The 113778-nt window shown below is 69.2% G+C and carries 109 protein-coding genes (2 of these 109 running past the window's edge); 47 read left to right on the forward strand and 62 right to left on the reverse strand.

Annotated features, from left to right (window positions below):
* Positions 1-673 carry the 3' portion of an SDR family NAD(P)-dependent oxidoreductase gene (locus tag ATK30_RS19035; RefSeq protein ID WP_101436736.1) on the forward strand. It extends 65 nt beyond the left edge of the window, so the window shows 673 of its 738 coding nt (coding positions 66-738); its start codon lies beyond the left edge, outside the window; its stop codon occupies positions 671-673.
* On the opposite strand, the gene ATK30_RS19040 is transcribed toward ATK30_RS19035, so the two are convergent.
* Positions 670-1407, reverse strand: coding sequence for a TetR/AcrR family transcriptional regulator (locus ATK30_RS19040; RefSeq protein WP_101436737.1), 738 nt, complete (start codon positions 1405-1407; stop codon positions 670-672). The genes ATK30_RS19035 and ATK30_RS19040 overlap by 4 nt on opposite strands.
* 343 nt (positions 1408-1750) lie before the next feature.
* On the opposite strand from ATK30_RS19040, the gene ATK30_RS19045 reads away from it, so the two are divergent.
* From ATK30_RS19045 to ptsP, 3 genes are read left to right on the forward strand one after another with little or no spacing between them, the layout of a single operon-like run.
* Entirely contained in the window at positions 1751-2623 is an 873-nt protein-coding gene (locus ATK30_RS19045; RefSeq protein WP_101436738.1) for a ribokinase, read from the forward strand.
* Positions 2624-2651: 28 nt separating this feature from the next.
* Positions 2652-3389, forward strand: coding sequence for a hypothetical protein (locus ATK30_RS19050; RefSeq protein ID WP_101436739.1), 738 nt, complete (start codon positions 2652-2654; stop codon positions 3387-3389).
* On the forward strand, positions 3382-5058 hold the full coding sequence (gene ptsP, locus ATK30_RS19055; RefSeq protein WP_101436740.1) for a phosphoenolpyruvate--protein phosphotransferase: 1677 nt from the start codon (positions 3382-3384) through the stop codon (positions 5056-5058). Before ATK30_RS19050 ends, ptsP begins: the two co-directional genes overlap by 8 nt.
* Positions 5059-5116: 58 nt before the next feature.
* On the opposite strand, the gene ATK30_RS19060 is transcribed toward ptsP, so the two are convergent.
* The gene (locus ATK30_RS19060) at positions 5117-5779 is read right to left on the reverse strand and encodes a DUF1707 SHOCT-like domain-containing protein (RefSeq protein ID WP_101436741.1); all 663 of its coding nucleotides are present in this window, start codon (positions 5777-5779) and stop codon (positions 5117-5119) included.
* Positions 5780-5908: 129 nt separating this feature from the next.
* Between ATK30_RS19060 and ATK30_RS19065 the strand changes: the two genes are divergently transcribed.
* Positions 5909-6901, forward strand: coding sequence for a hypothetical protein (locus ATK30_RS19065; RefSeq protein WP_244194655.1), 993 nt, complete (start codon positions 5909-5911; stop codon positions 6899-6901).
* A 2-nt stretch (positions 6902-6903) separates the two neighbouring features.
* Here ATK30_RS19065 and ATK30_RS19070 read toward each other — a convergent pair whose 3' ends face one another.
* Genes ATK30_RS19070 through ATK30_RS19080 form a run of 3 tightly spaced genes read right to left on the reverse strand, consistent with a single transcriptional unit; the run spans position 6904 to position 9907 of the window.
* On the reverse strand, positions 6904-7560 hold the full coding sequence (locus ATK30_RS19070) for a response regulator (protein WP_101436743.1): 657 nt from the start codon (positions 7558-7560) through the stop codon (positions 6904-6906).
* Positions 7557-8690: a MacS family sensor histidine kinase gene (gene macS / locus ATK30_RS19075; RefSeq protein WP_101436744.1), complete on the reverse strand. Its 1134-nt coding sequence runs from the start codon at positions 8688-8690 to the stop codon at positions 7557-7559. The genes ATK30_RS19070 and macS overlap by 4 nt, the downstream gene beginning before the upstream one ends.
* Positions 8687-9907 (reverse strand): AI-2E family transporter, encoded by a 1221-nt coding sequence (locus ATK30_RS19080; RefSeq protein WP_101440931.1) that lies wholly within the window; start codon positions 9905-9907, stop codon positions 8687-8689. Before ATK30_RS19080 ends, macS begins: the two co-directional genes overlap by 4 nt.
* A 297-nt stretch (positions 9908-10204) precedes the next feature.
* Between ATK30_RS19080 and ATK30_RS19085 the strand changes: the two genes are divergently transcribed.
* Together ATK30_RS19085 and ATK30_RS19090 are read left to right on the forward strand one after the other, a co-directional pair.
* On the forward strand, positions 10205-11239 hold the full coding sequence (locus ATK30_RS19085; RefSeq protein WP_101436745.1) for a hypothetical protein: 1035 nt from the start codon (positions 10205-10207) through the stop codon (positions 11237-11239).
* Between the two features lie 178 nt (positions 11240-11417).
* The gene (locus tag ATK30_RS19090; protein ID WP_143271404.1) at positions 11418-14552 is read left to right on the forward strand and encodes a beta strand repeat-containing protein; all 3135 of its coding nucleotides are present in this window, start codon (positions 11418-11420) and stop codon (positions 14550-14552) included.
* 81 nt (positions 14553-14633) lie between these two features.
* On the opposite strand, the gene ATK30_RS19095 is transcribed toward ATK30_RS19090, so the two are convergent.
* A complete protein-coding gene (locus tag ATK30_RS19095; RefSeq protein WP_101436747.1) occupies positions 14634-15413 on the reverse strand; it encodes a dioxygenase family protein in 780 nt (259 codons plus the stop codon).
* A gap of 103 nt (positions 15414-15516) precedes the next feature.
* On the opposite strand from ATK30_RS19095, the gene ATK30_RS19100 reads away from it, so the two are divergent.
* A complete protein-coding gene (locus ATK30_RS19100; protein WP_101440932.1) occupies positions 15517-16056 on the forward strand; it encodes a YciI family protein in 540 nt (179 codons plus the stop codon).
* A gap of 3 nt (positions 16057-16059) precedes the next feature.
* On the opposite strand, the gene ATK30_RS19105 is transcribed toward ATK30_RS19100, so the two are convergent.
* Positions 16060-17238 (reverse strand): MFS transporter, encoded by a 1179-nt coding sequence (locus ATK30_RS19105; protein ID WP_101436748.1) that lies wholly within the window; start codon positions 17236-17238, stop codon positions 16060-16062.
* 95 nt (positions 17239-17333) lie between these two features.
* On the opposite strand from ATK30_RS19105, the gene ATK30_RS19110 reads away from it, so the two are divergent.
* Positions 17334-17705, forward strand: coding sequence for an ArsR/SmtB family transcription factor (locus ATK30_RS19110; protein WP_101436749.1), 372 nt, complete (start codon positions 17334-17336; stop codon positions 17703-17705).
* A gap of 36 nt (positions 17706-17741) precedes the next feature.
* Here the strand turns inward: ATK30_RS19110 and dnaB are convergent, their stop codons facing one another.
* From dnaB to ATK30_RS19170, 12 genes are all read right to left on the reverse strand, one after another.
* Positions 17742-19145: a replicative DNA helicase gene (gene dnaB, locus ATK30_RS19115; RefSeq protein ID WP_037364212.1), complete on the reverse strand. Its 1404-nt coding sequence runs from the start codon at positions 19143-19145 to the stop codon at positions 17742-17744.
* Between the two features lie 721 nt (positions 19146-19866).
* Positions 19867-20664, reverse strand: coding sequence for an ESX secretion-associated protein EspG (locus tag ATK30_RS19120; RefSeq protein WP_101436750.1), 798 nt, complete (start codon positions 20662-20664; stop codon positions 19867-19869).
* A gap of 11 nt (positions 20665-20675) precedes the next feature.
* Entirely contained in the window at positions 20676-22010 is a 1335-nt protein-coding gene (locus ATK30_RS19125) for a hypothetical protein (RefSeq protein ID WP_244194656.1), read from the reverse strand.
* 69 nt (positions 22011-22079) lie between these two features.
* On the reverse strand, positions 22080-22691 hold the full coding sequence (locus ATK30_RS19130) for a DUF3558 domain-containing protein (protein ID WP_101436752.1): 612 nt from the start codon (positions 22689-22691) through the stop codon (positions 22080-22082).
* Positions 22692-22698: 7 nt separating this feature from the next.
* The gene (locus ATK30_RS19135; RefSeq protein WP_244194657.1) at positions 22699-23106 is read right to left on the reverse strand and encodes a hypothetical protein; all 408 of its coding nucleotides are present in this window, start codon (positions 23104-23106) and stop codon (positions 22699-22701) included.
* Between the two features lie 240 nt (positions 23107-23346).
* Positions 23347-23811, reverse strand: coding sequence for a 50S ribosomal protein L9 (gene rplI / locus ATK30_RS19140; RefSeq protein ID WP_101436753.1), 465 nt, complete (start codon positions 23809-23811; stop codon positions 23347-23349).
* A gap of 14 nt (positions 23812-23825) precedes the next feature.
* Positions 23826-24074: a 30S ribosomal protein S18 gene (gene rpsR / locus ATK30_RS19145; protein WP_037364233.1), complete on the reverse strand. Its 249-nt coding sequence runs from the start codon at positions 24072-24074 to the stop codon at positions 23826-23828.
* 34 nt (positions 24075-24108) lie between these two features.
* Complete coding sequence (locus ATK30_RS19150; RefSeq protein ID WP_101436754.1) at positions 24109-24636, reverse strand: single-stranded DNA-binding protein; 528 nt, start codon at positions 24634-24636, stop codon at positions 24109-24111.
* 29 nt (positions 24637-24665) lie between these two features.
* Complete coding sequence (gene rpsF / locus ATK30_RS19155; RefSeq protein ID WP_093572314.1) at positions 24666-24989, reverse strand: 30S ribosomal protein S6; 324 nt, start codon at positions 24987-24989, stop codon at positions 24666-24668.
* A gap of 101 nt (positions 24990-25090) precedes the next feature.
* A complete protein-coding gene (locus ATK30_RS19160) occupies positions 25091-26014 on the reverse strand; it encodes a hypothetical protein (RefSeq protein WP_101436755.1) in 924 nt (307 codons plus the stop codon).
* Between the two features lie 79 nt (positions 26015-26093).
* Positions 26094-27032 carry a hypothetical protein gene (locus ATK30_RS19165; RefSeq protein WP_244194658.1) on the reverse strand — a complete coding sequence of 313 codons (939 nt, stop codon included), beginning with the start codon at positions 27030-27032 and terminating at the stop codon, positions 26094-26096.
* Between the two features lie 144 nt (positions 27033-27176).
* Complete coding sequence (locus ATK30_RS19170) at positions 27177-28004, reverse strand: hypothetical protein (RefSeq protein ID WP_101436757.1); 828 nt, start codon at positions 28002-28004, stop codon at positions 27177-27179.
* A gap of 103 nt (positions 28005-28107) precedes the next feature.
* Here ATK30_RS19170 and ATK30_RS19175 point away from each other — a divergent pair, with 103 nt between their 5' ends.
* Complete coding sequence (locus tag ATK30_RS19175) at positions 28108-28881, forward strand: deoxyribonuclease IV (protein WP_101436758.1); 774 nt, start codon at positions 28108-28110, stop codon at positions 28879-28881.
* Positions 28882-28936: 55 nt separating this feature from the next.
* On the opposite strand, the gene ATK30_RS19180 is transcribed toward ATK30_RS19175, so the two are convergent.
* Positions 28937-30496 (reverse strand): glycosyltransferase family 87 protein, encoded by a 1560-nt coding sequence (locus ATK30_RS19180; protein ID WP_101436759.1) that lies wholly within the window; start codon positions 30494-30496, stop codon positions 28937-28939.
* Positions 30497-30531: 35 nt separating this feature from the next.
* The gene (locus ATK30_RS19185) at positions 30532-31599 is read right to left on the reverse strand and encodes an ROK family transcriptional regulator (RefSeq protein ID WP_101436760.1); all 1068 of its coding nucleotides are present in this window, start codon (positions 31597-31599) and stop codon (positions 30532-30534) included.
* Positions 31600-31656: 57 nt separating this feature from the next.
* On the opposite strand from ATK30_RS19185, the gene ATK30_RS19190 reads away from it, so the two are divergent.
* Positions 31657-32715, forward strand: coding sequence for a Gfo/Idh/MocA family oxidoreductase (locus ATK30_RS19190; RefSeq protein ID WP_101436761.1), 1059 nt, complete (start codon positions 31657-31659; stop codon positions 32713-32715).
* Positions 32716-32781: 66 nt separating this feature from the next.
* On the opposite strand, the gene ATK30_RS19195 is transcribed toward ATK30_RS19190, so the two are convergent.
* From ATK30_RS19195 to ATK30_RS19205, 3 genes are all read right to left on the reverse strand, one after another.
* Positions 32782-35094, reverse strand: a complete 2313-nt coding sequence (locus ATK30_RS19195; protein ID WP_101436762.1) for a transglycosylase domain-containing protein — start codon at positions 35092-35094, stop codon at positions 32782-32784.
* A 439-nt stretch (positions 35095-35533) separates the two neighbouring features.
* Positions 35534-38467, reverse strand: coding sequence for a transglycosylase domain-containing protein (locus ATK30_RS19200; protein WP_208637371.1), 2934 nt, complete (start codon positions 38465-38467; stop codon positions 35534-35536).
* A 91-nt stretch (positions 38468-38558) separates the two neighbouring features.
* On the reverse strand, positions 38559-38960 hold the full coding sequence (locus ATK30_RS19205; protein WP_037809062.1) for a DUF5318 domain-containing protein: 402 nt from the start codon (positions 38958-38960) through the stop codon (positions 38559-38561).
* Positions 38961-39205: 245 nt separating this feature from the next.
* On the opposite strand from ATK30_RS19205, the gene ATK30_RS19210 reads away from it, so the two are divergent.
* Complete coding sequence (locus tag ATK30_RS19210; RefSeq protein ID WP_037716279.1) at positions 39206-39763, forward strand: PadR family transcriptional regulator; 558 nt, start codon at positions 39206-39208, stop codon at positions 39761-39763.
* 65 nt (positions 39764-39828) lie between these two features.
* The gene (locus ATK30_RS19215) at positions 39829-40917 is read left to right on the forward strand and encodes an inositol-3-phosphate synthase (protein ID WP_101436763.1); all 1089 of its coding nucleotides are present in this window, start codon (positions 39829-39831) and stop codon (positions 40915-40917) included.
* A gap of 68 nt (positions 40918-40985) precedes the next feature.
* Here the strand turns inward: ATK30_RS19215 and ATK30_RS19220 are convergent, their stop codons facing one another.
* Both ATK30_RS19220 and ATK30_RS19225 read right to left on the reverse strand, forming a co-directional pair.
* Entirely contained in the window at positions 40986-41843 is an 858-nt protein-coding gene (locus tag ATK30_RS19220; protein ID WP_101436764.1) for an SAM-dependent methyltransferase, read from the reverse strand.
* An 86-nt stretch (positions 41844-41929) separates the two neighbouring features.
* Positions 41930-42586 carry an HAD family hydrolase gene (locus tag ATK30_RS19225; protein WP_101436765.1) on the reverse strand — a complete coding sequence of 219 codons (657 nt, stop codon included), beginning with the start codon at positions 42584-42586 and terminating at the stop codon, positions 41930-41932.
* An 85-nt stretch (positions 42587-42671) separates the two neighbouring features.
* Between ATK30_RS19225 and ATK30_RS19230 the strand changes: the two genes are divergently transcribed.
* From ATK30_RS19230 to ATK30_RS19255, 6 genes are all read left to right on the forward strand, one after another.
* Positions 42672-43157: a MarR family winged helix-turn-helix transcriptional regulator gene (locus ATK30_RS19230; protein ID WP_101436766.1), complete on the forward strand. Its 486-nt coding sequence runs from the start codon at positions 42672-42674 to the stop codon at positions 43155-43157.
* Positions 43154-44374 (forward strand): MFS transporter, encoded by a 1221-nt coding sequence (locus tag ATK30_RS19235; protein WP_101436767.1) that lies wholly within the window; start codon positions 43154-43156, stop codon positions 44372-44374. Before ATK30_RS19230 ends, ATK30_RS19235 begins: the two co-directional genes overlap by 4 nt.
* 159 nt (positions 44375-44533) lie before the next feature.
* Positions 44534-46615 carry a PhoX family protein gene (locus tag ATK30_RS19240; RefSeq protein WP_167441954.1) on the forward strand — a complete coding sequence of 694 codons (2082 nt, stop codon included), beginning with the start codon at positions 44534-44536 and terminating at the stop codon, positions 46613-46615.
* A 54-nt stretch (positions 46616-46669) separates the two neighbouring features.
* Complete coding sequence (locus ATK30_RS19245; protein WP_101436768.1) at positions 46670-48076, forward strand: DUF7850 domain-containing protein; 1407 nt, start codon at positions 46670-46672, stop codon at positions 48074-48076.
* 85 nt (positions 48077-48161) lie between these two features.
* The gene (locus tag ATK30_RS19250) at positions 48162-49844 is read left to right on the forward strand and encodes a hypothetical protein (RefSeq protein ID WP_101436769.1); all 1683 of its coding nucleotides are present in this window, start codon (positions 48162-48164) and stop codon (positions 49842-49844) included.
* Positions 49845-49896: 52 nt separating this feature from the next.
* Positions 49897-50574: an SDR family oxidoreductase gene (locus ATK30_RS19255; protein ID WP_101436770.1), complete on the forward strand. Its 678-nt coding sequence runs from the start codon at positions 49897-49899 to the stop codon at positions 50572-50574.
* 187 nt (positions 50575-50761) lie between these two features.
* Here the strand turns inward: ATK30_RS19255 and ATK30_RS19260 are convergent, their stop codons facing one another.
* Genes ATK30_RS19260 through ATK30_RS19270 form a run of 3 tightly spaced genes read right to left on the reverse strand, consistent with a single transcriptional unit; the run spans position 50762 to position 54549 of the window.
* The gene (locus ATK30_RS19260) at positions 50762-52069 is read right to left on the reverse strand and encodes an amidohydrolase family protein (RefSeq protein ID WP_101436771.1); all 1308 of its coding nucleotides are present in this window, start codon (positions 52067-52069) and stop codon (positions 50762-50764) included.
* Between the two features lie 30 nt (positions 52070-52099).
* Complete coding sequence (locus ATK30_RS19265; protein WP_101436772.1) at positions 52100-52750, reverse strand: response regulator; 651 nt, start codon at positions 52748-52750, stop codon at positions 52100-52102.
* A complete protein-coding gene (locus ATK30_RS19270; protein ID WP_101436773.1) occupies positions 52747-54549 on the reverse strand; it encodes a histidine kinase in 1803 nt (600 codons plus the stop codon). Before ATK30_RS19270 ends, ATK30_RS19265 begins: the two co-directional genes overlap by 4 nt.
* 187 nt (positions 54550-54736) lie before the next feature.
* On the opposite strand from ATK30_RS19270, the gene ATK30_RS19275 reads away from it, so the two are divergent.
* A complete protein-coding gene (locus tag ATK30_RS19275; protein WP_101436774.1) occupies positions 54737-55432 on the forward strand; it encodes an ABC transporter ATP-binding protein in 696 nt (231 codons plus the stop codon).
* A complete protein-coding gene (locus ATK30_RS19280; protein ID WP_101436775.1) occupies positions 55429-57699 on the forward strand; it encodes an FtsX-like permease family protein in 2271 nt (756 codons plus the stop codon). The genes ATK30_RS19275 and ATK30_RS19280 overlap by 4 nt, the downstream gene beginning before the upstream one ends.
* A gap of 209 nt (positions 57700-57908) precedes the next feature.
* On the opposite strand, the gene trmB is transcribed toward ATK30_RS19280, so the two are convergent.
* The 8 genes from trmB to ATK30_RS19320 all read right to left on the reverse strand — a co-directional run bounded on the left by trmB (position 57909) and on the right by ATK30_RS19320 (position 64965).
* Complete coding sequence (trmB, locus tag ATK30_RS19285; RefSeq protein WP_101436776.1) at positions 57909-58616, reverse strand: tRNA (guanosine(46)-N7)-methyltransferase TrmB; 708 nt, start codon at positions 58614-58616, stop codon at positions 57909-57911.
* Between the two features lie 20 nt (positions 58617-58636).
* Positions 58637-59131, reverse strand: a complete 495-nt coding sequence (locus ATK30_RS19290) for a hypothetical protein (RefSeq protein ID WP_244194942.1) — start codon at positions 59129-59131, stop codon at positions 58637-58639.
* 218 nt (positions 59132-59349) lie between these two features.
* Positions 59350-60093, reverse strand: coding sequence for a hypothetical protein (locus ATK30_RS19295; protein ID WP_101436778.1), 744 nt, complete (start codon positions 60091-60093; stop codon positions 59350-59352).
* Positions 60090-60998, reverse strand: a complete 909-nt coding sequence (locus ATK30_RS19300; protein ID WP_101436779.1) for an ABC transporter ATP-binding protein — start codon at positions 60996-60998, stop codon at positions 60090-60092. Before ATK30_RS19300 ends, ATK30_RS19295 begins: the two co-directional genes overlap by 4 nt.
* 156 nt (positions 60999-61154) lie before the next feature.
* The gene (locus ATK30_RS19305) at positions 61155-61895 is read right to left on the reverse strand and encodes an ABC transporter permease (RefSeq protein ID WP_101436780.1); all 741 of its coding nucleotides are present in this window, start codon (positions 61893-61895) and stop codon (positions 61155-61157) included.
* 28 nt (positions 61896-61923) lie between these two features.
* A complete protein-coding gene (locus ATK30_RS19310; RefSeq protein WP_101436781.1) occupies positions 61924-62859 on the reverse strand; it encodes an ABC transporter ATP-binding protein in 936 nt (311 codons plus the stop codon).
* Positions 62860-63094: 235 nt separating this feature from the next.
* Positions 63095-63751: a response regulator gene (locus ATK30_RS19315; RefSeq protein WP_101436782.1), complete on the reverse strand. Its 657-nt coding sequence runs from the start codon at positions 63749-63751 to the stop codon at positions 63095-63097.
* Positions 63748-64965 carry a sensor histidine kinase gene (locus ATK30_RS19320; protein ID WP_463672422.1) on the reverse strand — a complete coding sequence of 406 codons (1218 nt, stop codon included), beginning with the start codon at positions 64963-64965 and terminating at the stop codon, positions 63748-63750. Before ATK30_RS19320 ends, ATK30_RS19315 begins: the two co-directional genes overlap by 4 nt.
* Positions 64966-65116: 151 nt before the next feature.
* Between ATK30_RS19320 and ATK30_RS19325 the strand changes: the two genes are divergently transcribed.
* The 11 genes from ATK30_RS19325 to ATK30_RS19375 all read left to right on the forward strand — a co-directional run bounded on the left by ATK30_RS19325 (position 65117) and on the right by ATK30_RS19375 (position 76805).
* Positions 65117-66661 carry a dynamin family protein gene (locus tag ATK30_RS19325; RefSeq protein WP_101436784.1) on the forward strand — a complete coding sequence of 515 codons (1545 nt, stop codon included), beginning with the start codon at positions 65117-65119 and terminating at the stop codon, positions 66659-66661.
* Between the two features lie 32 nt (positions 66662-66693).
* Entirely contained in the window at positions 66694-67287 is a 594-nt protein-coding gene (locus tag ATK30_RS19330) for a hypothetical protein (RefSeq protein WP_101436785.1), read from the forward strand.
* A 185-nt stretch (positions 67288-67472) separates the two neighbouring features.
* Positions 67473-67745, forward strand: coding sequence for a TetR/AcrR family transcriptional regulator (locus tag ATK30_RS46230; protein ID WP_244194660.1), 273 nt, complete (start codon positions 67473-67475; stop codon positions 67743-67745).
* Between the two features lie 246 nt (positions 67746-67991).
* Positions 67992-68456, forward strand: coding sequence for a nucleotide exchange factor GrpE (gene grpE, locus ATK30_RS19340; protein WP_009085166.1), 465 nt, complete (start codon positions 67992-67994; stop codon positions 68454-68456).
* On the forward strand, positions 68453-70279 hold the full coding sequence (locus tag ATK30_RS19345) for a dynamin family protein (RefSeq protein WP_101436786.1): 1827 nt from the start codon (positions 68453-68455) through the stop codon (positions 70277-70279). Before grpE ends, ATK30_RS19345 begins: the two co-directional genes overlap by 4 nt.
* A 145-nt stretch (positions 70280-70424) precedes the next feature.
* Positions 70425-71135 carry a DUF6802 family protein gene (locus tag ATK30_RS19350; protein ID WP_101436787.1) on the forward strand — a complete coding sequence of 237 codons (711 nt, stop codon included), beginning with the start codon at positions 70425-70427 and terminating at the stop codon, positions 71133-71135.
* 385 nt (positions 71136-71520) lie between these two features.
* Positions 71521-73341, forward strand: a complete 1821-nt coding sequence (locus ATK30_RS19355; protein WP_101436788.1) for a phosphoenolpyruvate carboxykinase (GTP) — start codon at positions 71521-71523, stop codon at positions 73339-73341.
* Between the two features lie 84 nt (positions 73342-73425).
* A complete protein-coding gene (locus ATK30_RS19360) occupies positions 73426-74319 on the forward strand; it encodes an LLM class F420-dependent oxidoreductase (RefSeq protein ID WP_101436789.1) in 894 nt (297 codons plus the stop codon).
* A complete protein-coding gene (locus ATK30_RS19365) occupies positions 74316-74921 on the forward strand; it encodes an ATP-binding cassette domain-containing protein (protein WP_101440936.1) in 606 nt (201 codons plus the stop codon). Before ATK30_RS19360 ends, ATK30_RS19365 begins: the two co-directional genes overlap by 4 nt.
* Positions 74915-76183, forward strand: coding sequence for a DUF6297 family protein (locus ATK30_RS19370; protein WP_101436790.1), 1269 nt, complete (start codon positions 74915-74917; stop codon positions 76181-76183). Before ATK30_RS19365 ends, ATK30_RS19370 begins: the two co-directional genes overlap by 7 nt.
* Positions 76184-76229: 46 nt before the next feature.
* Positions 76230-76805 (forward strand): EndoU domain-containing protein, encoded by a 576-nt coding sequence (locus ATK30_RS19375; RefSeq protein ID WP_101436791.1) that lies wholly within the window; start codon positions 76230-76232, stop codon positions 76803-76805.
* A gap of 4 nt (positions 76806-76809) precedes the next feature.
* Here ATK30_RS19375 and ATK30_RS19380 read toward each other — a convergent pair whose 3' ends face one another.
* Positions 76810-77523: an SDR family oxidoreductase gene (locus ATK30_RS19380; protein ID WP_101436792.1), complete on the reverse strand. Its 714-nt coding sequence runs from the start codon at positions 77521-77523 to the stop codon at positions 76810-76812.
* Positions 77524-77556: 33 nt separating this feature from the next.
* On the opposite strand from ATK30_RS19380, the gene ATK30_RS19385 reads away from it, so the two are divergent.
* The gene (locus ATK30_RS19385; protein ID WP_208637372.1) at positions 77557-78450 is read left to right on the forward strand and encodes a LysR family transcriptional regulator; all 894 of its coding nucleotides are present in this window, start codon (positions 77557-77559) and stop codon (positions 78448-78450) included.
* Between the two features lie 64 nt (positions 78451-78514).
* On the opposite strand, the gene ATK30_RS19390 is transcribed toward ATK30_RS19385, so the two are convergent.
* Positions 78515-78784, reverse strand: a complete 270-nt coding sequence (locus tag ATK30_RS19390; protein ID WP_101436794.1) for a helix-turn-helix domain-containing protein — start codon at positions 78782-78784, stop codon at positions 78515-78517.
* A gap of 304 nt (positions 78785-79088) precedes the next feature.
* Here ATK30_RS19390 and ATK30_RS19395 point away from each other — a divergent pair, with 304 nt between their 5' ends.
* Together ATK30_RS19395 and mctP are read left to right on the forward strand one after the other, a co-directional pair.
* Positions 79089-79367: a DUF3311 domain-containing protein gene (locus tag ATK30_RS19395; protein ID WP_101436795.1), complete on the forward strand. Its 279-nt coding sequence runs from the start codon at positions 79089-79091 to the stop codon at positions 79365-79367.
* Positions 79364-81028, forward strand: a complete 1665-nt coding sequence (gene mctP / locus ATK30_RS19400) for a monocarboxylate uptake permease MctP (protein ID WP_101436796.1) — start codon at positions 79364-79366, stop codon at positions 81026-81028. Before ATK30_RS19395 ends, mctP begins: the two co-directional genes overlap by 4 nt.
* Before the next feature lie 7 nt (positions 81029-81035).
* Here the strand turns inward: mctP and ATK30_RS19405 are convergent, their stop codons facing one another.
* Positions 81036-81686 carry a hypothetical protein gene (locus tag ATK30_RS19405; RefSeq protein WP_101436797.1) on the reverse strand — a complete coding sequence of 217 codons (651 nt, stop codon included), beginning with the start codon at positions 81684-81686 and terminating at the stop codon, positions 81036-81038.
* A gap of 112 nt (positions 81687-81798) precedes the next feature.
* On the opposite strand from ATK30_RS19405, the gene ATK30_RS19410 reads away from it, so the two are divergent.
* On the forward strand, positions 81799-82374 hold the full coding sequence (locus ATK30_RS19410; RefSeq protein WP_101436798.1) for a peroxidase-related enzyme: 576 nt from the start codon (positions 81799-81801) through the stop codon (positions 82372-82374).
* Here ATK30_RS19410 and ATK30_RS19415 read toward each other — a convergent pair.
* The 5 genes from ATK30_RS19415 to ATK30_RS19430 all read right to left on the reverse strand — a co-directional run bounded on the left by ATK30_RS19415 (position 82362) and on the right by ATK30_RS19430 (position 86377).
* A complete protein-coding gene (locus tag ATK30_RS19415) occupies positions 82362-82649 on the reverse strand; it encodes a hypothetical protein (RefSeq protein ID WP_101436799.1) in 288 nt (95 codons plus the stop codon). The genes ATK30_RS19410 and ATK30_RS19415 overlap by 13 nt on opposite strands.
* On the reverse strand, positions 82650-83579 hold the full coding sequence (locus tag ATK30_RS19420) for a bifunctional helix-turn-helix transcriptional regulator/GNAT family N-acetyltransferase (RefSeq protein WP_101436800.1): 930 nt from the start codon (positions 83577-83579) through the stop codon (positions 82650-82652).
* 261 nt (positions 83580-83840) lie between these two features.
* Positions 83841-83990, reverse strand: coding sequence for a hypothetical protein (locus ATK30_RS45375; RefSeq protein WP_162836041.1), 150 nt, complete (start codon positions 83988-83990; stop codon positions 83841-83843).
* A gap of 256 nt (positions 83991-84246) precedes the next feature.
* Positions 84247-85437, reverse strand: a complete 1191-nt coding sequence (locus ATK30_RS19425) for an ATP-binding protein (protein WP_101436801.1) — start codon at positions 85435-85437, stop codon at positions 84247-84249.
* Positions 85438-85618: 181 nt separating this feature from the next.
* Positions 85619-86377, reverse strand: a complete 759-nt coding sequence (locus tag ATK30_RS19430) for a MerR family transcriptional regulator (RefSeq protein ID WP_101436802.1) — start codon at positions 86375-86377, stop codon at positions 85619-85621.
* 184 nt (positions 86378-86561) lie between these two features.
* Here ATK30_RS19430 and ATK30_RS19435 point away from each other — a divergent pair, with 184 nt between their 5' ends.
* Positions 86562-87068, forward strand: coding sequence for a DoxX family protein (locus tag ATK30_RS19435; protein ID WP_101436803.1), 507 nt, complete (start codon positions 86562-86564; stop codon positions 87066-87068).
* Positions 87069-87119: 51 nt separating this feature from the next.
* Here ATK30_RS19435 and ATK30_RS19440 read toward each other — a convergent pair whose 3' ends face one another.
* On the reverse strand, positions 87120-88409 hold the full coding sequence (locus ATK30_RS19440; RefSeq protein WP_101436804.1) for an acetyl-CoA C-acetyltransferase: 1290 nt from the start codon (positions 88407-88409) through the stop codon (positions 87120-87122).
* Positions 88410-88503: 94 nt separating this feature from the next.
* On the opposite strand from ATK30_RS19440, the gene ATK30_RS19445 reads away from it, so the two are divergent.
* Both ATK30_RS19445 and ATK30_RS19450 read left to right on the forward strand, forming a co-directional pair.
* Positions 88504-89838, forward strand: coding sequence for a 3-oxoacyl-ACP reductase (locus ATK30_RS19445; RefSeq protein ID WP_101436805.1), 1335 nt, complete (start codon positions 88504-88506; stop codon positions 89836-89838).
* 3 nt (positions 89839-89841) lie between these two features.
* Entirely contained in the window at positions 89842-90681 is an 840-nt protein-coding gene (locus ATK30_RS19450) for a MaoC/PaaZ C-terminal domain-containing protein (RefSeq protein WP_101436806.1), read from the forward strand.
* On the opposite strand, the gene ATK30_RS19455 is transcribed toward ATK30_RS19450, so the two are convergent.
* Complete coding sequence (locus tag ATK30_RS19455) at positions 90670-91329, reverse strand: TetR/AcrR family transcriptional regulator (protein WP_101436807.1); 660 nt, start codon at positions 91327-91329, stop codon at positions 90670-90672. The two genes, ATK30_RS19450 and ATK30_RS19455, sit on opposite strands and share 12 nt — an antisense overlap.
* Positions 91330-91449: 120 nt before the next feature.
* Here ATK30_RS19455 and ATK30_RS19460 point away from each other — a divergent pair, with 120 nt between their 5' ends.
* Both ATK30_RS19460 and ATK30_RS19465 read left to right on the forward strand, forming a co-directional pair.
* Positions 91450-92094, forward strand: coding sequence for an SCP2 sterol-binding domain-containing protein (locus ATK30_RS19460; protein ID WP_101436808.1), 645 nt, complete (start codon positions 91450-91452; stop codon positions 92092-92094).
* Between the two features lie 30 nt (positions 92095-92124).
* Positions 92125-92703, forward strand: coding sequence for an SCP2 sterol-binding domain-containing protein (locus ATK30_RS19465; protein WP_183125632.1), 579 nt, complete (start codon positions 92125-92127; stop codon positions 92701-92703).
* Here ATK30_RS19465 and ATK30_RS19470 read toward each other — a convergent pair.
* The 11 genes from ATK30_RS19470 to pdhA all read right to left on the reverse strand — a co-directional run bounded on the left by ATK30_RS19470 (position 92700) and on the right by pdhA (position 102704).
* On the reverse strand, positions 92700-93815 hold the full coding sequence (locus tag ATK30_RS19470) for a DNA cytosine methyltransferase (protein ID WP_101436810.1): 1116 nt from the start codon (positions 93813-93815) through the stop codon (positions 92700-92702). The genes ATK30_RS19465 and ATK30_RS19470 overlap by 4 nt on opposite strands.
* Before the next feature lie 10 nt (positions 93816-93825).
* A complete protein-coding gene (locus tag ATK30_RS19475; protein WP_101436811.1) occupies positions 93826-94254 on the reverse strand; it encodes a very short patch repair endonuclease in 429 nt (142 codons plus the stop codon).
* Positions 94255-94266: 12 nt separating this feature from the next.
* Positions 94267-94731: an FxsA family protein gene (locus ATK30_RS19480; RefSeq protein ID WP_101436812.1), complete on the reverse strand. Its 465-nt coding sequence runs from the start codon at positions 94729-94731 to the stop codon at positions 94267-94269.
* A gap of 54 nt (positions 94732-94785) precedes the next feature.
* Positions 94786-95283, reverse strand: coding sequence for a P-loop NTPase family protein (locus ATK30_RS19485; RefSeq protein ID WP_101436813.1), 498 nt, complete (start codon positions 95281-95283; stop codon positions 94786-94788).
* Positions 95284-95293: 10 nt separating this feature from the next.
* Positions 95294-95866: a hypothetical protein gene (locus ATK30_RS19490; protein ID WP_101436814.1), complete on the reverse strand. Its 573-nt coding sequence runs from the start codon at positions 95864-95866 to the stop codon at positions 95294-95296.
* Positions 95863-96468 (reverse strand): ABC transporter ATP-binding protein, encoded by a 606-nt coding sequence (locus ATK30_RS19495; protein WP_101436815.1) that lies wholly within the window; start codon positions 96466-96468, stop codon positions 95863-95865. Before ATK30_RS19495 ends, ATK30_RS19490 begins: the two co-directional genes overlap by 4 nt.
* A gap of 10 nt (positions 96469-96478) precedes the next feature.
* A complete protein-coding gene (locus ATK30_RS19500) occupies positions 96479-98413 on the reverse strand; it encodes an ABC transporter ATP-binding protein (RefSeq protein ID WP_101440937.1) in 1935 nt (644 codons plus the stop codon).
* 20 nt (positions 98414-98433) lie between these two features.
* Positions 98434-99006, reverse strand: coding sequence for a TetR/AcrR family transcriptional regulator (locus ATK30_RS19505; RefSeq protein WP_167442196.1), 573 nt, complete (start codon positions 99004-99006; stop codon positions 98434-98436).
* Between the two features lie 110 nt (positions 99007-99116).
* Positions 99117-100457: a dihydrolipoamide acetyltransferase family protein gene (locus tag ATK30_RS19510; RefSeq protein ID WP_101436817.1), complete on the reverse strand. Its 1341-nt coding sequence runs from the start codon at positions 100455-100457 to the stop codon at positions 99117-99119.
* A 16-nt stretch (positions 100458-100473) separates the two neighbouring features.
* The gene (locus ATK30_RS19515) at positions 100474-101466 is read right to left on the reverse strand and encodes an alpha-ketoacid dehydrogenase subunit beta (RefSeq protein WP_101436818.1); all 993 of its coding nucleotides are present in this window, start codon (positions 101464-101466) and stop codon (positions 100474-100476) included.
* Positions 101466-102704, reverse strand: coding sequence for a pyruvate dehydrogenase (acetyl-transferring) E1 component subunit alpha (gene pdhA / locus ATK30_RS19520; RefSeq protein WP_101436819.1), 1239 nt, complete (start codon positions 102702-102704; stop codon positions 101466-101468). The genes ATK30_RS19515 and pdhA overlap by 1 nt, the downstream gene beginning before the upstream one ends.
* 360 nt (positions 102705-103064) lie before the next feature.
* Between pdhA and ATK30_RS19525 the strand changes: the two genes are divergently transcribed.
* Positions 103065-104486, forward strand: a complete 1422-nt coding sequence (locus tag ATK30_RS19525) for a M20/M25/M40 family metallo-hydrolase (protein WP_101436820.1) — start codon at positions 103065-103067, stop codon at positions 104484-104486.
* Between the two features lie 47 nt (positions 104487-104533).
* Here the strand turns inward: ATK30_RS19525 and ATK30_RS19530 are convergent, their stop codons facing one another.
* Positions 104534-105547, reverse strand: coding sequence for an ABC transporter substrate-binding protein (locus ATK30_RS19530; RefSeq protein ID WP_101436821.1), 1014 nt, complete (start codon positions 105545-105547; stop codon positions 104534-104536).
* A gap of 61 nt (positions 105548-105608) precedes the next feature.
* Between ATK30_RS19530 and ATK30_RS19535 the strand changes: the two genes are divergently transcribed.
* A complete protein-coding gene (locus ATK30_RS19535) occupies positions 105609-106625 on the forward strand; it encodes a FecCD family ABC transporter permease (RefSeq protein ID WP_101436822.1) in 1017 nt (338 codons plus the stop codon).
* The gene (locus tag ATK30_RS19540; protein ID WP_101436823.1) at positions 106622-107602 is read left to right on the forward strand and encodes a FecCD family ABC transporter permease; all 981 of its coding nucleotides are present in this window, start codon (positions 106622-106624) and stop codon (positions 107600-107602) included. Before ATK30_RS19535 ends, ATK30_RS19540 begins: the two co-directional genes overlap by 4 nt.
* On the opposite strand, the gene ATK30_RS19545 is transcribed toward ATK30_RS19540, so the two are convergent.
* From ATK30_RS19545 to ATK30_RS19555, 3 genes are read right to left on the reverse strand one after another with little or no spacing between them, the layout of a single operon-like run.
* Complete coding sequence (locus ATK30_RS19545) at positions 107603-108445, reverse strand: transglutaminase family protein (protein WP_101436824.1); 843 nt, start codon at positions 108443-108445, stop codon at positions 107603-107605.
* Positions 108442-109389: an alpha-E domain-containing protein gene (locus ATK30_RS19550; RefSeq protein ID WP_101440938.1), complete on the reverse strand. Its 948-nt coding sequence runs from the start codon at positions 109387-109389 to the stop codon at positions 108442-108444. Before ATK30_RS19550 ends, ATK30_RS19545 begins: the two co-directional genes overlap by 4 nt.
* 15 nt (positions 109390-109404) lie before the next feature.
* Complete coding sequence (locus ATK30_RS19555) at positions 109405-111066, reverse strand: circularly permuted type 2 ATP-grasp protein (RefSeq protein WP_101436825.1); 1662 nt, start codon at positions 111064-111066, stop codon at positions 109405-109407.
* Between the two features lie 166 nt (positions 111067-111232).
* Between ATK30_RS19555 and ATK30_RS19560 the strand changes: the two genes are divergently transcribed.
* The 3 genes in view from ATK30_RS19560 to ATK30_RS19570 are tightly spaced (at most 23 nt apart) and all read left to right on the forward strand, a layout consistent with a single transcriptional unit that may run on beyond the window.
* A complete protein-coding gene (locus ATK30_RS19560) occupies positions 111233-112147 on the forward strand; it encodes an ABC transporter substrate-binding protein (RefSeq protein WP_101436826.1) in 915 nt (304 codons plus the stop codon).
* 23 nt (positions 112148-112170) lie between these two features.
* Positions 112171-113124 carry an amino acid ABC transporter permease gene (locus ATK30_RS19565; protein WP_101436827.1) on the forward strand — a complete coding sequence of 318 codons (954 nt, stop codon included), beginning with the start codon at positions 112171-112173 and terminating at the stop codon, positions 113122-113124.
* Positions 113121-113778: the 5' portion of an amino acid ABC transporter ATP-binding protein gene (locus ATK30_RS19570; RefSeq protein ID WP_101436828.1), read on the forward strand. Its footprint extends 116 nt past the window's final position; only the first 658 of its 774 coding nucleotides appear in the window; its start codon is at positions 113121-113123; its stop codon lies beyond the right edge, outside the window. The genes ATK30_RS19565 and ATK30_RS19570 overlap by 4 nt, the downstream gene beginning before the upstream one ends.

The raw sequence follows: 113778 nt of genomic DNA on the forward strand, positions 1-113778 counted from the left end.
ACTGCGGCTCGCCGAGGCTGGGGCGGATGTGGTGCTCACCTACGCGGTGAACGCCGAGCAGGCAGCGGAAGTGGTCGACCGGATCAAGGCGCTCGGACGGCGTGCGCTCGCGGTCGGCGCCGACAACGCGGATTCGGCGGCGGTGGAGGCCGCGGTGGAAGCGGCGGTCGCCGAGTTCGGACGGCTGGACGTGCTGGTCAACAACGCGGGCGTCGGTTTCGTCGGGCCGTTGGAGCAGACCGGAATGGACGACGTCGACCGGGTGCTCGCGGTCAACGTGCGCGGTGTGCTGGCCGCGACCAAGGCGGCGGCCAAGCATCTCGGCGAAGGCGGCCGCGTGATCACGATCGGCAGCTGCGTGACCGATCGCGTGCCGGGACCGGGGATGGTGCTGTACGCGGTCAGCAAGTCCGCGATGGTCGGGCTGACCAAGGCGCTGTCCCGTGAACTGGCTCCGAACGGCGTGACGGTGAACCTGGTGCACCCGGGACCCACCGACACCGAAATGAACCCGGCCGACGGCCCCTATGCCGCGGACCAGGCGTCGATGACCGCGGTCGGCCGGTACGGCAAGCCCGCGGAAGTGGCTGACACGGTGGCGTTCCTCGCCTCGCCGGCCAGCGCGTACGTGACCGGCTCGACCATCTCGGTCGACGGCGGCCACGCGGCCTAATCCGAGTAGAGGCCGACGTCTCGCGCGAGGTCGGTGAGCATGGCCTCGAACAGGACGTCCGGTTTCGACACCGGGATCGGGTAGTTGCCGAACACCTCGAGGGTCACGTGGCCGTAGAGCCGCGCCCAGAAGGTGATCATCAGATAGGTGAGCCCGAGGTCCAGCTTCTCCGGCGGGATTTCCCGCCCGGACTCCTTGAGCACCGTCAGCAGGTCCTGCTGGAACGCGGTGAGGTCGTCGCGGAGTTCGGGCGGGACCACGTCGTTCGGCGGCATGACCAGGTCGTGCTGGGCGAGCACGTGGCCGGCCGCGGCGAGGAAGATCCGGCCGAACGGCTCGTCGAGCCTGCGCAGCGCGCTGCCGGTCGCGGTGCCGGTGGACCCGGTGGGCGACGCGAACACCAGCGTGAATTCCTTGGTGTGGGTCAGCGCCCAGCGGCGGAACCCTTTGCAGATCTGAAAGAGCTGCAGCAGGCCCTCGTCCTTCAGCTCCGCGATGTCCTCGGCGATTTCGGCGGCGAGGTCGGTGCAGACGTCGAGACGGAGGTTTTCCAGCAGGTCGTCGCGGGATTCGTAGTAGCGGTAGAGGGCCGGTGCGGTGATCCCCAGCTCCCGGGCGATGGCCCGCAGCGTGACGGCCTCCGGGCCCTGGCCTACCAGCAGGTTTCGCGCGGTCCGGCGGATGTCCGCTTCGGTAGCCGCTCGCGCGCGACCCCTGCGTGTGGGGCTGCTCATCTGGGCAGTCTAGGTGGTCTGGACACCGATTCAGCTGCCTGGCGCGCGAATCGGGGCGCCGCCGACGCCGATCACTCGGGGGGCTACGTGATCGGCGCCGGCGACCCGATGCCCTCTCCGGTGCGCTTCCGGTCGGGGCAACGTCATCGGCTCAAGGCCAGTGACGCTCGAAGAAGAGCGAAGCCCGGCACGGAAGTGACGCCTGGGGGATACGGATCCCCCGATCGAGTGACGGCCGTTCGCTGTTCCGCCTGATTGTCGCACTCCGCGCCGAGAAAGTTACAAACACTTTCACTTTCGGGCACCGAGGGCGGAAAGGACGGGTCATGGCAAAGTGGCGGCCATGAGTCATGCGGTACTGGTGGTCGGGTCCGCGAATGCGGATTTGGTGGTGCCGGTCGACCGTCGACCCGGCGGCGGCGAGACGGTGCTGGGCGGCGACACCGCGTTGTCCCCTGGCGGCAAGGGCGCGAATACCGCGGTCGCGGCGGGAAAACTCGGTGCGGACGTCGCGTTGCTCGGCGCGGTCGGCGACGATCCCTACGGTCGATTGCTGCGGGATTCGCTGGCGAATGCGGGGGTCGACACGCAATTCGTCCGGACCGTCGAGCGGCCTACGGGAATCGCCTACATCACCGTGACTCCGGACGGGGAAAACTCCATCCTCGTCTCCCCTGGGGCGAACTCCGCGCTGGAACCCGAGGACATCACCGACGAGGCGTTGGACGGCGTACGCGTGCTCGTCGCCTCGCTGGAAGTGCCGCTGCCGACGATCGAGCGCGCGGTGGTGCGGGCGCGCGAAAAGGGCGTGCGGGTGCTGCTGAACCTCTCGCCGGCGGCCGAGGTGTCGCCGGAAACGCTGGCCGCGCTGGACGTCCTGCTGGTCAACGAACACGAGGCCGCGTACCTGCTCGGCTCGGAGGACGCTGACCCGCGCAAACTGCTCGACCTCGGCCCGCGCGCGGCCGTCGTCACGCTCGGGGCCAAGGGCGCGGCGGTACTCGAAGGCGATAAGTCGACAACGGTCGAGTCGCCCAAGGTGGAAGCGGTCGACACGACAGGCGCGGGCGACGCGTTCGCCGGTGCGCTGGCGGCGGCCCTCGCGGACGGCGCTGACCTGGTCGAAGCCGCTGAGCGGGCGGTGAAGGTGGCCGCGGTGACCGTGACCCGCCGGGGCGCCCAGCCGTCGTATCCGACGGCCGCCGAGCTGGAATGAGGCACGTCCGGACCGTGTTGCAGGTCACGTGGGCGATTCGTTCGGTTCGGCGTGGTGGCAGGGGTACGCGACCCGGTTGCGGAGGATCGCGGCGGCGCGGCCGCGTGATCCGCTGGCTTTGATGCCGCTCGACGAGACGCTCGCCGCACTGGGCCGAACAGCGGAAACTTACGAAGGGCTGCGCTCGGTCCCGGTTGACGGCGTCGTGGGTTCCCTCGCGCGCGCCGACGATTTCGACCGGCTGTTCCGGCCCCGAAACCGCGCGCTGCGAGCCCGCTGGCGGGCGATCGCCGACGCCGTCGGGGAGCTTCCGCCGGTGCGGCTCGTGCGGTTGGGCGACATGTACTTCGTGGAGGACGGACATCACCGGATCGCGCTGGCCAGGGCGCGCGGCGCGGAGACGGTCCTGGCCGAGGTGCGGTCGGTCTGCACGGTCGCGTGGGCGATGCGCTGCCTGACTCTCGCGGACCTGCCGTCGAAGAGGGCCGAACGGATGTTCCTGGAACGGGTTCCGCTCGCCGACGCCGACCGGACCGACCTGTGGCTGGACGATCCGGCCGACTGGTTCCGGCTCGCGGACTCGGCGGAGGCCTGGGGTTTCCGGCAGACTTTGCGGGGCCGGGTGCTGCGCGACCGCGCCGAACTGGCCCGCGCTTGGTGGCACGAGGAGGTGCGTCCGGTGGTCGAACGGATGCGAAATCGGGAAATGGGTGCGGCGCCGCGGGAGATCGCCGTCTATGTGAGCTATGGTCTAGACCATGTCTGAGAGTGCCGCCGCTCCGGCCGAGTCGCTGTCGCGCCCTTCCTCGCTGACCGGGGTCGCGGTGAGCCCCGGACGCGCGAGCGGACCCGTCGTACGGGTCGCCGAGCCGCTCGGGGAACCCGCCAGCACGCCCGCGCCGGACGATCCGGCGGCGGAGGCGGCCCGGATCGAACCCGCCGCGCGAGCGGTCGCCGCCCGGCTGGAAGCGCTGGCCGAGGCCGCGACCGGCGAGGCCGCGACGATCCTGGTCACGACCGCCGCGATGGCCGCCGACCCGGCGCTCGCCGCTCAGGCTCAACAGCTGGTGACGGCGCGGAACCTACCCGCGGCCCGCGCCGTCTACCAGGCCGCTGAAGGCTTCGCCGACGCGCTGGCGGCCGCAGGCGGGTACATGGCCGAGCGGGTCCGCGACGTCCGGGACGTGCGCGACCGGATCGTCGCCGAACTGCTCGGCGTCGCCCCGCCCGGCGTGCCCGAGCTGGCGTCGCCGAGCGTGCTCGTCGCGCGCGACCTGGCCCCGGCCGACACCGCGGGGCTCGACCCGGCGAAGGTGCTCGCGCTGGTCACCGAGGAGGGCGGCCCGACGAGTCACACCGCGATTCTGGCGCGGGCGCTGGGAATTCCGGCCGTCGTCGCGGTGCGCGGGCTGCTGGCCTCCGACGCCGAGGCGCTGTCGGTCGACGGCGACACCGGCGTGGTCGAGGCGGTCGACCCGTCCGCGCCGATCGTCACTGCCGCGGCTGCTGGTCCGGCCGAGTGGAACGGCGTCGGGGAACTGTCCGACGGGCACCGGGTGAAGGTGTACGGCAACGTCGGCTCCCCGGCCGACGCGCAGGCCGCCGCGGACGCGGGCGCCGAGGGCGTCGGGCTGTTCCGCACCGAGTTCTGCTACCTCGACGCGCCGGCCGAGCCGTCTGTCGAAGAGCAGCGAAAAGCTTATGCCGCAGTGCTTTCGCCGTTCCGCGGCAAGCCGGTCATCGTGCGCACGCTGGACGCCGGCGCGGACAAGCCGCTCGCGTTCCTGTCCCCGGAGGACGAGCCCAACCCGGCGCTCGGCGTCCGCGGCCTGCGGATCGCGTTCGACCGGCCGGAGGTGCTCGACCGGCAGCTGCGAGCCATCGCGGGCGCGGCGGAGGATTCCGGCGCGGAAGTCTCGGTGATGGCCCCGATGGTCGGCACCGTCGAGGAAGCCGCCTGGTTCGCCGAACGCGTGCGCGCCGCCGGGATCGCGCGGGCGGGCGTGATGATCGAGATCCCCGCCGCCGCGGTGCTGGCGCGGGAAATTCTCGGCGTGGTCGATTTCGTCTCCGTCGGCACGAACGACCTGGCCCAGTACACCTTCGCCGCCGACCGCCAGCTCGGCGCGGTGGCGAAGCTGAACGACCCGTGGCAGCCCGGTCTGCTCCGCTTGCTGAAGCTGATCGGCGACGCGGCGGAAGCGACCGGAAAACCGGCGGGCGTGTGCGGCGAGGCCGCGGCCGACCCGCGGCTCGCGCTGGTGCTGGCCGGGCTCGGCCTGACGAGTCTGTCGATGAACGCCCCGGCGATCCGGGCGGTCGGCGCGAGTCTGTCGACGGTGTCGCGGAAGCAGGCCCGCGAGATCGCGGAGGCGGCGCTGGCCACCGTCGATCCGGTCTCGGCGCGCAAGGCGGTCGCGGACGCGCTGTCCTAGCCGGGGGACGCCGGATCCGGGTGAGAGATGGGGTACCGGATCCGGCGCCGGACGCTGGTCAGCCGAAGATGCCCCGCCGAGGGTGGCGGATGACCAGCGAGCCTCCGTGGACGCGGCCGGTCAGCACGTAGCGCGGGGTGCCCGCGCGGCCGTTGCTGCCGGTCTTGTCGTCGAGCGAGCCGAACTTGATCTCGGTGATCGAGTTGTAATCCACCGCCGCGTGCTGCGGGATGATCAGCTCGACCGAACCCCACTTCGAGTCGAGTTCGATCTGCACCACCGGGGTGGCGACGCGGGCCTCGGTGAAGTCGAGTTTGGTGCTGCCGTACTTGTTGCGCACCACCATCGCGGCCGGGACCTGCCACGGGCCGCTGCGCTGCAGTGACGAGTACTTGGCGTTGAGCTCGAGCCGCTGGCCCAGTCCGTAGTTCGGCCCGTAGCCGGGAGGTTCGGTCTGCGGCGCGTACTGCGGAGCCGCGCCGGGGTGCACCAGGCCGGGCAGGTCAGCGAGGACGGTGTTGAGCTCGCCGCGGGTGCGGGCCGCGAGCGCCTGGTCGGTGCGTTCGGTGAACTCGTCGAGGGTGAGCATTCCCTGTCCGATGGCTTTCTGCAGCACGCCGACGACGTGTTCGCGTTCGTCGTCGGACACCCGGATGTCGCGCGCGGTCAACGGCTTGGTCTCGGTCGCGGGCTGCGCGGCGGTCGTCTCTTCCTCGGCCATGGCTTCGATGGTAGAACTCGATTTCCGCTGGCAGATCGGGGAAAAACCCTGAACGGACCCGTACCCCGCGCACTGGTCGCCCTGATCGCGGCCGGCTGCTTGCTGACCTCCTGCACGAGCGGCGCTCCGGTGCCCGCGCCGGCGAGTTCGGCGCGTCCGACCCCGACCACACCCCCGCCGACCGGCCTCGACGGGCGCGTCGCCACTGACGGCATCGGCGTGGAACTGTTGCTGGCCACGTCGCCGCCGACGGTGTTCGACGCCGACTCAGGCGTGCGCGGCACCCTGCCCGGCGTCCCCGGTGGGGAACGAGTGGTGTCGGTGCTGCGCGTCGGCCACACCCCGGTCGTGCTGACCGCGCCGACCTGCCAGCAGTCCGGCTGCGCCCCGGCCGAGGTGTACGTCTACCTGGGGCTTTCGCCCCCGCGGTCGCTCGGCAAAGCGGTGAGCGCGGCCCCGGGAGCGGACGGCACCAGCGTGTGGCTGATCCGCGAGGACGGTCCGGACCTCTGCCGGCTGGAACACGTCGCGCTCACCGGCGTCTCGTTCGGCCACGGCACCGTGGCGTCCTGCCGCACGCTCGTCCGGGTGGAGACGTCGCACGGACTGCTGATCACCGTCGGCGGCGGCACCGCCGAGACCGTCGACGTGCTGATCGACCCGGCCACCGGACGCACCGTGCAGCAGTCGCCGCGCATTCTCGCCGCGGCCGGCGACCGGCTCGTTCTTGGCGGGCTCACCGACCTGACCGTGTTCGACCTGCGCAGCGGAGCGCGAAAACCCGTGGCGCTGCCGGTGCCACAGCCCAACCCGTACGTGCTGCCCAGCCGGGACGGCAGCGTCGCCGCGGTCGATTTCGGCACCCCGTCATTCGCCGGAACCGGCACGCAGACCCGGGACCTGTGGCTGCTGGACCTGCGCGATGGCACCTGGCAGGAGGCTCCGTCGATGCCGTATTCGACGGAGAACCTGAAGCACTCCGGCCTGGAGTGGACCGAAGCGGGTGACTTGATCGTGGACGACGGCGTCGTCGCGGCGTGGCATCCGGGCGAACCGGCTTGGCGGCTGGGGAAGGCGAAACTCGCCGCGGCGCAGCAGGCCGCCGGGGTCGCGACCTCCTGAGGTCAGTCCTCGTCCAACCCGTGCTCGATCGCGTACCGCGCCAGCTCGACCCGGTTGTGCAGCTGGAGCTTCCGCAAGGTCGACTGCACGTGGTTCTCCACGGTCCGGTGCGACAGCACCAGGCGCTCCGCGATCTGCCGCGCGGTCAGCCCTTTCGCGACCAGCCGGAGCACGTCGGTCTCCCGGTCGGTGAGCCGCGGCGGTTCCGGAGCGCCGTCCGGAGCGTCGGCCATCCGCCGGTACTCGCCGAGCACCAAGCCCGCCAGCCCGGCGGTGAACACCGGATCGCCGTCGGCCGTGCGGCGCACCGCGTCCACCAGTTCCGCGGCGGAGGCCGATTTCACCAGGTAACCCGACGCGCCCGCCTTCACCGCTTCCAGCACGTCGCTGTGTTCGCCGCTGGCCGAGAGCACCAGCACGCGCGTGTCGGGGGCCGCCGTGGTGATCTCGCGGGTCGCCTCGACGCCGGACGTGCCGCCGAGGTTCAGGTCCATCAGCACCACGTCCGGCCGCACCGCGCGCGCGATCCGGATCGCCGCCGGAGCGTCCGGTGCGGTCGCAGCCACCTCGAACCCGTTCTCGCTGAGGTCGCGCGCCACGCCGTCGCGCCAGATCGGGTGGTCGTCGACCACCATCACGGAGATCGTCCGTTCCGTCATCGTCCGTCCCTCATCGTGGCTGGCACCCGCACTTCCCACTCCGTGCCCCGGCCCGGAGCGCTGTCCAGCACCGCGGTCCCGCCGAGATCCTCCGCTCGGCCGCGAATCGACTTCACTACTCCGAGACGGCCCTCGGCCGCCGCTCGTTCCAGCCGGCCGGCCTCGATCCCCGGTCCGTCGTCGCGGATGCTCACCACGACCTCGCCGCCGAGGTCTTCGAGCAGCACCCAGGCGTGCGCTTCCGGACCAGCGTGTTTCTCCACGTTAGCCAGTGCTTCGCGGGTGATCGCGACGAGTTCCTCGGTGACGTGCGCGGGCAGGTCAACCGTGCCCGCGGGCGTCGACACCTGCACCGACGTGGTCGCCAGCAGTTGCAACGCCGAACGGAGGTCCACGGTATCGCCGGACCGCGTCGGCTCGCTGCTCACCAACGCGCGCAACGCGATCTCCTGCTCCCCCGCGAGCCGCGCCAACTCCGCTGCTTCGCCGCCTACTTCGAGACCGCGCCGCCGTACGCGCGCGAGGACCTGAAGCACGCTGTCGTGAATCGAGCGTGCGAGCCGTTCACGCTCGGCCGTCGCTGCTTCGGTGCGAAGTGCGCGCGCGAGCGCTTCGGCGGACGTACGCGCGAGCGTTGCCGCCATGCCGACAAGGAGACCACTCGCGCACAGCAGAACCCCGTCACGGACAACGTCGAGGTCGATCTTCTCGCGCGCGAGACCAGTTCCCACTGCGACGACGAGGCCCGCCACGACGCCGCCGCGCGCGCCGAAACGCGTTGCCGCGGCGAGCGGTGCGACTGCCGCCCACACTGTCGTGATCAACGGCGAAGCCGCGTCGTACTGCGCGTCCGACAGGATCCACGGTGACGTGAGCATGAGCGCTGTGGTGAGCAGGACGTCGAGAATCACCAGCCAGCGATGCCGTCCGCTCTCGCGCACGTACGCGAGACTCGACCCGGCAGACCACGCGCCCATCACGCCGACGACGAGCCACGCCAGCCACGGCCGTTGAAAGTCGGTGTGGTGCGCGATCACCACAGCCAACGCGAACAGCCAGGTGACGATGCGCAGCACCACGACACCGCGCCACAGCGGCGTCGCCGGATCTCGGGTGGATCGAACAGTCACTTCTCGTCTTCGCCGGACCCGGCGTCCTTGTCGTCGCCGGAGTCCTCGCCTTCCATGGAGTCGTCGTTGGGATTCGCGGCCTGGCTGTGCAGCGCGTCGACCGTCGCCGGATCGGGATCGTGCTCGTGCAGCAGCGACCGGACCCCGGCGTTGAGCACGGCCAGCAGCGGAACCGCGAGCAGCGCGCCCGCGATGCCCGCGGCGACCAGGCCGACGGCGATCGCCAGCACCACCGCGAGCGGGTGCAGCCGCACCGCGCGGCCGAGCAGCAACGGCTGCAGCACATGGCTTTCCAGCTGCATCACGCCGACCACGATGGCCAGCACGACCACCGCGCCGATGATGCCCTTCGACACGAGCGCGATCAGCACCGCGACGCCGCCGGTGATCAACGCGCCGATGATCGGGATGAACGCGCCGAGGAACACCAGCGTCGCCAGCGGGATGACCAGCGGCACGCCGACGATCCACAGCCCGATGCCGATGCCGACCGCGTCGACCACGGCTACCGCCGCCGTCGCGCGGATGTAGCTCACCAGCGACGCGAACCCGCGCCGTCCCGCCACATCCACCCGGTCGCGTACCCGGTGCGGCACGCCGCGCACGAGGAACGACCAGATGCCGTCGCCGCCGGCGAGGAAGAAGATCGTGACGAACAGCGTCAGCACGAAGCCGGTGAGGATCTCGCCGACGGTGCCCGCGGTGGTCAGCGCGGTGGTGGTGATCGAGGCCTGGTTGTTCTGCAGGAAGCCGATCGCCTGGTTGATGAAGTCCTGGATCTGCTCCTGGCGCAGGTGCAGCGGGCCGTTGATCAGCCAGTCCTTGATCTGGTTGAGGCTGGTGGTCAGCTGCTGCTGCAGTTCCGGGAGGCCGCTGGAGAACTGGGTGATCACGAAGGTCAGCAGTCCGCCGAGCACGGCGAGCCCGGCCACGAGCACGATCGCCGTGGCGAGCCCGCGCGGGAAGCGGACCTGCACGAGCCGCGACACCGCCGGGGCCAGCAGCGCCGAAAGCAGCAGCGCGATCGACACCGGCACCACGACCGAGGCGAGGTAGCCCAGCAGCCACACCACCGCGTACAGCGCGGCGATCACCACGATGAACCGCCACGACAGCGCGGCGGACACGCGCAGGCCGCGCGGGATGAAGCCGGTGACGTCGGCGACTGGTTCGGAAAGGGACGGTTGTTCGCGTTGTCCGCGCCCAGGCTGGCTCACGGGGTCAACCGTATCGGCCCGGGCGGCGAAAACCGGGCGGATCGCCCAGCGGCCGGCGCGAATCACCGCTTCGCCGGGGCCGCGCGTACCGACTCTGGAGTAACCGGCCGTCTTCTCTGCGGATGACCCATCGTGAGATCCGGCCACACTCTGTGTTGTTCACACGATGGTGGCATCAAGTCGTGTCAAGGATGCGCGGCGGGCCGGAAATTTGGTTGTCTCGGTTTTGCACCACCGCGGAACTGTGCTGTTCCCGGCGAAAACCGGAATCAATTTTTACCTGAGGAGAATTCACCTGTGACGAACGACGCTGTGCACGAGAGGCGGGGCGCGACGCGCTTCGGCCGTCTCGCGTCGCGTGCGTTGTTCGTCGTCGGCGGCGCGCTCGCGGCCACCGCGGCCGCGTGGGCCGTCTCCTCCTCCGCCGCTTCGGCGGACACTGTCGACACGAGCGTCACGCCGGTCGCCGACGCGACGGCCGCCGGAATCGGCGACGTCACCGACGGCGTGGCCCGGTTCGCGGGCGACGTGACCGGTGCGGCGCAAGGGCTTTCGTCGTGCGGCCAGGGAGCCACCACGTGGTCTGAACCAGGCACGTCGCGGCCCACCTGCTCGCTCGACCGGCTCGGCGGCCCGCACCGCGACGACCTCGCCAGCGGCCAGGAGGCCGCCGGAAAGGTCAGCGACGCGGTGAGCGACCTCGGCCAGAACGCGGTCGTCAAGCCGGTGCAGCGCACGCTCGGCTCGCTCGAGCACATCGCGCGCAAACCGGCGGACGCCCGCCAGGTGATCGCCGACGCGACCACCCCGCCGCCCGCCGCACAGGACTTCGGCCGGAAACTGTGGGATCTGCTCGACCCGAGCGCTCCCGCCAACCTGGTCGACCTCCCGAAACTGCCCGCCGCCCCGGTTTCCGGTTCCGGCGAGCAGCTTCCCGCGCCGGGCGTTCCCGAGCAGCCCGCTCAGGCGGACCAAAACCTCGGCGCCGCCGCGATGACCACGTCCGACGCACTGCAGTCGGTCTTCCCGTCGGCGGCCGCGCAGTCCGTCGATCCGGTGCAGGGCGCCGAACTGCCGTCGCGGCACCACGGCGACCGCGGTCTGCCCGGCGCGCCGTTCTCCCCGGCGCAGCTTCCCGCCGCGCCGCTTTCCATCCCGAACTCCCCGGCCGGTGGGAGCACCGCGCCCGGAGGACACCTCGACGGCCTGAACTTCGGCGTCCCCTCCTGGGTCACCGCCGCCGTCGACAACGCCGTGGCGGGATCGACCCGCAACGGCCTCGCGCACACTCCGCGCACCCCGGGCGAGCAGCCCGGCGTCACTCCTGACTGATCCACTTCACCCGCGGGGTCTTTGACGCACCCTCGGACGCCTTCGCGCGCCGTAGCCGTCATCGACAGATACCCCGCGGGTTTTTCGCGCGCTGCGCAATTTCCGCGCACGCATTCCCCGGTGCATTCCGCACCGCCGCAAACCCGCAAGGGACCCCGATATGAAGGAGAAAAACCCCATGCAGACCTGGGCAAAGCGCGGACTCCAGACCGCGTTGGTCACGGGTGGGTTGCTGATGCTGGGCACCGGCATCGCCTCGGCCGACGAGAACGTCAACCCGGACACCCCGGCCTCCCCGCTGGATCTCAACGTCACCGTTCCGATCGACGAGGCCAACAACGCGATCGGCACCCCGCTCGGGCAGGTGGACCTCCCGGCGCACCACAACGAGATCAGCACCAAGCCCGTCACCTCCGCCGTCAAGGGAGCGCTCGCCTCGGCGAAGACGCCCGGCGGCTCCGCGGGCAGCCTGACTGACAGCCTCCCCAAGGCGGACGCGCCCCGGCAGCTCACGCCGACCCACGACGCGTTCAAGGGCAACAAGGTCAACGGCGACGTCGTCGTCCCGATCCAGATCGTCGACAACGCCGTGGGCGTCATCGGCGACGCGCACGTGCAGGGTGGCAACCACACCCAGACCTACAGCCACAACCAGGACGTCGCGACTGACGGCAAGTACTCCGGCCTCGCCGGCAACGTCGTGGCGCTCGACTACGCGCTCCCGGTGCAGATCGCGGGCAACGGCGTCGGCCTGGCCGGCGGCAGCGGTGCGGTCAAGGGCGGTTCGGCGCACCAGAGCACCACCGAGACCGGCAACGTCGACACCACGGGTCAGGGCTCCGGCCTGTCCGGCAACGTCGTCGGCGGCCAGTTCGCGACCCCGGTCCAGGTGACCGGCAACGCCGCGTCCTGGATCCTCGGCAACGCCTACAGCGGCGGGTACAACGCGGACACCACCGCCACCTCCGGCGGTTCGATGAAGTCCAACGGCAAGGGTGCCGCGGGCAGCGGCAACGTGGTCGGCGCGCCGATCGCGCTGCCGGTCAAGTTCAACGGCAACGCCGGCGGCGTGTGGGGCTCGGACGCGGACTCCACCTCCAGCTCCTCGGCCGACGCCAAGGCGGGCGACACCCGTCCGGGCAGCCTGAACGGCACCCCGACCTACCTCGAGACGGACGGGGACCACTCGTTCCTGTCCGGCAACGCCGGAGCCGCGCAGGCGAGCCCGGTCGCGAACGTCGCGTCCGTCGCCGGCTCGTGGATCGGCAACGCCACCACCGGCCAGGCGCTCGACCGCCAGGCGTCCTCCTCCACCCACGAGACCACCGCCACCTCCGGCGGCTTCGTGAAGACGAGCGGCAACGACGCCGCCGGCTCGGCCAACGTGGTCGACCCGGCTGTGGCGCTCCCGGTCGAGGCGTGCGGCGTGGGCGGTACCTACATCGGCCGCGCGGTCGCCCAGTGCGACAACACCACCACCGCCACCTCCGGCGACGGCAGCTACACCCGCGGCAACGGCTCGACGCTGACCGGCAACATCGTCAACACCCAGATCGCCGGCGCCCCCGAGGTGCACGGCATCGGCGGCAGCCACATCGGCAACGCCTCGGGCACCTCGACCGAGACCAAGACCGTCACCGCCGGCAACTACGACGGCAGCCAGGGCAACGACTCGTCCGGCTCGGGCAACATCGTGCAGGTCCCGGTGGCCGCGCCGGCCGAGGTGTTCGGCGTGGGCGGCTCGTTCATCGGCCAGGGCGCCGGCAACGGCTCCGAGACCAAGGTCGTGAAGGCAGGCGGCGGCGGGAACACCCAGGACGACAACGGGTTCCTGAGCTCCAACCTCGGCACCGTCCCGGTGTCGACCCCGGTTCAGCTGTTCGGCATCGGCGGCGCGTTCGTCGGCCAGGGCCACGGCAAGGCCAGCAACGACACCACCTCCACCGCGGGCCAGGACGTGCACGCCACCGGCACGAAGGGCGCGGGCGCGGGCAACATCGTCGAGGCTCCGGTCTCGCTGCCGCTGCAGGGCCACGGCGTCGGCGGCGCGGTCGCCGGCATCGGCACCGGCATGGCCGACAACCTGACCGACTCGAAGGCGGGCGGCAACGCCGGCACCGACGGCAAGGACGGCGCGCTCGCCGGCAACATCGTCAAGGCTCCGCTCGCCGGCGCGGGCACGATCTTCGGCGACGGGCTCGCCGGGGGCGCGCTCGGCCACGGCACCGCCACCAACGACATCACCTCGACGGCGGGCGGCGACGCTCTCACCAACGGTGACGGCGGCGCGGTCGCGGGCGACATCGTCGGCGTGGACCCCGCGCCGGTCGCGCAGATCTTCGGCGACGCGGTTTCCGTCGCGGGCGTGTCCTCGGGCGACGGCATCAACAACACCGTCGTCAAGGACGCCGGCAAGGACACCACCTCGGGCGTGGAGGGCTCGCTCTCGGGCGACATCCTCGACTTCCCGGTCCCGGCCGTCGCGCAGATCTTCGGCGACTCGGTCGCCGTGGGCGGCGTGGCGCACGCGGTCGGCGACAACGTGACCAAGGTGACCGACGGCAACGACGCCACCAGCACCGACGGCTCCGGCGAGGCCCTGTCCGGCTTCGACTACTACCACCCCATGGGTGCGCTGGTGCAGATCTTCGGCGTCCCGCTGGAGGTGCTCGGCGTGGCCACCGCCGAGGCCCCCAACTCGACCACGGTCGACCCCGAGCCGGCCATCGACGTGCCGTTCGGCGGCGAGATGGGCGCTGACCAGCTCCCCGCGCTGCCGGCCGTTCCGGGTCTGCCGGGCCGCTCCGCCACGCCGTCGCTGCCGTCGGCTCCGTCCCTGCCGGGCCTGCCCGGCCTGTCGGGTCTGCCCACCGCGACCACGCTGCCCGGCCCGGCGCTGCCGGGTGCCCAGCGTGCCGACGTGCCGCAGGTCAGCGGCCTGTCCGCGCTGGGTCAGCTGAACCAGCTGAAGGGCGCTTCGCTGCTGCCGTCGGTGTCCGGGCTGCAGAACGGCGTCCACCTGCCGTCGGCCCCGGCCGTCCCGTCGCTGCCGGGCGTTCCGGCTCTGCCGGGTGCGGGTGCCGAGCGTGCGGACGTTCCGGCTGTTCCCGCTCAGCTGCCGGTGAAGACCTCGCTGCCGACGCTGAACCAGCTGCCGGCCGTCGCCGCGCTGCCCGCCGTTCCGGGTGCCCCGACGACCCTGCCGACCACGATGCCGACCGCTCCGGCCGTGCCGGCGATCGGTGACGCGACCGGCCCGCTGGGTGCGTTCCAGAAGCTGGCCGCGAAGGTGACCAGCTTCTTCAAGAAGTGAACCGCTTCGCCTGAAGCGTGCCGGGGATAACCCGGACGGGCCCGGAAGCCACGTGCTTCCGGGCCCGTTTTTTGTGGTGCGTCAGGAGAATTCGAGCGACCGCTTCGCCAAGCCGTGCCAGAAACCGTCGATCACCGTGCGGCCCTCGCCTTCGGCCGAGCTGGCGCCGAGCGATACGAACAGCGGCGCGAAGTGCTCGATCCGCGGGTGTGCCATCGCGGCGGCCGGGGCCTTGTGCTGGAAGTCGAGCAACGCGTCGAGGTCGTGGGCACGCAGCGCCTCGTCGCCCCAGTGGTCGAATTCGGCGGACCATCCCGGAGGCGTTCCGTCGGTGCCGTCGACTTCCCGCATCGCGCGGAGGTTGTGGGTGAAGAATCCGCTGCCGATGATCAGCACGCCCTCGTCGCGCAGCGGCGCGAGCTTGCGGCCGAGGTCGTAGAGCGCCCGCGGGTCGAGCGAGGGCATGGAAATCTGCAGCACCGGTACGTCGGCGTCAGGGAACATCTCCACCAGCGGCACGTACGCGCCGTGGTCGAGGCCGCGGTCCGGGGCGTCGTGCACCGGGGTGTCGGTCGAATGCAGCAGCTTGCGGACCTTCGCGGCGAGCTCCGGAGCGCCCGGTGCGGCGTATTTGACCTGGTAATAGCGCTCGGGGAAGCCCCAGAAGTCGTAGACCAGCGGGACCGTCGTGGTCGCCCCGAGCGTCAGCGGAGCCTCCTCCCAGTGCGCCGAAACGACCAGGATCGCGCGAGGTTTCGCCAGGTCAGCGGACCACTGCGCGAGCTGGCGGGTCCACGTCGCGTCGTCGACGAGCGGCGGCGCACCGTGGCTCAGGTACAGAACCGGCGTGCGGGTCGCCATGGCTGCCTCCAAATGTTTGAAAGTTCAACTACTATCGTACGCCTCCTTCGCGGACTTGGCGAATTCGTGCTCGGCTCCCCGGCAGATGCGGCAGACTCGCCCGGTGAAGTTCTTCTGCTACCACCGGGACCGTCCGGGCTCCGCCGCGTTGCGGGCCGAGTTGCTCGAGGCGCATTGGTCCTACATGGACGGTTTCGCCGAGGAACTGATCGCTCGCGGCCCGACCTTGAACGGCGAGCTCCCGACCGGAAGCGTGCACATCGTCGACCTCCCGGACGCCGCCGCGGCGCGGGAATTCGCTTTCGCGGAACCGAATTACCAGGCCGGTGCGTACCGGGACGTCCTGATTCGCCGCTGGGACAACGCTCTTGGCCGCACCATGTGGGAATTCCCGGGCGATCCGGAGGCCGCGAACCTGTATTTGGTGCTGGGCTTGGGTTCCGGTTCCCCCGTCGACCTTGAGCCAGCCGACACGGAGACCTTGATCGCCTATGGTCCGCTGTGGTCCGACGACGGAACCGCCTGGCTCGGCACAGCAGCCTTGGTGCAAGCCGCTGACGCCGATACGGCCCGCGGACTCCTCGCTGCGGAGCACTACGCCGCGATCGAGGTGCACGACTGGGCGCCCGGCGGCCGTTCGTGATCGTCAGCGGGCCGAACGCCAGACGATTCCGGCGGCGGTGAGCGCCGCGAGTGCGAGAACCACGGCGAAAACAGTTGATCCGGTAGCGATTCCGAGGACGTCACTGAGATAGCCGGTGGCGACGGGCAGGAGTGCGGCGGGAAGGTAGCCGCCGAAGTTGAGCAGAGCGTTGGCCTCGGCGCGCCGCCGTTCGGGTACGTGAGTGCTGATCAGCGTGAGCCCGCCGAGGTGACCGAGTCCCTGCGCGGCTCCCGCGAGCACGGCGGTCACGACGATGGCAGCGATCCAGTGCGCGTGGACAGCGACCAGCAACGCGGCCATGCAGGCCACCCCTGCCGCTGCCCCCGCGAGCAGGATCGTGCGAACCTCAAACCGCTTCGCCGCGAACTGAACCGCGGTCGCCGCACCGAACATCACGAACGCCGTGACTCCGGCGAGCAGGCGATTGCTGGTGCCGAGCACGCTGGCCAGCAGTGCCGGTCCGAGGGAAAGCACGAACGACGTCGACGTGATTCCCGGGGCGAAAACCGCGATCCCGAGCGCGACGTACTTGCGCTGCGCCCGCGGTACCGTGGGGATCCGCATCCAACCGCCCGCACCGGCATCGACCGGACGCCGAAGCGGCAGCCGAACAACCACGACGGCCGCGCTGACCAGGAGAACCGCCGAAACCGCGAAGATCGTCACCGTCGGCCCTGGCAGAGTTTCCGACAACGCCCCGGCGAGCAGCGGCCCGAGTCCAGCCCCGAACACCATCGCGGTTGACGCCGCGAGCGTCGCGGTGCGAGCGCGTCCCGGCCCGCCGACGTCAACCACGGCGGCCATTCCCGCCGAGACGGTGATGCCGACCGCGAGTCCCGCCAGCAACCGAGCGATCGCCAACGCGAGCACCGACGTCGCGACGGCGAACAACCCGCAAGCGACCAACGCGAGCAAAACACCAGGCAGCACAACAGGTTTGCGCCCGAGCCGGTCAGACGCGCGACCTGCCACGAGCAGCGCGGCCAGCAACCCGGCGATGTAGGCCGCGAAGATCACCGTGAGCGTGCCAGCGGAGAACCCGAGCCGGTGCTGCCACAGCACGTACAGCGGGGTCGGTGCGTTCGAAAGCACGAACACCGCCGTGACGGGCCACGCGGCGAGCCAGGGACTACCGGTCCGCGGGGGTGCGACGACGGTCATGGATCCTCCAGTACGAGATTATTCGAACTAGTACGAGCGAACTCGAACATAGCAGTAGTTCGACTAATCTCGTACTGGAGTGGTTGAATGAGGTCATGCGCTCGTCCCCGGTGACCGACCCGGATACCCCGCCCGCCGAACTGCCGCCGCCCCTGCCCGAACCGGCGCGAGAAGACCTGCGGCTGGAAGCGGTCCTGGGTGCCCTGAGCGACCCGCTGCGGTTGACGATCGTGCGAAAACTGCTGCTGGAACGCGAGGCCTACGACCATCCGTGCGGCTGGTTCGGCTTCGACCGTCCGAAGTCGTCGCTGACCCACCACTTCAAGGCACTGCGGGAGGCGGGCGTGCTGCGTCAGCGCCAATACGGGCTGGAACGACGCAGCCGGGTGCGCGTGGAGGATCTCAACGCCCGCTTCCCGGGACTGCTGGACCTCGTCGCGGACTGGCAGCCCAGCGCGGGCGCCTAGCGAGCCGTGCGGGGTCGAGCCCGCCGACGGTCGAGGTCAGTCGTGGGCGAGGTCGGCGAACCGGCTGTAGTGCAGCTGGTGCGCGACCACGATCGTGCTCGTCGGACCGGCACGGTGCTTCGCGAGGATCAGGTCGGCCTCGCCGGCGCGCGGGTCGTCGCGTTCCCAGGCGTCTGGGCGGTTGATCAGGATGACGATGTCCGCGTCCTGCTCCAGCGACCCGGATTCACGCAGGTCGGACAGCATCGGCTTCTTGTCGGTGCGCTGTTCCGGACCACGGTTCAGCTGGGAGATCGCGATCACCGGCACCTCGATCTCCTTCGCCAGCAGCTTCAGCTGGCGGGAGAACTCCGAGACCTCCTGCTGTCGCGATTCGACGCGCTTGCCGGACGTCATCAGCTGCAGGTAGTCGACGACCACGAGCCGCAGGTCGTGCCGCTGCTTGAGCCGGCGGGCCTTCGCGCGGATCTCCATCATCGTCATGTTCGGCGAGTCATCGACGAACAGCGGGGCTTCGGACACCTCGCTCATCCGCCGGGCCAGCCGCGTCCAGTCGTCGTCGGACATCTTGCCGCCGCGCATGTCGGCGAGGCGGATTTTCGCCTCGGCCGAGAGCATGCGCATCACGATCTCGGTCCGGCTCATTTCCAGCGAGAAGATGACGCTGGTCAGGCCGTGCTTGATGGAGGCGGACCGGACGAAGTCCAGTCCCAGTGTCGACTTGCCGACACCGGGGCGGGCCGCGACGATGATCATCTGGCCGGGGTGGAGGCCGTTGGTCAACTCGTCGAAGTCGGCGAATCCGGTCGGGATGCCCTGGGACTGGCCGCCGCGCGAGGCGATCGCGTCGATCTCGTCCATGGTCGGCTGGAGCAGGTCCTCCAGCGCGACGTAGTCCTCGCTCGTACGGCGTTCGGTGACGTCGTAGATCGCGGCCTGCGCGCGGTCGACGACCTCGTCGATGTTCGCGCCGTCGGCCGCCGCCGCGCCGTAGCCGTACTGCACGATGCGCGTGCCCGCTTCCACGAGACGGCGCAGCACCGCCTTCTCGGCCACGATCTCGGCGTAGTAGCCCGCGTTCGCCGCGGTGGGCACGGTCGCGATGAGCGTGTGCAGGTACGGCGCGCCGCCGACGCGGCCGAGTTCGCCGCGCCGTTCGAGTTCGGCCGCCACCGTGATCGGGTCGGCCGGTTCGCCGCGGCCGTAGAGGTCGAGGATGCAGTCGTACACGGCCTGGTGCGCGGGCCGGTAGAAATCGCCGGGGCCGAGCGCCTCGATGACGTCCGCGACCGCGTCCTTCGACAGCAGCATGCCGCCGAGCACCGACTGCTCCGCCGCGATGTCCTGCGGTGGCTGGCGGTCGAAGCCGCCGGGGCCGGGGTCGCTCGGACCTGGATCGGACTCCGCGTACGCCGGACCGCGGTCATCGGTCACCGCCACTGCCCGGACACCTCCCTCGCCCAGCCGTCGTTCCGGCCGGACCCGTCGTCTCGCGTGCGCCTGTCCCTGTCCCTGTCTCGAACCGCGTCCGCCGTCCGCCTCGCGAAGAGGTCAGTCCAGGCGAACACCTGTTCGAGTATGCCGGAATCGGCCCGGCTTTCCCACCTCGCCCGTCCGGCCCTCTTCGATGATGGACCGGGCGGTTCCCCGCACCGGTGACCGCCACGCGGAGCCACCGGGAGTAGTGGGCGCGAACGCACGCTAGATCCCCCGGAAGGACGAGCGCAATTCCGGGTGTTGACCGTGCTGTGGACAACCTGTGGATGACTGGGGGCAACGAATCACAGGTCTCCGCGAGCCTGTGGACAAAGTGGGGACAGCGCAGAACGGCCTCACTGAACCCGCAGGTCAAGGCCTGTGTAGAGACTGTGGAGAACTTCGCCAAAACTCGTCCGGCGTGTCGTGTCGAACTGCTTCTTCGGCGTGTCGCACCGGTCGCCGTCCACTGCCCTGTGGATGGTTGCTACGCACGGTAGATCACCGACCCGATGGGCTGAACGAAGGAGAATTCCTCACCTGGCCCACCTGGTGACTGCGGACAGTGAGTAACGAGGCAAAAGCCCAGGTTAACCGGGTGCAAACACGAAACCGGGTGAGGTTCACCGGCCAGACACCTTGCGGTGCCGTGCCGGGACCCCACCCGGAGTAACGCTCGGGTCGCTCAGCCCAAGGCGCTCTGCGCTTGACGCAGCCGTTCGGAGATCGTCTGCCTGGACCAGGGCGTGTACACGAGGATGGATTCACGACCCGGGCGTTCCTCCATGAGCCAACGCCCCTCGTCGATGTCGACGAAGTTGATCGGCTGGGGGATGCGCCTGCGAACGCCCCCCGCACGGCGAACGGCGACGTAGAGCGCGCCGTTGCCGATGCGCGGTGCCTTCATGATCCGCTGGATTTCCTTCAGCGGGGAAGCCTGCTGGCCCCGGCTCGGCTCGCTGACCATGATCGAACCTCGCGGTTCACCCGAGTCGTTCGCCTTCCCGGTCTCGAACTCCTTCCGGTCGACCAGCAGCGGCTGGCCGGGCGGCGTCTTCGCGGCCGGGATGATGTCCAGGAACGTCTCGAGCAGCAGCTCCGGCCGCTGCCGCGTGACCGCGACGGTCGGCTTGTCGCCGACTCGGACGAGCCCGAAGCCCCCGCCGTTGCCGCTGCCGACCAGCGCGGAGAAGTTGGCCGGGCTGCCATCCTCGAACTGCCCGTCGAACCAGCCGTAGTACTCGAGTTGCGGATGCGAGATGGACTCGATCAGTGCGAGGAGGTCGCGGTCCAACCCATGCGGGCCCATGAGCCCGGCCTGCTGGAGACCGCGGTTAACCTGCTCGTCCAGCTTGCGCTGGTCCTCGGGCACATAGAACGCTGCTGTCTCGCCGATGGCCTTGTGCGGTTCCGCGCCGCGGCGTCGGATCAGGTTGCACAAGGTGTAGGCCGTGAATGTGACCGGCCGGTCAAGAGTGATCACAGCGCTGAGCCTCATTCACCGATGACCGGGGGAACGGTCATCTGGTCGGAGCCGAAGATGTCGTTGCCGTCTTCTTCCAGCAGGTACTTGGTCTGGTGCTCGGCGTCGTCCTCGCCCTTGCCGCCCTTGCCGCCGCCGCCCATGCCGCCCATGCCGGACGCGCCGGGCCTGCCCGCCGCACCGGCGCCCGCGCCCGCGCCCGCGCGCAGACCGCCCGCGGCACCGCCGCTGGCTTCGCCCGCCATCGCACCCGAACCGCTGCCGCCGGGGCCGAATCCGCCGACCCCGAAGCCGCCCGCTCCGAAAGCACCGCCTGCACCCGCGCCACCGCCGTTCGGACCGAAGCCGGCACCGCCTCCGCCCGAAGGACCGAAGGTGCTCGGGTCGAACGTCGGAGGGTTGGTGGAGGGCGGAGTCCAGCCGGAAGTCGTCGTGCCGTCGCCGGGGGGATTGAAGCGAGGATCGCCAGTACGGCCCGGTCCGCCGGGCGGCGGATATTTGGGCGGGTCGAACTTGGACGGGTCAGTCTTCGGCGGCGTGTACTTGGGCGGGTCGAACTTGGACGGGTTCGACGTCGGCGGCTTGAAGCCGCCGGGAACACCGCCCGGTCCGCCGGAGAAACCGCCGGTCCCGCCCGGCCCGGTCCCGCCCGGGCCGTTGCCGTACTTGCCCGGGTCGGTGCCGTCCGAAATGTTGTTGCCCTGCCACACGTTGTACTGCGGCATGCCACCGGCGTTCTGCGAACTCGCGTTGTAGTACGCCGTGTACGCCTGGACGTTGGTTTGACTGTCCTGGTTGTACTTGTCGATCTCTTTGTCTTTGTCGCTGAACGGCTGGTGGTCGTACCATTTCATCTGCGGCGGGTCCTTGGGCAGCTCCTGGACCTTGCCGTGCACGTCGTGGAACGCGTCGATCTGATGCGTGATGAACGTCTGGCTGGTACCGAGGTTCTTGGCCGAGTCCTCGTGCCACATTTTGAGCGCGTTCGCCCCGCCCTGGGCAGCACCGGCCGCGTTGCCCTGCCACGCGCTGCTCATCCTGTTGTTCAGCGCGTCAATGGCGTTCGCCCGGTTGGAGTGCAGGCCCTTGAGCGTGTTGGCGTCGCCCTTGCCGGTTTCGAGCGAGCTGGTGCTGCCGTTTTTGAGCGCCTGATAGATCTGATATGCGGTGATCGATCCGCCGCCGACGTTCGCTTGCGCGTTCTCGGCCTGCGGCCCGCCGCTGAAGAGGCTGGTTGCCGCACCGACCAAACCGCCGATCACAGCCCCGGCCGCAGCGCCTTCCGGTCCGAGAACGGAGCCGTAGACAGCCCCGGCCGCGGCACCAGTGGCCGTGTTCTTCAGCATGCTGCCTGAGTTATCCCCATTCCCCATGATGAGAATCTTCCTTCCGGGCCTGCTACAGCCGCGTAGCAATCAAGATGCTGCTTTGAGGTGGTTGATCATCGCGGTGGCGACTTTGCTCGACGGTTCGCAGGGCTTGCCGACATTTTTGCCGTTCACAATTGAACCGACGACGGCGACCGAGAGCTGATCGGTGACACCAACAACCAGGACACAAATACCGTTCTTGCGACCGTCGGACTTGTCTGTGAAGACCGCTGGGTAGCCCGCGACCTGGGTTTCTTCGAAGTATGCTTGGGTCGGCTTCGCCGCGTAGGTGTCGGCGAGTCCGTTCTTGTTCTGGACGATCGGGGAGACAGTGACGCCGTTCCCGGGCGTCTTCTCGGACTTCCAGTCACAGCCGCGCGGCGTTACGTCAGTGATGGTCCCGGGCGTAGCGAGGCCAAGAGTCTTGGCGTCCTCGTCGGCGAGGGCAGAGCACGGATCGGCAACGAGTTTGTCCGTTGGGAGCGGTGCCGGGACTTTGGGTACGCCGGAAACTGCGTTCGACGAGCCGGTTGAACTGCTCGGGCTGCCGGATGCGGCCGATGGCCCGGCAGTGCCTCCGGTTCCGCCGCCGCAAGCGCTCAGCAGGCTGACGATGACGGCAGTGCCGGCGGCGAGGCGAAAGACGCGTTTCGGCATGTGTTGATCAGAAGTCACTTTGTCCCTGCTTCTGCAGCTCTTGGGTGCGGTGCAGTTCGTCGACGCTGATTTTCTGCTTTGCGGCGGTGAGCGCGTCGATGAAGTTCTTCGTGTACTGGACCATCTTGGCGTGCTCGTCCATCAGGCTTTGCCCGGACGGGTTGGCGCCTTGGTTGACGAAGGTGTGGCTGGCCACTTCATCAGCGGGCGGTTGCACCGTTGCGACCGAGTGCGCGAGCCGCTCGTCCTTCATCAGATCGGTGAGCAGGTCTTTCCACTGCCCGATGACTGAGTCGACCTCGTCTTCGGTGAACTTGTAGCCGCCGGCCTTGCCGTAGCTGCCCACCATGATCGGCGGGACCGGGGGCACCTGGACCCCCGGGTTTCCGCCGGACGCGGGTGATCCTTCAGGCATCTCGCTGGCCCCCTTACAACCCATGCCTCGCTCTTCCCCGGCGAGATCAGCGTCTTGGATGTTAACGCACGCGAGTTGGTTCCCGCTTGATGTTGGCAAGTTCGCACGAGGGCTTCTGAGCTGGGCATCTGTGGCGGTTTCCGGTCAAGCGCGCTCGACCCGGCTGGTCGCCGTCGTCGAAACGAAACCGCCCCCAGGAGAATCTCCCGGGGGCGGTTTCGCGGAAAAAAGGCGCGAACGTCAGTTCGCCGCCACGGCCTTGACCTCGAGGCGGAGGTCCACCTTCACGTTCGGGTGCAGGCGGGCGTTGACCGAGTGCTTGCCGACCGTCTTGATGTGGTCGCGCAGGTCCAGGACGCGCTTGTCGAGCAGCGGGCCGCCCTGGGCTTTGATCGCGTCGACGATCTCGCCGGCGGTGATCGAGCCGAAGAGCTTCTTCGAGCCCGCCGCGGCCTTGCCGGTCAGCTGGATCGCGCCGAGGCTCTCGAGGGTCGCCTTGATTTCCTTGGCGTGGTCGAGGTCGCGGATGCGGCGGGATTCCTGTGCGCGCTGGATCGTGCGCACGTTCTTCTCCGCACCCTTGGTGGCCACGATCGCGTAGCCGCGCGGCAGCAGGTAGTTGCGGGCGTAGCCGTCCTTGACCTCGACGATGTCGCCGGGGCCGCCGAGGTTCGCCACGTCGGTGGTGAGAATGATCTTCGCCATGACTAGTGCTCCCCTCAGCGCGCGGTGGACGTGTAGGGCAGCAGAGCCATCTCGCGCGAGTTCTTCACCGCGATGGCGATGTCGCGCTGGTGCTGGCTGCAGTTGCCGGTGACGCGACGGGCACGGATCTTGCCGCGGTCGGAAATGTACTTCCGCAACAGGTTGGTGTCCTTGTAGTCGATCGCTTCCGGGCGGCCCTTCTTCTCGGCCTTGCAGAACACGCAGACCTTCTTCTTGGGCTTGCGAATGGGTGGCTTGGCCACTGTTGTACTCCTGGAATTCTAGAAAGAGATGAGATCAGAACGGGGGTTCGTCGGAGAAGCCTCCGCCGCCACCGCCCGCGGGCGGGGCCGAGCCCCAGGGGTCGTCGGCGGGCGCGCTGTTGCCGCCGCCGCCGCGATTGCCGCCGCCTCCGGTGAAGCCGCCTCCGCCGCCGAAGTCACCACCGCCGCCGCCACCGCGGCTGACCTTGTTGACCTTCGCCGTCGCGTAGCGCAGCGACGGGCCGATCTCGTCGACCTCGAGCTCGACGACGGTGCGCTTCTCGCCTTCCTTGGTCTCGAACGACCGCTGCTTCAGCCGCCCCTGCACCACCACGCGGGCGCCCCGCGTGAGCGACTCGGCGACGTTCTCCGCCGCCTGCCGCCAGATGTTGCAGCGCAGGAACAGCGCCTCGCCGTCCTTCCACTCGCCGGTCTGCCGGTCGAGCGTGCGCGGGGTGGACGCGACGGTGAAGTTCGCGACCGCCGCACCGGACGGGGTGAAGCGCAGCTCCGGGTCGGACGTCAGGTTCCCGACCACGGTGATGACGGTGTCTCCAGCCACGGATGGCGTCCCTTCGGATCGGGCTCGGATCAGGCCTTGGCGGGCGCGGGCTTGGCCGCGGCCTTGACCTCGCGGCGCATGACCTTGGTGCGCAGCACGGTTTCCTGCAGCGACAGCTGGCGGTCCAGTTCCTTGACGGCCTCGGCCGTCGAGTTCAGGTCCAGCAGCGCGTAGATGCCCTCGGCGTTCTTCTTGATCTCGTACGCCAAGCGACGGCGGCCCCACACATCGACCTTCTCGACGCTTCCGCCCGAAGTGCGGATCACGTTGAGGAAGTTGTCCAGCGTGGGCGCGACCGTGCGCTCGTCGAGCGTCGGGTCCAGGATGACCATTACCTCGTAATGGCGTGACATAACCACTCACCTCCTATGGGCTCGCGGTCACGGCGGTTCCGTGACAGGAGGGTTTGTCCAGGTAAGCGTACCCGGCGGGTCCGACAGTCCCGTCCGGCGGGTCAGCTGACGCGGCGCAGCACCCAGGTGCGGACCAGCCCGGCGGTGACGCCGGCCAGCACGATCACCGCGAGCAGCATCGGCAGCTGGACGTCCGAGGCTCCGCCCTGGCTCGCCAGCGCTTCGGCGTTGCCCGCGTTGCGGATGTCCGGGCCCTGCTGGCCCTGCGGGTCCTGTCCGGCGGACGGCTGCTGCGGCAATGCGCCGGAACCGGGCAGCGCGCCGTAGCGCGCGCCGGGTGCGACCGCGGTGCCCAGCGCACCCGGGCTGCCCGGGGTCGCGGTCGGGATGTTGCCGTAGTCGCGCGGCGGGGCGATCCCGGTCGAGCCCGGCTGGTAGTTGCCGAGCGGGTTGCCGCCGCTGTTCTGCCCGGGCGCGCTGCCGTTCGGCTGCTGGGAGCCGCCGTTCGACGGGGAATTCGAGGACGACGGCGCCTGGTAGTTGTTCGCCGTCGTGGTGAGCCCGCACGCGGACGCGACCTCGCTGCGGATCCCGTTCAGCACCTTGGTCTTGGTGTCGGGCAGCAGGCCGATTCCCGGCGCGTCCTTCAGTGCGTCCGAGACGACCTGGCCGATCGCGTCGCCGCTGATCGTGCCGCCCGCGGCGTTCGGGATCGAGCCGACCGGCAGGTTGCCCTTGTCCGCGATCGTGTTCGCCAGCGAATCCGGCCACACGGTGAGCAGGTTCCAGAAGCTCACCTGGTCCTTGGCCGCCTGGCGGACGATCTCCTTGACTGCGGAGCCGGGCACGGCGACCGAATCGCCCATTCCGCCGGTGACCGAGCCCTTGCACTGGTTCGCGAGGGTGGTCGCCGCGGACGCGGTGCCGGCGCCCAGGAACGTGCCGCCGGTGAAAAGGGCGGCGAGAGCGGTGACGGTGAGTGCTCGACGGGTTCGCTTCCAGGTGGGGATTTTCCGCACGAGCACTATCCTCCGGGGTCCGCGGGCGTGGTTCGTCGCATCAGGAACAACGAATGGACTCCGGCAAAGATACTGGTGAGTTGGCCTAAACCGCAGCGGCCATTCGGCGGAGTACCCAGGTCCGGACCAGGCCCGCGCTGACTCCGGAGAGTGCCAAAACTGCCACCAGAACTGGCCAGTCCAACCCGTTCGTGTGGTTGCCGCCAGTACCGGGCAACGCCTCAGCATTACCGGCGTTCTGGATCGTGCGGTCGCCGCCCGCCGATCCGTCCGGGTTGGCAACGCCGTACTGCGGCGCGTAACCCGGGATCTGGCTGCCGTACCGCAGCGACGGCGACGGGCTGAACAGTCCGGCCATCGCCATCGGGATGCCGCTGTAATCGCGCATCGGCGCGTATCCGGTGTTGTAGCCGTACGACAAATCGCTGAAATTCGGCAGGAAGGCCGAGAACGGCGCGGCCCCGCCGCCGCTGTAATCGCCGAGCACCGGACTGGTCGAGCCCGGCATCTGGGACTGCTGGTCCGGCGAGCCGCCGCCCTGCTGCGGGCTGCCGCCATTGCCTCCGGACGGCGGTTGCTGCGGGCTTTGGCCCGGGTTCTGCTGGCTCGGCTGGCTGCCGCTGACGGCCTGGCCCGCCGCGGCGACGCCCTGCTGGAGGCTGTTCGTGCCGCCCGCGACCGCGCCGTTGACCGCGCTCGCGGCGGGCGCGCCGACCACCGGGACCGGCGCGACGACGGTGTTGACCACGTTCACCGTGACCTGGCAGACCGTGCCGAGCACCGCGTTGATGGTGCCGGTGAGCACCCCGGAGGTCTGGCCGACGACACCGAGGTCGATCGGGAGGCCGAGCAGCGGAGTGGTCGCCTGGACGTGGTCGCCCGGGTGAGCGGTGATGGTGGAACCGCAGGGTGTCGTCAGGGTGCTCGCGGACGCGGCGCCGGGGGCGGCGAGCGCGGCCGAGCCCGCCAGGACGAAAGCGGCGGCGCCCACCGCGGTGGCCCTCCGTGCCCGGTGCTGCTGCATGGCCGTCGACCCTTTCGTCGCGTCCGTTATCACTGCCTCGCTGTGGACAACGACGGTAACGAAGACGAGTAACGCCCGCCTCCCCTCCGAGGTCAGGCATTCGGGTGGAAGCGGGCGCTACTCAGCGTCAGATGGGTAAGAGAGTCAGGCGGGCTTGCGGCGCAGCCACGCGCGCACCAGCGCGGCGGCGACCATCGCGAGCGCCAGCACGGCGATCAGCAGCGGCAGCCGTGCGGGCGGGTTGGCCGCGGGCAGTGCCTCGGCGGTGCCGGACTTCTTCGCGTCGACCGTCGGCACCTGGCCCTGCTGGGGCAGTTGGCCGGGCACGACCTGGGTGACGATCGGGGCCTGTACGAAACTCGCCGGGAGCATCGCGGCCCCGGTGAAGATGCCGGACACCGCGTCGAGGCCGGACAGTCCGCCGCCGGAGGTCACCGGGCCGAGCGTGTCGCCGCCGGGGACGGGCTGGCCCGGACCGCCGGGGCCCGGAGCCGGGGACGGCGGGTGGGGCGTCGGGTTCGGCGGCTGGGGAGTCGGCTGCGGGCTCGGAATCGGGGTGCCGGGCAGCCCGCCGACCAGTTCCTGAGTCGCGTTGCCGACGCCGTTCGCCGCGTTCTGCGCCGTTGGGCATAGCGTCTTCGCGGCCAGTTCTCCAGCTGCCGGGGCTTCGCCGACGCCCAGAGTCCGGACGGTGTCGCCGACGGGAAGGGTGAGCAGCGTGTTGTTGCCGTCGGTCTGCTTCGCCTTCGAATCGAGGCCGACGGTGAGCCGGTTCGGCGCGTTGAGCGGAGCGCCCGCGTCGAGGGCGAGGCCGTTGCCGTCCTTGCCGTTCTGCAGGGTGGCTTGGCAGTCGCCGTTCAGCGTCGGGTTCGGGTCCGCGGAGGCGGATGCGGGAAAGGCCAGAACCGCCGACAGCAGTGGCGCCGCGAGCGCGACTCCGAGTGCGACCGTCCGCCCAGCGCGTTTCCGCATGCCTTTCCTCCCCCGACCGGATCACGGAACGCGCTCACGGTACTCCACGAGCGTCACCACCAGGGGCGGAAGGGGGCGACTCGTTCGGGGGTAGCGTCAAGACATGCAGATTGGCGCCCATGTCCGCGACGACGATCCGCTGGCCGCCGTCGCCGAGCGAGAAGCCGACGTCGTCCAGTTCTTCCTCTCCGACCCGCAGGGGTGGAAGGCACCGAAACCGCATCCGCACGGCGAGGAGATCAAGGCCTCCCCGGTCGAGGTGTTCATCCACGCGCCGTACCTGATCAACGTCGCGTCCAAGAACAACAGGATCCGCATCCCGTCCCGCAAGAACGTCACCCAGCACGCCGACGGGGCCGCCGCGATCGGCGCGAAGGGCCTGATCGTGCACGGCGGGCACGTCGGCGCGAGCGACGACATCGAGGAAGGCTTGGTCAACTGGCGCAAGCTTTTCGAGCGCGAAGCGGAAAAGGGCGGCTTCGCGGTGCCGATCCTGATCGAGAACACCGCGGGCGGCGACAACGCGATGACCCGCGAACTCGACGTGATCGCCCGGCTGTGGGACAAGGTCGGCGAGTTCGGCGCGGGCTTCTGCCTCGACACCTGCCACGCCTACGCGGCCGGCTGGGATCTCGAGACCGCGGTGGAGAAGGTCAAGGCCATCACCGGCCGGATCGACCTGGTGCACTGCAACAACTCCCGGGACGAGCACGGTTCCAACCGCGACCGGCACGCGTCGGTGGTCGACGGCGACGGGACGATCGACCCGGAACTGCTCGCCGAGGTCGTGCGGCAGGCGGGAGCGCCGGTGGTCGTCGAGACGCCGGGCGAAGGCCAGGCCGCCGACATCGCGTACCTGCGCAAACAGCTCGCCTGAGGTCCGTGAAGGACTCCTTGGGGGAACCAGATTCCCGGAAGGAGTCCTTCACGGATCACGAGACTGGCTGCTCGGTGCGGGACCGGCGGAAGGACGCGAAGGTGACCTTGTCGCGGGCCCGCTCCAGCACGCCGCCCGCCGGGTCGTCGTCGCCGGAGAGCCGGACCAGATCGGTGCGCGGCCGGTAGATCTCGCGGAGCACCAGCACGCACAGCCCGACCACCGCCAGGTCGCGGATGACCACCCCGCCGAGGAACCAGCCCGCCGGCAGTCCTTTGTGGTCGACGCCGAGGTAATAGAACATCCGGGGCGCCCACACCGCCGCGTCGATGACCATCCAGGCCAGCAGCGGCCGCCAGCGCGGGATCGCGAGCACCGCCAGCGGGACGAGCCACAGCGAGTACTGCGGGCTCCACACCTTGTTGGTCAGCAGGAACGCCGCCACGACAAGGAAAGCCAGCTGCCCGAACCGCGGCCGCCGCGGCGCGGTGAGCGCGACGTACGCGATTCCCGCGAAGCAGGCCAAGAACAGCACCGCCACCACGATGTTGAGCACGGTCGGCGTCTGTCCTTTTTGGAGCACGCCGTCGAAGCCGACCCATCCGGTGGCGTAGGAGACCACGTTGTAGAGCGAATCCGGGTCCATCGGGCGCAGCGTGTTGAGCCGGAAGAACTCCCACCAGCCGCGCGGTGCGGCCACGATGAACGGGACGTTCACCACCAGCCAGGCCAGCACGGTGAACGCCGCGGTCTGGCTCCACGCGCGCAGTTTCCCGGCGCGCAGGCACAGCAGGAACAGCACGCCGAGCAGGAGCAACGGGTACAGCTTGGTCGCGATGCCGAGTCCGAAGAGGACTCCGGCGACCTCCGGGCGTTTTCGCGACCACGCCAGGATCCCGGCGGCGGTGGCCGCGGTGGCGAGAGCGTCGAAGTTCGTAAAAGTGTGGACCAGCACCAGCGGCGAAATGGCGACGAGCACCGCGTCCCACGGCCTGCGTTTCGTCGTCCGTCCGGTGGCCCACACGGTGACCAGCCAGGCGAGCGCGAGCCAGAACGCGGAGATGTTGAAGTAGATCGCCACCGGCAGCGCGCCGGGAAGCCAGCCCGCGTTCGCGACCGACGTCCAGCCCGCGGCGAGTTTCGCGTTGATCCACTGGAACAGGCCGGTGACCACCGGGTACTCCATGTAACGGGTCTGGTTCTCCGCGGTCTGCGAATCCTCCTGCCACGACGTGACATAGGGGAAGGTGCGCGCGTCGTCGAGCTTTTCCGAGCTGTAGAGCGGGACGATGTCGGAGTAGCACATGGCGACGAACGGGCGGCCGGCGCGCCAGTCGAGCTGGTGCACGCCGTTCGAGTCGCTGTACTGCTGAATGCACGACGCCTTGCCGAACCAGCACACCACCAGCGCGAGCACGGCCATCGCGAGCCCGACGCGCTGCGGCGACCAGAACCACTGCCTGCCCACCGCCGCGTGCGCGCCGATCGGACCGCCGATGGGTCTCGTCGCCGCGGCCACCAGCGGGTCGTGCCGGCTGGGGGCGATTCGCTCCGCCGGGGTGAGCGTGCGGGGAGCCGAATCCGGCTCGTCGGCGGGGTCGGAGGCGCGGGACACGTCGGGATGCTATCGGTCCGCGGGTGGGGTGCCGGTCATTTCGGATCCTCGTAAAACCCGGCAAGCACCTCGAAAGCGGCGCCGAGGGCCACGGCCTCCTCGTCGAGGTCGCTCAGTTCGACGTCGATGCGCTGCCAGTACGGCACCGGCAGCAGGTCTCGCAGCTGCTGCGAGACCGTCTCGCGGTAGACCTCGGGCGCGGCGCGGATGGTCCGTCCGAACAGGACGATCCGTTCGAGATCGAGCACCTGCACCAGGTCGGCTAGCCCGATGCCGAGCAGGCGGGCGGCGTCGTGCGGGGTGCCCGCGGCGCGGTGCATGACCTCGACGCAGCCGCGGCGTCCGCACGCGCAGCGCGGTCCGGCGTAGGCGATGGTGGTGTGGCCGAACTCACCCGCGTTGGTGCGCGGGCCTCGATAGACGCGTCCGTCGATCAGCAGGCCGACGCCGATTCCGGTCCCGACGAGCACGACGGCGGTCGCCGCCGCGGTTTCTTCCGGCCAGGCGTGCGCGAAGGCGGCCGAGTTGGTGTTTTTGTCCAGCGTGACCGGCAGACCGGTGCGTTCGGCGAGCAGATCGCGCAGCGGGACGTCGTGCCAGCCGGGCATGTTCGTGGCGTCGCGGACGCGGCCCGCGCGGTGGTCGAGCGGTCCCACCGCGCCGACACCGAGCCCGAGCACCCGTGCCGGATCGACGTCGGCGACCAGTTTGCGCGCCCCGTCGGCGATCGCGGTCACCGCGGTCTCCGGAGCGAAGCCGACCGGCAGCGGGCCTTCCACGATCTCCTCGACCTCGCCGGTCAGGCCGGTGCGCAGCACGAGAAACCCGTCCCGATCGAGTTGCGCGCCGAGTGCGCAGCGGGCTTCCGCGCGCAGCCGCAGCATCGTGCGCGGTTTGCCGACTCCGGCCGCGGCCTGGCGTTCGACGTCCAGCAGTCCTTCCGGCAGCAGGTCGGACACGATTTTCGACACCGCCTGCTGGGTGAGCCCGGACCGCTGCGCCAGCTCGACCCGGCTCAGCCCGCCGGCGCGCAGGATGTGCCCGAGCAGCAGCGCGCGGTTGTGGCGTCGCAGCCCGCGCAGGTTGACGCCGGTCTCCGCCATCGGCCGATCATCGCGGACGGGTGGCCTATTACGCAACAGTGTTGTTTAATAGCGGCCATGGCTGATGACGCGCGGGTCGGCATTCTCGGATACGGGATCGGCGGCCGGATTTTCCACGCGCCGCTGGTCGCGGCGACGCCTGGCCTGGTCCCGGCCGTGCTGGTGACCGCGAATCCGGAACGGGCCGCGCAGGCGCGTGCGGAACATCCGGACGCCGAAGTAGTCCCGGACGCGGATGCGCTTTTCGCCCGTGCGGGTGAGCTCGACCTGGTCGTGGTGACCACGCCGAACCGCACGCACGTGCCGCTCGCCCTCCGCGCGATCGAGGCCGGGATTCCGGTGGTCGTGGACAAGCCGTTCGCGCCGACCTCGGCCGAAGCGCAGCAGGTCGTCGACGCGGCGAAGGCCAAGGGCGTCGGCGTCACGGTGTTCCAGAACCGCCGCTGGGATTCGGATTTCCGCACCGTCGGCAAGGTGCTCGAATCCGGTCGCCTCGGCAACGTCTTCCGCTTCGAATCCCGCTACGACCGCTGGGTGCCGAAGATCAAGGACAACTGGCGCGAGTTCGGCGATCCGGCCGAGGCCGGTGGTCTGCTTTACGACCTCGGCGCGCACATCGTCGACCAGGCGCTGCAGCTTTTCGGTCCGGTCGCCCAGGTTTACGCGGAGGTCGACCGCCGCCGCCCCGGCGCGGCGGTGGACGACGACGTGTTCGTGGCCCTGCACCACGCGAACGGCGTGCGGTCGCACCTGTGGTCGTCCGCGCTCGCCGGCACTCGCAACCCGCGCTTCCGCGTGCTCGGCGACCAGGCGACGTTCACCAAATACGGCCTCGACGTCCAGGAACCGCAGATCAAGGCCGGTCTCCGCCCCGGCGACGACGGCTGGGGCGTGGAGCCGGAAAGCGACGCCGGCTTGCTCGGGGTGAATGACGACACCGAAGCGGTGCCGACCGAAACCGGTTGCTACGAAGCGTTTTACGCCCAGGTCCGGGACGCGCTGCGCGGCGAGGCGGATTTCCCGGTGGACCCGGCGAGCGCGGTCGAAGCGTTGCGCGTGATCGAAGCCGCGCACCGCTCGGGTGCCGAAGGCCGCGTGATCACCCTCGGCGGCTGACACCGCCCCCTGAACGGCCGTGGCCGCGACGGCCTCCCCCCACCGTCGCGGCCACGGCCTTTTTCGTCACTGCGGCGGCGGGGATTCGCCCGTCGACGGACCACCGGTCGGCGGGTTGTGCGACGACGGCTTGCCCGACGGCCAGTGCGGAAGCCCGCTCGGCCAATGCGGCTGGCTGGGTCCGCCGGTGATCGGACCGCCGTGCTCGTTCCCGTTGCCGGGGTCCGGTTCGTTGCCGTTGGTCTGCGTCGGCGGCTGTTGCTCGTCGCCCGCACTCTGGTCCTGCGACGGCGGCGGGGCCTGGACGCCGATCAGCGACACCTGGTCGAACTTCTCGCCCGGCTTGCCCTTCAAGTAGGCGTCGAGGAACTTCTGCCACATCGGGCCCGCGATCGTCGAACCGTAGATCGGCGACGTGCCCGAGCCGTGCAGCGCCTGGTCGCCGTCCGCGCCGACCCACGCGGCGACCGAGACCGACGGCGTGTAGCCGACCATCCAGGTCTGCGCGTTCGCGTTCGCCGCCCACGCCGGCTCGCCCGGCCGCGGCGTGTGCTGCTGGGTACCGGTCTTGCCCGCGCAATCGTGGCCGGACGGGCACTTCAGGTGCGAGAAGTCGATCACCGGGCCCAGCGCCATGGTCACGTTGCCGGCGATCTGCTTGCTCTTGTCCGCGTCGCTGTCGAACGCCGGTTTGCCCGGGCTCGGCTGCGCCTCGTAGGCGACCTCGTTCTGCGAGTTGGTCACCTTCTGCACGAAGTGCCGGTCGCGCTGGACGCCGTTGGCCGCGAACGTCGCGTACGCGCTGGCCATGTCCGCGGGCGTGATCCGGGTGTTCCCGCCGCCGAGCGCGATGTTGGCGTCCGCGGTGGAGATCTCCGACTTGCCGCCGTTGTCCTTGGTCTTGACGCCCGCATCCTGGGCGGCCTGCCCGACCGGACCTGGATGCGTCTGGTTCAGCACCATGTCGTAGAAGACCGTGTTGGCCGACCGTTTCATCGCTTCGGCGACGGTGCACTGCCCGTCGCAGCTGGAGCTCGGGCCCGCGTTGCGCACCTTGCGGCCGTCGAAAACCCGGTTGTTGCTGCCGTCGAAGGTCTCGTTGATCCCCTTGCCCATCTTGAGGAACGCGGTGAGGTCGAACGCCTTCATCGACGAACCGGGGTTCTGCGGCGTGTTCGCCCAGTCGCGAGCGCCCTGCTTCTTCCCGTTCACGTCGATGGTCGCCGGCCCGCCGTAGTACGCGAGCACCCCGCCGGTCTTCGGGTCGACCGCCACCAGCGAATCGAGCAGCCGGTCGTCCGACTGGTCCTTCAGCGCGTCGGTCGCCACCTGGGTCGCGATCTCCTGGGCGTGCTTGTCGATGGTCGTCTGGATCGTGTAGCCGCCGGAGTAGTACTTGTCGTCCCCGATGCCGTGCTGCCCCAGCTCGGCCTTGGCCTGTTCGCTGATGAACTTGTACGGGGCGTTCGCGTCGTCCTTCGACTCCGCCAGCGGGATCACGTCCGGGAACTGTGCCGATTGCCGCTGCTGCGGGGTGATGTACTTGTTCGCGAGCATCCGGTCGAGCGCGGTGGTCCAGCGGCTCTGCGCCACCTTCGGGTTTTCCGAACGGCCCGGCTGCTGGATCAGCCCGGCCAGCAGCGCGGCCTCCGAGTAGTCCAGTTTCGAGACGTCCTTGTGGAAGAAGGCCTGCGACGCCGCGCCGACGCCGTACGCCCCGCGCCCGAAGTAAATGATGTTCAGGTACGCGGTGATGATGTCCTGTTTCTCGTACGTCTGGTTCATCTTGAAGGACTTCGCCAGCTCGGTCCATTTACGGGTGAGCGTGGGGGCGTCGTTGTCGGTGGCCTTCTTGATGTACTGCTGCGAGATCGTGGACCCGCCGCCGGTGCCGCCGGTGAGGTTGTTGAACACCGCGCGCAGCAGGCCGGTGACGTCGAAGCCGGAGTTGGTCTCGAACGTCGAGTCCTCGGTCGCGATCACCGCGTGCTTCACCACGTCCGGGATCTGCTGCGAGGTGAGGATCTGCCGGTTCCCGCCGGGGGGCACGTCCTTGCCCATCGGGCTGCCGTCGGCGTAGAGGTAGGTGACAGCCTGGTTCTGGCCCTGCGCCACGCTCTGCGGCGAGGGCACGTCGACCAGGAAATAGGTGATCACGAAAGCGATCGCCGGGATCACGATGAAGAGGCCGACGAACGCGTACGCGCTGCGCCGGATGATCTTCCAGCGTCTTTTCTTGCGCTGGGCGGGGGTGCGGCCCTTCTTGTCCAGGTCTTCCGGCGGATAGCCGTCGTCCGGAGCGAGCGGTCCCTCGTCGCGGTAACCGGCGTCCCGGTAGCCGGGGTCGCGGTAGTCGTCCTCGGCGATCCGGTGGGTCATCAGCTCCGGCTCGCGCTGCGGCGGCGGAACCGGGCGACGGCCGGGCGGCGGCGGACGGCGGCCCGGCGGCGGAGAACCCGCCGGACCCCCCGGGCGGGCCGGACCGGCTGCGGGCGGCTGCGGGCCGCGGGCCCACGGCGGCGGCCCGGGCTGGGCGGGAGGTGGTTGACGCCGCGGGTCGGGTTCCCGGTCGGGCCAGGAGCGGCTGCGGTCGTCGTTCACTGCGGATCCTCTTCTCGGACACGGGCAGCCTGCGGACGCAGAAGGCCCTCTGGTGACCAGACGCGGCAACCCCGGTCGAGGTTCACTCTCCTGGCCGATCCCCTTCCCGGGGGAGGAGACCGTCGGTGAACCTACCGCACCCCCAGGCGGGTGGTACCGGCGAAAAGAGGCTCCTCTCCGGGGTGGAGAGGAGCCTCTTCGAAGGGTCGGGCGCGGATCAGCCGGTGCGCCTCGGCGGTTCGCCGTTCACCACGGGACCGCCGCCGCTGCCGGGGTTGCCGCCGTCGGTGCCGCCGCCGAAGATGCCGCCCGGACGGGTCGGGCTGGTCGTCGTCGAGGACGGCGGATGCGACGAGGTGGACGGCGGCGGCTCCGAAGACGAGGACGTCGTGGGAGGCGGCGGCGGTTGCTCGCTCGACGTCTGGCGCGGCGGCGGGGCCGTCTTGCTCGACGTCACGACCTCGTCCGCGTCCTTGCCGATCGGATCGACCTTGTCGAACTTCTCGCTCGGCTTGTCCTTCAAGTAGTTCGTGAGGAAGTCCTGCCACGCCGGGCCCGCGATCGTCTTGCCGAAGATCGGGTTCCCGTCCTGGTCGTGCAGCGGCTTGTTGCCGTCGCCGCCGATCCAGACCGCGGCCGACACCGACGGCGTGTACCCGACCATCCAGGTCTGGGCGTTGCGGTCCTTGTACGAACTCGGGTCGCCGTCCTGCGGGTCGTACTGCTGGGTACCGGTCTTGCCCGCGCACTCGTGGCCGCTCGGGCACTTCAGGTGCGATTCGGCGATGACCGGACCGAGCGCGTCGGTGACGTTCCCGGCGATCTGCTTGCTCTTGTCCGCGTTGTCGTCGAACGCGGGTTTCGCCTGCCCGGCCGTGTCGTCGAAGATGACCTCGTCCTGGGAGTTCGTGAGCTTCGCGACGAAATGCTGATCGCGCCGGACACCGCCGGAGGCGAACGACGAGTAGCCGGCGGCCATGTCCTCCGGGGTGACCACGGTGGCGCCACCGCCGAGGGCGATGTTGGCGTCGCTCGTACCGAGCTTGGCCTTGCCCTTCGGCGCGGCCTGCACGCCCGCTTCCTTCGCGGCTTCCGCGACCCGGGCGGGCTTCGTCCAGTTCAGCACCATGTCGTAGAACACGGTGTTCGCCGAAACCTCCATGGCCTTTTTGACCGTGCACTGAGGACCGCAACTGGCGCTTTCGCCCGCGTTGCGGACCACGCGGCCGCCGAGCTCCCGGTTGTTGGTGCCGTCGAAGACTTCGCCGAGGCCCTTGCCCATTTTGAGCCAGGCGGTGAGGTCGTAAGCCTTCATCGACGAACCGGGGTTCTGCGGGGTGTTCGCCCAGTCCGTGGCGAGCACGTCCTTGCCCGCGCTGTTCTTCACCGTGGTCGGCCCGCCGTAATAGGCGAGCACGCCCCCGGTTCTCGGGTCGACGGCGACCAGCGCTCCCCGGAGGTTCTCGTCGGTCTGGCCCTGCATGTTGTCCTGGACGGACTGCACGGCGATCTTCTGCGCGTTCGGGTCGATCGTCGTGTAGATCTTCGCGCCGGTGGAGTACAGCTTGTCCTCGTCGTAGCCCTTGTCCTTGAGCTCGTCGAGAATGCGCTGCTGGATGAAGTAGTCCAGCGTGCCGGCGTCTTCCTTTTTCTGCGCGTCGCGCGGGATCATCGTGGGAAGCTGCGCGGCCTTGCGGTCGGCGGGCGAAAGCCAGTGGTTGGCGACCATCTGGTCCATCACGTAGCTCCACCGCTTCTGCACGTACGCGGTGTCGCGGTCGCGGCTCGGGCCCTGGATCATCCCGGCGAGCAGCGCCGCCTCGGAAGCGTTGAGATCCTTGACGTCCTTGCCGAAGTACGCCTTCGACGCGGCGGCGATGCCGTTCGCGCCGCGGCCGAAGAAGACGATGTTCAGGTAGCCGGTGATGATGTCCGATTTGGACGTCTCGTTGTTCAGCTTGAACGACTTCGCCAGCTCGGTCCATTTCCGCGTCAGCGTCGGGGCGTCGTTCTTGGTCGCCTGCTTGATGTACTGCTGCGAAATGGTCGAACCGCCGCCGGTGCCGCCGGTCGCCTGGTTGAAGACCGACCGCAGGATCGCCATCACGTTGAAGCCGGAGTTGGTCTCGAAGCTCGCGTCCTCGGCCGAGTAGACGGCGTGCTTGACGACCTCGGGGATCTGGTTGGGCTGCAGCAGTTCGCGGTTGCCGCCCTGCGGGACCACTTTGCCCATCACCGATTTGTCGCCGTAGTAGAAGGTGATCGGCTGGCTCTGCTTCGCGAGCACGTCCTGCGGCGACGGCACGTCGACCAGGAAGTAAGTGATCACGAACGCGATCGCGGGCACCACGACGAACAGGCCGAACATCGCGTACAGCACGCGCCGGACGATCTTCCACCGGCGTTTGCGGCGCTGCATCGGCGAGAGCGGCATCTTGTTCTTCTTGCCGTCCTCCTCGCCTTCCGGCTCGTCCTCGAAGTCCGCGTCGTCCGAGTACTGGGCGAGGCGGGTTTCCTCGTCGTACGGGTCGTGGTCGTCGTACCGGTCGTCGTAAGGCGCGTAGCCGTTGTGCGCGGCGTGCGTGATCAGGTCCGGTTCGCGGTCGGTCTCCGGATAGGACGGCGGAGGCGGAGGCGGCGGGACCCGGCGGCCCTGCGGCGGACGTCCGCCCGGCGGCGGCTGCCGGAAACCCTGGGTGCCGTTCCCGGCGGGACCGCCGTTCGGACCGCCATTAGGACCGCCGTTGGGCCCGGGACGTCCGACCGGGGGCTGACGACGCGGCGGGGGCGCGCCCTGTCCGTCGAGGATCTGAGACGCGCGGGTGGCCGAACCGCGATCCTGCGGTGCCGGGCCTTGCGGCGGGCGGCCCTGCGGAGCGCGGTTCAGCGGAGGCCGCTGCGGACGGCGCGGCTCGTCGGCGGCGGGCCACTGCGGAGCGCCTTCGTCGCCGCTCGGCCATTCCGGACCGGCTTCGGCTCGCGGGGCGCGCGGCGGGCGCGGACCGCCCGCGGGAGGACGGCGGGGCGGCGCGGGGCGCCGGGGGGCGTCATCGGCGGGCCAGGCGGGACCGGGGTCCTCCTGCGGGCGCCGGGCACGGCGAGGTGCATCTGGCTCCTGGCTCGGCCAGGAGCGGTTGCGGTCGTCGTTCACGAATGGGCCTCCGAGGGCTGTACTGCCGGCGCCGTCGTCCGGGACGGACAGCGGCGCGCCGCCCTGCGTTCTGCAGCGGTTGTGGTACTCGTCACTGCCCGGCAGTCCTTCGCGGCCGGGTCGGCTGGGGCTCTCCCGTGCCGAGGACATAGGACAGGACCAGATGGTTCCAATGGCACGTCCGGCACACCTCTACGTCATAGACCGTGAACTCCCCGAAAATCCCCGACATCCGGGTCAGTTCGGCGGGGGTGCGTGCCGATCCCGAGACGTGCTTGAGCTCGTCGCCGTACACCCAGGAGACGAGGTGCAGCGGCGCCCGGCGGCACATCGGACAGGCCCGGTCCTCGGGCCTGCCGTGGAATTTCGCCGCGCGGAGCAGGTACGGGCTCGCGTCGCAGACCTCGTGGTCTCCGACGCGTCCGGAGCGGACGCCGGCCAGCAGCGCACGGCGCTGCAAGGCGTAATCCACAACCTGCCGCTGGTTTCGCACGAGGACAGAGTACGGGCTCTTTCTGTGTCCGCGGTGCCCCCTGCTTTCCCGCACCCACGGCGACCGTTCGGACACGCCGAAAGAGCGATAACGCTCTGATCACGGATCGCCGGGCGCGCGCTGGTCGGGGGTTACTTCCGCCACTTCGATGTATCGGCGCGATATAATCGGCGAGTAGGTTGGCTGAGCCGGTCCCGGGTGATCAACGGTGCCGGCCGCGGCGTATTCCCGGAATGGGGTGTGGTGTGCTCGAACTCGCGATCCTCGGATTGCTGCACGAGGCGCCCATGCACGGGTACGTGCTGCGCAAACGTTTGCACGAGACGCTCGGGATGTTCCGGACGTTCTCATACGGCTCGCTGTACCCGACCTTGCGCCGGTTGCTGCGGGCCGGTTACCTCGTCGAGGAGTTCGACGAGGCGGACGACCGGGCGTGGTCCCGGCGCGGCCGCCGCGTCTACAAGCTCACCGCCGAGGGCAAGGAACGCTTCGCCGAACTGCTCGGCGACGCGGGACCGCAGACGTGGGACGACGAGGGATTCGGCGTCCACCTGGCGTTCTTCTCGCGGACACCGGCCGACGTCAGGATGCGAATCCTGGAAGGCCGCCGCCGCCGCGTCGAGGAGCGGCGCGAAGGCTTGCGGGACGCGCTGGCCAGGGCCGAGGAGAAGATCGACCGCTACACCCGCGAGCTGCACCGGCTGGGGCTGGAGTCGAGCGAGCGGGAGGTGCGCTGGCTCAACGAGCTGATCGCGCACGAACAAGCCGAGCAGCGCGGCCCGGAGCAGCCGGGACCGAGTTGAGCGGCGGCCGCAACGGGGCGGCAGACCTGCAGATGCAAGTGGATGAGATTGAAGGAGAAACCGGCATGGGCGAGAACCGCCGCGTTCGGGTGGCCATCGTGGGCGTCGGCAACTGCGCCTCGTCGCTGGTCCAGGGCGTGCAGTACTACCGCGACGCGGATCCCGGTACGCGCGTCCCCGGTTTGATGCACGTCCAGTTCGGCGACTACCACGTGCGCGACGTCGAGTTCGTCGCCGCGTTCGACGTCGACGCGAAGAAGGTCGGCAGGGATCTCTCGGAGGCGATCTCCGCCAGCGAGAACAACACGATCAAGATCGCCGACGTGCCGCCGCTCGGCGTCACCGTCCAGCGCGGGCACACCTACGACGGCCTCGGCCGCTTCTACCGCGAGACCATCGAGGAGTCCGACGAGGCACCCGTCGACGTGGTCGCCGCGCTGCGCGACGCGCAGGTCGACGTGCTCGTCTCCTACCTTCCGGTCGGCTCCGAAGAGGCCGACAAGTTCTACGCGCAGGCCGCGATCGACGCGGGCGTCGCGTTCGTCAACGCGCTGCCGGTGTTCATCGCCTCCGACCCGGAGTGGGCCAAGAAGTTCGAGGACGCGGGCGTCCCGATCGTCGGCGACGACATCAAGTCCCAGGTCGGCGCCACCATCACGCACCGCGTGCTGGCGAAGCTCTTCGAGGACCGCGGCGTGCAGCTCGACCGCACGATGCAGCTCAACGTGGGCGGGAACATGGACTTCCTGAACATGAAGGAGCTGGAGCGGCTCGAGTCGAAGAAGATCTCGAAGACCCAGTCGGTCACCTCGCAGGTGGACCGCGAGCTCGGCAAGGGCAATGTCCACATCGGACCGTCGGACTACGTGCAGTGGCTCGACGACCGCAAGTGGGCCTACGTCCGCCTCGAGGGCCGCGCGTTCGGCGACGTCCCGCTGAACCTGGAGTACAAGCTCGAGGTGTGGGACTCCCCCAACTCGGCGGGCATCATCATCGACGCGGTGCGCGCGGCGAAGATCGCCAAGGACCGCGGCATCGGCGGCCCGATCCTGTCCGCGTCGTCCTACTTCATGAAGTCGCCGCCGGAGCAGTACGACGACTCGACCGCCCGCGACGCGGTCGACGCCTTCATCCGCGGTGAACTGGAGCGCTGACCCGAGCCTGACTGTCCGTGAAGGGCTCCTTGAGGGAATCTGATTCCCTCAAGGAGCCCTTCACGGCGTCAGGGCCGGTCTGCGGTGACCAGTTCGGTTTTGGTCATCGCGTCGCCGAGCGGGTCGGGCAGCTGCTTGCCGTACTGGGCGGCGAGATCGCCCGCGCGGTCGACCGTCGTCCGCCAGCCTTGCCCGGCGAGCCAGTCGATCGGGTTCCGGCGCGGTTCGGTCGAAAGCACGTCGTTCACGTCGAGGCCGAGCCGTGCTCCGGCGGCCGACGACCGGATGGTGTCGAGGATGTCGGTGCTGCCGAGGTCGGGGATGTGTTCGAGGCCGATCCGGCTGCCCGGCGCGCTGCGGGCGTGCACGAGGTCGAACAGCAGTTCCTCCGCGGCCGCGGGCAGATACGGCAGCAGCCCTTCGGCGATCCACACCGACGGACGGGTGCGGTCGAACCCGGCGTTTTCCAGGGCGGCGGGCCAGTCCTCGCGCAGGTCGGCTCCGATCGGATGGCGGCGGCAGCGCGGGGCCGCGCCGAGTCCGTCCAGCACGTCCTGTTTGAACGCGAGCACTCGCGGCTGGTCCACCTCGTAGACGTCGCGGCCGGAGAGGTCCAGCCGGAAGGCGCGGGCGTCGAGCCCGGCGGCGAGGATCACCACCTGCGGCGCGTCCGTGCCGGTGACCACGTCGTCGAAGAACCGGGACCGCACCGCGAGGTACCCGGCCATCGCCATCCAGAGCGGATCGTCGAGCGGTTCGATCGGCATTGGCCGCGGCGGATTCGCGGCGCGGACGAACTCCGCCGCGTACGGGTCTTCGATCAGCGGATCCGGGGACACGGTGACGATCGCCCGGCCGGCCGCGACCCCGAGCGCGGTCAGTCCGACGCTGCTGACGATGTCCCAATCCTGGTCCGGTGCAGCCAATTCCCACCCCTCGAGCCGATCTTGTTGGCAGAGGTTCAGGATGGCACTGCGCGACGGGGCGGATACGGGCAGCGACCGTTTTGCGGTTATTTGCCGCTGTGGGCTGCGTCACTCAGCGAGTGCGGCAGGGCGGCGAGGTTCGGCAGCACCGTGGCCTTTCGCAGCACGGCCGGATCCGGCGGGAAATGCGGGTTCGGCACCGCGAACACCGTCATGTTCGCCGCGAACGCCGCGCGCAGGCCGTTCGTCGAGTCCTCCACCGCGGCGCAGCGGGAAGCTTCGACGCCCAGCAGCGTCGCCGCACGCAGGTAGACGTCCGGTTCGGGCTTGCCCGCGGCCACTTCCTCGCTCGACACCGCGACCGGGACCAGGGACGTCAAGTCGCACGCCGTCAGGAACGAGTGGATCAGCACCGGCGGCGACGAACTGGCGATCGCGACCGGCCAATGCCGGGAGATCTCGCGCACGACCTGGTCGGCGCCGTCGATGACCGGCGGGCGGTCGGCGTAGCGGGCCGCCATCTCGTCGATCACGACGCGCGCGATCTCGTCCGGGGCGAGCTGCGCGCCGAGGGTTTCCACCAGGTAGTTCGCCCATTCCGGCGTGCTCATCCCCTGCTGGGCGCGGGTCGCCTCCGGCCGCCAGGTCCCGCCGTGCTCGGCGACTACGGCTCGGCGCACCTCGTCCCACGTCGTTTCGGAGTCCACCAGTACGCCGTCGAGGTCGAAGATCACCGCATCCACTTGTCCAGCCTAGGGCTACTGGCCTGGACCACCTTGTGAGCCGAATTACTTCGCTACCCTAACTACTTTTTGTTAGCCTAGCTAAGTGACTTCCTCGACGGGTGATCTGGCGCAGCGGCTGCGGCCGGTGGTGTTCCGGCTGTACTACCTGGTGCGCCGCGAATCCGCGCAGCTGCTGACCCTGACCCAGGGGTCGGTGCTGTCGGAGCTGGTCGGCCGCGGGCCGAGCCGGATGAGCCGGCTCTCCCGTCTCGAGCGCGTGCGGATGCCGTCGATGACCGACGTCGTGCGCAGGCTCGAACGGCTCGGCATGGTGACCCGCCGTCCCGACCCGGCGGACGGGCGCGCCGTGCTCGTGGAGGCCACGCCGGAAGGCGAGCGGTTCTACGCCGAGATGATCGCGGGCCGGGAGGCTGAGCTGCGGGCGCGGCTCGACCGTCTCGACCCGGCCGAGCGCGCCGCCATCGACGCCGCGCTTCCCGCACTCACGAAGCTGATCGCCGACTTCCACCGTGACGATCCCGCCGCGGAACTCGCCGTACTGTCTGAAGGAGGAACTGATCCGCGATGAGCGCTGAGCACCACTCGAGCCTGCTGGACGCGGTCAAGGGCCAGCCCAAACAGGTGTGGATCACCGCGTTCGCCGCGGTCATCGCGTTCATGGGCATTGGCCTCGTCGACCCGATCCTGCTGTCCATCGCCAAGGGGCTGAACGCTTCGCCGTCCCAGGTCACGCTGCTGTTCACGTCGTATCTCGGCGTGCAGGTGATCGCGATGCTCTTCACCGGCGCGATGTCCGCCCGGTTCGGGGCCAAGCGGACCGTGCTGGTCGGGCTGACTCTGATCGTCGCCGCGACCGCGCTGTGTGCCGCCGCCGGTTCGATCGAGCAACTTGTCGGCCTGCGTGCGGTGTGGGGACTCGGCAACGCTTTCTTCATCGCCACCGCGCTGTCGGTGATCGTCGGCGCGGCGACCGGTGGCCAATCCGGCGCGATCCTGCTTTACGAAGCAGCGCTGGGGGTCGGGCTCGCGGTCGGTCCGCTGCTCGGCGCGCTGCTGGGCACGATCTCGTGGCGCGGTCCGTTCCTCGGCACCGCGGTGCTGATGATCGCCGCGCTGGTGCTGTGCTCGATCTTCCTGAAGAGCGACTCGCACGAGAAGCGGGAACCGATCAAGCTGCTCGACCCGATCCGCGCGCTGAAGCACCCTGGTCTGCTGCGCACGTCGGTCGCCTCGGCGCTGTACACCGCCGCGTTCTTCGCGGTGCTCGCCTGGTCCCCGTTCGTGCTCGGCTGGAACGCCATCGCCGTCGGCCTGATCTTCTGCGGCTGGGGCCTGTGCGTGGCGATCGCCGGCGTGGTGCTCGCCCCGAAGATGGCCGCCCGCTTCGGCGAACGGCACGCGGCGGCGCTGGCCGTGGTCGGCTACACCGTGCTGATGCTGGTGCTGGCCATCCCGAGCAAGCCGGTGGTGGTCGTCGGGATCATCCTGTCCGGCCTGGTCTCCGGCCTGCTGAACACGCTGTTCACCGGGACCGCGATGTCGATCAGCGACGCGCCGCGGCCGGTCGCGAGCGCGGGGTACAACTTCTGCCGCTGGTTCGGCGGCGCGATCGCGGCCACGCTCGTCGGCCACGTCGCCGAGTGGATGGGCTGGGAGCAGGGTCCGTTCCTGATCGCCGCGGTGCTGTGCCTGATCGCCGCTGTGCTCCTGTCGCAGCGCGAGAAGAAGGCCGACCCGCACACCGTGCCGAAGGAGGCCGCGCTCGTCGGCGACGAGGAGTTCTGAGCCTTATCGCAACGCTCGGCGATCGCCCCCGGACTGTCTGTTCGGGGCGATCGTCGTCTTTGAACGAATACACTCCCTGTTTACCTTTTAGTCCGATTCAGGGGGTTTTCGCCGCATACGGTCGCTGCGTTCCCACCGAGAAGCGACCCTGGAGGCCCCGTGTCCCTGGAGCCCGGACGACTGCTGCCCTTGTTCACCGCGCATTCCGGCGGCCGGTCACCGATCACCTGCGAGTACCGCTGCGGCAACGCGTGTGCGCACGAGGCCCCGAACCCGACCGGCAACGACTACTTCGGCGACATCGCCAAGGGCGTCTCGCGGCGCGGCGTGTTCAAGGCCGGTGCGGTGATGGCCGCGGCGGCGGGCGGGTTCGCGGCCCTGTCCGGCACCGCTGCCGCGGCCGCCCCGGCCCAGGCTCCCGCCCCGCTGGCGAAGGGCCGTGCGGTGCCCGGCACCGATTTCACGCCGGTGCCGCCGAACAAGCTCGACGCGGTCAGCATCCCGGACGGTTACGCCCAGCACGTGGTGATCCGCTGGGGCGACCCGGTGGTCCCCGGCGCGCCGAAGTTCGATTTCCGCAAGCAGACCGCCGCCGCGCAGGCCAAGCAGTTCGGCTACAACAACGACTTCGTCGGCCTGATCCCGCAGGACCTGCTCGGCCTGCGCAATCTGCTGGTGGTCAACCACGAGTACACCACCGAGGTGCACCTGTTCCCGGCCGATCAGTACGACCCGGCCAACCCCACCGAGGAGCAGGTGAAGATCGCCTGGGCGGCACACGGATTGTCGGTGCTGCAGACGCTGCGCGACCCGATCGGCGGCGCGCTGCGCACCGTGCCGAGCCCGCTGAACCGGCGGATCACGCTCGACACGATCTTCGAGGTGCGCGGTCCGGCGGCCGGTTCGAAGTACCTCAAGACGTCGGCCGACCCGACCGGCAAGCGCGTGCGCGGCACGCAGAACAACTGCTCCGGCGGTGTCACGCCGTGGGGCACCGTGCTGTCCGGCGAGGAGAACTTCCACCAGTACTTCGCCCACGCCGACAAGGTCTCCGATCCGACCGAAGCCGCGCGGCTCAAGCGGTACGCGGTCGGCACCGGCGAGAGCACGCGCAAATGGGAGCGCTTCGACAAGCGCTGGGACGTTTCGCGCGAGCCCAACGAGCCCAACCGGTTCGGCTGGGTCGTCGAAATCGACCCGAACGACCCGAATTCCACGCCGGTGAAGCACACCGCGCTCGGCCGGTTCAAGCACGAGGCGGCGAACGTCAAGATCACCGCGGACGGCCGGGTCGCGGTGTACTCCGGCGACGACGAGCGGTTCGAGTACATCTACAAGTTCGTCTCGAAGGGCAAGTACAAGAAGGGGAATTCCGCGCTCGCCCGGCGGCACAACTCGGCGCTGCTGGACGAGGGGACCCTGTACGTCGCCAAGTTCTCCGGCAACAGCCCGGGCGAGATCGACGGTTCCGGCAAGCTGCCCGCCGACGGCGAATTCGACGGCACCGGAGAGTGGATTCCGCTTGCCAGCGGCGATAAGTCCTTTGTGGACGGATTTACCGCCGAGGAGGTCTACGTGTTCACCCGCCAGGCCGCCGACCGCGCCGGGGCGACAAAAATGGACCGTCCGGAGGACATCGAGCCGAACCCGGTCAACGGCCGGATCTACGCCGCGCTCACCAACAACTCCGACCGCGGCGCGGCGGGCAAGGCGGCCCCGGACGAGGCGAACCCGCGCACCCGCAACAAAAACGGGCACATCCTCGAATGGGACGAGGACCGCGGCGACGCCGCCGCGACCCGGTTCTCCTGGCGGCTGCTGCTCGTCTGCGGCGACCCGGCCACGGCCGACACCTACTTCGGCGGCTTCCCGAAGGACCAGGTCAGCCCGATCTCGTGCCCGGACAACGTGGCGTTCGACCCGCACGGCAACCTGTGGATCTCCACCGACGGCAACACCCTCGGCGCGAACGACGGCCTCTTCTCGGTTCCGGTGACCGGTCCCGAGCGCAGGCACGTGAAGCAGTTCCTGTCGGTGCCGGTCGGCGCCGAGACGTGCGGTCCGGTCGTCACCGAAAACCTCGTGCTCGTCGCGGTGCAGCATCCCGGCGAAGACGCGCCGAGTTCGGCGAACCCGACCTCGCACTGGCCGGACAGCGGCACCTCGCAGCCGCGGCCGGCGATCGTGTCGGTGTGGAAGAAGGGTGCCTTCGGAGTGCCTGGCAAGATCGGCCGCCGGTAACACTTTGGGGTGTTTCTCACGGCCGAACGGGCTTCCTGGGTCTAGCTTCACCGCGTGAGGCGGGCAAGGAAAGTCGCGATCGGACGTACGGCGGGCGCGGCGGCGGGCACTGCGATGCTGGTCGGCGCGCTCGCCGTCGTCACTCCCGGATCGGCGCCCGCCGAGGATGCCCCGGATTGCGGCGGCATCGCGGCCAACCCGAGCGTGGAGGACGCCGGTTCGCCCGGCGGACCGCCGAGCGGGTACCTGTTCACCCCCGCCGCGCCGGTTCCGCGCAGCACCCCGCCGGACCGGGTGCCGAAGCTGGTCACCAGTACCGCGTACGCGGTCGACGGGCACGTCAACGCCCAGATCCAGACGCCGGACGGCCGGGTCAGCTCGGCCAGCCAGCAGGTGAGGGCCGTGCCCGGCGGCCAATACGCGTTGTCGGTGTGGACGGGTACGGCCCAATCCAGCCTCGGTTCGCACGCGAGCGCGACCACCGGGCTGCGCTTCGCCGACCGCACCGGCCGCGTGCTAGTGGAGAAACCGGTCGCGGTGACGCACGACATCGCCTCCGACGGCAAGCTCGCGCAGCAGGAGGTGCCGCCGGTCACCGCGCCGGACGACACCGCGGCGGTCTCGTTTTTCGCCAGTACCAACCACAACTGGGTGCTGTGGGACTGCGTGCACGTGGCTCTCGCCGCGTTCGCGGTGAAGATGGAGGTACGGAATCCGGCGGACGGAACGTGGGGCCCGTCGGCTGCCATCCCGGCCGGCGACGCCGCGCATTTCCGCATCTCCATCTCCAACACCGGCTCCGAGCCGCTCACCGGGCTGCTCGTGAAAGACCCGTGGTGCTCCGGGCTTCCCGGCGCGTTCGGCCTCGCGGCCGGCGCGTCGCGGGAGCTCACCTGCGACCACCCGAACCTGACTGAGGACGACAACGGGCACGTCAACACCGCGAAGGTCACTGGCTCCGGTCCGGGCGGGCCGCTCGCCGAGCAGAAGGCGACCGCGACGGTCACCGTCACGCCGCAGCCGGCGGTCGGCAAGATCGGCGACCGGGCGTGGAAAGACCTGAACCGCAACGGCATACAGGACGACGACGAACCCGGCTTCCCGGATCTGCCGGTGACGCTCAAGGACGGCGCGGGCGGCACTCTCGCCACCGCACGCACGAACGCCGACGGCAGTTACCTGTTCGACCAGCGCAAGGACGGCACCTACCAGGTGTGCTTCGACGTGTCGAAGCTGCCGGACGGGTTGACCGTCACCCAGCGCGGTGCGGGTGCGCCCGGCATGGACTCGGCCGTCGACCCGGCGACCGGCTGCACCTCGCTGTTCACCCTCGGCGGCAAGGACCGCGAGCGGATGGACCTGGACATCGGCCTCGCCCCGCCCGTGCCGACCGTCCCGCCCGCACCCCCGACCCCGACCGCGCCACCCGCCCCGACCGCCTCCGCCGCGTCCGCTCGCTGACCTCGGCGGCGACCACTGAGCGTCGCTTCCCGGCGGATGCGAGACTGTGGCTGAACACCACGTCTCGGGGAGGTCTGGACCAATCATGACCGCGGCCGCCGGCGCGCTCGACGACCCGCACCCGTGGTATCGCCGCCCGATGGCCTGGACGTGGGCCGCCACCGCGGCGGTCCTCGTGCTGTACACGGTGCTCGCCTGGCATCGCCGGTGGATGAGCGACGACGGGCTGCTCGTGCTCCGCACCGTCCGGCAGATCCTGGCCGGGAACGGTCCGGTGTTCAACATCGGCGAGCGCGTCGAGGCGAGCACGAGTCCGTTGTGGACCTGGCTTCTCGCCGGCGTCGGCACGATCCCCGGGCCGCCGCTCGAATGGATCGCGGTGATCACCGGCCTGCTGTGCGCGGTCGGCGGCCTTTTCTTCGGCCTCGACGGCTGCCGTCGGCTCTACGCCGGACCAGTGGCCCCCGCCGGTGCGCTGGTCGTGTGCGCACTTCCGCCGTTCCGCGATTTCGCGACCTCCGGGCTGGAAACCGGTTTGGTGTTGCTGTGGCTCGGGCTGAGCTGGTGGCTGCTGGTGCGCGGCAAAGCGCCGGTTGCCACTGCGATCGTGCTCGGATTAGGCCCGCTAGTGCGACCGGATCTGGCGTTGTTCAGCGTGATCGGCTTCGTCGCCCTCGTGCTGCTGCGCCGCCCGCGATGGTTTGCCGCGCTTGGCTGGCTCGGCGCGGGGATCGCGATTCCGTTGGCATACCAGGTGTTTCGGATGGGCTACTACGGTCTGCTCACCCCGAACACCGCGCTCGCCAAGGAAGCGGCGAACGCCGACTGGCCGCGCGGCTTCGAGTACCTGGCTGATCTGCTCGACCCGTACGTGCTGTGGATTCCGTTGCTGTTGCTGGTGATTGCCGCGATCCTGGTTCGCCGGTCGCGGATTCTGCTGCTGGCTTCGCTGGCGGGCGCGGTTTTGCTCGCGCTGTACGTCGTGCGCGTCGGCGGCGATTTCATGCACGGCCGGATGTTGCTGCCCGCGTTGTTCGTGCTGCTGCTTCCGGTCATGGCGATCCCGGTGACCCGGAAGACAATCGCGTTCGTCGCCGGGGTCGCCGTGTGGGCGATAGTCGCGGGCGGCTGGCTGCGTGTGCCGTACGAAGGCACCCATCTCGCGGTGAGCGTCACCGATGAACGCGCGTACTGGTCCTGGGCGACCGGACACGAGCACCCGGTGCTGGCGACGGATTACCTCGGACAGGACGTCATCCGTCGCGCCGTCGAGGCGGTGGAAGCGACGAAGCAGCCTGCGGTGCTCGTCTACAGCTACGGCGACGTGAAGCAGTGGTTCCGCTTCCCGACCGACCGGCCGTACGTGACCATGGCGGCCGACAGCATGGGCGCGATCAGCAACATCGCGCCGCTCGACGTGCGCATCCACGACGGCTACGGCCTGGCAAGCGATCTCGCCTCGCACTCGTCGTCGATCCCCAACGGCCGTCCCGGACACTCGAAGTGGCTGGTCGGGGCCTGGGAGGTCGCCGAAGCCGGACGCGGGGACTACGCCACCGACGGCCAGATCCGGATATTCCAGCCCGCCGAACTCGACGCCGCCCGCCAGGCGCTGCGCTGCCCGGACGTTCAGGACGTGCTCGCCTCGACCCGCGAACCCCTCACCTGGAGTCGGTTTATCGACAATTTCACCGGCGCGGTGCACCGGACGGAAATCCGCTACCCCCGCGATCCGTGGGCCGCGGCGCAGTGCGCCCCGGCGAAGTGACCGACGACTCCCCGGACTGGCGAATCAGCGGCAGACGCCTACCGTGGCCGGTATGACCGACCTCCCGCTCGCCTTGATCACCGGTGCCTCCCGGGGCATCGGCGCCGCTATCGCGCACCAGCTCTCCCCGACGCACCGCCTGCTCCTCGGCGGCCGCGACACCGACGCCCTCGCGAAGGTGGCCGAGGAACTGCCCGGCGCCGAGCCGTGGCCGGTCGACCTCACCGACGCCGCTTCCCTCGAAGCCGCGGCCGGCAAGATCGACCGGCTGGACGTGCTCGTCCACTCCGCGGGCATCGGCAAAATCGGCACGGTCGCGGACTCGCCGTCCTCCGTCTGGCGCACGAACCTCGAGGTGAACGTCATCGCGGTGGCCGAACTGACCCGGCTGCTGCTGCCCGCGCTGCGCGCCGCGAACGGCCACGTCGTGGTGATCAACTCCGGTGCTGGCTACACCGCTCGCCCGGGCTGGGGCCCTTACGCGGCAAGCAAATTCGCCGTCCGCGCCTTCGCCGACTCACTGCGGGCGGAGGAACCGGGTCTGCGTGTGACGTCTGTCTTTCCCGGTCGCACCGACACTGACATGCAACGCGAGGCCCGCGCTCAGGAAGGCGGCGCGTACGAGGCGGACAAGTACTTGCGGCCGGATTCCGTGGCGACGGCGGTGCTTACCGCGGTGACGGCTACTCCGGAGGCGCACTTCACGGAGATTCAGGTTCGGCCGCGCTGATCCGACGGGCTGCGTGGGGGCACCCCGAAGCCCAAGTGTGCTGACGGTTGGCGGGTGCTTGTCAAGGCGGGAAAGATGCCTTGACAAGCACCCGCCAACCGCAGGGAGGCTTCGTATCGGGGTGCAGGGCGGGGGCTGGGTGCCTGGTTGGCGGGTGTGTCTGCTGCGGTTTGGTGGGGTTTTCGGGTCAGGCGCGTAGGCGGGCGGCGGTGTCGGCGACTGTCGCCTGGATTTCGCGGCGGTCGACTCGGGTCGGTTCGGCGTCGGCGACTACCTGTTCGCCTGCCACCCAGACGTCGCGCACTCGGCGAGATCCGGCGGCCCACACGAGGTTCGCCAGTAGCTGCTCGTCGGGCACGTCCAGGCCGGCGGCGAACGCCGGGTCGTCGAGGTCGACGTGCACCAGGTCGGCCCAGCGGCCCGGTTCCAGTACGCCGAGGTCGTCGCGGCCGAGTGCTTCCGCGCCGCCGCGGGTGGCCATCAGGAAGACGTCCTTCGCGGTCACCACGGTGGAGTCATCGTTGGCCAGCCGCGCCAGCATCGCGGTGAGCTGCAGTTCTTCCCACAGGTCGATGTCGTCGTTCGACGCCGGGCCGTCGGTGCCGAGGCCGATCGCGACGCCCGCCGCGCGCAGGTCCTTGATCCGTGCGATCCCTGACGCCAGCTTCGCGTTCGAGCCGGGGCAGTGCGCCATTCCGACGCCTCGCGCGGCGAAGATCGCGATGTCCTCATCGGACAGATGGATCGCGTGCGCGGCAAGCGTGCGGCCGTTGAACATCCCGAGCGAATCCAGCAGCTTCGGCACCGAGCCGTGTTCCTTGCGCTGCTCGACATCCTCCGCGGCGGCCTCGGCGACGTGGATCTGCACGAGCGCACCCCGCGCGGCCGCCGATTCCGCAGTCGCGCGCAGTCCGTCCGGGTTCAGCATGTACGCCGAGTGCGGGCCGTAACCCAGTTCGATCCGTTCTCCCGGACCGAACCGCAGGCCGTCGGCGTCGATCCAGCGGTCGATCGCCGCCAGCGTCGAGCGCCAGTCCATGCCGGGCAGTTCGATCACCGGCGGCGCGACGAGCACGCGGCCGCCGGTGGCGAGCACCGCGTCCACGAGCTGTTCGCCCTCGAAATACATTTCCGCGCTGGTCGTCACGCCGTGCCGGAGCATTTCGACCGATCCGAGCAGCATGCCGGTGCGCACGTCCGCCGGCTTCAGTTTCGCCTCGGTCGGCCAGATGATCTCGCGCAGCCAACGCAGCAGCGGCAGGTCGCCGCCCATCCCGCGCAGGAGCGTCATCGGGCTGTGCGCGTGCGCGTTCACCAAGCCGGGCACCAGGATTCCGGTCAGCCGGGTCTCCTCGCCGGCGAATTCCGGTGCGCTCGAAGCCGGTCCGACGAACGAAATCCGGCCCGCGTCGTCGACATCCACGACGGCGTCACGGAGCAGGGAGCAGGACGGATCGGCGGGCAGAACAACCGGGGCGTGGAAGCGACGCGACATAACGAGATAGTACGGGCGTCCCAGTGGCGGTTAATCCACTACGCCGCTACGCCAGGCCCAAGCTGCGATTTCCACTCGGTTACGCGCGCCGACTTTGCCCTGCACCGAAGCCAAATGCGTCTTGACCGTCGACAGCGACAGGAACAACTCCGCGCCGATCTCGGTGTTGGTGAGTCCACGCGCGGCGGCCTTCACCACGTCCAGCTCGCGCGCGGTCAGCGGCTCGGACGGAGCCGGCGCCTCGCGCTTGGTGCTGGCACCGTCGAAATGCTTCAGCAGCCGCACGGTGATCTGCGGAGACACCAGCGCGTCGCCTCGGTCGGCCGCGCGCACCGCCTCGATCAGCAGAGCGGGGCCGGCGTCCTTGAGCAGGAAGCCGCTCGCGCCGTTGCGCAGCGCGGTGTGCACGTATTCGTCGAGGTCGAAGGTGGTGACCACGACGACCTTCAGCGGGTCGGCGACGTCCGGGCCGGCCAGTTGCCGCGTGACCTCCAGCCCGTCCAGCCCCGGCATGCGGATGTCCAGCAGGCAGACGTCCGGGCGCAGTTCACGCGCCTTGGCGACCGCGGAGACCCCGTCCGGCACGTCCGCGACCACCTCGATGTCGTCCTGGGCGTCCAGGATCATGCGGAAACCCATCCGCACCATTTCCTGGTCGTCCGCGATCAGTACCCGGATCACCCGTCTGTCTCCCCGTTCGCCTCGAGCGGCAGCCACGCCTCGACCCGCCAGCCGCCGTTCGGCTCGCGGCCTGCCGAAAGCCTGCCGTGCAGCAGCGCGACGCGCTCGCGCATGCCGACCAGACCGTATCCGCCCGACCCGCCAGCCGGACGATGAGTCTGCCCGCTGCCGTTGTCGGTCACCCGCAAGTGCAGTTCGCCGTCGACGACCTCGGCCAGCACGAGCGCCTCGGTGGCGTCCGAGGCGTGCTTGCCGACGTTGGTGAGCGACTCCTGGACCAGCCGCAGCGCGGACCGGCCGACCTCGTGCGGCAGGTCCGCCGGAAGGTCGAGCCGCAGCTGCGTCGGGATGCCGTGGTTGCCCGCGTCGACGAGTTTGTGCAGGTCAGCGGCCAGGTCGGTGGTCGCTTGCTCGTTGAACTCGCTGGAACCGGCCGGTGCGTCGCCGCGCATGCTGCGGACCAGGCGGCGCATCGCGGCGAGCGCCTCGACGCCCGCGTTCTCGATCCGGCCCATCGCTTCCAGCGCGAGCTCCGGGTTCTTCTCCCCCATCATCCGCGCGGCCTGCGCCTGCACGACGATCCCCGTCACGTGGTGCGCGACCACGTCGTGCAGTTCCCTGGCCAGCGCCATCCGCTCGGCTGTCTGCGCGTCGGTGACCGCTGATTTCACGACCTGCGCGCGTTCGGAATCGCGCGAGCGCAGGTACAGACCGATCGCGATGGCGATGCCGAGCAGCAGCACCCCGACGGTGGCGAGCGTCCCGAGCGTCGCCGGGTCGGTGAGCAGGCGGCCGGGGCGGTACTGGCTGAAGTTGAGGATCGTGCCGATCGCGACCACGCCGGACAGCACGACGATCCGCGGCCAGGCCCGGGCGAGCGGCACGGCCCGCACGACGTTCACGACCACGCCGAACCCGGCCACGATCTGAGTCGGCGGAATGCCGCCGAGCAGCTGGTAGCTGTGGCTCGGATGCAGGAACGGCGTCATCAGCGCGGACAGCAGGAGAAGCCCGGCCACCACCAGGATCGAATCCCGCGGACGGCGTGGTGACAACGCGGTGACCGCGGCGGCGCCGATCGAGCAGGCCAGCAGCGGGAAACCGCGGCTGCCGCTTTCGTAGGTGTAGCCGAATTCGACCAGCACGCCGATGCCGAGCATGCCGATCAACGGCCACTGGCCGCGCACCAGTTCGGTGAACCGGTGCATGGTCCGCAGCCGTTCCACGGTCGCCGGGTCGCGTTCGCGGCGCGGACGCCCGACCGCGCCGGTGGTCACCGCCGCGACGAGGAGCAGGAACCCGAAGAGCAGCGACTGCAAGACGTTGCTCGTGTAGAGCCTGCTGTCGTATCCGCGGCCGAACACCGCGGTGAGCGCGCCCATGACCAGTGCGCTGATCACCGCGAACGCGACCCCGGGACGGGCCCGGCGGGCGAGGAAGTAGACCATTTCGATCCCGGCCACCACCTCGGTGATGGACAGGTTCGCCAGCACGCTCGAATAGGCCGGGATGTTCAGATAGCGGATGGCGAAGGTGCAGAACATCAGCACCAGCGCACCGAATACGCCCGCCACCGCCGCGCGTTTGCGGGCCCAGAGCGCGCATGCCGCCATCGCGAAAATGCCCGGGAACAGGCCGAGATCGACGAACTTCGGGCCGATGTCGTCGAGCGCCGCGTCGGTCACGAACACGAGGTCGAACGCCAACGCGGCGAACAACACGAGCACGGACATGTCGAGCCGGCGGGCGAGTTCGGTCGCTCGCGCGGCGAACGTTTTCGACGGCGGGGTGTGCGGCACACCGTGACGGTAGAGGATTCGTGCCCGCGCGCACCTTGGCCACGTGGTTCGTCGCCATCGGCCGATCGGCCGAGGCAGGCCGGTCAGGTACCGGCCGTCTGCCCGAAGTGGACACCCGCTCGAATCCGAGAAGCTGCCTTCCGTCGCAGTCGAAGACGAATGACGGAGACAGGGAGAGAGCTGGCGGATGACGAATCCACACCTGAGCGCCGGACCGGTGTTGTCGGGACGCGGACTGGTGAAGCGTTACGGGCAGCAGCACGCGCTGGCCGGAATCGACATCGACGTCCAGCCGGGCGAGGCGATCGCCATCGTCGGCCCGTCCGGCTCCGGCAAAACCTCGCTGCTGCACGTGCTGGCCGGGATCCTGCGCGCCGACAGCGGCGAAATCTGGTTGCAGGGACAGCGGATCGACCAGTTCGGCGAAAAGCGGCGCAGCGAACTGCGTCGCACCGAATTCGGTTTTGTCTTCCAGTCCGGAATGCTCGTCTCCGAGCTGACCGCGGAAGAGAATGTCGCACTGCCTTCGCTGCTGGCCGGCGGAACTCGTGGCGAATCGATTGCCGCGGCGCGGGAATGGCTTGGCACCCTCGGATTGGCCGGCAAGGAAGCGCGGCGTCCCGGCGAGCTTTCCGGCGGCGAGGCACAGCGCGTGGCGATCGCCCGCGCGCTCACCCACCGGCCGAAGGTGATCTTCGCCGACGAGCCGACCGGCGCGCTCGACACCCGCACGGGCCGCGAGACGATGGACGCGCTGCTCGCCGCCGCCCAGGCGTCCGGAGCCGCGGTGCTCGTGGTGACCCACGACCGGGAACTCGCCGAATCGATGCCGCGCACCGTGGCGATCCGCGACGGCCTGATCGCGACGAGGCTCGCGGCATGAACCCGTTCCAGCTCGCCCTGCGGGTGCTGCGCGGCGACCGGCGGACCCGCACCTCGGCGATCCTCACCGCGCTCGGCGTCGCCGTCGCGACCGGGCTCGTCCTGCTGCTCGCGACACTGCCGTACGCCACGCAGGCCCGCGAGCAGCGGGCGCTGTGGCAGAACAGCGGCCGCTACGACTCCGGCCAGCAGAACGCCCTGCTCGTCAACTCCTCCAAGGACTACTTCGACGGCAAACAGGTCGCCCGCGTCGACATCGCGGTCACCGGCCGGGCCGACCTGCTGCGGCTGCCGCCGGGCATCCCGCAGCTGCCCGGACCCGGCGAGACGATCGTGTCGCCCGCGCTCGGGAAACTGCTCAACGCCACCCCAGCCGATCAGCTCGGGAACCGGTTCGGCAAGCCGGTCGACGCGTTCGGCGACGAGGCGCTGCGGTACCCGGAACAGCTCGTCGCGCTCGTCGGGCACAGCCCGCAGGAAATGCGCCCGTACGGACACCAGGACCAGCCCGGCCAGGACGCTTACCCGGCCTCGTCCTTCCCGACCGGGCACGGACGTCCGGACAGCCTCCTGACGGTGTTGTCCTGGGTCGGCATCATCGTGCTGCTCGTGCCGAGCCTGGTGCTCGTCGCGTCGTCGGCCCGGCTCACCGCCGCCCGCCGCGAACAGCGGCTCGCCGCGATCCGGCTGGCCGGGGCGACTCCCGGCCAGGTGACCGCGATGGTCGCCGCCGAAACCGGATTGTCGGCAGGCATCGGCGCTCTGCTCGGCCTGCTGCTGAGCCCGGCGCTGCGCGGCCTGGCCACGTTCGTGCCGTGGGACGGCGGGACCTGGCTCGCCGCGGACTTCTCGCTGCCAGTGGGGCTGACCGTGCTCGCCGTGCTGCTGGTCCCGCTGCTCGTGGTGCTCGCCGGGGTGCTCGGCCTGCGCCGAGTGGTGACGACACCGCTGTTCGCGACCGGCGGGCACACCGTGAAACCGTTGCGCTGGTGGCGGTTGCTCGCGCTGCCCGCGGCCGGATTGTTCTTCTTCTACACCGTTTTCGGCGCGCGCAGCGGCGGCAGCGGCAACCTGGTCCTGGTCGGCCTGTTGCTGGTGGTCGCTTCGGCGATGGTGGTCGGACCGTGGGTGACCTCAGCGGTCGGCGGCACGTTCGTGCGGATCTGGCGGCGGCCGTCGTCTCTGCTGGCAGGACGTCGGCTGCGCAACGATCCGAAGGGCTCTTACCGAGCCTCGGCCGGGATCGTGCTCGCGGTGTTCACCGGGTCGATGGCGCTCACCCTGCTGCCGTCGATCGAAGCCCTCGCCGGCGGCGGGCGTCAGTACGTGGACTCGGCGCTGTACGTCGACGTCAACGCGGACCGCGCCCCCGAAGCGACCGAGCGGACCAACGCCACGCTCGCGAAGGCCGGACTGTCCGAACGCGTCGTACCGGTGGCCAGCGTCTACGTGATGCAGGGCGAGGGGAACTACCGGTCGATGCAGCGCGCGTACGTCATGACCTGCACCGACGCCGCCAGGCTGACCCGGCTCGGGATCACCCAGCAGGACTGCAAGCCGGGAGTCGGCCTGTACACCCCGTACCAGCTGGACACGAACAACCTGCGGGTCGCGCGGTACGGCGGCGAGGACAGCACGGGCACCCCGCTCGGCGCTGTCACCACGGGTACGTATCACCCGGAAAAGCACAGCAACTCCGGCGAGTACGTGATCGACCCGTCCGCGGTGCCGGCCGGCGTCAAACCGAGCACGGTCACGCTTGTCGTGCCGACCGCCGAGGCCAACCGTGAGGTCGTGCGGACCGCGCTGGTGCCCAACGCGGTCGGGCAGGAAATCGGCAGCCGCGAGCAGTACCTCTACGGACAGCAGGTGCAGCTCAGCGACCTGCGCCGGGTCACGGTGATCGGCCTCGTCGCGGCGGGCATCCTCGCCGGCTGCAGTGCGGCGGTCGCGACCGCGGGCTCGGTGATGGACCGGCGGCGGACGTTCGGCGCGCTGATGGCGGCGGGGACGCCAGTGCGGGTGCTGTCGCGGGCGCTGCGGATGGAGGCCGCGCTGCCCGCGCTGGTGGCGACCATCGGCGCCGGCGTGACCGGCGTGGTGGTCGGACTCGGGCTGTTCATGGCGACGATGGAACGGGGGTCGGTGGTGTTCAGCCCGTGGATCGCCGCGCCGGTGGTGCTGGGAATCGGGGTGGCCCTGCTCGGCGCGTCGGTCTGCACGCCCGCGCTGCGGCGAGTGCAGGCGGAACCACTGGCCGACGAATAGCTGGCGCCCGCCCCTCGTCGGGGGAGGGGCGGCACCGGGGGTGAAGGGAGCGAAGGGCCGTTGCCGGGGATGGGAACCCGGCAACGGCCCTTCGTCAGTTTCGGCTCGCTTCGCTGACTCGCGTGGCTCCCCGCTGGCGCAGAAGCCCGTGAAGGGCCCCTTGAGGGAATCTAATTCCCTCAAGGGGCCCTTCACGGACCTTCCCAGCGTCAGCGCTTCTCGAAGATCAGATCGTGCGAAACCCGGCCCTCCCGGTCCGCCCGCTGTTCGAACTTCGTCACGGGCCGCCACTCCGGCCGGGGCGCCCAGCCGCCGGGCTCGTCGGCGTACCGGTTGCGCAGCGCGGGTTCCGCCGAGCACACCTCGAGCATCTGCTCCGCGTAGTGCTCCCAGTCGGTGGCCATGTGGAACGTGCCGCCGGGCGCGAGCCGCGACGCGATCAGCGCCACGAACTCCGGCTGCACGATCCGCCGCTTGTGGTGGCGTTTCTTCGGCCACGGGTCCGGGAAGAACAGCCGCACGCCGGACAGCGTCCCGGGCTCGACGTGATCGGTCAGCAGGACCACCGCGTCGCCGTGCATGAGCCGCAGGTTCGTCACGCCGAGCTTCTCCGCGCGCAGCATCAGCTGGCCGAGCCCGGGGTCGTACACCTCGACGGCCACGTAGTTCAGCTCCGGCGCGGCGGCGGCCAGCTGGGAGGTCGTCTCGCCCATGCCGGATCCGATCTCCAGCATGACCGGCGCTTCGCGGCCGAACCACTCGGTGAAGTCGACCGGGCCTTCCGGCAGCTGCGCCACCGTCCGGCCGAGCCGCGGCCAGTGTTCTTCCCAGGCCCGCTGCTGGCCGACGGTCATCCGCCCGCCGCGTTTGACGTAACTGACCACGCTGCGCAGCCGTGGCTGGTCCTCGTTTTCCACCCGGACAACATACGGGCGGGTCAGCGGACCGCTTCGAACTCCCCGAGCCGGGAGCGCAGTCCGGCGAGCCCGGCCACCGCCACTGGCTTCGGTGCGCGGGCGGAATGCGCGGGCAGGACGTCGATCCAGCCGTCGTGCCGGTCGGTGTTCAGCACGGTCGTCGGGATGGAATGGCCGGACTTGCCCCGTTCGGACGGCATGAACTCCCAGTACCCGGATTCGCCGTCGGCCGCCCACGGCACGAACTCCCAGCCCATCCGCTTGCCGAGCAGCTGCGCCACCCGGTCTTCGATGCGGAAGCCGAGTTCGCGCGATTCGAGCCGTCCGCTCGCGACCGCGCGCAGCCACCACGGCGCGGGCAGAGCGTCGTCGTCTCCGCTCGCCCGCCGGTACAGCCCGAGCACGGCGTCCTCCGGGGCGCGATGGACCCACGCCTGGCGCAGTTCCGCGGGCCGAGTCGCGGGCAGCGCGAACCGGGGCAGTTCGATCGCCTGGGACCATTCGAGGTCCAGCATCGGTTCGAGGCGGGGAGTCGGTACCGCAGCGTCGCGGGAAACGGATTTCTGATCAACGTCCACCGTCACGGTTCACCTCCGGAGAGCTGAGACGGGGCTCTGCCTTGAATATCCGTGGGTTTCTGACAGTATGTCCGCTCGCTGTGAGAGAAGCCACACCGGTTTACGTGAATTTAATCCGAATGCTTGCTGAGCAATCGGGAATGTGCACGTGCAGGTCAGGCGTCCCGCCGATTCGCGGTGGCCACGCCGGCGGCGAACAACACCGCGCTGATCGCCGCGAAATACGCGAGATAACCCCACGGCCCGAAAGGTGGCGACAGTTTCAGCGTGGTCCTGGTGAAATCGCCACCGGCGAACTGCGACGCCGCGTAGAACGGCATCCACTGGTAGAGATCGCTGCCGATCTTGGGAATCAGCAGCACCAGGCCCTCGACCAGCTGCGTCCACACGAGCACGATCGCCAGCGCCAGCGCGGAACTGCGCAGCAGCAGTCCGACGCCGACGCCGAGCAGTCCGGTCAGCGCGAAGGTCAGGATCTGGCCGAACACGAGGCGCCAGTCCGCTCCGGAGTGCAGGCTGAGGTCCGCGTCCGGGCGCACGAGATGCGCCATCCCCCACGAGCCGACTCCGGCGAGCAGGCCGAGCACCGCGCAGACCACGAACACGACGGCGCCCTTGGCGAGCAACACCGGCGTCCGCGTCGGCACCGCCTGGAAGGTGAGCCGCAGCGTGCCCCAGTTGAAGTCGGCTGTCGCGGCGAGCACCGCCAGCACCAGCGCGACCGTGCGGCCGGTGCCCGTGGCCAGCTGAGTATTGCTCACGTCCGCGGTGATTTCGGCCCCGGAAAGCCCGAGGAACATCGCGGTGAACCCGATGGGCGCGGCCACCGCGATCAGTGCGCACCACCACGGCGCGCGCGTGCTGAAAAGCTTGATCCGTTCCGCCCGCAGCATATTCACCGCGCACCTCCACTGGTGAATTCGGCTGCCTGGCCGGTCAATTCGAGGTAGGCGTGCTCGAGCGAACCGGCCAGCGGGCTCAGCTCGTGCAGGGTCGCGCCCGCGGCGTAGGCGAGCTCACCGATCGCGTCACTGTCCATTTCGGACACCAAGAACGCACCGGAATCCTCGGTGAAAACCACTCGCTGCCGCGTGAGCGCGTTTCGCAGCGCCTCGGCGTGCGGCGTGCGCACCCGGACCCCGCGCGATCCGGCGCGGGCCACGAACTCGGCCATCGTGCCCTGGTAGATGAGCTGGCCGCGGCCGATCACCACGAGATCCTGCGCGGTCTGCTCCATCTCCGGCAGCAGGTGGCTCGACACGAACACCGTGCGGCCTTCCTCGGCGAGCCCGTGCAGCAACTGGCGGACCCACTGCACGCCCTCCGGATCGAGGCCGTTCACCGGTTCGTCGAACAGCAGCACGCGCGGGTCGCCGAGCAGTGCGGTCGCGATGCCGAGCCGCTGCAGCATGCCGAGCGAGAACGTGCCCGCCCGTTTGCGCGCGACCGCGGACAGCCCGACGAGCTCCAGGACCTCGTCGGCGCGCCGGTCCGGCAGTCCGTTCGTCGCGGCGAGGAACCGCAGGTGCTGGCGGGCGGAGCGGCCCGGATGCCGCCACGTCGCGTCGAGCAGCGCGCCGACCGTGCGCAGCGGATCGGACAGCTGCCGGTACGGCTTGCCCTCGATGTGCGCGGTGCCCGCGGTGGGCGCGTCGAGCCCGAGCAGCAGCCGCATCGTGGTGGACTTCCCCGCCCCGTTCGGGCCGAGGAATCCGGTGACGCGACCGGCCCGCGCGGTGAAAGTCAGGTCCCGCACCGCGACGGTGCCGCCGTAGGACTTGCTGAGTCCGGTCGCTTCGAGCACGCCGCCCCCCTTCTCGTGGATCCGAACTCTACCGAAACGAAAAGATCCGGGCCGCCCCCCGAATGGCGACCCGGATCTTGTTCCCCTTTTCCCCTTTTTCCCCTTGTTCGGCTCCGCCGGCCCCCGCCTGACTCGTCCGAACTTCCCTGTGGGTCTTTACGCGTCGCGCTTCTTCGCGACGCCGATCGCGATGGCCAGCAGGACCACGGCCACGCCGGCGAAGTAGGCCAGCGAGCCCCACTGCGACAGCGCCGCTTCCTGCGCGCCCGGTCCTCCGGAGCTTCCGCTGAGGAAGCGCTCCGCGACGGTGAACGGCATCCACTCGTGGATCTTCGGGCCGATGGTCGGGATCAGCTGCACGAGGTTTTCCACTGCCAGCACGTAGATCAGCAGCAGCGAGAGAGCGCCCGCGCTGTGCCGGATCAGCGTGCCGACCGCCACCGCGATGACCGCGGCGAAGGCGAACACCACGCCGACGCCGGCGACGTTGATCCAGTCCGCGGAGGTGTTCAGCGCCACCGAGGCCGACGGGCGGATCAGGTAGCCCAGTCCCCACGAGCCGAAGGCGCCGATCTCGCCGATCACGAACGACAGCAGCGCGACGACGGTGGCCTTCGCGACGAGCACGCCGCCGCGGTTCGGCACCGCCTGGAAGGTCGTGCGGATCGTGCCGAAGCGGTATTCGGTGGTCACCGCGAGCGCCGCCAGCACCATGATCACCGCGATGCCGAACTGGTGTCCGACCTGGGTGCTGGCCACCGACAGCTGCTCCCCGCTCTGGAGCGAGCCGGCGATGAGGCCGGCGAACCCGATGGTGAGCGCGAGCGCGATGAGGGAACACCACCACGGCGACCGGGTGGTGAAGAGCTTGATGCGTTCGACCGCGAGCAAAGTCATGATTCTTCTCTTCCCAACGAGAGTGTGGTCAGCGGATGGCCGCGGCCTGCCGCGCTTCCGCCTCGAGCCCGGTGTGGTACTCGACGGCGTCGCCGGTGATCTGCATGAAGGCCTGTTCGAGCGAGCCGGTCTGCGGGCTCAGCTCGTGCAGCACGAGGTTCGCCGAAGCGGCGATCTCGCCGATCTTCGCACTGTCCATTCCGGACACGATGAGCGCTTCGCCGGCATCGGTGACCTGTGCGCTGGCGGAGATCAGCTGCTGGCGCAGCGCTGGAAGCTGCGGCGAGCGCACCTTCACGGTGTTTTCCGCGGCCCGCGCCACGAATTCCTCAGTGGTGGACTGCGCGATCAGCTGGCCCTTGCCGATGACCACGAGATCGGTCGCGGTGAGCGCCATCTCCGAAAGCAGGTGGCTCGACACGAACACGGTGCGGCCCTCGGAGGCGAGACGCTGCATGAACTTGCGGATCCAGAGGATGCCCTCCGGGTCGAGGCCGTTGACCGGCTCGTCGAACAGCAGCACCTCCGGGTCGCCGAGCAGCGCGGCGGCGATCCCCAGCCGCTGCGACATGCCGAGCGAGAACCCGCCCGCCCGCTTGCCCGCGACGCTGGTGAGCCCGACGGTGTCGAGCACCTCCTCCACCCGCGCCGCCGGGATCCGGTTCGACCGGGCCATCCACTGCAGGTGCGCGCGGGCCGAGCGGTTGGGGTGCACCCATTTCGCGTCGAGCAGCGCGCCGACCGTGCGCAGCGGCTCCTTCAGCTCGTGGTACAGCTTCCCGCCGATCCGGACCTGACCCGCGGTCGGGTTGTCCAGCCCGAGGATCATGCGCATGGTGGTGGACTTGCCGGCGCCGTTCGGGCCGAGGAACCCGGTGACCTTCCCCGATGCCACGCTGAACGACAGGTTGTTCACCGCGAGCGTGCTCCCGTAACGCTTGGTGAGACCTGTTGCCTCGATCATCCCCTGCTCCCTCTACGGCGGTGCTGACGGAATTCATCCTGTCTCAGCGCCGCCGTTTTCGCGTCATCCTGTGGATCGAACCGGCTACCCGACCTGAGTAGTACTCAATCGTGTCGCGGGGTGGAGGGGGATGGGGGATGCCCCTGAGCCGACCCTGAACTTTGCCCGATCCGCTCGCGACCCACCACGGAATCCGCCGCGGGGTCCAGAGTGGACACCGTCCGGTTTGGACGCTTCAGCCGATCCCCGGCCGGGCGAGCCCGGTCTCGTACGCGAGAACGACCGCCTGCACGCGGTCGCGCAGGTCGAGCTTCGACAAGATCCGGCCGACGTGTGTTTTCACCGTAGCCTCGGAAAGGAACAACGTCTCGGCGATCTCGACGTTCGACATGCCTTTCGCGATCAGCACGAGCACCTCGCGTTCGCGGTCGGTCAGTACGTCGAGTTCCGCCGGATCGCGCATTTCCGCACCGCCGGAGCCGACGAACCGGTCGAGCAGCCTGCGCGTGACCGAGGGCGACATCACCGCGTCGCCGTCGGCGACCGAACGCAGCGCGGACACCAGATAGTCCGGCTGGGTGTCCTTGAGCAGGAAGCCGGACGCACCGCCCTGCAGCGCGGCGTAGACGTACTCGTCGAGGTCGAAGGTGGTCATTACGAGCACCCGCGCGGTACCGGCCGCGACGATCTGTTTCGTCGCCTCGACGCCGTCGAGCACCGGCATCCGCACGTCCATCAGCACGACGTCGGGCCGCAGTTCGGCGGCCATCCGCACGGCTTGCGCGCCGTCGCCGGCCTCGCCGACCACGTCGATGTCGGCCTGCGCGCCCAGCACCATCCGGAACCCGACGCGCATCAGTTCCTGGTCGTCGACGACCACCACTCGGATCACGAGTTCAACCTAACCGGCAGCACCGCTCGCACCTGCCAGCCACCGCCGACGGCGGGGCCCACCTCCAGTGTCCCGCCGTACACGTGCGCCCGTTCCCGCATCCCGATCAGCCCGTTCCCGCCCGCGACCGACAGCCGGGGGGCCGGTTGCCGGGCCGACCCGGTCTGCGGAGCGGTTCCGTTCGCGCCGACCTGCTGGAGCTGCCGGGCCCGGCCGGCGCCGTCGTCGCGCACGAGCACTTCGACGTCGTCGCCGGTGCGCTGAACCCGCACCGCGGCGCTCGCTCCCGCACCGGCGTGCTTGAGCGTGTTGGTGAGCGATTCCTGGACGATCCGGTAGATCCCGAGCGACACCCCGGCGGGCAGTTCGTCCAGCCCGTCGCCGAGGGCGAGGTCGACCGGGACGCCGGCGGCGCGCATCCGTTCGGCGAGGTCGCCGAGCGCCGTCGCGTCCGGCTGCGGCACCCGCGGTTCGTCGTCGCCGCGGTCGTTGCGCAGCACGTCGAGCAGCCGGCGCAGTTCGCCGAGCGCGCCGCGGCCGGTTTCGGAGATCGTCCCCAGCGCGCGTCCGGCCAGCTCCGGATTGGATTTCAGCGCGAGTGCCGCGCCGTCGGCCTGCACGACCATCACGCTGACCGAATGCGCCACGACGTCGTGCAGTTCCCGGGCGATCCGGCCGCGTTCCTCGGCCACCGCGATCCGCGCGGCCTGGTCTCGTTCGGTCTCCAGCAGATGCAGCCGGGCCTCGAGCTCGCGCTGGTAGGCACGGCGCGCGTACATGAATTCGCCGAGCAGCCAGCAGAAGGCGATGGTGAAGGCGCTGAACAGCAGCTGGGCCGCCATCGACGGCTCGGGCTTGACGATCGCGGTGACGACCATGGCCACCACGAACGCGCCGCCGTAGATCAGGCCCTGCTTCCGTCCGACGTAGACCTGGACCGAGTAGAGGCTGATCGCGAGCGCGGCCAGGCCGGACACCCCGAGGTCCAGTGCGCTGTGCGCGTAGGAGATGAAGTAGGCGGCGTACGCGGCGATCAGCGGGCGTTTGCGCCGGAACACCAGCGGGGCGACCACGGCGAGGTCGATCGGGACCGCGACGTACCAAGCCGGGCCGGGGACCTCGGGATCGATGCCGCCGCTGGCGAACACGAGGATGTCGAACGCCGCGAGGAACAGCGCGAGCAGCGAGTCCCCCACCATCGGGTGGGCACGCATCCACAGGCTGAGCCGTCGCACGACTCAACAGTAGGTCGCGGCGCCGGAAGCCGCGTCGGTCGCGGGTAGCACCTTCGGTGCGACCGAAGGATGACCGGCATGCGACGATTCCTGCTCGGGTGAGCGAACGAGCCGGAAGGGGGCCGGGGCGGTGACGGCAGCGGCGGAACGGGGAAGACTCGCCGGCCCACTGTCCGCGTCGGTGGCGGAGCTGTGCCACCGGCTGCGGTCCCAGGTGTCACCGCGCACCGCCGCCGGGTTCGCCGAGGTGCTGCGCCGGCTCGGCGCGCCGCTGCAGGTCGCGGTCGCCGGACGGATCAAATCGGGTAAGTCGACGCTGGTCAACGCGCTGATCGGACGGCTCGTCGCGCCCACCGACGTCGGTGAGTGCACGCGGCTGGTCACGCGGTTCCAGTACGGCACCGTCGACCGCGTCGAGGTGGTGTTCCTCGACGGCCGCAAGCAGGTGCTGCCGTTCGCCGCGGACGGGTCGATCCCGGCCGAGCTCGGCGTCGACATCTCCGAGGTCTCGCATCTCGAGGCGTATCTCACCAACGCGGTGCTGCAGGACATGACGGTGATCGACACCCCCGGTCTCGGTTCGCTGGACGCCGCGTCGGTGTCGCGGACCGAGCAGTTGCTGGGTGCGGCCGAGCAGGACGAGGGTTCCGACGACCTCGACGACACCTCGCGCAACGCCGTCGCGGGTGCGGAGGCCGTGCTTTATGTGGTGACCCAGGGCGTGCGCGCGGACGATCAGCAGGCGCTGGCCGCGTTCACCGCCGCGACCGCGAGCCGGGAAGCCGGGCCGGTCAACGCGATCGCGGTGCTGAACAAGGCGGACACGATCGTCGCGGAATCTGTCGAAGGCTCCGGCGGAGACATCTGGAAGGCCGCGCAACTGCTCGCCGAGAAGCAGGCCGCGACGCTGAAGCCGCGCGTCGCGGACGTGCTGCCGGTGATCGGCCTGATCGCCGAATCGGCCGAGTCCGGCGGGTTCACCTCCGCCGACGCCGAAGCGCTGGGCCAGCTCGCCGCGCTCGACGACGACGTCCTCGAAACGATGCTCATCGCGGCCGACATCTTCACCAGCTGGGAGTGCGACATCCCGGCCGGAATCCGGTTGCGGCTGCTGGAGAAACTCGATCTCTTCGGAGTCCGCTGCGCGGTCGACGCGATTCGCGCGGAACCGGGGATCACCGCGGGAGCGTTGCGGCGCAAGCTTCTCGACATCTCCGGACTCGACGCGGTCCGCCGCCGGCTGTCGACCGTCTTCGCCGCGCGCGCGGACGGAATCAAGGCCGCGGCCGCGCTCGCGTCGGTGACCGCGCTGGCGCACGCGTCCGGCGATCCGGGCGAACGGCAGCGGGTGCACGACGCGATCGAAGTGCTGCTGGCCCGTCCGGAAGCGCATCAGCTGCGGCTGCTGGAAGCGTTGACGCTCGTCGCCTCGGGTGCCGTCGAAATGCCCGAAGACCTGGCAGAAGAGGTGCTCCGGGTCGGCAGCAACGCCGACATCGGCGCGCAGCTCGGACTTCCCGGCGCCCCGCGGCCGGAACTGGCGGCGCACGCGCTGGAACGCGCCGGCTGGTGGCGGTCTTTCGCCTCCTTCGGCGCGACTCCGGCGCAAAGCCGCGTGGCCCACGTCGTGCACCGCGCCTATTTCCTGATTTGGCAACAGATTCGCGAACAGTAAACAACTCCTCCGCGACGCGTAGGCTGAATGTCGTGCGGCTGGAGGACACCACCTCGTGGCGGGTTTACTGGGGGAGCGACCACGACGTCGACGTGGCGTTGTTCCTCCGGGACGTCCTCGCGCTCTCGGTTGCCGACGGCCAGCTGCTGCCGCCGGTGGAGCCCGCGGTGCCGGTACACGTTCCGCCCGCCCTCGACCGCGCGGCGGTGCAAGCGCAGTGGGAACCGTGGTGGAACGGCCTGCTGACCTTCCTTCGCGAGCGCGGTTCCGGGCGCACCCGGCGGAAAAGCCCAGCTCCCGGCGACGGTTCGGCAATCGACCTCGCGGCCCAGCACTTCGCCCCGGCCGCCGCTGAGCACTTCGCGGCGGCACGTCGCCCGGTCTCGTCCGGCTTCCACCGCCGCCAGATCCTCGCCGGTGAACGGATGGGCAGGCTGGTCCGCGAAACCGAGGTGGAACTGGGCCGTCGCGCCCGGCCGTTCCGGCTGACGGTGCTGGAGATCCCGGTCGCCGGCCGGGTGTGGCTGCGGACGGCGGAGCACCAGCTGCTGGTGTCGTCCCGCCTGGCCGCGGACGTTCCCGCCCTCGATCAGGCCATGCGCGCGCTGATCCACGAGATCGCCTGAGGCCCTGCGCAAGCGTTTGCGATCAGGGTTTCGTGCACCCAGCTTTGATAAACCGAGTGATCGGTCTAATGATGGTCTGTCACGGTGTCCGCCACCCACGTCACGCTCGAACGGCGCGTTCTTGGACGACGGCAAGCTCGTGCTGCTCGGCGAGAACGACCGGGATCGCCCGCGAGAAGACCGACGTGTCCCGGCGGCAACTGGCCGCGAAACGACGCGTGATTCTCGACGCGGCAGCCGGGTGCTTCGCCCGCGACGGGTTCGAAAAGACCTCCACCGCGGACATCTGCCGCGCCGCCGGGATCAGCTCCGGCAGCCTGTTCCACTACTTCCCCAGCAAACGCGCGGTCTTCGTCGGCATTTTCGAGGCGGACAACGCCGACAACGAGGAACTGCTCGCCACCGCGGTGGAGATGGCCGATCCGTGGGTAGGCGTGCTCGCTGATCCGCGGCAATGACGATGTCATGCGCGTCGGTCTCGTGGGCTTGATCGAGCGCGGTGTCCGGACCGGCCGGTTCTCCCCCGTGCTGTCCCCGGCCGACGCCCTGCTTTCGCGCGTGAGCCTTGACCCCGACCTGGACGTCGAGCACGAGCAGGCAGCTGCTGGCGCGGATTCTCGGCCCGTCGCAGTGATCCGCCCCCGCCGCGCGCGGCGGCGCCGCAAACTGGTGGAATCACGGGGAACGGCCAGGGGAGGGTCCAGATGGCGTGGTTCGGCCACGAGGAAGCCGGCGACGCGGCCGAAGCGCCGACCGGCGAGATCAGCGCGGACGCCCTCGCGCGGATCATCGCCGAGGCGGACGGAACCGCTGCCGCGGCGGATGCGTCGGATCCCGATGTGGACCTCGTAGCTGCCCCGGGTGACCTCGAACGCGCGCTGTCCGACCGGCAGGCGCTCATCCAGCTCTGCCTCTACGCGCTGGACCGCGCCCGCAGCAGCGGCGTCGTGGAACGGCTCGAACACGGGCTCGCCGCCATCGGTGTCACCGCGTTGCGCGCCGAGGGCGAACGATTCGACCCGGCGCGCCACGAGGCGGGCGGTGCCGTGCCCACTGACGATCCGGAGCTGGAAGGCGTCGTCGCGGAGACCGAGGTCGTCGGGTTCGCCGACCAGGACCGGTTGTTGCGCGCGCCGATCGTCACCGTCTACGCGAAGCGGGCGCAGTGACCGCACCGACGCTTCCCGCTCAGGTCCAGGCCGCCCGCGAACAGCTGCTCGGCGTCGTCCGCGAGGCTGATCCGCAGGCCGCGAAGTGGGTCGAGGACCAGCGCAAGGCCCGTTCGGAGAAACCGTCCGTGGTGGTCGTCGGCGAGACGAACCGCGGGAAGAGCTCGCTGGTCAACGCCCTGCTCGCGACCCCGGGACTGTCCCCTGTGGACGCTGACGTGGCCACCGCGACCTACCTCGTTTTCGAGCACGCGCAGCAGTGGGGCGCGCAGGCTTGTTACCCCGGTCAGCTGGCGTCGGTGCCGTTCGACCTGACGCAGCTGGTCGATTGGGTGTCCGCCGCGCACGAGCTGCCGCCGGGGCAGCTGCCGCCGCGCTACGTCGAGGTCTCCGGTCCGGTTCCGCTGCTGGAACGGCTGACGCTGGTCGACACTCCGGGCGTCGGCGGGCTCGATTCGCTGCACGGCGAGCTGGCCAAGGAGGCCGCCGCGCGCGCGACTGCGCTGGTGTTCGTGGTCGACGCGTCCGCCCCGTTCACTTCCACTGAGCTGCAGTTCCTGCGCGAGGTCGCGGACCGCGTCGAGACGGTGGTGTTCGTGCTGGCCAAAACCGACGCGTTCCGCGGCTGGCGCGAGATCCTCGAAGCCGACCGGCAACTGCTCGCCGAACACGCGCCGCGCTTCGCCGACGCGGTCTTCCATCCGGTGTCGGCGCGAGTGTTCGAGACCGCCGCGAAGGCACCGAACGAGCAGGTCGCCGCCATGCTGCGGGAAAAGTCCGGCATCGCCGCGGTGCAGGTCGCGCTGCAGGAGCTGCTGGTCGGCCGGTCGATGATGCTCAAGGAAGCCAACACGCTCCGCGCGCTTTCGAGCGCGCTGGCCGGGATCAAGGCGAAGCTGCAAGCGGAAAGCCGTGCTCTGTCGGCCGGTGAAGCGGAAGCCGAACAACTCCGCGCCCGCCGCGATGATCTTCAGTCCCAGCGCCGCACTTCCACCCGCGGCTGGCAACTGCGCTTGCGTGGCGAAATCCAGCGCACGCGCGTTGAGGTGGGCCACGAGAGCAGCCGCGAAATGCGGGACGCCCAAGCGCATTTCCGCCAGCGCATCGACGCGGCCAAACGCGACGACTTGGCCGCGCTGCCACAGGAAGTCGACATCGCGCTGCAGACCGCGTCGCAGCGGGTGTCGATGCAGCTGTCGCAACGGCTGAACCAGGTCACGAACACGGCCTTGTCGGAGCTGTTCTCCGCCGAGGAACTCGACGTGATCCGCGCCCAGTTCGCGCGCGCCGGAGGTCCGCCGGTCGTGCTGCGGCCGCCCGACAAGAAACCGCCGACCGCCGAAGACAAACTCCTGGTGTTCATGGGCATTTCCGGCGGCGTCGGGGCAGGAAAGATCGCCGCGCTGCCACTGGCCGGGGTCGCGATCCTCAACCCGGTCGTGCTCCCGGCGACGATCGTGATCGGCCTCGGCGCGGGCTGGTGGATGGCACGTACTCGCAAACACGCGTCGGACAAACAGCATCTGAAGCAATGGCTGGTCGAAGCGATCGCCGACGCCCGCTCGACGCTCGACCAGCTCATCGCCGAACAGCTCATCGAGGCCGAGCAGCAGCTGTCGCTCGCCCTCGACGAGGCGTTGGGCCGCCGCATCGAGGCGATCGAGGCGGAGCTGAAGGAGGTGGACCAGACGATCAAGATGAGCGCGCAGGAGCGGGCGAAGAAGATCGCGATCGTCTCGAAACGCCTCAAGGACGTCACCGAAGGCCACACCCGGGCCGAAACGCTGCTTTCCCGCATCCGCACGGTCCGCGATCGGGCATGATCAGCCGGCGCCGCGGCGGCCTTCCGGCCAGCCTGCCGCCGTGAGCAGGTGATCGGCTTGTGGACGGGAACCGAACCGGCCTAACGTGAGTCATACCGAGCGAAGCAACCAGCGGCAGACCCGGCGTACTAAGGGGGACCAACCCATGTGGGTCGACGAGAGCGGCGGCACCGACGCGACCGGCCCGGAGGCCATGACCGTCCACGTCGACGGCCAGGAGTACCAGGCCGAGGTCAACTACGACACCGATCACGACGGGGTCGCCGACACCGCGGTCGTCGAGCATGACGACGGCACCGCGCAGGTGTTCGCCGACACCAACCACGACGGCGTCGCCGACCACTACGCGGTGCTCGACTCGACCGGGCACGTCGTGGACCAGGCGGTTTACGACGAGCAGAGCGGCAGCTGGGTCGAATCCGGCCACGGCCAGTCCGGCTCCGACGGCACCGATTCGCACTCGCAGGACACCTCGACCGCCGGGCACATCCACGCCGACCTCCCGGGCGGCGAGGTCGACGCCGGGGTCGCCACCATCGACACCGACCACGACGGGCACAACGACACCGCGGTGGTCGAGACGAAGTCCGGCGGCACGATCGCCTTCACCGACACCAACGGCGACGGCGAGGCCGACGTCGCGGTGGAGGTCGGCGCGGACGGGTCCACGCACACCTACGAGCACACCGGCCACGGCCAGTGGACCGAGACCGACGGCGGCTCGAACCACGCGCTCGACTCGGCGGCCGCGGTCGACCCGGGCAGCGACCAGGCCTGGGGCGGCGAGGGCGCCCAGCTGCTCAGCGGCGTCGCGAGGATCGACAGCGGAACCGGGCAGTGGATCAGCCCCAACTGAGCTCTCGGTAACTGACGTCACACGAACGGGTCCGGCCGCGCGCCGGGCCCGTTCGCCGTTTCCGGGCGAGCGCCCGCAAGATCGGGACCGATCAGCCCGGCTCCCGGCATCCGGCACGAATGCGACGCGGGCCACGCGGAAAGATTTTCGGCGCTGGCCCGTTCCGGTGAAACTGAATCGATTCCCTTATCGTTCTTGTGAGAGAACCGACAGGTCAGCTCTCGGTTACCTGGCGTCCATCCGGCTACAGTCGGGGAATCCCAAAACCCGTACACCGGTCTTCCGCCGGTGTGCGAAGCCATTCGGTCGCCGGCAACGAAGCCCGCACCAAGAACACTGTCGTTCGCGGTGTGGGCTCTTTTGTCGTCGGAAGTCAGGAGTAAAGATGACCGCAGTCGCCATCCCCGGACTGGACAACGCGCCGACGACGCACAGTGGCGTGCTGTCCTGGGTCCGGGAGGTCGCCGAGCTGACCACCCCGGACCGCGTGGTGTGGGTCGACGGGTCTGACGAGGAAGCCGCCCGGATCAACCAGGAGCTGGTCGACGCCGGCACCTTCGTGAAGCTGGACGCCAAGCCGAACTCCTACTGGGCCACCTCGGACCCCGACGACGTCGCGCGGGTCGAGAACCGCACCTTCATCTGCTCGAAGGAGGAGAGGGACGCGGGGCCGACGAACAACTGGGTCGACCCGGCCGAGATGAAGGCCACGATGACGGAGCTGTACCGCGGCTGCATGGCCGGCCGCACGATGTACGTCATCCCGTTCTGCATGGGTCCGCTCGGCGACGAAAACCCCAAGCTGGGCATCGAAATCACCGACTTCGCCTACGTCGTCGCGTCGATGCGCGTGATGACCCGCGCGGGCAAGGCGGCGCTGGACAAGTTCATCGCGCCGGACGGTTCGGAGCGCGAGTTCGTGCCCGCGCTGCACTCGGTCGGCAAGCCGCTGGCCCCGGGCGAGAAGGACGTCGCCTGGCCGTGCAACGAGACCAAGTACATCTCGCACTTCCCGGAGGAGCGGCTGATCTGGAGCTACGGCTCTGGCTACGGCGGCAACTCGTTGCTGGGCAAGAAGTGCTACTCGCTGCGCATCGGCTCGGTCATCGCCCGTGACGAGGGCTGGCTCGCCGAGCACATGCTGATCCTCAAGCTGATCTCGCCCGAGGACAAGGTCCACTACGTCGCGGCGGCGTTCCCGAGCGCCTGCGGCAAGACCAACCTCGCCATGCTGCAGCCGACGCTCCCGGGCTGGCGCGCGGAGACCCTCGGCGACGACATCGCCTGGATGCGCTTCGGCGAGGACGGCCGCCTCTACGCGGTGAACCCGGAGTTCGGGTTCTTCGGCGTCGCGCCGGGCACCGACAACCACACGAACCCGAACGCCATGCGCACGATCGAGAAGGGCAACACGGTCTTCACGAACGTGGCGCTCACCGACGACGGCGACGTGTGGTGGGAGGGCATGGAGAACACGCCTGAGCACGCCATCTCGTGGAAGCACCAGGACTGGACGCCGGACTCCGAGGAGAAGGCCGCCCACCCGAACTCGCGGTACTGCGTGCCGATGTCGCAGTGCCCGATCCTCGCGCCGGAGTGGGACGACCCGAAGGGCGTGCCGATCTCGGCGATCCTGTTCGGCGGCCGGCGCAAGACGACGGTGCCGCTGGTGAACGAGGCTCGCGACTGGCAGCACGGCGTGTTCATGGGTGCGACCATGTCGTCGGAGACCACCGCCGCCGCGGTCGGCGCGGTCGGCAACGTGCGCCGCGACCCGATGGCGATGCTGCCGTTCCTCGGCTACCACGCCGGTGACTACTTCAACCACTGGCTGGACCTGGGCAAGAACGCCGACGCGAACAAGCTGCCGAAGATCTTCTACGTCAACTGGTTCCGCCGCGGCGACGACGGCCGCTTCCTGTGGCCGGGCTTCAGCGAGAACTCGCGCGTGCTCAAGTGGGTCATCGAGCGCGTCGAGGGCAAGGGCAACGCGGCCGAGACGCCGATCGGCTTCGTGCCGAACGCCGAGGACCTCGACCTCGAGGGCCTCTCCGAGCCGGTCGAGGACATCCAGGCCGCGCTCGAGGTGCGCAACGAGGAGTGGCGCGAGGAACTGCCGCTCATCGAGGAGTGGTTCGCGAAGATCGGCGAGGTGCCGACCGCGCTGCGCGACGAGCTCGACGCGCTGGCCCAGCGGCTCGGCTGACGCCGCACGACGGTAAGAAGGGGACGTTCGCACCGGGCGCGGACGTCCCCTTCTTCGCACGGTGGAAACGGTAGCGTGGGCCGCATGGTCTCTGACGGGGAGAAGACTTTCCGCTTCGGCGTGAACCTGGTGTCGCCGGGCTCGCGCGACGAGTGGGTCGCCAAATGCCGCCGGGTCGAGGAACTCGGGTACGACGTGCTGAGCGTGGCCGACCATCTCGGCATCGCGCCGCCGTTTCCCGCGCTCGTGCTGGCCGGCGAGGCCACCGAACGGGTGCGGCTCAACACTTTCGTGCTCAACGCGCCGTTCTACAACCCGGTGCTGCTCGCCCGCGACGTCGCGGGCACGGACCAATTCGTGTCCGGACGGCTCGAACTCGGCCTCGGCGCGGGATATGTCAAAGAGGAGTTCGAAACGGCCGGAATGCCGTTTCCCAGCGCGGGTGCGCGGGTCGATCACCTCGAATTCACGATCAAGGAACTCGCCCGGCTGTACGCGGATCCGGACTACGCGCCGAAACCCTTGCAACCTGGCGGTCCCCCGCTGATGATCGGCGGCCGAGGCGACCGGTTGCTGTCGCTCGCCGCCGAACACGCGGCGACGATTGCCTTCAGCGGCATGGCAAAGGTGCGTGACGGTTCGCCGCTGATGCTGGCCACGGCGGACGCGGTGGAAGAACGCACCCGCTTCGTCACCGAGCGACTGGCTGGCCGGGAAGCCGAATTCAACCTGCTCGTGCAACTCGTCCGGATCACTGATGATCGCGAAGGCGCCTTGCGCGAAATCCATGCTCGCCTCAGCGACACGCTGACGCTCGAGGAACTGGCTGAAGTCCCCACGGTGCTGGTCGGCACCGTCGAGGAAATCGCCGAGCAGATGGTCGCGCACCGCGCCCGGTTCGGTTTCAGCTATTTCACGGTCCTCGAACCGAACCTCGAAGCGCTGGCCCCGGTGGTGAAACTGCTGTGTCGCCGATAGTCGAGACGCGCGGGCTCGGCGTGAAGGCCGGCGACCTGTGGTTGCTGGAGGACCTCGATTTCTCGGTCGACCCTGGCGAATGCGCGGTGCTCGTCGGGCCTAACGGCGTCGGCAAATCCACCCTGATGCGGTGTCTGTACGGAATGCAGCAACCGCAGCGAGGCCGGGTGCTGGTCGACGGCGCGAAGCCGGACGAACGCAGCGTTTCCTTCCGCCGCAAGGTGTCCGTGCTCTTCGACGATTCCGACTTTTTCGCCGAACTCACCCCGATGCAGCATCTGGAACTGCTTTCCGGCTCGTTCGGCGAGGATCTCGGCGATTTCGAAGCACTGCTGGCGGACGCGGGTCTCGGCGAGCGCGCCCGCGTCACCGCCGGGCATTTCTCGGCCGGGCAGCGTCGCCGGCTGCTGTTGTTGGGCGTCACCGCGCGGCCGCATCGCGTGCTGTTGCTCGACGAGCCGGAACGCGCGCTCGACACCGCGGGCAAGGAGTGGCTGGTCGAGCTGATCGGCCGCTCCACCAAGGCGGGTGCGGCAGTTGTCGTTGCCACGCACCATCAACCGTTGCTGGACACGGCAGACAGCGTGCTCGAACTGTGGTGACCCGGTTGCGCGTGCCCGGCCGCAAGCGGTTCGGCGGTATTTTCAGCGGCGACAGTCCCACCTTCGTGCTGATGTTCGGCGTCGGGTTCCTGTTCACCGCCTTTTTCCGCACCGACGCCTGGCACCGAGTCCTCTTTGGACCGTCCGCGGTGGACTACTCGGCGGTGCTCGGCCTCGTCGCGTTGTGCGCCGCGGTGGGCTGGCGAAGCCTGCTGCGGCGCGGTTTCGTCTGGGCCGAACCGGCCGAGCTGACCTGGATGGACTTCGCTCAGGTGGACCGCCGCCGCGTCGTCGCGACCCGGCTGGCCGGCGTGCTCACCGGATTCGTCGTGGTGATCGGCTATCTCGCCGCGCTGATGCTGGCGGTCGGCGGCAGTTCGATCGACTGGTGGCGTGCCGCGGCGGCGCTCGTCGCCGGGGGCACGATCCTCGCTTTCACGACCGCACGGCGTACTGCGTTCCTGTTCGAAGCTGCTGGACCGCTGCTCCTCGCGGTGGCGGGTGTCGTGATCGCCGCGGCTCGCCTGGACGCGACGACGGTGCAGTACGTCGGCGCGGCGCTCGCGTTATGCGGTCTGCTGCTGGCTTTTGGCGGCGAAGCGGTGAGCGGCGCCGGTCGTGCGGTGTTGCTCGACGGCTGGAACGCACGGGTCCTGCGCGCGATGGCGGTGACGTTTCTCGACCCGATGATGATGTTGCCGGAATCCGCGCCCGCGGGCTCGTGGTCGCTGCGCCCGCCGACCGCGTTCCGGCTCGCGTGGGTCGGGATCGTCGGCCGTGCCCGGTACGCGAGCGCGGTGTTGTTAGTGGCTTTCGCGGTAGCCGTCGGACATGTTGCTGTCCCCACTCTGCCGGGTCCGGTGCTCGTCGGGATCGGCGCGTACGTCGCGCTTACTCCTTTCGGGGCCGGTCTTGGCGTGCTGTGGCGGAATCCGGGGCGGCGACGGTGGCTGGGCTCGACGTCGCGGGAGCTGGTGATCGCCCACGGCGTCGCGCTGGTCGTGGTCGGAGTTGTCTGGTGTGCTCTGCTCTCAGTGGCACTTTTGGCTTTGGGCACCGCGTTTTCGCCGCTCTCGTGGGTGACCGTTGCCCTGGCGGTGCTCTCGGTATTGCGCACCGTCACACGCCAGCCGGTGGACTACAGCAGCGCGGGTTTTGTCGACACCCCCGCCGGTCCGATGCCGGCAAACCTTATGCGGCAACTGTTCCGCGGTCCGGACCTGCTGGTGCTCGGCATTATCGTGCTGGCACAACTCGGCTGAACGGCCGCGCCCGGGTTAGGCTCCGTGCCGACGAGAGGAGCCGAACGTGGGCGGTGGACACGCTTCCGGCATCGGACGCAGGGCGACGTGCGAGTTTCCGCCCGGCTGGAGCGACGAGCAGATCATCGCGGTGGTCAAGGACGTCGCCAACGACCCGGGCGAACCCCGGCGGCAGCAGTACAACGGGCGTTGGCGCTGCGTCGGCGAACGGTACGGCGTGCGCGTGGTCGTCCTGGTCAACGGCGACGGCCACGTGCACACCAGCTACCCGCTGCCGGGCCCTGGCGTCGTCCGGAACGCGGACGCCGCCCGCGACCCGGCGAACCCGACCGTCGACGACCGCGCGGGCAACCGGATCAGCTACTTCGTCGACAGCGTCCTGCGCCTGCTCGCCCACCGGATGGCGCCGGAGGACCTCGAGCACTACCGCGACCTGCAGTGGTCCGGCGAATGGGAGGAGCTGGCCGACACCCTGGCCGCGCATTTCGAGGTGACCGGCATCCAGCTCAACCCGGACGAGTACGCGGATTTCGAGAAGCTGCTGAACTCGTTCGAACTGCCGGTCCGCGACTGCCGCTACCTCAACGACCGGGAACGGATCCTCGCCGACCTGCGCGGCTGAGACGTCACCAGGGGATTTCGCCGGCGTCGTCGAAGAACCCGCCGCGCGGCCCGTCGTCGGGCAGGGTCGCGAGCTTGACCGCGATCGCCGCGCCCTGCTCGGGCGTCCGCGTTCCGGCGTAACCGGTGAAATCCGTTGCCACGTAACCGGGACAGGCGGCGTTGATGATGACGTTCGTGTCGGCCAGCACGCGGGCGTACTGCACGGTGATGCTGTTGAGCATCGTCTTCGACGGCGCGTAAGCGGCGAGGACCGGGCCGGTTCGCAGCTTCAGCGAACCCATGTTGCTGGACACGTTGACGATGCGCGGTGACTCCGCTTCGCGCAGCAGCGGCAGCATCGCGTTCGTGACCCGGACGACGCCGAAGACGTTCGTGTCCAGGACAGTGCGGAGGACGTCGAGGTCGAGGGTCGTCGGATCCTGGGCACCGCCGTCGAGCTTGCCGCCGATGCCGGCGTTGTTGACCAGGACGTCGAGCCGGTCGAGGCCCTTGGCCGCGGCGGCGACGCTGTCTTCGGAGGTGACGTCGAGCGCGACCCCGAACGCGTCGATGCCCGCGGCGCGCAGTTCCTCGACGGCCTTCTCGCGGTTCTTTTCGTCCCGCGCACCCACGGCGACGGTGAAGCCGATCGAGCCGAGGCCGCGCGCGATGGCGAGGCCGATTCCCTTGTTCGCGCCGGTGACCAGCGCGGTCTTCGTGTCGTTCACTCCATCCATAGTTGGCGCGGGCCCTTCGGACGTCCAAGATCAATGAGGTCCGCTGTGATACCCGCCAGGTATTACGCTGGTTTCGTGGACGATCTCGAGACCCGCGAACTCCGCTACTTCGCCGCGGTCGCCGAAGAACTGCACTTCGGCCGCGCGGCCGAACGGCTCGGGATCGCTCAGCCGCCGCTCTCGCGTGCGATCGCCCAGCTCGAGCGGCGGCTCGGAGTCCAGCTCCTCGAGCGAAACCGCCGCGGCGTCGAGCTGACCGAGGCGGGGCGGGTGCTGCTCCGCGAATCCCGGCTGGCCCTCGACGCGGTCGCGGCCGCCGCCCGCCGCGCGCGCCGAGCTGGGGACTCGCAACTGATTCTGGCGACCAAAGCCGGGGCATCGCACGAACTCTTGCAGCGTCTTCTCGGCTCCCCGGAAGCGCCGCCGGTCGAGATCTTGCTGTGCGAGGTCGGCGAGCAAGCCGGCCTGCTGCGCGACGGGTCCGCCGACGTCGCGATCATGCACCGGCCGTACGACGACGTCGCCGGATTCGACACCGAGGATCTCCATGTCGAGGGCCAGGTCGCGATCCTCCCGGCCGCACATCCGCTCGCCGCGCGGGACACCCTGACCATGGCCGAGGTCAGCGACGTGCCGGACCTGCCGATCGCCCGCTGGCCCCGCCTCGACGGCAGCTACCCGGAGGGTCCGGGCCCGGAAGTGCGCACCCAGTCGAAACTCGCCCAGCTCGTCGCGCTCGGCCGGACGCTGCTGGTGATCCCGGCGTCCAGCCGGGCCTGGCAGTGGCCGGAACACGTCGCGGTCCCGGTCGTCGACGCCCCGGACGTCACCACGGTGATCGGCTGGCCGCCGAACAGCCACTCCCCCGAGCTGGCCGCCCTCGTCCGCGCCGCGGTCGCGCTGCGTACGGAATCGCCCGTCGGCTGAACGTCTTACCCGCACTTGTCCACAGGCGAATCACGCCCGATCGGCCTGGCGAGCCCGCGAAACCTCAGCTGGCCTGGGAAAACGCCGCCGCGTCGCCCTCACACGCGACGCGTAGCCGGTCCAGCGGCATGCCCACCGCGTCGGCGATCGCCGCCACGGTGAAAAACGCGGGTGTCGGGATCCGGCCGGTCTCGATCTTGCGCAGGGTTTCGACCGAAATGCCCGCTTCCGCGGCCACGTCGACCATGCTGCGCCTGGCCCGGGCCGCGCGCAGCACCAGGCCGAGCCGCTCGCCGCGGGAGCGTTCTTCGTCGGTGAGAGGCACGCGGACCATGCCGTTCAGTTTAGCCACAGAGTTGTCCACTGCCTGTGGATAACTCTGTGCACAAGATGTCGAATCCCGTGGACAACCGCCGTCCGGCACAAGCTCTTGGGGCATTCGAGGCGTCCCGGCCCCGCCGATAGGGGTAGCAAACGGCTCTCCGTGGTCGCTTGGAAGCGGGTTGTCCCCGAGGTTGTCCACACCCTGGAACGTGTTCGTAGTGCTGATCGAATCGATATCGAACTCGTATGACGGCGGGATGACCGGGGTCTAGGGTCAGGCGGTCGCGTGTCACGTAAGTGTTAGGTGAGGTTCGATGTCCACTGCCAAACCGGGCGGTCGGGTGCGCGGGTTCCAGTTCAGTGCCTGGAACCTGCTGTTGCTGATCCCGTTGCTGATCCTGGTCACGCCGCTGTTCAACTTCGACGGGCCGCGGCTGTTCGGCCTTCCGTTCTTCTACTGGTTCCAGCTGGCGTTCGTCGTGGTGGGCGTGCTGTGCACCGGCATCGTCTACCTGGCCACCAAGGACAAGCCGCGGAACGTGCGCCGGGACGAGCTGAGCGTCGACGACCTGGACGAGGGGGAGACCCGATGAGCCACATTCAGTGGGTCGAGCTGATCGTCTTCGCGTTCCTGTTCGTCGTGGTCACCGTGCTGGGCTTCGTCGCCTCGCGCTGGAAGGCCGCCGGCACCCTGGACCACCTCGACGAATGGGGCCTCGGCGGCCGCAAGTTCGGTTCGTGGATCACCTGGTTCCTGCTCGGCGGCGACCTCTACACCGCCTACACCTTCGTCGCCGTGCCCGCGCTCGTGTTCAGCGCCGGTGCGCTCGGCCTGTACGCGCTGCCTTACACGATCGTCGTCTACCCGATCGTCCTGCTGCCCGCGCTGCGCATGTGGTCGGTCAGCCGTTCGCGCGGCTACGTGACCCCGGCCGACTTCGTCCGCGGCCGCTTCGGCTCGCCGACGCTGGCGCTGCTGGTCGCGATCACCGGCATCGTCGCGACCATGCCGTACATCGCGTTGCAGCTGGTCGGCCTCGAAGCCGTGCTGCGCACGATGGGCATCAACGGCTCCGGCATCGTCGGGCACCTGCCGCTGCTGGTCGCGTTCGTCATCCTGGCGCTCTACACGTACCAGTCCGGCCTGCGCGCGCCCGCGCTGATCGCGTTCGTCAAGGACATCCTGATCTACATCGTGATCATCGTGGCGGTCCTCTACCTGCCCGCGAAGCTCGGCGGCTGGGACCACATCTTCAACACCGCCAAGGCAACGCTCGCCAAGCCGAACCCGAACACCGGCAAGCCCGCCGGTTCCATCCTGCTCACCTCGAGCAACCAGCTCCAGTACGCGACGCTGGCGCTTGGTTCGGCCCTCGCGCTGTTCCTGTACCCGCACTCGCTCACGAGCGTGCTCGCCTCGCGCGGCCGCAACGTGATCAAGCGGAACATGGTGGCGCTGCCGGCCTACTCGTTCGTGCTGGGTCTGCTGGCGCTGCTGGGTTATGTCGCGATCTCGGCGGGCGTCAAGCCGCTGAAGAACGCCGCCACCGGAAAGCCGGACGGCAACACGATCGTCCCGCTGCTGTTCGACTCGCAGTTCGCGAACTGGTTCGCGGGCATCGCCTTCGCCGCGATCGGCATCGGCGCGCTGGTGCCCGCCGCGATCATGTCGATCGCCGCGGCGAACCTGTGGACCCGCAACATCTACAAGGAGTACATCCGCAAGGACGCGACGCCGAAGCAGGAGGCGAAGCAGGCCAAGCTGGCGTCGCTGGTGGTCAAGCTGGGCGCGGTGCTGGTGATCATCCTGATCGACCCGCAGTTCTCCATCGATCTGCAGCTGATCGGCGGCGTGCTGATCCTGCAGACCCTGCCCGCGGTGGCGATCGCCCTGTACACGCGCTGGTTCCACAAGGCGGGCCTGATCGCCGGCTGGATCGTGGGCATGGGCTGGGGCCTGATCATGCTGTACGGCATTCCCAACCCGGCCAACGGAAAACTCCACTTCGGCGGTTCCGCGCTGGCGATGGGCAACCTGTCGGTCTTCGGCTGGCACCCGTTCCGCGGCACCGGTCTCGCCGTCGTGCAGATCTACCCCGGTTTCGTGGCCCTGATCGCGAACATCGTGGTGGCCGCGGTGGTTTCGGTCATCGCACGGGCCCTGAAGTGGAGCCCGGGCACCGACGAAACCGCGCCCGAGGACTACCACGCCGACGAACACGACAAGGACCTGCGCCCGATCGGCGCACACTGAGTCCTTTTTAGACAGAGGCCCTCGCGTCGTTCTCCGGCGCGGGGGCCTCTCGCGTTTTCCCGATCATCGCCTTCGCGACGACGTACAGCACCACCGCGTTGAGCAAATGCCACAGGAAGTGCGTGCCTGCCGGGAAGTCCCCGCAGACCACCCCGTCGATGGTGCGGAAGGACAACGACAACGCGAACACCGCGGCGGCCATCGTGAAGTGCAGCCAGTACGAGTCGCGCTTGACCGCCAACGCGATGGCGAACCCGGAAAGGCCGGCGAGTGCTGGCAGATACAGCCCGCCGCCAAGCGCCGCCGAAGCCCCGGTGAGGATCAGGAAAGCCGGTGCCCCCAGCCACGACCATGTGGCTTTGGCTTGAAAGAAAACCCGGGGGAAGGCCGCGGCGTAGAACAGGGTGAAGACCAGGATGGCCGCGGAGTCGGCGACCGCTCCCCACCTCGTGGCGACCAGGTGAAACACACTGCTGGCAACGAAGATCAACCCGATCAGGACGGCAAGCACCCGTCCGATCCGCTGCCCGTCGGCGCGCCACCAGACCATCCCGGCGGCGACGAGAAAGGCCAGGTTGGCCAGGTCGTTGAACGGCTCACCCCAGAGCCCGGGCGCGGTGCGCTCGCAGTAACCGTCCACGTACGCGGTCCAGTTCACGGGGTAAGCAAACTCCTTCCGGGTGAACGGGGTGCATCCGGGGTCAGCCGTCAGACACCTTGGCGCGAACGACCCCTCCCGTACCCGAACCGCGCGGGTTAGCGTGGGCGGCATGACCAACCCCGTGAGCCGGTTTCCCATGACGGAACTCGAAGACCTTCCCGACGATCTCCGCGAGCGCGTCGGCGCCATCGCGGAGAAATCCGGCTTCACGCCGAACATCTTCCGCGCGCTCGGCCACCGGCCCGCCGAGTTGAGAGCCTTCCTCGACTACCACGACGCGCTCATGGAACGCGACGGCGGACTCACCAAGGCCGAACGCGAACTCGTCGTCGTAGCCACCTCCGGCGCGAACCACTGCACCTACTGCATCGTCGCGCACGGGGCGATCCTGCGGATCCGCGCGAAGGACCCGGAGCTGTCCGACCAGGTCGCGACCAATCCGTGGCAGGTCGAACTCGACGAGCGCGGCCGGGCGATCGTCGATCTCGCGTTGGCGTTGTCGCACGATTCCGCGTTGTTCGGCGAGGGCGATCTCGCGATGGCGCGCGAGGCGGGCCTGACCGAGGACGAGATCTGGGACGTCGGCGCGATCACCGCGTTGTTCGCCATGTCGAACCGGCTCGCGCATCTGACCGCGCTCAAGCCGAACCCGGAGTTCTACTTGATGGGGCGTCAGAAGCGGTAGAACGGCCCCGGCAGGTCGCGGCTCATCTCGAACCTTGTGCGCAGCCAGTCTCGCAGGCGGTGCACGGGTTTCGTCCACACTCGCGGCGCGGGCCCGAAATACCTCGGGTCCGCGTGCGGGGTGAACGCGTCGCCGGTCAGGATGACTGCGTCGTGGCCCAGCGGGCAGTGCCCGGACACCGAGATCACGCCGCGCGTCAGGTTTTCGACCCAGTCGACCTCGTCGACGCCCAGCAGCGTGCGGCGATCACACACGGCGCAGTACAGGACGAACATCTATAACTCCCGCCGCCAGGTTTCGCCGGTCACGAGGGGGCCGAACGCGTCCGTCTTCTCCTCGCCGACAAGTTCGAATCCGGCACCGCGGTAGATCCCGCGCGCGGCGGCGAGCACCGACAGCGTCCACAGCTCCATCGACCGGTACCCCCGCGCACGGGCGAATTCGACGCATTCGCGCACCAGCCGTTTGCCGACGCCGTGTCCGCGTGCGGCCGGTTCCAGCAGGAGCAGCCGAAGTTTCGCGGTGCCTTCCTCGTCGCCGGGAGTGCAGAAGATGCTGCCGACTCGTTCGCCGTCGAGTTCGGCGATCCAGCCGGCTTGGCGCGGGTCGTCGCGGTGTTCGGCGAAGTCGGCGATCACGCGGGCGACGAGGGCTTCGAAGCGTTCGTCGAGGCCGTACTCCTCGGCGTACAGCGCACCGTGCCGGTGCACCACCCAGCCGAAGTCGCCCGGGCGCGGGGCGCGCAGGGTGACCACCGGTTCCGGTGACGATTCGCCGACGAGAGCGGTGATGGTCCCCATCGCGCCGAGCAGACGGCGCTGGTCCGCGTCCGCGAACTGGTCGAGGAGGCTGCCGATCTGGCTGGCCGAGCGGTGGTCGAGGTCGGCGAAGGCGGCGTGCCCTTCCTCGGTGAGCGTGACGACCTGGCGGCGCGCGTCGTCCACGCAGCGTTCGCGGGTGATCAGGCCGCGGGTTTCCAGCCTGCCGAGCAGCCTGCTCGCGTAGCCGCCGTCCAGGGCGAGCCGTTTGCGCAGATCACTGACCTGCAGCTGGTTCTGTTGGGCGAGTTCGAACAGCACCCGCGCTTCGCTCAGCGAGTATTCGGCGTCGGCCGGTCCCTCGTCGAGGACTCCGATCACGCCGGTGTAGAGCCGGTTGAACGCGCGAACCGTGGCGACGCGTTCGGCAAGGACGGAATCCGGCATGGGGACCACCTCGACTCAATCGTTGACTTAGTCAAGCATCTCCCCGTCGTCCGCTCGGGGCAAGCGAATTCCCCCGGTGGTGGTGCGGCGACGGAAGTGGTCCAGACATATGGAAACCCCGTGATGCTGCCAGGTCGGGGGTCCGCCAGCATCACGGGGTCGTAGTGGGTATCGACGCGGCTCTCCGCGGCGTTACACCCAGGGTGCACTGTGGTCTAGATCACTCACGTGAGTGACCCACCAACAGGGTGGTCGTGCAGGTCAGCGCATGAACGGCTGACGCGCCTGGGCGAGGGCGATGAGCTCCTGCCGGACCGTCGAGGTGGCCGCGGTGTCGATCGCCCGGTTCAGTGCCCGGCGAGTGCGAGCCTCGGCGCGACGGGCACGGAGCTTGGCGGCGATGTTGCTCATGGTGTTCTGCATCCCCTTCAGAGGTCTTCGGTGGCTGTGTCTCTAGTATGCACCTTTTTTCACAAGGATGCCAACGAATCTACGGTGATATGGGGCACTTGCCGAATAAACAACGGCTAAATTGGGAAGATCGCCGGACAGATCTCGTGTCGGCAGTCACAAGCCGCTAACGCGCTCATGGTCTCTACGGGTATCTAGCAAAATCTCTATATATAGCTAGGCAGTCGCATAGACCGGTAGCGAAGGGAAGAATCGCTCAGTCGCGGCCGAGCAAGTAGTGCCCGAAGTGCGGCACGGTGAAGGCGATCTGCCCGCGTTCGGCGGAGTAGACCAGGCCTTTCTTCATGAGACTGTCGCGCGCCGGCGACAGCGACGACGGCTTGCGCCCCAAGTAGACGGCCACATCGGCGGTGCCGGCGGCCTCGTCGCGGCCTTGCGTCAGCTCGGCCATCGCGAGCAGGTACTCGCGTTCGGCGGGCGTCGCGCGTTCGTAGCGCGACCCGAAGAACCCCACGGCCAGCTCGGATTCCGCTTCCGGTGCGGCGACCTGTACGTCCTTCACGGTGATCGGGTCGGCGGGCGCGGCGTCCCAGGCGGCCTTGCCGTAGGCCTGAATGAAATACGGATAACCGCCGGACGCGTCGAAGAGCGCGTCGAGCGCCTCCGGTTCGATCCCGGCGTCCTCTCGTTCGATCGGAGCCATCACCGCGTAGTCGGCGTCCTCGCGGCTGAGCCGATCGATGCGTGAGTAACGGAAGAGCCGTTCGGAGTACGACTTCGACGCCGACAGCACCGCCGGCACGTGCGGCAATCCCGCCCCGACCACGACCAGCGGGGCACCAGATTGCGACAGCTCGTGGCAAGCCGCGCACAGCGCCGAGACGTCGTCTGGCTGCAGGTCCTGGATCTCGTCGATCAAGAGCGCGACGCCGGTGCCGACGTCCGCGGCCAACTCCGCGACGTCGGTGAACAGTTCGACCAGGTCGATCTCGATGTCACCAGAATCCGCGCGGCCCTGTGCGGCGGGCACGTCGATGCCGGGCTGCCAGCGGTCGCGCAGTTTCGCGTCCGGCTTGTTCGCCTTGAGCGCGAACGCTTTCAGCACCCCGAGCACTTCCTCGACCCGGTCCGGCGCGCGATGCCGTACCGCGAGGTCGCGGATCGCCCGGTGCAACGCCGCCGACAACGGACGCCGCAGTTCCGCGTCCGGCCGTGCTTCGATCTTGCCCGCGCCCCAGCGGCGCCGGACGGCCATCGACCGCAACTCCCCCAGCAGCACCGTCTTGCCGACGCCACGCAGGCCGGTCAGCACGAGACTGCGCTCCGGCCGCCCGCGAGCGACGCGTTCGAGGACGACCTCGAACGCCCTCAGCTCCCTTTCGCGGCCAGCCAGCTCCGGCGGCCGCTGCCCGGCGCCGGGCGCGAAGGGGTTGCGGATGGGGTCCACTCTGTCACCGTATCGAGGTATCTAGCGTCGGCCCGATATTCCGCCATATACACAGATAGGCCAGCGTGGCGCGCCACTCCGTTGAGGGTGGCGGAGGGGAGGAAGGCGGAGGTGTCGCGGAAGGATGGCCGGGTCTGCAGCCCCGTCCATCCTTACCCCCAGCGCATCATCTGACGGAGCGTTAGTCCCTCAGGTTCCGTTCCGCGTAGATCTTCATCGCGTCGCGGATGTACTCGGCCGTGCCGGGGCCGTGCTTCTCGTCGTACGCGCCGTACCGCGGGTCGTCGACGTACATCTGCCCGAGACCGGCGAAGTACCCCTTCGAGATCTCCACGCCGGTGGGCTTCAGCCATTCGTGCAGCCGCGCGGTGACAGCCTGCGTTTCGGCTGAACCGGCGTCGTGACCAGCGTCGCGAGCGGCTCCGAACGCGGTGCCGATATCCACCTGTTCCTGCTGGTGGGCCTTCTTCTCGGCCGCCGACAGCGATCGCCACCACTGGTCGCCCTTGCGGTAGGCCTCGGCTCCCCAGCGCCGGGTGACCTCTTCCTCGTACTGGGTGTGGTCGAAGCCGTCGAACATTTCCTCTGCCATCAGTCGTTCACCTCCCTTCAGTTTCGCCAGCGTGGTCCGGACGGAATCGATCTGCCGCCCGATCCGCTGCTGCTCTTGGTTCAGCAGCGCCAGGTGCGTTTCGAGCGCCGCGACGCCGTCGCGCTGGCCGTCGAGCACCTCGGCGATCGCGGGCAGGCCCAAGCCCAGGTCGCGGAGCAGCAGGATCCGCTGCAGCCGGACGAGCGAGTCCTCGTCGTAGTAGCGGTAGCCGTTGCTGCCGATCCGCGTCGACGGCAGGAGCCCGACGGCGTCGTAATGCCGCAGGGTCCGGCTCGTCGTGCCCGCGAATCGGGCGATGTCCTGGATCGACCATTCCGTCCTGACCACGGCTTCGACGGTAGAGGTTGACGTAGCGTCAAGGTCAAGCTCGAAGCCGCTAGAACTGTCTAAGGCAATCTAGAAACAGAGCAATATTCAGCTAGGTATCGCTAGCGCGGTTCGGCGGGGAGCGCGGCGGGCAATCCCGGTTGTAGGTTCTTCTGCAGGGATTCCAGACCAGAGAGGCGAGACCGTGATACTGCGCCGGGTGGCACGTCCACTGCTCGCGTCGATCTTCGTGTTCGGCGGCATCGGTGCCCTGCGCGACACCCAGGGCCACGCGAAGGCGGCCGAACCGTTCCTCACCGAGACCTTCGACAAGGTCGAGGGCCTGGTTCCGGACCAGGTCCCGCGCGATCCGGCCACGCTGGTGCGGATCGACGCGGCGGTCAAGATCGGGGCCGGGCTCGCGCTGGCGAGCGGCAAGGCCCCGCGGCTCGCGGCGGTGGCGCTGCTCGGCTCGCTGGTGCCGACGACGCTGGCCGCGCACCGCTTCTGGCAGCTGACCGATCCGGGCGAGAAACAGGCCCAGCAGATCCAGTTCGTCAAGAACGCGTCGCTGGCCGGCGGTCTGCTGCTGGCCGCGAGCGACACGGCGGGCAAGCCGTCGCTGGGCTGGCGGGCCCGGCGTGCGGCGAAGAAGGCGGGCAAGCGCGCCGACAAACTCGCCAAGCGCGCGGAGAAGTCGCTTACCGACTGACAACGCGAAAAGGCCGCCGTCCGAGTGCTCGGACGGCGGCCTTTCGTGCCCTTACTTCTCCAGAATCGCGGTGACGCCCTGGCCGCCGGCCGCGCAGATGGAGATCAGGCCGCGTCCGGAGCCCTTTTCGTTCAGCAGTTTCGCGAGCGTCGCGACGATCCGGCCGCCGGTCGCGGCGAACGGATGCCCGGCCGCGAGCGAGGAACCGTTCACGTTCAGCTTGGTGCGGTCGATCGAGCCGAGCGGCGCGTCGAGGCCGAGCTTCTCCTTGGCGAACGCCGGGTCCTCCCACGCCTTGAGCGTCGCGAGCACCTGCGACGCGAACGCCTCGTGGATCTCGTAGAAGTCGAAGTCCTGCAACGTCAATCCAGCGCGCTCGAGCATCCGCGGCACCGCGTACGCCGGGGCCATCAGCAGGCCCTCGTCGCCGTGCACGTAGTCGACAGCGGCGGTCTGGCTGAACGTCAGGTACGCCAGCACCGGCAGGTTGTGCGCCTTCGCCCACTGCTCGGTCGCGAGCAGGACGGTCGACGCGCCGTCGGTCAGCGGCGTCGAGTTGCCCGCGGTCATGGTCCCGTCCGGGCCGCCGTAGACCGGCTTGAGCTTGGCGAGCTTTTCGACCGACGAGTCCGGGCGGAGGTTCTGGTCGCGGGTGAGCTTGAGGAACGGCGTGACCAGGTCGTCGAAGAAGCCGCGGTCGTAGGCGGCGGCGAGGTTGCGGTGGCTGGTCGCGGCCAGTTCGTCCTGCGCCTCGCGGGTGATGTCCCAGACCTTCGCGGTGAGCGCGGCGTGCTCCCCCATCGACAGCCCGGTGCGCGGTTCGGCGTTGCGCGGGATCTCCGGGACGATGTGGCCCGGGCGGATCTTCGCGACCAGCTTGAGCCGGTCGGCGAGCGTCTTCGCCGCGTTGAGCTGCACGAGGATCTGGCGCAGGTCGGCGTTCACCGCGAGCGGGGCGTCACTCGTGGTGTCCACGCCGCCCGCGATCGCCGAATCGATTTCCCCGAGGGCGATCTTGTGGGCGACGTTGATGACTGCCTGCAATCCGGTGCCGCAGGCCATCTGCACGTCCGACGCCGGCGTCGCGGGCGAGAGCTTGCTGCCCAGCACGCTTTCGCGGGCGAGGTTGAAGTCCTTGGAGTGCTTGAGCACCGCGCCGGCGGCGACCTCGCCGATCACCTCGCCCTGCAGCGAAAACCGGCTGACGAGACCGTCCAGCGCGGCGGTGAACATGTCCTGGTTCGAGGCCCGGGAGTACGGGCCGTTCGACCGCGCGAACGGGATCCGGTTCCCGCCGACGATCGCGACCTTGCGCACCGCCGGGCTTTTCCTGGTCGCCATGCCGTCCACCTCTCTGAGTCGTCCCTTTCACACTGTAACCTACTAGCGAGTAGGTTAGACTGCGACGTGACGCAGACTGCACGGGAGGCACGTGATGGCGGACAGGTACCAGCAGTTCACGAAGACCCCGCTGGGGAAGTTCGTGGTGCCGAAGCTCGGCCTGCCCAATCCCGCGACGTTGCGCCGGTACCGTCCCGGCCAACCCGCTCTTGAGGGTCCCGCACTTCTCGGCGCCGCGCCCGGCGGACGACTGGAGAAGACCGTCCGGGCGCAGCTCACCGAGGCCGGCATCGAGGTGATCAGCGCGCCCGCCGACCGGCACGCGGCGCTGGTCTTCGACGCCACCGGCGTGAAGGATCCGGGACAGCTGCGCGAGGTCTACCGGTTCTTCCACCCGGTGATCCGCAAGGTGGGGCCGTCCGGCCGGGTCGTCGTGCTCGGCACGCCGCCGGAGCTGGCCGAGGGTCGCGAGCGGATCGCGCAGCGCGCGCTGGAAGGATTCGTCCGCTCGGTCGGCAAGGAACTCAAGCGCGGCGCGACGGCTCAGCTCGTCTACGTCGCCGAAGGAGCGGAGGAAGCGGCCGAGTCGACGCTGCGGTTCCTGCTGTCGGCGAAGTCGGCCTTCGTGGACGGCCAGGTCATCCGCGTCGGCACGCACGCGAAGACCGCGCCCACGCCGGAGAACTGGGAAAAGCCCCTGGACGGCAAGGTCGCGCTGGTCACCGGTGCGTCGCGGGGCATCGGCGAAGCGATCGCCGAAACGCTGGCCCGCGACGGTGCGCACGTGGTCGCACTGGACATCCCCGCGCAGGGCGGCGATCTGTCCGCGGTAGCCAACCGGATCGGCGGCTCGGCGCTGCAACTGGACATCACCGCGGCCGACGCGCCGGCCAAGCTCGCCGAATACCTCACTGAACGCCACGGCGGCGTGGATGTCGTGGTCCACAACGCGGGGATTACCCGCGACAAGACGCTCGGCAACATGACCGAGGGCGGCTGGGACTCGGTGATCGCGGTGAACCTCGCCGCGCAGCTCGCGGTGAACGACAAGCTCCTCGGCGACAAGATCCTCCGCGAGAACGGCCGCATCATCGGGGTTTCCTCGATCGCGGGCATCGCAGGGAACGTCGGCCAGACGAACTACGCGACGTCGAAGGCCGGCGTGATCGGGATGGTGAACGTCGGCGCGCCGCAGCTCGCGGAGTACGGCGGCACGATCAACGCGGTCGCGCCCGGGTTCATCGAGACCAAGATGACCGCCGCGGTACCGCTGTTCATCCGCGAGGCCGGACGGCGGCTGTCCAGCCTCGGCCAGGGCGGGCTGCCGGTGGACGTCGCGGAAACCATTGCCTGGTATGCCAATCCGGCGTCGGCCGCGGTCAACGGGAACCTGGTCCGCGTGTGCGGCCAGGCGCTGCTGGGGGCGTGAGGGATGGCCGTCCGCGAAGTGACGAGCGCGCCGAGCCTGGCGACGCTGTACCCCAAAGCCCTGCTGCGCCGCGGCGGCGGATCGACCCTCCCGACCACCGAATTGGTGCGTCCCGAGGTCGTCGTGGACCCGGCACACGTCGCGGCCTACAACGAGGTCTGCGGATTCCGGTTTTCGGACGAGCTGCCGGCGACGTATCCGCACATGCTGGTCTTCGGACTGCAGATGGCGCTGATGACCGAGCCGGGTTTTCCGTTCCCGCTGCTGGGCTTGGTGCACGTCGAGAACCGGATCACGCAGCACCGTCCGTTGCTGCTCGGCGAGACGTTCCGGGTGAGCGTGCGCGCGGAAAACCTGCGCCCGCACGAAAAAGGCAGCCAGTTCGACATGGTGAGCGAGGTCCACTCCGGTGCGGACACCGTGTGGAGCGAGGTGTCGACTTATCTCCGCCGCACCGGTTCGGGCTCCGGGTCTTCGGGTCCGCGTGCTCAGCTGACTCCCCCGACGCCGTCCGCGTTGTGGCACGTCCCGGGCGACATCGGCCGTCGCTACGCCGAGGTTTCCGGCGACCGCAACCCGATCCACCTGCACCCGCTGACCGCGCGCCTGTTCGGTTTCCCGCAGGCGATCGCGCACGGCATGTGGACGAAGGCGCACGCGCTGGCGTCCTTCGAGGGCCGGCTGCCGGACGCGTTCAGCGTCGCGGTCCGGTTCAAGCAGCCGGTGCTGTTGCCCGGTCGCGCGGCGTTCACGACGTGGCAGACCGACGACGGATGGGCCTTCGAGCTGTGGCACGCCCGGAAGCCGAAACCGCACCTGGACGGGGTGATCTCAGCCCTCTGAGGGCTTCCAGACCTGCCCCTCGACGAGGTCGTTGAACCCCAGCCACACGAGGTTCATCAGCCAGGACGCGAGCACGCCGTCGGAGATCTCCGGGTGGTCCAGTGCCCAGTCGGCCAGCGACTCCGCCGCGCCGACCAGCGCCGCGGCCAAGCCGGGTCCGGAGAACTCCGTCTGCTCGCCGAGGCCCTTTCGGGTGCCCGCGGCCACTACGAGCGCCGCGACCAGCTCGATCGCGCGCGTGCGCATCGCGGTGATCTCCGCCGCGAACCCGCCGCCGACCGTCAAAGCCTGGCGGTGCAACACGGTCCAGGACTCGCGGTATTCGGCGACGAAGCGATAGAACGAGCGCAGGCCGTGCCACAGCTGCATGTCCGGCGGGAGATCGGGCTGCACTCCGGCCTGGATGGCTTCCAGCAGGCGGGTCGCCTCACGCTGGATGCTCTTGCCGAAGAGGTCTTCCTTCGAGCCGAGGTAGGTGTAGATCATCGGCTTCGAGACGCCCGCGACCTCGGAGATCTCGTCCATCGACGCCGAGTGGTAGCCGTGCTGCGAGAACACCTGCACCGCGGCGTCCAATATCTGGCGTTCACGGACCGCCCTCGGGAGCCGCCTCGCTCGCTCGGGTGGGCGCTGATCTTCGTCGGGCACCGTGCTCTTTCCTCCCTCTCGCTGGCACGGACGGTACCCGTCCCCAGGTCGGCGGCGTTGCTTGCCGCACTACCTACTCACCGGTAGCCTTACGTCGGAAAGTTCCGGAAGGGGTGGAAGATGGCCGACAACCCGGAGGCGACCAGCACTGACCTGGCCGGCCTGCGCGGGGTCGCGCTGCTGGACGCGCTGGACCGCACCGAAGTCGTCGACGCGAGCGCGCTCGACGTCAACGCGGTCGCGGACGCCATCGACCCCCGCGAGCTGGGCCGTTCCGACATGAACCGGCTGCTGGCCGCGCTGGTCCGGCTTTCGGAGCAGGTGCCGGCGTTCTCGCTGGACAAGGTCGACCCGACGAAGTTCGCCACACTGGTCGCGCGCGCGTCGCGGGCACAGCTGGAAGCCGTGGTCGCTGACCGTCCGCTGCGGGAGCGAGTGCTGGACGAGATCTTCGCGCGCATGGGAGCGCACATCCGTGCGAAGTCGCTGCGCGCGGTGGTGCACTGGCGGCTGGCCGGCGGCACCGGCGAGGGCGGCTACGACCGCTACGAGACGGTGCTTTCCGACGGAACCTGCACGGTGTCCCGCGAAATGCGCGAGAAGCCCCGCGTGACGATTACGCTTTCGCCCGTGGACTTCTTCCGCATCATCACCCACCAGGCCACGCCCGCGGTGCTGTTCGTCACCGGGAAACTGAAGGTCAAGGGCGACCTGGCCTTCGCAGCCGGGCTGGTCGGCCACTTCGACCTGCCCCGACCGGCCTGAGCCGCTCCCGTGTCCCGCTGGCGCTCGCGCATGCGTGCCGCGCACTCACCTGGTGAGCACGCGGTGAACGGTTTCGCGCGCACTCTCGAGGTGGGCAAACTGACGCCGGAGCAGTTCGTGCAGGTCCTGGAGACGCTCCACATGCTCGGCACCGCCGGAGCCGGCATCGACATCGCTTCGCTGACGACGCAGTCCCTGGTGGACGTGGTGGCCGCCGCGACCCGCGAGCAGCTGAAAGGCATCGCCGACCACGACGAGCTGCGCGGGGTTTTCCTGGACGAGATCTTCCGCCGGATGTCGGAACACTTCCGCCCGGAACGAGCCCGGCACGTGGACATCGTGGTCTCGTGGCGCTTCCCCGCCGGAGACGATTTCGACCGCTACCAAACGGTCATCGAGGACGGCCTGTGCGTGTCGAGCACCGACCTGGCCCGCACCCCGGACACGACGATCACCGTGGCGGTCGAGGACTTCATCCGCATGGCGACCGGTACCGCGGCGGTGGCGGCGATGTTCGTGACGGGAAAGGTAAAGGTCAAGGGCGAGTACGCGCCGGCGGTGCGGTTGTCGGGGTATTTCGACATTCCTAAGCCCACTGGGTCGGACTAGCCCGCGGCTTCGAGGCTCATTTCCCCACGCGCCAACGGCATCAGGTAGTTCTCCGACAGCCACCGCACCACCGGCACGCACACCGCGTCCCCGAAGCCGAAGAGTGCCTGGTTGTTCCGCAACCCATCCAGCGCGTACGTCCCCGCTCCCATCAGCCGGGCGTACTCGCGTGGCGTCATCCAGCGGACTCGCACGCTTCCCCGCCCGGCCTGCACGACCGCCTGTTTAGAGGACCCGCCGCGGGCGGTGCGCAGGCAGCCGGAGATGTCGTCGGGCCGGACTTCCCACACTGGCTTCCCGTTTCGGGTGCGGCGGTAGGCCGTCCGGTACACCAGCTGTTTTCCCGCCTGGAGCTGTGTCAGTCGTTCCAACTGGAGCGGCGACAGCGACCCGATGAACCCCGACGTGCGAAGCGGATTCCACCAACGCTCGTCATCGGCGGGAAGGCGTTCGACGGCGGCGGACAGGCCGGTGACCAGCAGCGGCGGCGGTGCGGGCAGGGCGGCGCGATGTGTCCGCAACGCGGGGTCGAGCGCGAGCCAAGGCGGGCGGAGCGGGGAGGGCACGGGCGAGTCCGAGGGCGGGTTTTGCGCGCCGACGATGAACAACCTGGGCCGCGACTGCGGGACGAACCGGCGGGCGTCGAGGGTCAGGACATCGGCGGAGTAGCCGAGACGGTTGAGTTCGCGGATCGCCGCGCGGAGGTCCTCGCCGCCGTGGCTGGTGGCTAGTCCTACGACGTTTTCCAGCGCCACTACCGGCGGACGGTCCGCGCCCAGTTCGTCGAGGATGCGGGTGAATTCCCAGAACGTCGACGAGTGCGAGCCCGCCAGGCCGCGGCGCCAGCCGGCCAGCGAGAGATCCGTGCAGGGGAAGGACGCCCAGGCCAGGCTGAGGCCGGCGGGCAGATCTGCGCCGCGGAGGGCGGCGACATCGCCCAGTACGTACTTGTGCGCGCCCTGGTCGTTGAAGTGTGCCTCGTACATGGCTTGCTTCGCCGGTTCGATGTCGTTGGACCACGCGACGTCGAAGCCGGCCGGTTCGAGGCCTAGGCGCACGAGACCGATGCCGGCGAAAAACTCCGCGGCGGTGGGCTGACCCGGTAGAGGCATGGCGCCAACATTAATGGGGCCGGCGTTCCTTCACGGTTTCGATCACCCGCGACGCGGCGACATCGGTCGCTTCGTGTTCCCAGATGCGCACCGACAGCCAGCCCGCTTCGAGCAGCAGCGCGTCGGTATTCGCGTCGCGGCGGCGGTTGGTTTCGATCTTGGTCCGCCAATAATCGGCATTGTTCTTCGGCCACGTGCCGTGCTCCGGGCAGCCGTGCCAGAAACAGCCGTCCACGAAAACCGCGACGCGGGCGGGGCCGAACACCAGGTCAGCCTCGCGGCGGACCCCTTTCACCGGACGGCGGTGGACTCGGTAGCGGTACCCGGCGGCGTGCAGGATCTTGCGCAGCGCCATTTCGATCCCGGTGTTGCGGGACTTCTGCTTGCTCATGCGGGCGCTCACCGCGGAAGTCGTTTCCAGCCGCTCCACGGGAGTCATTGTGGCAAAGGCTCAGCCTTCGACGATCCGGCCTTCGATCACCGGGTGGTTCTTCGGCCGCGGTTCCTCCGCGACGACCTCGCTGTCCACCACCATCACCGGACCTCGGCGCTGGTTGGCGTACCGGATGGCGCGCTTCTCCGCGCGGCGCAGCCAGAACCGCCGGGCGACCGAGCGCGTCGGGGGCAGCAGGAACAGCAGGCCCAGCACGTCGCTGACGAAACCGGGGAGCATGATCAGCACGCCGCCGAGCGCGACGAGCATGCCGTCGGTCAGCTCCTTCTCCGGGTTGCGGCCGGACTGCGCGGTGGCCATGAACGCGCGCATCGCCTTCCCGCCCTCACGGCGGGCCAGCCACGAGCCCACGAACGCGCCCGCGATCAGCAGACCGATCGTGCCGAGCACACCGACGACCGAGCCGACCGCCCAGACGGCGGCGACTTCAGCGATGACGTAGAGCAGGAACACGACAGCCATACTCGGTGAACGAACGAGTGCCGCGATTTGCTCCCGGACTCGGAACAGCCCAGGTCAGAGGGCTCGCAGGAACGCGGACACCTCGCGCGGCGAGCGCAGCAGCACCTGCCGCGCGGACGGGGCTTCGGTGGCGATCCGGTGCAGCATCAGCGGGCGGCGGGTCGGCCACTTCCAGATCCACTGGACCAGCTCGGCGTCGACCTTCGACACGCACCCGGCGGCCTGCGTCTCCTGCCCCCATTCGCGCACCAACCGACGCACGACGCGGGAAAGGCAGACGTAGCGGGAGGCGTCCAGCAGCACGACGGTGTCGGCGAACGGCAGCCGCAGGTCGAAGGTCTTGCTGTAGTTGCCGTCGATCACCCAGCTGTCCGTGCTGGCGGCTTCGGCGACCGCGGCGCGGAACTCCTCTGGCGGGGCCGGGACCCAGCCGGGACGCCAGTAGAGCCGGTCCAGATGGACGACCGGGATGTCCAGAGCGGCGCCGATGCGCCTGGCCAGGGTGGATTTTCCGGCCCCGGAACACCCGGTGACCATGATGCGTCGCCCCATGTCCGGCAGCCTAGAGCCAGACCGGGAGGAAACTCGCGGCAATTAACCCGAGCACGAGGAGATCTGGTCCGCGGACGAGCTGCCGCACCAGGCCAGCGGGGATCAGGACGCCCTCGTACAGCACCATTCCCATCGAGCTGAAGTCCAGCGGGCCCCGGGTCACGGAACGAACGGCAGCGAGCGCGGCGAGCAGGACGGCTACGACCGCGCTGATCGAAGCCGGGATGCCCAGCAAGAGGACCACGCCCGCCCAGATCAGGGCGAGCAGGCAGAGAAAAGCGCAGGTCACGACGTGCAGGCGCAGGTTGGACGCGTCCAGCCAGCGGCGCAGCCCGGGCACTCGATGCAGCTGCGCGACGGGTGCGGTGAAGGGCAGCAGCGCCAGATAGCCGCCGACGTACCCGCGCCGCAGCGTGGCCCGCCACGCCAGCGCGAGGCCGGTGCACAGCACGAGCACGCTGCCGAGCGCACCTACGGGCGCGCCGCCGATCAGCTGGCTCCGCACGAGTTCGGTGTTGTAGAACGGCGATCCCAGCAGGCCGGCCGCGACGACCAGCGCCAGGACCAGATCCGGACGTTTCACAGGTCCACCACGTAATCCGCGACCTCGTCCGCGAGCGGCGGGTGATGGCTCGCCACGACGACCGCGGCGCCGCGTCGCGTGCTGGTGGTGACGAGAGTGGACAGCCAGGCTCGGCCGGCGGCGTCGAGCGCGCGTTCCGGTTCGTCCAGCAGCAGCACCTCGTGCGGGCGCGCGACCGCGGCGTGCAGCAGGAGTCGACGTCGTTGTCCGGCGGACAGTTCCGACGCGGGCACATCGGGAGCCGGGACCGGGCCGTCGGCCAGTTCGCCGCCGAAGGAATTGCGCAGCAGATCGAGATGCTGGCGTGGCGTGAGTTCGTCGAAGAGCGCCGAATCGTCGAAAAGGACGGAAACCCGGCGGCGGAAAGCGGCGGACCGCTCGTCCGGCGGTCCGCCGCAGACGGACACGGAACCGGACGTCGGCGCCTGATTCCCGTAGAGACAGCGCAGCAACGTCGATTTGCCCGCCCCGTTGGCACCGCGGACGACCAGGCATTCGCCGGCGTCGACGGCCAGGTCGAGACCGCTGAACAGCGCCGTCTCGCCCGCGGTGACCCCCAGGTCTTGAGGGGTGATGAGCACGAAACCCCCTCGGCTGATCACCCCAAGATAGTCACTTCAAGTACGCCTCCGCTTGCAGCGTGAACAATTCCGCGTACCCGGCATCGGCCGCCATCAGCGCTTCGTGCGTTCCGTATTCCGCGACTTTCCCTTGATCCAGCAGCAGAATCCGCTCGGCCTGACGGACCGTCGAGAACCGGTGCGAGATGTACAGCGTCGTCCGCCCGCGCGACAACGTGTGCAGCCGATTGAACAGGTCGTGCTCGGCTTGCGCGTCCAGTGCCGACGTCGGTTCGTCGAGGATCAGGATCGGAGCCTCGCGCTGAAAGGCCCTGGCCAGCGCGATTTTCTGCCATTCCCCGCCGGACAGCGACACGCCCTGGTCGAACCACCGGCCGAGCGGGCTGTCGTACCCGGTGGCCAGCCGGGCGATGCGCTCGTCGGCTCCGGCGCGGCGGGCGGAGTCCTCGATGTGCTCGCGATCGGTGAGCCGGTTCAGGTCGCCAAGGCCGATGTTCTCCGCCGCGGTTCCCTGGTAGGTCACGTAATCCTGGAACATCGCGCTGATCTTGGTGCGCAGTTCGACCGGGTCGTACTCGCGGATGTCCACGCCGTCCAACAGAATCCGGCCCGCCGTGGGGTCGTACAACCGGCACAGCAGCTTGAACAACGTCGACTTGCCCGCGCCGTTGCGCCCCACCACCGCGACGGTTTCGCCAGGACGGATCTCGAAACTCACCCCGTGCAGTGCCGGTTCGTCCGCGCCCGGGTAGCTGAAGCTCACCGACTCGAACTGGATGTGTCCCTCCACTGTGGACGGAACCGGCCGCGGCCGCGCGGGGGCGGTGATTTCCGGTTTGGTGTCGAGGAACCGGTACAGCGTGTCCAGGTAGAGATTGTTCTCGTACATCCCGGAAAACGCGGTGAACAGGCCGGTCACCGAGCTTTGCACGGACGTCGCGGCGGCGGTGTACAACGCCAGGTCGCCCAGCGTGAGCCGTCCGCCGACCGCTTCCAGCGCGATGTACAACGCGATCGCCGAACCGGCCAGCGTGCTCAGCAACCCCCACGACGTCGAGCTGACATTCCGCTTCACGGTCAGCTTCCGCTGCCGTTCGTAGGCCACCACGCCCAGCTTCCGGAACCGGTCCACGAAGTACGGGCCGAGGCCGAACAGCTTGGTCTCCTTGGCATACGTGTCCGTGGTGACCAAAGAGGACAGATAGTCCATCCGCCGTTTGATCGGCGACATCATGAAGGTGAGCCAGAACGCCCGCGAACCGTACTTCGACTGCGAGATGAACGCCGGAATCGGGGCCAGCAAAGCGACCAGCGCGAGCAGCGGACTGATCGACACCAGCAGGGCGATCATGCTGGCGAAGGTGATCAGTGTCCGGATCAAGCCGAGCGCCGAGGTCATCATCGACAACGGACGGGTCGGCGCTTCCTGCGCGGCCTGACGCAGCATGTCGTACGACGTGGAACCCTCGAAATACGCCAGGTGCAGGTCGCTCGCGTGCCGCATGACCTGGTGCCGGATGGTGAGCGTCATCCGTTCCTGCAACAGGGATTGCGCGATCGTGGTGATCGCGCTGCTGATCGCGGTCGCCGCCAGCACGCCGAACTGGAACAGCGTGATGCGCACGATGTCCGCGGTCGACCCGCGATGCTGGATCGCCGCGACTACCGAGTCCAACAGGATCTTCGCGAGGTACGCGGTGACCGTCGGCAGCAGCCCGGACGCCAGCGTGACCGCCGCGAGCAGGATGGTCAGCGTCGGGCTCGCCTGCCAGGTCAGCTTCGCGACCTTCGGCAGGCCGCGCACGGTGCCCGCCACCGATGTGCGCATTCGCGACAGCCGCGCCCGCAGGCCTTTCGGCTGTTCCGGCTGCTCCGGTTCCGGGATGTCGACCGGCCCGGTGAGCCCGCTGTCCGGCACGGTTTGCGCCATCCGGCGGCGACCGCGGCGGCCCAGGACCATCTCGATCCCACCCCCACCGCCGGGGATCACGCCAGCACCGAACCGTGCAGGAAGACGTCGATGACCTCGTCAGTTGTCGGGGAACCGGGCATCGGGCGGGACTGCGTGAACAGCAGTGCCAAGAAAAGCGAAGCGGCCTTGTCGACCGGCAACCGCAGTCGGGCGGCGTCCGGGACGAACAGCTCCCGCACCGCGCGCTGCATCGCCTCGAGAGACTCTCGCCTGCTGTCCCCAGTCACCGACTTGCGGTTGCGCGCCTCCTCCGCCGACGCGCGCGGCCGTCCCTTCATGGTCGCGGCCATCACCGCGCCCATCCGCTGGAGGTGCGCGTTCATCGCTTCGGCAGCCTCCGCCAGCCGCTTCTCCAACGGCAGCGCAGCCGGGATCTCCCCGATCATCTCCAACGCCTCCGCCGGGTCGAGCGCGGCTTCCACGCACGCGTCGAACAGTTCGTCCTTGTCCGTGAAAACCCGGAAGATCGTGCCCTCGCCGATCCCGGCGGCCCGGGCGATCTGCGCGGTCGTGACCCCGCGACCGTGCTCGACGACCAGCGGAAGCACCGCGCGGACGATCATCCGCCGCCGGTCGTCCGGCGCCATCCCCGGCGCTCTTTTCCTCGTCTCCATGCTCGCCACGATACGGAGTGAGCGCTCACTCCGTCAACTGGATAAAGCGAAGGGCCAGATCCGCGCGGACCCGGCCCTTCGGCTCAGTACGTGATCGCGACCGCCGGATCGGCGAGCAGCGCGCCGACGTCGGCGAGGAACTCCGACCCCTGCTGCCCGTCGACCACCCGGTGGTCGAAGCTCAGCGACAGCTGCATCACCTTGCGCACCTTGATCTCGCCGTCGACCACCCACGGGGTGTCGCGGATCGCCCCGACCGCCAGGATCGCCGACTCGCCCGGGTTGATGATGGGCGTGCCCGTGTCGACGCCGAACACGCCGACGTTGGTGATCGTGAACGTGCCGCCCAGCATCGCCGCCGGCGTGGTTTTGCCCTCGCGCGCCACGTCGGTCAGCTCGGTGAGCGCGACCGCGAGTTCCTTGAGCGACAAGGAATCCGCGTCCCGGATCTTCGGCACCACGAGACCGCGCGGGGTCGCCGCCGCGATGCCGAGGTGCACGTAGTCCTTGTAGACGATCTCCTGCGCGGCCTCGTCCCACACCGCGTTGACGTCCGGCGTGCGCTTCGCCGCGAGGCATACGGCCTTCGCCGCGAACGCGAGCGGAGTGAGCTTGACGCCGCTGAATTCGCGCGACTTCTTGAGCTTCTCGCGCAGTTCCATCATCGGCGTGACGTCGACGGTGAGGAATTCCGTGACGTGCGGAGCGCTGTACGCGCTCTGCACCATCGCGGCCGCGGTCGCCTTGCGGACCCCCTTGATCGGCACGCGCCGCTCGCGGGTCGCCGGGTCGTAACCGGACTCCACAGTGGACAGTGCCGGTGCGGCGGAACCGTTGGCGGCGCGCTGGACGTCGTCGCGGGTGATCACGCCGCCGTCGGCGCTGCCGGTGAGCGAGTGCAGGTCGACGCCGAGGTCCTTGGCCAGCTTGCGGACCGGCGGTTTGGCCAGCGGGACGTAACCGCCGCGCGGGGTTTCCTTCACCGGTGCGGGAGCGGCCGCCGCCGGTGCCGGAGCGGCCGCCGCCGGTGCCGGAGCGGGCGTGGCGCTCTTGCGCGCCCGCCGGGTCGTCCCGGCCGCCTTGGAGCCGTAGCCGACCAGCGGCTTCATCTCCTCTTCGGCGGGAGCGGCGGGCTCGGTGGCGGCGGGCTCCGCAGCAGCGGGCGACGCCTTCCCGTCCGGATCCACGTCCACGGTCAGGATCGGCGTCCCGACCTCAACGGTCTGTCCCGGCTCCACGTGCAGCTCGGTGACCACCCCGGCCCACGGGATCGGCAGCTCGACCGCGGCCTTCGCGGTCTCGACCTCGACCACGATCTGGTTGACCGTGACCTTGTCGCCCGGCTTGACGCGCCAGGCGAGGATGTCAGCTTCGGTGAGCCCCTCCGCCGTGTCCGACAGGGGGAACTGTTTGTACTCAGGCATTTCTGTCAGAACCCCCTTACCAGGCGAGCGAACGGTCGACAGCGTGCAGGACCCGGTCGAGGTCGGGGAGGTAATGCTCCTCGAGCTTCGCAGGCGGGTACGGCGTGTCGAATCCGGTCACGCGCAGGACGGGGGACTCCAGGGAGTAGAAGCACTCCTGCTGAACGCGGGCAGCGATTTCCGAGGTCAGCGAGGATTCCGACGGCGCCTCGCTGACCGCGATGAGCCGTCCGGTCTTGCGGACCGATTCGAAAACCGGCCCGAGGTCGAGCGGCGAGAGCGTGCGCAAGTCGATGACCTCCAGCGACTTGCCCTCGGCCTCGGCGGCCGTGGCGGCCTCGAGCGCCACCTTCACCGACGGGCCGTACGCGACCACCGTGGCCGACGTGCCCTCGCGCACGACGTGCGACGAGAACACCCGCGACGGCTCCGTCGAGGTGTCGACCTCCATCTTCAGCGCGCCCGAGTGGTACAGCTTCTTCGGCTCGAAGAAGAGGATCGGGTCGTCCGAGCGGATCGCCTCCTGGATGCCCCAGTAGGCGTCGGCCGCGTTCGAAATCGACACCACCTTGAGGCCGGCGATGTGCGAGAACAGCGATTCCGGCGATTCCGAGTGGTGCTCCACCGCGCCGATCCCGCCGCCGAACGGCACGCGGATCACGACCGGCATCTTGATCTTGCCCTGCGTGCGGTAGTGCAGTTTCGCCAGCTGCGAGGAAATCTGGTCGAAGCCGGGGAAAATGAACCCCTCGAACTGGATCTCGCACACCGGCCGGAAACCACGCACGGCGAGACCGACCGCGGTGCCGATGATGCCGGATTCGGCCAGTGGCGTGTCCAGCACGCGCTGCTCGCCGAAGTCCTTCTGCAGTCCGTCGGTGATCCGGAAGACGCCGCCGAGCTTGCCGACGTCCTCCCCCATGATCAGGACCTTCGGGTCCTCCTCCATCGCGCGGCGGAGACCGAGGTTGAGCGCCTTGCCAATCGTGAGCTTCTGCAGATCAGTCATCAGTGCTCACCCCGACCGTGGATGCTCGAGCCCGCAAGCGACTCTTCGGTGGCAAAACCGTCGAGATAGGACAGATACTCCTCGCGCTGTGCTTCGAGCACGGGCGAAGGTTCGGCGTACACCTGGGAAAACACCCGGTCCGGCGGCGGCTCCGGCATGTTGAACGTGTAGTCGCGCAGGTCCGCGGCGAACTGGTCCGCCTCGGCCTGGACGCTGTCGAAGAACGCCTGGTCGGCGTGGCCGCCGCGAGCCAGGAACGCACGCACGCGCTCGATCGGGTCCTTGAGCTTCCACTCCTCCAGCTCGTCCGAGAGCCGGTAGCGGGTGGGGTCGTCGGTGGTGGTGTGCGCGTCCATCCGGTAGGTGAACGCCTCGATCAGCACCGGGCCGTTGCCGTGCCGGCATTCCTCCAGCGCCCACCGGGTCACGGCGAGGCAGGCGAGGACGTCGTTGCCGTCCACGCGGATGCCGGGGAAGCCGTAGCCGCGGGCGCGCTGGTAGAGCGGCAGCCGCGACTGGCGTTCGGTCGGCTCGGAAATCGCCCACTGGTTGTTCTGGCAGAAGAAGACCAGCGGCGCGTCGTACACCGCGGCCCAGACGAAACCTTCGTGCACGTCGCCCTGCGAAGTCGCGCCGTCACCGAAGTAGCAGATGGTGGCCTCGCCACCCTCGTCCCCGACTTTGCCTTCGAACTTCTGGCCCATCGCGTAACCAGCCGCGTTGAGCACCTGGTTGCCGATGACGATGGTGTACGGGTGGAACCGGTGGGCCTGGTAGTCCCAGCCGCTGTGGTCGGTGCACCGGAAAATCCCGATCAGCTCGCGCATGTCGACGCCGCGGGTGTACGCGACACCGTGCTCGCGATAGCTCGGAAACGCCATGTCCTGCGGCTGCAGCGCGCGACCGGATCCGACCTGCGCGGCTTCCTGGCCGAGCAGCGGCACCCAGATGCCCAGCTGCCCCTGGCGCTGCATCGCGTTGGCCTCGCGGTCCGCGCGGCGCACCAGCACCATGTCGCGGTAGAGGTTCTTCAGCGTTTCGTCGTCGACGTCCTCGACGTAGCGGTCGAAACGCTCGGACGGGACCCGCTGGCCCTCGGGGGTGAGCAGCTGAGTGAGCTCAGCGCCACCTTCGCTTGTCGCTCGCAAACCGGCGATCACCTGTTCGGGGGAAGGTTGGGCCGCTACGGCCGCCGGCCCGTCTCCAGGTTCCGGGTGCGTCCACTGTTCGGACGGCATGAGCTGTTCTCCTCGGTGTCGGCGCCGCGAGCGGCCGCTTGTGGCGGCCACAGCGACTGCACCGGCGGGGACCGGCTCCTCGGGTCCGAGGCTCCCGGCCACCGTCGGCGTTGACGGTTCGTGGCCACATCCTGGCACGAGAATTGCTCCGATGGAGAGCGGCAGTTGCTGATTTGTTGCTGAGAAAACGTCGCTGAACAGGGGAAACGCTTGGAAGACCGAGTATGGGAGAGGCGATGGTCGGGCGGCCATCCCGCGTCCCACCTGCCCTCGTGAGCGCCGGTCCCGGTCCGACCCTCGACCGGCTTTCCCGGCGTTCACTCGTGCCGGTGACGTCGGTCACCGTGGCAAGATGGCGCTGTGGAACAAAAATCCGTACGCGAATCCGTGGTCTCGACGTGGATCAACGACGTCACGCCGAGCCTGTCCGGTCTGATCGCGATCCCCGCGCTGTCCCCGGCGTTCGACGCGGACTGGGCGTCGACCGGGCATCTCGCCGCCGCCGTCCAGCACGTCAAGAGCTATCTCGAAGGGCGCGACCTGCCGGGCGCGCGGATCGAGGTCGTCGAGCTGGAAGGCCGTTCCCCGCTGTTGTTCGTCGACGTGCCGGCCACCCCGGGCGCGACCGACAAGGGCACCGTCCTCATGTACGGCCACCTCGACAAGCAGCCCCCGGTCGGCGGCTGGTCCGAGGGGCTGGACCCGTGGACGCCGGTCATCCGCGACGGTCGGCTGTACGGCCGTGGTTCGGTGGACGACGGCTACTCCGGGTACGCGGCCAGTGCCGCGGTGGAAGCGGTGCACGCGGCGGGAGGCGAGCACGCGCGTATCGCGCTGCTGCTGGAAACCGGCGAGGAATCCGGCAGCCCGGACCTGCCCGCTTACCTGGAGCACCTGAGCGGACGGCTCGGCGAAGTCAGCCTCGTCGTGTGCCTCGACGCGGGCGGCATGGACTACGACCGGCTGTGGCTCACCACCAGCCTGCGCGGCATGGTGCACCTGACGGTCACCGTCCAGCTGCTCGCCACCGCGCAGCACTCCGGTCTGGCCAGCGGCGTCGTCGCCAGCTCGTTCCGCATCCTGCGGCAGCTGCTGGAGCGGATCGAGAACGCGGAAACCGGCGAGATCAAGCTGTCCGAGCTGAACGTCGAGGTGCCGGCCAGCCGTCTCGCCGAGATCGAGGCGGTCGCGGAGGTGGCGCCGGAAGCGCTGCGCACCGCGTTCCCGTTGGTGAGCGGCGGAAAAACGGTCTCCGAGGACGCGCTTGAGCTGCTGCTGAACAACTACTGGCGGCCGACGCTGTCGATCATCGGCGGCGAAGGGCTTCCGCGGCCCGCCGAAGCAGGCAACGTGCTGCGGCAGAGCACCACACTCACGCTCAGCTTCCGTCTGCCGCCCACCGCGGACGCGGAAGACGCGCTGGCCGCGATCAAGCGCGCGCTCACCACGGACGTTCCGTACGGCGCGAAGGTCACCATCGCCGAAGACCAGCAGGCGGAGAACGGCTGGAACGCGCCGGAGGAAGCCGCGTGGCTGACCGACGCGCTACGCCGCGTCGACGACGAGGTGTTCGGCCGTCCGCACCGCGCCGCGGGCATGGGCGGGTCGATCCCGTTCATGGGCCTGCTCGGCGAGAAGTACCCGGAGGCGCAGTTCCTGGTCACCGGCGCGTGCGGCGCGGATTCGAACATCCACGTGCCGGACGAGTGGCTGAACCTGGACTACGCCCAGCAGGTCACCGAAGCGGTGGCGCACCTGCTGGACGCGCACGCCCGCAGCTGATCTCCCGGGTGCCTGCGCCGGTTACCGCCCGGCGCAGGCGCTCAGGCTCAGGCGAACTTGCCCAGCGCGTCAGCGACCCGGGTCTGCTCCGGCGCGAACCGCTGGTACGAGAACGGCGTCTCGTTGTTCCACGGAATCAGCTTGCCCGCCTTCACCGCCGGCAGCTGCTGCCAGGTCGGGACGCCGCCGAGCCCGTCCGGGCCGAGCGACAGCGAACCGCCGCGCGAGTCGTACATGATCACGTCGGCCGAGTACTTGCCGACGTTTTCCCAGCTCACCTGCTCGTAGTAGCCGCCCTGGCTTTCGTCGGGCTTCTCCGGCAGGACGAACTGCATTCCCTTTTCCTGGTAGTGCTTCGAGGTCGCGAACTTCGCCGGGTTGGCCACGTACACCGTGTCCTTCTGCGCGGACAGGAGCACGACCTTGAGCCCGGCCGTCTTCTTGACCGCCTCGGCGAACTTGGCGTCCGCGGCCTCGTACATCTGTTTCGCCTGCTGGATTTCCGGCGTCGCGACGTTCGCGCCGAGCGCCTTGGCCAATGCCTCGAACTTCGCGATCCCTTGCGGCATCGCGATGTCCTGCAGTCCGATGCCGACACTCGGCGCGGCCTTGTCCACCTTGTCCGCCAAGGTGTCGGGCACGTACCACATCTGCTGCTTCAGGTACATCACGCTGACCAGCAGCTGCGGGTTCAGCGACACGAACTTGTCGAAGTTGAACTCGTTCCAGACGTTGCCCAGCGAGGTCACCGACTTCAGGTCGACGCCGCCTGCCTGCGGGTCCGTCTTGCCGTCCGGCAGCCGCGACGGGCCGAAGATGCCCACCGATTTCACGCCGAAGTCCCACAGCGCGGCAGCCGCGGTCACCTGCGCGACGATCCGTTGTGGACGCTCGCCGCTGAGCTTGCGGCCGCGGTCGTCGGTGAAGGACCACGTCGCGCCGCCACCGGCCGCCTGCTGGTCGTCTTTGTAGCCGCAGGCGCTCAGCAGGCCGAGCGTGCCCGCGGCCGCGGTGCCGGCGAGAAAACCGCGGCGGGACAGCCGCGCCGGGGAGAGGGTCATCGGAACTCCGGAGGATCGGGTGCGGTACGCCTGAGGTTAGCCTTGCCTTAGGGTGAACGCCATGGTCCTCCTTGGGGAGCGCGTCACATCCCGGCGCTGGGGCGTCCGCGCGACAGTCCTGGTCGCGGCGCTCGTCGCCCTCGTCGCGGTGGTGGTGCTGTCGATCGCCTTCGGCTCGAACCGGTTGCCGGTGGGCAGCGTCTGGCACGCGTTGTTCTCCTACAGCGGCACGTTCGAAGACGTCGTGATCCGCGACGACCGGTTGCCGCGGACGCTGCTCGGGCTCGCGGTCGGCGTCGGGCTCGGGCTGGCCGGCGCGCTGCTGCAGGCGATCACGCGCAACCCGGTCGCCGACCCCGGCCTGCTCGGCATCAACCACGGCGCGGCGGTCGCGATCGTCCTGGGCGGTGCGGTGTTCTCGGTGACTTCGCCCGAACAACTGGTGTGGTTCGCGTTCCTCGGCGCACTGGCCGGAACGGTCCTGGTCACGGTGATCGGCGGCTCGGTGAGCCCGCTGCGGCTGGTGCTCGCGGGCGTCGCGGTGCAGGCCGTGTTCGTCGGGATCAACCAGGGCATGCAGATGATCAACACGCACAGCCTCGACCAGATGCGGTACTGGCTTGTCGGCTCGCTGGTGAACCGGAACCTCGGCAGCCTCGCCGGGCTGTTGCCGTTCTTCCTGGCCGCGCTGGTGATCGCCGGAGTGCTCGCCCGGCCGCTCAACGCAGTCGCACTCGGCGACGACAGTGCGCGCGGCCTTGGCGCGAACCCGGTGCTGACTCGCGCGGTCGGCATGATCGCGGTCGGCTTGCTCTCCGCGACCGCGACCGCGGCGTGCGGGCCGATCGCCTTCGTCGGGTTGATGATCCCGCACGTCGTGCGCGCGCTGGTCGGCCAGGACGAACGATGGGTGCTGCCGTTGTCCGCGCTGCTCGGGCCAGTCTTGCTGCTCGGCTGCGACGTGCTCGGCCGGCTGCTCGGCGGTAACGGGGAAATCCAGGTGGGCCTGATGACGGACGTGGTCGGCGGCGTCGCCTTCGTAATCGTGGCGCGGCGGCTGAAGGCGGTGCGGCGATGAGGACCTGGGTGGTCGTCGGCTTGCTGACGCTGGTGGCGGCGGTGCTTTTGGTGCTCGCCGTGGGCACCGGAGACTACGAGATGTCGCCGCTCGAAGTCCTGCGAACGCTCGCGGGATCCGGCACGAAGGCGCAGTACCTCGTGGTCACCGGCCGCCTGCCGCGCGCGTTGGTGGCGATTTTCGTCGGCATCGCGCTCGCGCTGGCGGGCACGGTTTTCCAGACGGTGACCCGGAATCCGCTCGGCAGCCCGGACATCATCGGCTTCACCACCGGCTCGGCGACCGGCGGGATCATGATGATCCTGCTGTTCGGCGCGGGCCCCGGCCTGGTCTCCGTCGGCGCGGTCGCGGGCGGCCTGCTCACCGCGTTGCTGGTCACCGCGCTGTGCGCTCCGCACGGTTTGCTCAGCTCGCGGCTGGTGCTGCTGGGCATCGCGGTGAGCGCGGTACTGGCCGGGGTGAACGGCTATCTGCTGGTGCAAGCGAAACTCGAGGCCGCGGCACAGGCGGTCGGCTGGCTGACCGGTGACCTCGCCGGCCGCGACTGGAACTACTTCATCCCGCTGTGCCTGGCTGTCGTGGTGCTTTCGCCGTTCGTCTTCGTGCACCAGCCCGCGTTGCGGATGCTGGAAATGGGCGACGACGCGGCGGTCGCGGTCGGTGTCGCGGTGCCGCGAGTGCGTGCGGTGGTGCTGTTGGCCGCGGTCGCGCTGGCCGCTTCCGCGACCGCCGCGGCCGGGCCGATCCCGTTCGTCGCCCTTGCCGCACCCCAACTCGGCCGCCGCCTGACCCGTCGCCCCGGACCGAACCTGCTGGCCTCCGCGGCGATGGGAGCGGTACTGGTGCTGGCGGCGGACTTCGTCGGCCAGCGCGTCCTGGACGCTTCGCTGCTCCCGGTGGGAGTGGTCGCAGCCGCACTGGGCGGCGGGTACCTGTTGTGGTTGCTGGCGGTTTCCCGCCGCCGCCAGGTCGCGTGACTATGCCATGCGGGTGAGCTCGACCGAAACATCCAAAGTGGACTGACTGGCCCCGGTGAAAATCCCCTTCAACGGAGCCACATCCGCGTAATCCCGTCCGGTCGCGACCCACACGTGCCGCGGCCCGACCGGGATCGCGTTCGTCGGGTCGTGCGCCCACCAGCCGCCGGTCCACACGTCGACCCAGGCGTGGCTTTCGCCCTCCACCTTTTCGCCGAGCTTGGCCTCCGGCTTGGTGTGCAGGTACCCCGAGCAGTACCGCGCCGGAATGCCGATCGCCCGCAGCATCACCAGCGTGACGTGCGCGAAATCCTGGCACACGCCTTCGCGCGCTCGCCACGCGTCCGTCGCCGTGCTGTGCACGCCGGTGGTTCCTGGCTGGTATTTCAGCTGCTCGTTCACCCAGCCGCAGATCGCGAGCACCGCGTCCGCCGGGTCCAGTCCCTTGCGCAGCGCGCGGGCCTGTTTGGACAGTTCCTGGTCGTTCGGGGTGTACGGCGTCGGCGTCAGATACTCCGTGCGCTGGTCGCGGACGGTCTCGCTCTTCAGGTCCTTCCACGTCGCCGAACGCACCGGCTCCGCTTCGTCCGCGGTCTCCACCACCGACGTCGCGAGCACGGTGAACTCGGTGTGCGGTGCGTGCAAGTCGAACGACGTGACGTCGGTGCCCCAGTAATCGGTGTAGCGGTAGGCCCGGGTCGCCGGGGAGGTTTCGATGCGAGTGGCCAAAGTGGTCTGCCGCCGGTCCGAACGCGGGGTGAGCCGGGCCTCGTTGTACGACTGGGTGGCCGGTGTCGCGTACCGGTAACCGGTCCGGTGCGTCACCCGCAATTGCCAGCTCACAGGGACACCTCCGCGCCGCTCCACGCCACCCACGGCGACGTGTGGAAGTACTGGATGGACACCGCTTCCCCGACTTCCTTGATCGCTTCCTGCAGTCCGCGCAGCCGCCGCGGCAGGTCGTCCAGCAGGGCCGAGGGGTGGAGGAATTCCAGCTCGCTGCGGGCACGCCCGAGCAGCCGGACGGCCTCGGACTTTTCGTTGCCCCGCGCGTTGATCCCCGGATCGAGCTGCCGCAGGCAATCCTCCGCCTGGCGCAGTGCGTGAAACACCGAGCGGGGGAACAGCGTGTCCCGGAGCAGGAATTGCACCACGCGAGCCGCGTCAAGCGCGCCACGGTTCGTGCGCAGGTAAGTGTCCTGCGCACCCGCCGAGCGGAGCACCGTCATCCATCCCGGCGAGGAGGCGCGGTCGGAAACTCGTGAAAGCAGCAGCCGCACCACCATGTCCGCGCGTTCGACCGATCGGCCGAGCACCATGAACAGCCAGCCGTCGTCGCGGCTCATCGTGGAATCGGCGAGCCCGGCGAACATCGCCGCGCGTTCCTCCACAAAGGACAGGAAGGCGTGCGGTCCGGCGCGGCGGGCGTAACGCTGCCGGTCCGGCACCGCGTTCCAGGTCGCGTTGAGGCATTCCCACAGCTCGGTCGACACGACCTCACGCGCGCCGCGAGTGTTTTCCCGGGCGGAGTTGATCGAGCCGACGATGGACGACGGATTGTCCTTCGCGTAGGCGACCAGTTCGGTCAGCTTCCACACGTCGAGCGCGTCGCCCGCGTCGAACGGGATGCCGAGCACGGCGAGCAGCTGGCGGCTGACGTGGTCCGGATCGACGCTCGCGTCTTCCAGCAGCTGATGCACCGAGACGTTCAGGATGCGGGAGGTGTCGTCGGCGCGTTCGACGTAACGGCCGATCCAGTACAGCGACTCCGCGTTGCGGGCCAGCATCATGATTTCCCTCCCTCAGCTCTGTTGTTGCTGTTGCTGCTGCTGCGACGTGGACAGTTCCGGACCCTGCTCCGCGGCGACGCCGTCCACAGTGGATACATCGCCGAGCGCGGGACGGTCGAGTTCCTGCTCCGACGTCGAGGACCGCGAAGCGAGCACCCAGGTGTCCTTCGACCCGCCGCCCTGCGACGAGTTCACCACGAGACTGCCCTCGGGCAGCGCGACCCGGGTCAGTCCGCCGGGCAGCACGAAAATTTCTTTGCCGTCGTTGACCGCGAACGGCCGCAGGTCCACGTGCCGCGGCGCGAGCCGATCGTCCACCTTGGACGGGACGGTGGACAGCTGCACCACCGGCTGCGCGATCCAGCCGCGCCGGTTCGCGCGGACCTTGCGGCGCAACGCGTCCAGTTCCTTTTTGGACGCTTCCGGCCTGAAGACGATGCCGTACCCGCCGGAACCCTCGACCGGTTTGATCACCAATTCGTCGGCGTGCTGCATGACGTAGTCGAACTCGTCGGGCAGCCAGCAGCGGTAGGTGTCCACATTGGGCAAAATGGGTTTTTCGTTCAGGTAGTAGCGCACCATCTCCGGCACGTACGTGTAGACGAGCTTGTCGTCGCCGACGCCGTTGCCGACCGCGTTCGCCACCACCACGTTGCCCGCGCGGGCCGCGTTGAGGATGCCGGCGACGCCGAGCACCGAGTCCGGCCGGTGGTGCACGGGGTCGAGAAAGTCGTCGTCGATTCGCCGGTAGATGACGTCGACCTGGCGTTCGCCCTCGGTGGTGCGCAGGTAGACCACGTTGTCGCGGCAGAACATGTCGCGACCCTCGACCAGCTCCACGCCCATCAGCCGGGCGAGCAGCGAATGCTCGAAGTAGGCCGAGTTGTAGACCCCCGGCGTGAGCACGACGACCATCGGGTCCGCGACGTTCGGCGCGGCCGCCGCTCGCAGTGCGCGAAGCAGATGTGACGCGTAGTCACCAACCGGCCGGACCCGGTGCCGCGCGAACAGGTCCGGGAACACGCGCGCCATCGTGCGCCGGTTCTCCATCACGTACGACACGCCGGAGGGGTTGCGGAGATTGTCCTCCAGGACGCGGAACGTGCCCTCTTCGTCGCGGACGAGGTCCACTCCGGACACGTGGATGCGCACCCCGTTGGGCGGTTTGATCCCGTAGGCCTCGCGATGGAAGTGCTCGCACGAGGTGATCAACCGGCGCGGGAGCACGCCGTCGCGCAGGATCTGCCGGTCGCCGTAGACGTCGGCGAGGAACGCCTCCAGCGCGCGGACCCGCTGTGTCACGCCGCGTTCGAGCCGGGTCCATTCGGTCGCCGGGATGACGCGGGGCACGAGGTCGAGCGGAAACGGCCGCTCCTGGCCGGAGAGCGAAAACGTGATCCCCTGGTCCACCATCGCCCGGTCCAGCGCCTGCGAGCGGTTGGTGAGATCGCTGGCGTCGAGCGCGGCGATCGAGCCGTACAGCGCTCGGTACGGCCCGCGGACCATGCCGTCGGGCGCGAACATCTCGTCGTACGCGCCGGCGTGCGGCCGCTCCGGGGCGAGGTAGCCGTCGAACTGCGCGCCGGGCCGGGCCGCGCGGCGGCCTTTCACCGTTCGCGCACGTCGTCCGGCTGGTGGCAGCCGGGGACCGGGGTTGCTGTTCATGGGGGACATCCTGACTTACCGCGCCGAGCGGCCGTGACACCCGTCTTCCGGCAAGTCCTGTGCGAAACTTCCCCGTGACGCAGCAGTGCTGTGCATACCCGCTTGCGAGTGGCAATATGCCAGCTCTCAGCCCTTGAGAACTACGAGGAGTGACGAAGTGGCCCGAGGACAGCAAATGAAGGCGCTCGCCCTTCTCCCCGCTTTCGCGCTGGTCGGCATGACGATGGCGTGCGGCGCGGGCGGCAACGGAGCCGGCGGCGACGCGGGTTCCAGCCAGGCTCCCGGCGGAACCGAAAGCGCGCCGACCGCGCAGAAGGACGCGGCGCTGGCCGCGATGGTGCCCGCCGACATCAAAGCCGACGGCAAGATCGTGGTCGGGCAGGACCAGACCTACCCGCCGAACGAATTCGTCGAGAACGGCAAGGCGACCGGCTTCGACGTCGACCTCGGCACCGCGGTCGGCCAGGTGCTCGGCGTGCAGACGGAGTTCCAGAACTCGGCGTTCGACGGCATCATTCCCGGCATTTCGGCGAAGAAGTACGAAATGGGCATCTCGTCGTTCACGATCAACGCCGAGCGGATGCAGACCGTCGACATGATTTCCTACTACAGCGCGGGCACCTCGCTCGCCGTGCTCAAGGGCAATCCGGACAAACTGTCGGTGGACGACCTGTGCGGCAAGAACGTGGCCGTGCAGAAGGGCACCACGCAGGTCGACGATCTCGGCAAGCGCAACACCGCGTGCACCAAGGCGGGCAAGCAGCCGATCAACATCACCCAGTTCCAGGCGCAGACCGACGTGAACCTGGCGCTGACCGCGAAGCGCGTGCAGGCCGAACTCGCCGACTCGCCGGTGATCGACTACGCGGTGAAGCAGACCGGCGGTCAGCTGGAGTCCGCGGGCGCGCCGTACGACACCGCGCCGTACGGGATCGTGCTGCCGAAGGGCAGCGGCGACTTCGCCAAGGCGGTGCAGGGTGCCGTCCAGAAGCTGATCGACACCGGAATCTACAAGAAGATCCTGGACAAGTGGGGCTTGTCGGGGTCCGGTGCCATCACCAAGTCGGAGATCAACCCGTCCGCTTCCTGAAGAAACTGAGGACGTAGTTACTCGTGTCCACTCCCCCTGGCCCCGCCGAATCCTGGCAGGAGGTCGACACCACCCCGATCAAGGCGGTCCCGGTCCGGCATTACGGACGCTGGATCGCCGGCGTGATCATTTTGTTCCTCGCGTTCATCGTGATCCGCAGCGTTGTCACGAATTCCGCGTTGCAGTGGCCGGTTGTCGGCGAGTATCTCTTCGACAACCGGATTCTCAACGGCTTGCGGAACACGTTGGTGCTCACGGTGATCTCGATGATCATCGGCATCGTCGGCGGCGTGCTGCTCGCGGTGATGCGGCTGTCGCCGAACCTGCTGATGTCGGGCGCGGCGTCGGTGTACATCTGGCTGCTTCGCGGCACGCCGCTGATCACTCAGCTGGTGATCTGGAACTTCCTGGCGCTGGCGTATTCGAAGATCGGCCTCGGCATTCCGTTCGGGCCGACCTTCATCAGCTGGGACACGAACACGCTGATCAACCAGTTCGTCGCCTCGTTGCTCGGCCTCGGCCTGAACGAGGCGGCGTACATGGCGGAAATCGTCCGCGGCGGCATCCAGTCCGTGGACAGCGGCCAGCTGGAGGCGGCGTCCGCGCTGGGCATGAGCCGGGGCAAAACCTTGCGCCGGATCATCCTGCCGCAGGCGATGCGGGTGATCATTCCGCCCACCGGCAACGAAACCATCTCGATGTTGAAGACCACGTCACTGGTCGTCGTCATCGGGTACTTCGAGCTGATGGTGTCGGTACAGACGATTTATTCGCAGAACTACAAGACAGTTCCGCTGCTGATCGTCGCGGCGACGTGGTATCTGTTCATGACGTCAGTGCTGACGGTTATCCAGTTTTACATCGAGCGGTATTTCGCCCGCGGCACTTCACGGGCGACCGCGCAGAAGAACAGGTGGGGAGCGCGAATGCTGGGCTACCGCTTCGGTCGCGGCGGCAGCGGAGGTGCGGCGCGTTGACCCCAGTCGTTTCCGCACAGAAGGTGTGCAAAAGCTTCGGCTCGCTCGACGTACTGAAGGGCATCGACCTGGAAGTGCACGAGCGAGAGGTGATCTGCCTGATCGGCCCGTCCGGTTCCGGCAAGTCCACTCTGCTGCGCTGCATCAACCACCTGGAGAAAATCGACGCGGGCCGGCTGTATGTCGACGGAGTGCTGGTCGGCTACCGCGAACGCGGCGGTCGCTTGCATGAGCTGCGAGACAAGGAAATCGCGGCCCAACGCAAGGACATCGGCATGGTGTTCCAGCGGTTCAACCTGTTCCCGCACATGACGGCGCTGGAAAACGTCATGGAGGCTCCGATCCAGGTTCGTGGCGAGCCGAAGACGCGAGTCCGGGAGCGGGCCCAGGAACTGCTGGAACGAGTCGGTCTGGCGGACAAGGCAAGGTCCTATCCAGGCCAGCTCTCCGGCGGTCAGCAGCAACGGGTCGCCATCGCTCGCGCGCTGGCGATGCAACCGAAGCTGATGCTCTTCGACGAGCCAACGTCCGCTTTGGACCCGGAATTGGTGGGCGACGTCCTTGGCGTCATGCGCCAACTGGCCAAGGACGGCATGACGATGGTCGTGGTAACCCACGAAATGCAGTTCGCCCGCGAGGTAGCCGACAAGGTCT

It is taken from the genome of Amycolatopsis echigonensis (assembly GCF_002846615.1).
In the GTDB taxonomy this organism is placed as follows: Bacteria; Actinomycetota; Actinomycetes; order Mycobacteriales; family Pseudonocardiaceae; genus Amycolatopsis; species Amycolatopsis echigonensis.

What these genes read in the sequence shown, in the direction of transcription:
- ATK30_RS19380 (WP_101436792.1), bottom strand. Translation starts at nt 77,523, where the DNA reads ATGGATGGAGTGAACGACACGAAGACCGCGCTGGTCACCGGCGCGAAC.
- ATK30_RS19215 (WP_101436763.1), top strand. Translation starts at nt 39,829, where the DNA reads ATGGGCGAGAACCGCCGCGTTCGGGTGGCCATCGTGGGCGTCGGCAAC.
- ATK30_RS19540 (WP_101436823.1), top strand. Translation starts at nt 106,622, where the DNA reads ATGAGGACCTGGGTGGTCGTCGGCTTGCTGACGCTGGTGGCGGCGGTG.
- ATK30_RS19040 (WP_101436737.1), bottom strand. Translation starts at nt 1,407, where the DNA reads ATGAGCAGCCCCACACGCAGGGGTCGCGCGCGAGCGGCTACCGAAGCG.
- ATK30_RS19045 (WP_101436738.1), top strand. Translation starts at nt 1,751, where the DNA reads ATGAGTCATGCGGTACTGGTGGTCGGGTCCGCGAATGCGGATTTGGTG.
- ATK30_RS19310 (WP_101436781.1), bottom strand. Translation starts at nt 62,859, where the DNA reads ATGATCGAGGCAACAGGTCTCACCAAGCGTTACGGGAGCACGCTCGCG.
- ATK30_RS19165 (WP_244194658.1), bottom strand. Translation starts at nt 27,032, where the DNA reads ATGCAGCAGCACCGGGCACGGAGGGCCACCGCGGTGGGCGCCGCCGCT.
- ATK30_RS19095 (WP_101436747.1), bottom strand. Translation starts at nt 15,413, where the DNA reads ATGGCGACCCGCACGCCGGTTCTGTACCTGAGCCACGGTGCGCCGCCG.
- ATK30_RS19235 (WP_101436767.1), top strand. Translation starts at nt 43,154, where the DNA reads ATGAGCGCTGAGCACCACTCGAGCCTGCTGGACGCGGTCAAGGGCCAG.
- ATK30_RS19355 (WP_101436788.1), top strand. Translation starts at nt 71,521, where the DNA reads ATGACCGCAGTCGCCATCCCCGGACTGGACAACGCGCCGACGACGCAC.
- ATK30_RS19530 (WP_101436821.1), bottom strand. Translation starts at nt 105,547, where the DNA reads ATGACCCTCTCCCCGGCGCGGCTGTCCCGCCGCGGTTTTCTCGCCGGC.
- ATK30_RS19390 (WP_101436794.1), bottom strand. Translation starts at nt 78,784, where the DNA reads ATGGTCCGCGTGCCTCTCACCGACGAAGAACGCTCCCGCGGCGAGCGG.
- ATK30_RS19185 (WP_101436760.1), bottom strand. Translation starts at nt 31,599, where the DNA reads ATGGCGGAGACCGGCGTCAACCTGCGCGGGCTGCGACGCCACAACCGC.
- ATK30_RS19560 (WP_101436826.1), top strand. Translation starts at nt 111,233, where the DNA reads ATGAAGGCGCTCGCCCTTCTCCCCGCTTTCGCGCTGGTCGGCATGACG.
- ATK30_RS19070 (WP_101436743.1), bottom strand. Translation starts at nt 7,560, where the DNA reads ATGACGGAACGGACGATCTCCGTGATGGTGGTCGACGACCACCCGATC.
- ATK30_RS19135 (WP_244194657.1), bottom strand. Translation starts at nt 23,106, where the DNA reads ATGCCTGAAGGATCACCCGCGTCCGGCGGAAACCCGGGGGTCCAGGTG.
- ATK30_RS19195 (WP_101436762.1), bottom strand. Translation starts at nt 35,094, where the DNA reads ATGACCCACCGGATCGCCGAGGACGACTACCGCGACCCCGGCTACCGG.
- ATK30_RS19320 (WP_463672422.1), bottom strand. Translation starts at nt 64,965, where the DNA reads ATGCGTGCCCACCCGATGGTGGGGGACTCGCTGCTCGCGCTGTTCCTC.
- ATK30_RS19250 (WP_101436769.1), top strand. Translation starts at nt 48,162, where the DNA reads ATGACCGCGGCCGCCGGCGCGCTCGACGACCCGCACCCGTGGTATCGC.
- ATK30_RS19260 (WP_101436771.1), bottom strand. Translation starts at nt 52,069, where the DNA reads ATGTCGCGTCGCTTCCACGCCCCGGTTGTTCTGCCCGCCGATCCGTCC.
- ATK30_RS19255 (WP_101436770.1), top strand. Translation starts at nt 49,897, where the DNA reads ATGACCGACCTCCCGCTCGCCTTGATCACCGGTGCCTCCCGGGGCATC.
- ATK30_RS19105 (WP_101436748.1), bottom strand. Translation starts at nt 17,238, where the DNA reads ATGACCGTCGTCGCACCCCCGCGGACCGGTAGTCCCTGGCTCGCCGCG.
- ptsP (WP_101436740.1), top strand. Translation starts at nt 3,382, where the DNA reads ATGTCTGAGAGTGCCGCCGCTCCGGCCGAGTCGCTGTCGCGCCCTTCC.
- ATK30_RS19175 (WP_101436758.1), top strand. Translation starts at nt 28,108, where the DNA reads ATGCAGATTGGCGCCCATGTCCGCGACGACGATCCGCTGGCCGCCGTC.
- ATK30_RS19125 (WP_244194656.1), bottom strand. Translation starts at nt 22,010, where the DNA reads ATGCTGAAGAACACGGCCACTGGTGCCGCGGCCGGGGCTGTCTACGGC.
- ATK30_RS19275 (WP_101436774.1), top strand. Translation starts at nt 54,737, where the DNA reads ATGACGAATCCACACCTGAGCGCCGGACCGGTGTTGTCGGGACGCGGA.
- ATK30_RS19445 (WP_101436805.1), top strand. Translation starts at nt 88,504, where the DNA reads ATGGCGGACAGGTACCAGCAGTTCACGAAGACCCCGCTGGGGAAGTTC.
- ATK30_RS19460 (WP_101436808.1), top strand. Translation starts at nt 91,450, where the DNA reads ATGGCCGACAACCCGGAGGCGACCAGCACTGACCTGGCCGGCCTGCGC.
- ATK30_RS19350 (WP_101436787.1), top strand. Translation starts at nt 70,425, where the DNA reads ATGTGGGTCGACGAGAGCGGCGGCACCGACGCGACCGGCCCGGAGGCC.
- ATK30_RS19450 (WP_101436806.1), top strand. Translation starts at nt 89,842, where the DNA reads ATGGCCGTCCGCGAAGTGACGAGCGCGCCGAGCCTGGCGACGCTGTAC.
- grpE (WP_009085166.1), top strand. Translation starts at nt 67,992, where the DNA reads ATGGCGTGGTTCGGCCACGAGGAAGCCGGCGACGCGGCCGAAGCGCCG.
- pdhA (WP_101436819.1), bottom strand. Translation starts at nt 102,704, where the DNA reads ATGCCGTCCGAACAGTGGACGCACCCGGAACCTGGAGACGGGCCGGCG.
- ATK30_RS19485 (WP_101436813.1), bottom strand. Translation starts at nt 95,283, where the DNA reads ATGGGGCGACGCATCATGGTCACCGGGTGTTCCGGGGCCGGAAAATCC.
- ATK30_RS19440 (WP_101436804.1), bottom strand. Translation starts at nt 88,409, where the DNA reads ATGGCGACCAGGAAAAGCCCGGCGGTGCGCAAGGTCGCGATCGTCGGC.
- ATK30_RS19475 (WP_101436811.1), bottom strand. Translation starts at nt 94,254, where the DNA reads ATGACTCCCGTGGAGCGGCTGGAAACGACTTCCGCGGTGAGCGCCCGC.
- ATK30_RS19480 (WP_101436812.1), bottom strand. Translation starts at nt 94,731, where the DNA reads ATGGCTGTCGTGTTCCTGCTCTACGTCATCGCTGAAGTCGCCGCCGTC.
- ATK30_RS19555 (WP_101436825.1), bottom strand. Translation starts at nt 111,066, where the DNA reads ATGTCCCCCATGAACAGCAACCCCGGTCCCCGGCTGCCACCAGCCGGA.
- ATK30_RS19110 (WP_101436749.1), top strand. Translation starts at nt 17,334, where the DNA reads ATGCGCTCGTCCCCGGTGACCGACCCGGATACCCCGCCCGCCGAACTG.
- ATK30_RS19130 (WP_101436752.1), bottom strand. Translation starts at nt 22,691, where the DNA reads ATGCCGAAACGCGTCTTTCGCCTCGCCGCCGGCACTGCCGTCATCGTC.
- ATK30_RS19410 (WP_101436798.1), top strand. Translation starts at nt 81,799, where the DNA reads ATGACCAACCCCGTGAGCCGGTTTCCCATGACGGAACTCGAAGACCTT.
- ATK30_RS19535 (WP_101436822.1), top strand. Translation starts at nt 105,609, where the DNA reads ATGGTCCTCCTTGGGGAGCGCGTCACATCCCGGCGCTGGGGCGTCCGC.
- ATK30_RS19420 (WP_101436800.1), bottom strand. Translation starts at nt 83,579, where the DNA reads ATGCCGGATTCCGTCCTTGCCGAACGCGTCGCCACGGTTCGCGCGTTC.
- ATK30_RS19280 (WP_101436775.1), top strand. Translation starts at nt 55,429, where the DNA reads ATGAACCCGTTCCAGCTCGCCCTGCGGGTGCTGCGCGGCGACCGGCGG.
- mctP (WP_101436796.1), top strand. Translation starts at nt 79,364, where the DNA reads ATGAGCCACATTCAGTGGGTCGAGCTGATCGTCTTCGCGTTCCTGTTC.
- ATK30_RS19360 (WP_101436789.1), top strand. Translation starts at nt 73,426, where the DNA reads ATGGTCTCTGACGGGGAGAAGACTTTCCGCTTCGGCGTGAACCTGGTG.
- ATK30_RS45375 (WP_162836041.1), bottom strand. Translation starts at nt 83,990, where the DNA reads ATGAGCAACATCGCCGCCAAGCTCCGTGCCCGTCGCGCCGAGGCTCGC.
- ATK30_RS19385 (WP_208637372.1), top strand. Translation starts at nt 77,557, where the DNA reads ATGAGGTCCGCTGTGATACCCGCCAGGTATTACGCTGGTTTCGTGGAC.
- ATK30_RS19060 (WP_101436741.1), bottom strand. Translation starts at nt 5,779, where the DNA reads ATGGCCGAGGAAGAGACGACCGCCGCGCAGCCCGCGACCGAGACCAAG.
- ATK30_RS19505 (WP_167442196.1), bottom strand. Translation starts at nt 99,006, where the DNA reads ATGGCGCCGGACGACCGGCGGCGGATGATCGTCCGCGCGGTGCTTCCG.
- ATK30_RS19550 (WP_101440938.1), bottom strand. Translation starts at nt 109,389, where the DNA reads ATGCTGGCCCGCAACGCGGAGTCGCTGTACTGGATCGGCCGTTACGTC.
- ATK30_RS19465 (WP_183125632.1), top strand. Translation starts at nt 92,125, where the DNA reads ATGCGTGCCGCGCACTCACCTGGTGAGCACGCGGTGAACGGTTTCGCG.
- ATK30_RS19415 (WP_101436799.1), bottom strand. Translation starts at nt 82,649, where the DNA reads ATGTTCGTCCTGTACTGCGCCGTGTGTGATCGCCGCACGCTGCTGGGC.
- ATK30_RS19305 (WP_101436780.1), bottom strand. Translation starts at nt 61,895, where the DNA reads ATGACTTTGCTCGCGGTCGAACGCATCAAGCTCTTCACCACCCGGTCG.
- ATK30_RS19515 (WP_101436818.1), bottom strand. Translation starts at nt 101,466, where the DNA reads ATGACTGATCTGCAGAAGCTCACGATTGGCAAGGCGCTCAACCTCGGT.
- ATK30_RS19395 (WP_101436795.1), top strand. Translation starts at nt 79,089, where the DNA reads ATGTCCACTGCCAAACCGGGCGGTCGGGTGCGCGGGTTCCAGTTCAGT.
- ATK30_RS19090 (WP_143271404.1), top strand. Translation starts at nt 11,418, where the DNA reads ATGCAGACCTGGGCAAAGCGCGGACTCCAGACCGCGTTGGTCACGGGT.
- ATK30_RS19170 (WP_101436757.1), bottom strand. Translation starts at nt 28,004, where the DNA reads ATGCGGAAACGCGCTGGGCGGACGGTCGCACTCGGAGTCGCGCTCGCG.
- rplI (WP_101436753.1), bottom strand. Translation starts at nt 23,811, where the DNA reads ATGGCGAAGATCATTCTCACCACCGACGTGGCGAACCTCGGCGGCCCC.
- ATK30_RS19190 (WP_101436761.1), top strand. Translation starts at nt 31,657, where the DNA reads ATGGCTGATGACGCGCGGGTCGGCATTCTCGGATACGGGATCGGCGGC.
- ATK30_RS19290 (WP_244194942.1), bottom strand. Translation starts at nt 59,131, where the DNA reads ATGCTGGACCTCGAATGGTCCCAGGCGATCGAACTGCCCCGGTTCGCG.
- ATK30_RS19470 (WP_101436810.1), bottom strand. Translation starts at nt 93,815, where the DNA reads ATGCCTCTACCGGGTCAGCCCACCGCCGCGGAGTTTTTCGCCGGCATC.
- ATK30_RS19510 (WP_101436817.1), bottom strand. Translation starts at nt 100,457, where the DNA reads ATGCCTGAGTACAAACAGTTCCCCCTGTCGGACACGGCGGAGGGGCTC.
- rpsF (WP_093572314.1), bottom strand. Translation starts at nt 24,989, where the DNA reads ATGTCACGCCATTACGAGGTAATGGTCATCCTGGACCCGACGCTCGAC.